The organism is Streptomyces sp. NPDC017095, from assembly GCF_044332325.1.
Taxonomy (GTDB): Bacteria; Actinomycetota; Actinomycetes; order Streptomycetales; family Streptomycetaceae; genus Streptomyces.
This window is the reverse complement of the sequence record NZ_JBIROU010000006.1, coordinates 57,672-173,014: the sequence shown is the minus strand read 5'-3', so window position 1 is coordinate 173,014 and position 115,343 is coordinate 57,672. Positions and strand designations below refer to the sequence as shown.

Genomic DNA, 115,343 nt, shown 5'->3' with positions numbered 1-115,343 from the left:
GGCCCTCGGCGGTCGTCGTGGAGCGGGCGCCGGTCACCTCGAAGATGCGGCTGGTCACCTCCAGGGCGACCTCGGTGGCCCGCGCCTTCACCGCCGCCACCCGCACCTCGAAGTCGCCGCGGGTCCTCTCGGTGACGGCGTCCGGGTCGTCGTGCAGCCGCTGCCCCTCGGCGGCGACCGCGTCGGCGAGCGCCTCGACCGCCCACAGCTTGGCGGTGAGATCGCCGTAGGTGTCGATGACGTAGGGCTCGTCGACCGCGCGCTGGTGACCGCCGTGCAGCCAGGGCCGGGTCCTGGTGCGGGTGTAGGCGGCGGCCGTCTCCAGCGCGCCGCCCGCGATGCCGAGGTAGAAGTTGACGAAGACGAGCTGGATCGTGGGCACGTTGAGCGTGTTGTACGTGCGCGGCCGGAACCGCTTGCCGACGTAGCCGGCCGCGGAGGACCAGGGCGTACGGACCCCGTCGAGGGTGACGCTGCCGCTCTCGGTGAGCCGCTGGCCGATGTTGTCCCAGTCGTCGTGGAAGACCAGGCCCTCGCTATTCGACGGCACGATGGCGAAGACGTGCTGGTCGGAGCCGTCGAGGACGCCCTCCAGGACGGTGACGTCGGAGACCTTGCCGCCGGTGGAGAAGGACTTGCGTCCGGTGAAGACCAGGTCGTCGCCGTCCTCGGTGACCACGACGTCCTGGTCGCGGGGGTTGACGGCGCCGCCGAAGAACCAGCGGTTGCGCGCGGCCTCGGCCTCGACGTGCTCCCACTGCTCGCGGGTGCCGACCAGGCGGGCGGCCCAGTTCCACAGGTAGTGGTAGCCGAGGAGCTGGCCGATGGAGCCGTCGGCCTTGGACACCTCGCGGACGACGCGGTAGGCGGTGGGCCAGGACTGGCCCGCGCCGCCGTGCTCGACGGGGCCGAGCAGGGTGACCAGGCCCGAGTCCTTGAGCAGTCGGACCTCGGCGTACGGGGTGGCCCCGGCGCGGTCGCGGGCGGCGGCGTCGGTGGCGAGGACGGCGGCGACCTCGGCGGCGCGGGCGGTCCATTCCTCGGCCGTCCGCGGGGCGGGGCGGGTCTGCCAGTCGGTGGAGTCGACGGTGCTCATGCTTCGGTGACCTCTTTCCGGTGGGATGGCGGGTTCTCCGCGGGCGGAACGCGGCGGGGGCGCGGAGGGAACGGGACGGCGGTCAGGCGGGCGCGGGGACCGTGGCCGCGGGCCCGGTGTCCGGGAGCCGGGCCTCCAGCTCGCGCACCAACGGCAGCACGCGCCGGCCGAAGTACTCGACCTCCTCGTGGTAGTGCAGGAAGCCGAGCAGGAAGAGGTCGACGCCCAACTGCCTGTAGGCGACGATGCGTTCCGCGATCTGCTCGGGCGTGCCGATCAGCCCGGTACGGAACCCGTCGTTGTACTGGACCAGGTCCTCGAAGGAGGAGTCCTGCCACATGCCCTTGCCGTCGGCGGTGGACCGGCCGGCCTCCCTGACCGCCGCGCCGAAGCCCTCGACGGCCGCGGTGTCGGCCCGGGCGACGATCTCGCGCAGGGTCTCGCGGGCCTCGGCCTCGGTGTCGCGGGCGATGAGGAAGCCGTTCAGGCCGAACCGGGGCGCGGCGCGGCCCGCCCGTCCGGCCGCGGCGCGCACGTCGGTGAGCTGCTCGGTCACCCCGGCGAAGTCCTTGCCGTTGGAGAAGTACCAGTCGGAGACGCGGCCCGCCATGGCGCGGGCGGCCGTGGAGTTGCCGCCCTGGAAGATCTCCGGGTGCGGGCGCCCCGGGGCGCTCAGGGGCTTGGGCTTGAGGGTGAAGTCCCGCAACCGGTAGAAGTCACCCGCGAGTTCGGTGTGGTCCTCGGTCCAGAGCCGGCGCAGGGCGCGGATGAACTCCTCGGCGCGGCGGTAGCGCTCGTCGTGCTCCAGCCAGGGTTCGCCGAGCGCGGTGAACTCGTCCTTGAACCAGCCGCTGACGACGTTCACGGCGAAGCGGCCGTGCGACAGGTGGTCGGCGGTGGCGCCCAGCTTGGCGAGCACACCGGGGTGCCACAGGCCCGGGTGGACGGCGGCGATGACCTTCAGACGCTGGGTGGCGAGCAGCAGGGCGAGGCTGAAACTGGTCGACTCGTGCTGGTACTCGGCGCCGTAACTGGCCATGTAGCGGACCTGGGTGAGCGCGTACTCGAAACCGTTGTCCTCGGCCAGCACGGCCAGTTCGCGGTTGTACTCGTACCCCCAGTCGGTCCGCTGCTCGATCTTGCTGGTGACGAGTCCCCCGCTGACGTTGGGAACCCAGTAGGCGAATTTCACGGGTGCCTGGGACATGCGGAACTCCTGTTGCCGGTCAAGCGGAAATGCCGTGCGGGCGCGCGGAATTCAGGCGCCGGGAAACACCGGATCGGTGAGGTGCGGGAAAAGGCGCGGCACTGCCCGGTGCGCAGTGAACGCGGCGTAAAGGCGGGCGGCGGGTCGGGACGCGCCGGGGCGGCGGGCGGACGGGGACCCGCGTGAGGGGCGGGCGATCAGGCCGCGGGGCGACAGGAGGCGCTGGAGACGCGCACGAGGTCGACGTGGCGTCGCCGCGTGAGGTCCGGTCGCATCGTCATGCCCTCGATCGTGGCAGCCGCGCGAGCGGCCGGTCAAGAACAGGCGGAGTTTCCCGTACCACGGGCCGCCGGAATTCACGCGGGCGTGACAGAAGGCTCTTGCCGCACACCGGAAACGGCCGCGCTTCCGGAAGGACGCAAGAACGCAAGGGCGTGCGGCCAGACGCGGGAACGCACAGCGGCAGTGACGGCTGTTCAGCCCGGGAAACGCCCATGTGACCGCAGTCGCCGGCGGCGTTCGGCATGGGCCAGGTCGTCACGCCACGGGCGTCCGGCGGCCGTACGGCCCAGCGGACGCAGCGGCACCGTCAGGCGCCGGGCCACGGAGAAGCCGCGCGGTCCTTCCCGCGTCCCGCCGAGGGCGACCGCGCCGGGTGCGGGTGCGGCGGACACGATCGATCGGCGGTGTCTCGAATAGGATCGCCAAGAAAGTGACATTCCCTGACGAACCGGACGCATATCGGCATGCCGGACCGGGGCGCGGCCGTACGGGCGCCGCGGCCACCCGGGCGGCCTCCGGCCCCGGTGACCGTCAGTCCGGTCCGTCCGCCGCCCCGGCGGCGCCGCGTCCACCACGGGCCCGGACACGACCCGACCGAGAGAGGGCTGCGGTGATCGAGACGGACGTCGCCCTCGTCGGCGCCGGAGCCGCCGGTCTGTCCCTGGCGCACCGGCTCGCGCACCCGGCGCCCGGGGCCCGGCCCCTGTCCGCCGTGCTCCGCGAGGCGCCCCCTGGGCCGCTGTGGTCCCCGCACCGGAGGCCCGGAGTTCGCCCCCTCGGCCGTGGACCTGATGGACGTCCGCACCCCCAGCCGGCGCGGGGCGTGTCCTTCAGATACGCCTTGCCTACCGGCCAGGACACGGCGCTCGTCGAGTACACGGAGTTCTCCACGCCTGCCGCCCCCACGCCGGCAGCGGCCGCGCCGTGGCCGTGCCCCGCGCGTCCGCCGCGCCCCCTTCCCCGGACCGAGGAGTGCCCATGACCGTGCTGCGCGACGCGGACCTGACCGTCGCCTTCGACCATGCCGCCCGCGGCTACGACACCCTGGTGGCCGCCAACCCGGGCTACCACTCCCAGCTGCGGCGCTCCGTGCGCCGGCTGGGCCTGCCCGACGGCGGGCGCGGGCGCCGCGTCCTGGACCTGGGCTGCGGCACCGGCGCCTCGACCGCGGCGCTCGCCGCCGTCCTGCCCGAAGCCGAGATCACCGCGGTCGACGCCTCCGCCGGGATGCTGCGGCGCGCCGCGGCCAAGCGGTGGCCGCGCCGCGTCTCCTTCGTGCACGCCCCGGCGGAAGGTCTGCGCCGGGCGGGCGTCGAGGGCCCGTTCGACGCGGTGTTCGCCGCCTATCTGCTGCGCAACACCGCCGATCCCGACGCCGTCCTGCACGCCGTACGCGCGGCGCTCGCGCCCGGCGGCCGGCTGGGCGTGCACGAGTACACCCTCGGCGGCCGGCGCGTGGACCGCGCGGTGTGGACGGCGGTGTGCGGCGGCCTCGTGCTGCCCGTGGCCACCGCACTCGGCGACGGGCGGCTGTACCGGCACCTGTGGCGCAGCGTGGTCGAGTTCGACACCGCCGCCCGGTTCGCCGTACGCCTGCGCGACGCGGGCTTCGAGCGGGTGCGCGTCCTGCCGCTGCCGGGCTGGCAGACCGGCATCACCCACACCTTCGTCGCCCGTCGCCCCACCCGGGGAACCGGTCGGTGACCGCGTGCCCCGGCCGCGACGGCACGCCCGCGGTCCGCACCCGCGGCTCGGTGCTCGAACCGCACGCCTACGCCCTGCCTCCGGAGGCCGACCCGGACACCCAGCACAAGCTGCTGGTGGACCACCTGCACCGCGTGTACCCCGAGACCCTCGCCGCGCGGATCGTCGGCCAGCGGCACGAGGGGCTGCGCGTCCTGCGGCGCGCCGAGGCGGTGCCCCGCCCCGTGCGCCGCCGCGCGGGACCTACTGCTTCTTGAACGAGCGGATCTGGTAGCTGCCCTGGAGGTTCCCTCCGTGGCCGGCGGGCGTCGAGCCGACCCGGGAGTGGTAGTTGGTCTGCGTGTAGTACTGGACGCGGTGTCCGGTTCCGTTCCACAGGGACAGCACGTTCTTGCCGTTGCGGATGAAGGAACACTGGTCGGCGGTGTTCGCGATCTTCTCCGAGGTCCACTGGCAGCGGGTGCCGCCGCCGTCCCAGCTGCTGTAGATGCAGAAGTTCCCCGGGTCGCACCTGTAGGTGGCGGCGGCACCGCTCCCGGAGGCGGACGGGGCGGAGGCGGCAACGGTGGTGGCGGGGGCGGACGTGGCGGGACCTGCTGTGCCGAGGGCTGCCGCCGCGAAGGCGGCCGAGGCGAGGGCGAGTGAAGCGACACGGTGCATGGAGGGGTGGTTCCTTCCCACTGGTTCCATCGTCGGTGTCCGCGGACGATGGCTCTCAGTGTCACGTACCGTGAACGGCTGCCACCAGAGCGTACAGGGAGGCGTGCGAGGCGTCACGGGCCTCGCCCGGTACCCGCTGTCAGCCGTGTGAGCCGGTTCCTCCGGCGGAGTCGGGGGGCGCGCACGGCGCGCCGGAACGCCCCGCCCGGCGGAAGGGCCGTCGGCGCACCGCGCGGGGGGCGTGCCCGCGAGCGTCCCGCCGGGCGGCGCGCCCGCGGGCCGTCGGCGCACCGCGCGGGGGGCGTGCCCGCGAGCGTCCCGCCGGGCGGCGCGCCCGGTCTCAGCCGGCGGCCGGCACGGTCAGCACCACCTTGCCGCGGACATGGCCGGACTCGACGTCGCGGTGCGCGTCGGCGGCGGACGCCAGGGGATAGGCGGCCGTGATGGGGAGCACCAGCTCGCCGGCCGCCGCCAGGCGCGCCAACTCGGCGAGGACCGCCGCGGAGCGCGCGCCCCGCAGCCGTATGATGCCGTGTTCGTCCGCCGCCCGCTGGTCCACCGTGGTGCCGATCCGGCTGCGGTCCGCCACCAGTTCCAGGGACGCGGTGACCGCCGCCCCGCCGACCGCGTCGAGCACCACGTCGACCCCCTCGGGTGCCAGTGCGCGGACCCGCTCCACGAGTCCGTCGCCGTAGGCCGCCGGATCGGCGCCCAGGGAGCGCAGGTAGTCGTGATTGCGCTCGCTGGCGGTGCCGATCACGCGGGCCCCCAGGCGGCGGGCCAACTGCACGGCCACGGTGCCCACACCGCCGGCCGCGGCGTGGACGAGCAGGGTCTCACCGGCCGTCACCTTCAGCTCCCGCAGCGCGTTGACGGCCGTCTGCCCGGCGGCGGAGAGCGCGCCGGCCACTTCCCAGGGCAGCCCGGCGGGCTTCGGCACCACCGAGTCGGCGGGGACGGTGAGCACGTCGGCGTACGCCCGCATGGCCGTGTAGCCGAGCACCTCGTCACCCACGGCGCACCCGGTGACGTCCGCGCCGACCTGGTCGACCACCCCGGCGAACTCGTTGCCCAGCCGCTGGGGGAACGAGGCCGGGGTCATGCCGTGGAACTCACCGCGGCGCACCTTCACATCGACCGGGTTCACCCCCGCGGCACGCACCCGCACCCGCACCTCGCCGGGGCCCGCCACCGGCTCCTCGACCTCGGACACCGCCAGCACCTCGGGCCCTCCGTAGGCCGCGAACGTGATCGCCGTCGCCATGTGCCGCTCCCTCTCCCGGGGATGATCCCAACCTCCGCAGCCTACGGGGGAGTTCACGCGCCTCGTGCGCGGGCCCGCGACCGCGAGGGCGTGCTCGGCACCCGACTCTTCGAAAGTTGCGTGCGGTCATCCGATGCGTGCGAGGGGTATTGACGTGGTTCACCACCCCCCTATCATCCGAGTTGCTCGGTAAGTCGACCATCGTTCGAAATGACGAACACGCAGGAGAGTGCCGTGGATATGTCATGTACCGGTCAGTCGCCCGTGTCGCGCCGCAGCGCCCTGGGAGCCGCCGCCGGCCTGGCCGCCGGTGCCGTGCTCCCGCTGGCCGGGGCCTCCGGCGCCGCCGCCGCTCCCGCCCGGGGGCCGGACCGCGCGGCCGCCACGGAGTTCACGAACCCGGTGATCTGGCAGGACTTCGCGGACATCGACGTCATCCGCGTCGGCGCCACCTACTACGCCTCCGCCTCGACCATGCACTTCTCGCCGGGCGCGCCGGTCCTGCGCTCGTACGACCTGGTGAACTGGGAGATCGCCGGCCACTCGGTACCCGTGCTCGACTTCGGCGCCAAGTACGACCTGAACGGCGCCCGGGGCTACGTCCGGGGCGTCTGGGCGTCGTCACTGGCCTACCGGCCGAGCAACAAGACGTTCTACTGGCTCGGCCAGATCGACTTCGCCCGGACGTACGTCTACACCGCCACCGCCGCCGAAGGGCCGTGGAACAGGCTGACGACGATCGGCACCCCCTACTACGACGCGGGGCTGCTCGTCGACAGCGACGACTCCCTGTACGTGGCGTACGGGAACACCACCCTCAGCGTGGCCCAGCTCTCGTCCGACGGCCGCACCCAGGTCCGCACGCAGCAGGTGTTCACGGCACCGTCGAGCGTCGGCACCCTCGAGGGCTCCCGCTTCTACAAGATCAACGGGCAGTACTACATCTTCGTGACCCGGCCCGCCAACGGCCAGTACGTCCTGAAGTCCTCCAGCGGCCCGTTCGGCCCGTACACGATGCGTCAGGTGCTCCTCGACCTGCGCGGGCCGCTGCCCGGCGGCGGGGTCCCGCACCAGGGCGGGCTGGTGCAGACACAGGGCGGTGCCTGGTACTACATGGCCTTCGTCGACGCGTACCCCGGCGGCCGGATGCCCGTCCTCGCCCCGGTGTCCTGGACCTCGGACGGCTGGCCCGTCGTCCAACTCGTCAACGGCGCGTGGGGCACCACGTATCCCAGCCCGGCCGTGCCCGCTCCGCCCCGCCAGGTCGCTCCCATGACCGGCGTCGACACCTTCGACGGCCCCGCCCTCAACCCGAGGTGGGAGTGGAACCACAACCCGGACAACACCAAGTGGTCGGTCGGCGGCGGCCTGACCCTGCGGACCGCGACCGTCACCGACGACCTGTACTGGGCCCGCAACACCCTCACGCACCGCATCCAGGGACCCACCTCCACCGCCACGGTCCAGCTCGACCACTCCGCCATGCGGGACGGCGACCGGGCCGGGCTGGCGCTGCTGCGCGACTCCTCCGCCTGGATCGGGGTCAAGCGCGACGGCGGTGTGACACGGGTGGTCATGGTCGGCGGACTGGCCATGGACAGCAACTGGAACACCACGGCCACCGGCACCGAGCTGGCGAGCGCCGTCGTGCCGGGCGGCCGTATCTGGCTGCGCGCGAACGCGGACATCCGTCCCGGCTCGGCACGTCCGGGCACCTTCTCCTACAGCACCGACGGCACCACCTTCACCCGCCTGGGACCCGCCTTCTCCATGGGCAACGACTGGCGGTTCTTCATGGGGTACCGGTTCGCCCTCTTCAACCACGCCACGCAGGCGCTCGGCGGCGCGGTCCGCGTCACGCGGTTCGAGCTGACCACGCCCTGAAACGGTCCCACGAGCGCGTTCTCGCGGGGAGCCGGACCACCCGTACGGGAAGCCGGCCGGACCGCCGGGGGAGGGGCAGGTGGCCGGGGGCGCGGGGCACGCCGGGCCGGCCGGGCGGGGTGCTCAGGCGCTGGAGCGGATGACGAGGCGGGTGGGCAGGATCAGCGGGGTGGGGTCCTGCCCGCCGATCAGCGCGACGAGCATCCGCGCCATCTCCCGCCCCAGCGCCTCGACGGGCTGGTGGACGGTGGTGAGCGGGGGATCGGCGATCCGGGCCGCGGCCAGGTCGTCGAAGCCGACCACGGAGACGGCGGCGGGCACCGGCCGGCCGGCCGCGCGCAGTGTGCGCAGCGCCCCCGCCCCCATGTTGTCGTTGGCGGCGAACACCCCGTCCAGAAGCGGGTGTTCCGCCAGGAGCGCGGCCATGGCGGCGGCTCCGCCGGGCTCGGTGAAGTCCGCCTCCTGCGGCGGGAACGGAGCGAGCCCGGCCGCCAGCATCGCGTCCCGGTAGCCGCGGTAGCGGGCACGCCCGACCTCGGTGTCCAGGCGCCCGCAGAGGGCGGCCACGCGGGTCCGGCCACGCGAGAGCAGGTATTCGGTCGCCTCGCGCGCCCCGCCGGCGTTGTCGACGTCCACGTACCACCGGGGAGCCGGACCGACCGGGCGTCCGCCGAACACGACGGGGATCTCGGCCTGCTCGGCCATCCGGACCAGCGGGTCGTTCTCGCGCAGCGCCATCAGCATGACGCCGTCGGCGCCCTTGGACCGCAGCAGTTCCCCCACCCGCTCGCGGCCCCGGTCGGACGCGGCCAGACACAGCATCAGATGCAGGTCGGCCTCCTCCAGAGCGGCCGACGCCCCCACGATCACCTGCGCGAAGAAGGGGTCGGCGAAGATCGACGGATCCTCTCCCGAGACGACCAGGGCGGCCGCTCCCGTCTGGCGGGTGGCCAGGGCGCGGGCGGTCGGGTTCGGTACGTACCCCAGTTGCCGGACGACCCGTTCGACCGCCTCGCGCTTGGCGCGGCTGACGTGCGGGGCGTTGTTGAGGGCGCGGGAGGCCACGGAACGGGAGACGCCCGCGCGCCGGGCCACCTCGTCGAGCGTCGGCTGCCGACGCGGCGCGGCTTCGGTCATGAACCGTGGACCTTTCCCTCTGGGCCGGACAGGGCGGATACGGAGGCGGGTGCGGAGGTGGGCGCGGACACTGGGACCGCTTCCAGTTCCCGGACTGTAGAGCCTTGTTACCGCCCTGTGAAGAGCGATCATCTGACGGATCGTCGTACGCCGCCTCTTGACAGTCTTTCCGGCCCGTCCCACGATACCGACCACACCCGAGGGCTCTCGATACGACTGGGAGCGCTTCCAATGGGAGCGCTCCCAGTACGTATCGCCGGTCCCTCGGCGTGTCGTTCCCGCCGGAAGAGCCCGCCGGCACCCGGGGACGCCGTGCCACCGCACTTCCTCAGCGCGTCGCACGCACGGGACGAGAGCGTGCGACGCATCCCTGCCAGGAAACCGAGGTACAGCCATGCGCCGCAGCATCCGCGCCCTCACGGCAGCGCTCCTCGCGCTGCCGCTCGCGCTCGCCGTCGCCCCGTCCGCGCACGCCGCCGACCCGACCACGATGACCAGCGGGTTCTACGTGGACCCCGACTCCAGCGCCAAGAGGTGGGTCGCCGCCAACCCCGGCGACGGCCGGGCGTCCGCGATCAACACCTCCATCGCCAACACTCCGATGGCCCGCTGGTTCGGGTCGTGGAGCGGCTCCATCGGCACCGCCACGGGCGCGTACGCGGGAGCGGCGGACTCCTCCGACAAACTGCCCCTCCTCGTCGCCTACAACATCTACAACCGCGACTACTGCGGCGGGCACTCCGCGGGCGGAGCCTCCTCGCCGTCCGCCTACGCGACCTGGATCGCGCAGTTCGCCGGCGGGATCGCCGGCCGCCCGGCCGCCGTGATCCTCGAACCGGACTCCCTCGGCGACTACGGCTGCATGACCCAGGCCCAGATCGCCGAACGCCAGAGCATGCTCACCGGGGCCCTCACCCAGTTCAGCCGGCAGGCCCCCAACACCTGGGTCTACCTCGACGCCGGCAACCCCGGCTGGGTCTCCCCGGCGACCATGGCCCAGCGCCTCCACGAAGCCGGCCTCCGGCAGGCCCACGGCTTCTCGCTCAACATCTCCAACTACTTCACCACGGCGGAGAACGTCACGTTCGGCAACGCCGTCAACAGCGAACTGAGCGCCCGCTACGGCTACACCAAGCCGTTCGTCGTGGACACCAGCCGCAACGGCAACGGCTCCAACGGCCAGTGGTGCAACCCGTCCGGGCGCCGCATCGGCACCCCCACCCGGACGGGCGGCGGCGCCGAGATGCTGCTGTGGATCAAGGCCCCGGGCGAGTCCGACGGCAACTGCGGCGTCGGAGCCGGCTCCTCGGCCGGACAGTTCCTCCCCGAGGTCGCCTACAAGATGATCTACGGCTACTGATCCGGGACACCCGCGGCCCGGCGGCCGGCACCCCGCCGGGCGGTGGGCGCTCTCCCCTCCGCCCCTCCACCAGGAGCAGCCATGCCACCACGCACCCTACGACGCCGCGTGGGCGCCGTCATCGCGGCGCTCACCGCCTGCGCCGCCCTCACCGCCACCCAGGCCCAGGCCACGCCCACACCCACGCAGGACGCGCTCACCCCCGCCACCAAGTTCTACGCGGACCCGCACGGCAAGGCCGCGCAGCAGGCTCTCGCGGACTTCAGGGACGGCGACATCGAGGACGCCGCGAACATGGCCCGGCTCGCGAGCCAGCCGCAGGCCACATGGTTCACCGAGGGCACGCCCGACGAGGTGCGCGCCAAGGTGAGCACGCTGGTCCACCGGGCCCGGACCGCGCACCGGACCCCCGTCCTGGTCGCCTACGACATCCCGGGCCGGGACTGCGCGCAGTACTCCAGCGGGGGAGCGGCCTCCTCCGCCGCCTACCGGCAGTGGATCGACGCGTTCGCCGCGGGCATCGCCGGCGACCAGGCGGTGGTCGTCGTCGAACCCGACGGCCTGGCCCTGCTGCCCAGGGAGTGCGGTCCCGCCACCGACCCGACGGGCGAACGCACGGCCGCCCGCATCGCCGACCTCGCCTACGCCGTCCGGACCCTGAAGGCCGGCGGGCACACCGCGGTCTACCTGGACGCGGGCAACGTCCAGTGGCGGTCCGTCGGCGACATGGCGCAGCGGCTGCTCGACGCCGGGGTGAGGTACAGCGACGGCTTCGCCCTGAACGTGTCCAACACCCACCCCACCGACCACAACGCCCGGTACGGCACCTGGATCGCCACGTGCATGTGGTACGCCACCGAGGGACCCGAGGCCGCACGCGGCCACACCGACTGGTGTGCCGACCAGTACTACTCGTCCGCCGCCCCCAACGACGGCACCCCCGGCGGCAGCGTCTCCTCGGCCGACCCCGCCACCTGGAAGTGGACCGACGCCTGGTTCGACCGATACGCCGGCACCCCGCCGGCCGGCGCACTGCGCCACTTCGTGATCGACACCAGCCGCAACGGCCGGGGCGCCTGGACCCCGGAGCCCGGCAAGTACAGCGGGGACCCGGAGGCCTGGTGCAACGCGCCCGGCCGTGGTCTCGGCCCGCGCCCCACCTCCGCGACGGGCACCCAGCTCGTCGACGCCTATCTGTGGGTCAAGGTCCCCGGTGAGTCCGACGGCGGCTGCACGCGCGGCACCGGCGGCACGGTCGACCCCGAGTACGGCGTCGTCGACCCGCCCGCCGGCGCCTGGTGGCCCGACCAGGCCCACGCCCTGGCCCGCAACGCCGTACCGCGCCTGACGTTCGGCCACTGAGCCCGCCCGGGGGCGGAGTCCGGCCCCGCGCGGAACACCGGGCGGTGTGACGCGCGGGGGTCAGCCGGTCAGGTGGGCCACCACCGAGCGCATGGCGCGGCGCAGGGCCGGGCGGACCTGCCCGGGAGCGTCGACGGTCTCGAAGCCGTGGTGGCCGTCGGGGACGTCGACCAGTTCCAGGCGGGCCCCGCAGTCCCCGGCCGCGGCCACGAACTGCTCCACGGTGGCGGCGATCTCGGGTGTCTCCCGCCCCGCCCGGAGGAGGACGACGGGCAGGGCGCCCGCGCCCGCGACCGCCAGGTCGGGCCGGAACCGGGTGCCGGACAGCCCCCAGTTGGGCAGCGGCGCCAGGATCGGATAGGCGGCGGCCAGGCAGCGCAGCCAGGCCGGTGGACCGGCCAGCCAGTCCGCGGTGAGCAGGCCGCCGCCGGAGAGGAACCACAGGGCGATCCGGTCGGCGTCCACCCGGGGATCGGCCCGCACCCGTTCCACCGCGGCGCTGACGTCCGCGGCGGCGCGCGGGTAGTCGCCGATGTCGTGCAGCCGGTGGTCGAGGGTCACGCCGACCATGCCCTCGGCGGCCGCCAGCCGGGCGTAGCCCACCATCGTCGGCCAGTCGCGCGGGGTCGGCCGGGCGCCGGCGGGGACCGGACCGCCGTGCACGAAGACCACGGCCGGCCGCGGTCCTCCGGCGTCGGGGGCGTAGAGGTCGACACGGCCCTCGCGGTCCCGGGGCACCTCGGGCACGTCCAGCGGGAACGGCCGCAGGTGCGGGGGCGGCGCGCCGGCGCCGGCCGGCCGCAGACGGCGCCCCTCGCCGGCCGCGGCACGCAGCAGGACGTCCGCCAGCTCGGCCGGGCAGGACAGCATCGGCCAGTGTCCGGTGGGCAGTTCGAAGAAGGTGACCCGAGGGCCGGTCAGGGCGGCCAGCGCGGGGTCGCCGAAGTCGACGAGCCGCTGGACCAGGTCGACGCTGACGCCGTTCCCGGTGCACAGCACCCCGGTGGTGGGCACGGCGGCCTCCCCTCCCGTCAGCCGCAGCGGCTGGAGCAGGGTGCCCAGGGGCTGCGGCGCGGCCAGGGCCGTGAGCCGGTCCAGTGCCGCGTCCCCGACGCCGGCCGTACTGCCCCAGCGCTGCCACTCGTCACGGCCGGGCGGCGCCAACTCGCCCTCGCTCACACCGTCTTCGGCCCATTCCGCCAGCCGTGCGCGCAGCGCCTGGTCCGGCACGGCGGCCAGGGCGGGGACACCGTCCCGCGGCATCCCGCAGTCCAGGTACACCACGCGGGCCACACGCTGCGGCCGCCGGTCGGCCGCGCCGAGCACCGGATGGATGCCGTAGTCGTGGCCGACGAGCACGATCTCCGGGCCGGACGCCGGGTCCACCGCGTCGATCACGGACACCACGTCCGCGATGTGCGTCTCCAGGTCGACACCGGCCGCCGTGGCGGGGCGGCCCGCGCCGACTCCGCTGAGCGGCACCGCGTGCACCTCACTGCCCGCCGCGACCAGCCGCGCGGCCGTCTCCTGCCACACGTGGGCGCCGGTGAACACGCCCGCCACCATGATGAATACGGCCATCGGCCCTCTCCTCGGTTCGTCACACGCCACCGCGCCGATCGCGCGCCGTGGCCGGCGGACCGGGACCTCCGCCCGGACCCGCAGGCCGGTACCGTAGGAACTCCCCCAGAGGGAGGTTCAACTGTCCGCGTCGCACGAGGTGCTGTGGAGCATCGGCGAACTCGCCGAGCGCGCCGGCGTCACCGTCAAGACCGTCCGTTTCTACTCCGACCGGCGTCTGCTGCCCGAGGCGTCCCGCAGCGGCGGCGGACACCGCCGCTACGGCCCCGAGGCGCTGGAGCGGCTGCGGCTGATCCGCTCCCTGCGCGCCCTCGGCCTGCCGCTGCCCGAGGTGCGCCGGATCGTTCAGGACGAGGACGCGGCGGGCCGTGTGCTGGAGGACGCCGTAGCGGGCCGGCTGCGCGAACTGGGCGGCGAGCTGAAGGCGTTGCGCTGGCGGGAGGCGGCGCTGCGGCTGGTGCGGGAGTGCCCGCCCGCGGAACGCGCCGACCGGCTGCGGCTGATCGGCGCGGTGAGCGTCCCGCCGAGCACGGCGGCGCTGGCCCGGTTCTGGCGTGCCTGGCTGCCGCCGCGGATGCCGGCCCGGGCGACGGCCCGGTTCCTGGAGGTCGCCGTTCCGCAGCCGCCCGACGAGCCGGACCCGGCGCAGGTACTCGCCTTCACCCGGCTGCACGCCATGACGACAGCCCCCTGCCCCGCCGGCCGGCAGCCCCAGCCGGAGATCCACCGGACGGCCGGGGCCCGCGGCGCGGCCGCGCTGTACGAGGGACTCGCCGAAGCCTACGAACTGGCCGCCCCGCACCTGCGCCGGGCCCGGCAGCCGCACCCGGGCGAGGCACTGGAGGCCTACGTGACGGCGTACGCGACCGCCTGCCGCAGCCCCGACACCCGGGACTTCCGCCGCCTGCTGGCCGCGCGGCTCGCGGCGGCGCCGCGCCTGGACCGCTACTGGGAACTGACGTCCGTGGTGCTGACGCCCCCGGGCGGCCGGCCACGACCGACCCCGGGCTCCGCCGACGAGTGGCTGCGCACGGCACTGGAGCGGGACAACACCGAGGCGGCCTGAAGGCTGTCCGGCAGCGAGGAACCGGCCGGCGTGGGCGACGATCAGCCGGCCCGCCCCGGCCACGCTCGCCCTGTGCGACGCGGGGCCACGCCTGTCCTGTTGCGGACGGCTACCAGGGCAGGGGACCCGCCGCGTCGAAGTACCCGCCGGTGGGGCCGTCCGGGCCCAGCCGTGCCATGCGGACGATGATCTCGGCGCCCTCCTCGACCGTCTGGGTCCCGGTGTTCCCGTTCAGGTCCGTCCTGGTGAAGCCCGGCTCCACCGCGTTGATCCGCGCGGCCGGGAACGCCTTCGCGTACTGGACGGTGATCATGTTGACCGCCGTCTTCGATGCCGGGTACGCCACCCCGGGATAGGCGGCGGCCGGGTGGCCCGGCCGCGTCACGAGCGTGAGCGAGGCCAGGCCGCTGCTGACGTTGACCACGACCGGCGACGCGGACCGCAGCAGCAGCGGCAGGAAGGCGTGGGTGACGCGCACCGTGCCGAAGACGTTCGTCTCGAAGACCTCCCGCATCATGCCGGCGGTGGTGTTCGCGGCGGTGGGCACCTCGTTGGCCGGGCCGCGCGTCTCGATGCCGGCATTGTTGACCAGCACGTCGAGACCGCCGTCGGCTTCGATGGTCCGCACCGCCGCCGCGACGGACGCGTCGTCGGTGACGTCGAGCTGTACGGCCCGGGCTCCGGCGCCCAGCCGCCCGGCCGCGCGGCGGCCGCGGTCCGCGTCCCTGCTGCCGACGTAGACGGTGTGTCCCGCGCCAAGGAGGCGGCGGGCGGTCTCGTAGCCGAGACCCTTGTTCGCTCCGGTGATCAGTGTCGTCGTCATGCCCCCACCGTCCATTCCGGCCGCCCGCGCAGCCAGGAGTCCCGCCTTCCTGGGACCAGCGGTACCAGGCACGCACCCGCTCGGCGGGGCAGACTGGGCGCATGACGACGGCGGAGTTCGGCAAGGCGGTGCGCCGCTGGCGCGACCGGGTCCGGCCCGAGGCGGCGGGGATGCCGGCCGGCGGACAGCGGCGCGCGGCAGGGCTGCGCCGCGAGGAGCTGGCCATGCTGGCCGGGATCTCCGTCGACTACGTCACACGGCTCGAGCAGGGACGGGCCACCCACCCCTCGTCCCAGGTCGTGGAGGCCCTGGCCCGCGCGCTGCGGCTGACGGAGGAGGAGCGCGCGCACCTGTTCCGGCTCGCCGGCCTCGTGCCGCCGGGCCCCGAGACGGTGCCGACGTACCTCACCCCGAGCGTCCAGCGGCTGCTGGACCGCCTGACGGGGACGCCCGTGGCCGTCTTCGACGCCTCCTGGAACCTGCTCCTGGCCAACGCGCCCTACGCGGCCCTGATGGGCGACCCGTCCGGCCGGCGCGGCTACGAACGCAACGGTGTGTGGCGCCACTTCCTCGGTCCGGGGCCCGGCGCCCGGCGTACGCCGCAGGCGGAGCGCGACCAGGAGGCCGCACTCGTCGCCGATCTGCGCGAGACCTCCGAACGCTACCCGGCCGACCGGCGGCTGCGGCGGCTGATCACCGAACTGCGCGCGGGCAGCGAGCGGTTCGCCGAGCTGTGGGACGCGGGCGCCGCCGGCCGCCACCAGGGCTCACGGAAGACGATCGACCATCCGCAGGCCGGACCGGTCACACTGGACTGCGACATCCTCACCGTGGCGGGCAGCGACCTGCGGATCATGGTGTACACCGCCGAACCCGGCACCGAGGACGCCGAACGCCTCGCCCTCGTCACCGTCCTCGGCACCCAGGACCTCGTCGGCCCCGCCACGTGAGGCGCCCGTCACCTGGCGGCGTCCCGTCAGTAGATGACCCGTGACTGAGCCGTGAGCCGTGCGTGCCGGGACTTGCGCAGATCACGGGTGACGTTCAGCCGGCGCAGCCAGCGGTCGGTGCCGTCGAAACGCGCCCGGAAGGGCTTACGGCCGTGCACCACACGGTAGTTGTCGATGAAGGCGATATCGCCGGCCCGCAGGGCCACCCCGTCCATCACGCTGTCCAGCGCCTTGCCGATCTCCTCCAGGGCCCGCTGCTCGCGTTCACCGTGCACACCCTGCATGTAGTAGGGATCCAGTCGGAGGTACGGGTCCCGCTGCGAGCCGAAGAGAACCGCGACCGGCTCGGGGGACCGCAGGGCGCTGTCCACCCGCTCGGCGCTGCGCCGCATCAGCTCGGCCGCTTCCGGATCCTCCTGGCCGCCCGCGACCTGGTTCTGCGGACGGTGCGAGTCATCCGGAAGGATCTTGAAACGCTCCTCCGCCAGGGCTTCGCGCGTCACGTCGTCGAGCCGCACGTCGGCGATGTCGGCGAAGGTCGTCTCCACCCCGTCGGGATTGCGCAGGCACATCAGGCCCAGGTAGTCGGTGCGCAGCGGATGGAAGGCGTCCTCGGTGTGCCAGGTGAGCGTCTCCGCGCTTCCCCAGCCGATCTGGCCGTGCTCGTGGGCACGTATCGGGAAGATGTCGTGCATGACCCGCCCGTCCTGCTGGGTGGCCCAGGCGATCGGCTCGCCGAGCAGGCAGGCGATGAGCAGGAACGGGATGTCGAGGCGCAGCGTCGCGTCCGGTGCGGCCTTGTCGCGCCAGTCCGGCGGGGTGGGTCCGAGCGCCGCGTCGTCGACGGGCAGGCCGGACACGACCACCACGCCCGACGGCTCGGTCAGCTTGAAGTCGACCAGCGCCGTCCGCAGTGCGCGCGGCAGCTCGTGCGCGTAGACCGGGGCGGCCCGGTGCAGCGCGGGATCCTCGATGGACGAGAAGCGCCCCGCGACCTCCGCGGTGATCTTCTCGATCGCGGCGATGTCCTCGTCGCGCAACCGCAGCTTCAGCATCATCGTCCTCCGTTGTCGGTGGTCAGGAGCGCGCCGGCGGTCACGCGGCCGACGGCCGGGGCAGCGCGAGACGGCGCAGGGTCGGGCTGGAGGTGACGCCGGTGGCGACGACCACCAGCAGCGCGGACGCGCCCAGAATGCTCAGGGAGCCGTCCCGGGTGGCGGTGGCCAGCACACCGGCGGTCACGGGGCCGGCCGTGGCGGCCAGTTCGGAGCCGGTACCGACCAGACCGGACAGGCGCCCGCGCAAGCCGTCGGGCACGGCCGCCAGCTGGCAGGTGATCACGGCGGTGCTCCCGACCGGCATGGCCATCGCGGCCACGCCCAGCAGGATGCCGAGCGGCACGCCCCGCGGTGCGTACGCCATGGCGCCCGCGACAGCGGCGAAGACCCAGGTCGAGCCGATGACGAGCACCGCCGGCGACAGTGCCGCCGCGTGCAGCCGGCCCGCGGCCAGGGCGCCGGCCAAGCCGCCCGCGCCGAAGCACGTCATCATCAGGCCCATCTGCCCGGGCGCGACGCCGTCCTCGCCCGACACGATGAGGACGAGCACGACCAGGGTGTGGAACGAGAGGTTCACGCCGACGATCCAGGCCATCGTCGCCCGTATGGTGCGCATCCGCAGCAGCGGCCCGAACCCGCCGGGCCGGGGCGCGGCGGCCGCCGCAGGTGTCTCACCGGCCGAGGGCCCGGCGGCACGGCGCGGCAGGTGCAGCGCCGCCAGCGCCCCGAACGACACCGCGAGCACCGACGTGTTCAGCGCGAACGGCAGCACCTCGTGCAGCCCGAACGTGAAGCCGGCCAGCGCCGGACCGATCAGCAGCGCGGCGAACGGCCGGGCCGCGTTGCCCGCCAGCGCTTGCGGCAACTGGTGCTCCGGTACGACCTGGGGCAGGGCCGCGTTCTCGGCCGGTACGAAGACGCCGGCGGCCGCGCCTTCGACAACCGCTACGAGCAGGATCTGCCACAGCGGGCAGGTGCCCAGCAGGACGGTGACGGCGACACCGAGCATCGCCGCCGTCCGGATGCTCTGGGCCAGCACCATCACCCGCTTGCGGTGCACACGGTCGGCCAGCGCTCCGGCGGGCAGGCTGACCAGCGTACGGGCTCCGGCGAGCACCGCGGCGACACCGGAGACCGCGGCCGCCGAGCCCCCGTGGGCGAGCACGAGCAGCGGGAACGCGATGTACGCGATCTCGGCGGCCATCTCGGACAGGAACATGCCGGACCAGAGGATGCGGTAGTTCCGGTTGCGCGACAGGGATGCGGTCATGCCGTGCCTTTCCCGCGTGACGGCAGCGGACGTCACCGAGTCTCCCGGCGGCGGGGCGGCCATCGCCACGAAGTTGCCCCGTGGATGAAACTCCGAGGCCAGCCGCGTCCCGTCCCCGGCGTAGCCCACGGCCTGCGCATTGTCGGCACGGTTCAAGTTCGTGGAGGACAGCCGTGCACGCGTCGATAGTGGAGCGCTGAGTCGTGTCCGGCACCGGCACGGCAGCGAGCCACTACGGAACGGAGTCCCTTATGACTTCCGCGACAGCGACGGCTTCCCCGGAACAAGAGGCGTCCCCGCCGCCGGACCGGCCGACCCCCGTGCCGTGGCGGCCGGTGTCGCTGACCGCCGCCGCGATGACGGTGTGCCTGCTGGCGCTGGCCACCCGGCACGGTTACCACGTGGACGAGCTGTACACCCGGGTGGCGAGCCGCCATCTCGCGTGGGGCTACATCGACCAGCCGCCGCTCGTGGCGCTCGTCGCGAAGGCCGAGACGGCGGTGTTCGGGGACAACCTCCTCGGCTTCCGCGTGGTGCCGGCGCTGCTGGCCTCCGTCGCCGTACTGCTCGCCCCGCTGATCGCCCGCGAGCTGGGCGGCGGCTCCCGGGCGCAGACACTCGCGGCGTGCATGGCGTTCGCGTCGGGCGTGGTCATGTTCACCGGCCACATCATGGGCACGAACAACTGGGACGAGCTGTCCTGGGTCACGGTGTCCTGGCTGCTGATCCGGATGGTGCGCACCCGCGACACCCGGCTGTGGTGGGCGATCGGCGTCGTGGCCGGCGTCGGCCTCACCGCGAAGTACCTGCTGGTTCTCCTGCTCCTCTGCCTCGGGGCCGCGCTGCTGGTGTCCGGTCCGCGGTGGGTGCTGCGGACCTGGCGTTTCCCGGCCGCCGTCGGCGTGGCCGTGGCCATCGCCTCGCCGGTGCTGATCTGGCAGATCACGCACGGCCTGCCGCAGCTGGAGATGAGCGCCGCGCTGTCCAAGGCGCTGGAGACCCTGTCCCGCAGCACCTTCGTCCCGATGCAGCTCCTCCTCGTCGGCATCTTCCTGAGCCCGGTGTGGATCGCCGGGCTGGTCGCGCTGCTGCGCCGTCCCGAGTGGCGGGCCTACCGGTTCGTCGGCTGGTCGTACCTGCTGATGGTGGTCCTGCTGCTGGCCGTCGGCGGACAGGGCGCCTACACGACCTCGCTGCAGTACGTCCTCCTCGCCTCGGGGGCCGTGGTCGTCGACCGGTGGGCGCGCAGCGTCAAGCGGTTCGCGGTGATCGGCGGGCTGACCGGGCTCAACGCGGTGAGCTGCGCGATCCTGCTGCTGCCGACGCTCCCGATCGACGCGTACGCGGGCAACGCCGTCCTCAGCAGTGCGGCCATCACGCAGTTCGACCAGGCCGGCTGGCCCGCGATGACCCGGCAGGTGGGCGCCATCTACCACTCGCTGCCACCGGATGAGCAGGCCCACACCGTCATCTACGGCAACCACTACGGCCAGGCCGGCGCGATCGACAAGTGGGGGCCGCGGTACGGGCTGCCGAAGGCGTACAGCGGCCACAACTCGTACGCCGACTTCGGCCGGCCCGGCGAGGACAAGACGACCGTGATCACCATCGGCGTGGACCCGGAGCAGTTCGGCAAGCTCTTCCAGTCCTGCGAGAAGCGCGGCGCGTACGAGAACGACCTGCCCGTGTCCGACGACGGCCAGAAGTTCATGGTGTGCCGTGGCCCGCTGAAGCCCTGGTCACAACTGTGGGAGCAACTGCGGTGGATCGGCTTCCAGTGCCCGTACACGGCCCAGGCGGTCACGGCCGACAGCACCAAGGGGTGCGACTGAACCGGTGCGGCAGAGCGCCGCGTCGGCCAGGCCGGCCTCGGTTTTCAGTGAGCGGCCACCGACCGTGGTTCCCGGGTCGTCGCGGTGCTGGTCACTTCGGCCGTTTCCCGGGACCTGGTCATCGCCGGTCCGCTTCACCCGGCTGATCGACGGTGATCGAGAGCGTGCAGTCCGCGGCCAGCCGCAGAACGTCGCCGTCCCGCAGGGGCGTCCGCGCACCGGGGCTGACCGGGCTGCTGTTCACGAAGGTGCCGTTGGTGGAGTGCTCGTCCCGCACCCATGCGGTGCCGTCCGGTTCCAGACCGACGGTCGCGTGCTGACGGGAGACGTTGTCGTGGCGTTCCAGCAGGCTGTGCGTCGTGTAGGCGGCCGGAGCGCGGCCGAGGAGCAGCGTGCTGCCCGGCGTCACGGTGCGCTCCACCGCCCCGAACCGGATCCGCAGGACGGTGGTGGGCACGTCGTGGCGGGTCGCCTGCACGTCCGCGGCCCGCTCGCCGGAGCCGGCCGTACGGGACGGGCGCGGCTCGACCAGTATCCGCTGGCAGACCACGCACACCTGATTGGCCGGCACCGGAACCGGGGCCCCGCAGTGCGGGCAGAGCCGGGGCTGCCTCTCCTCGGCCGGATCGCCCTCGCCCACCGCTCCCGAGGTCTCCGGCCCGGCCGCCGGCGGGTGCGGGGGCTGCCCGGGCAGGGGGTACCGGGCGACGGCGGGACGGCTGAGGTTCCCGGAGCATCCCCGGCAGACGAGATCGTCCTCCTCCGCCTCCAGGCCGCAGGACAGACAGATCAGCTGCGCCATGACACCTCTTCCAGGGTGATGCCGGCCGAGCGGAGCCGGGAGCCCAGGCGGTCCATGTCGCCCCGGCGGGGTACGCCGATGAACCAGATGCGGCCGTCGGCCACCGCGACCTGCATGGGCGGTGCCGAGTCGACGGAGCCGGTCCCCTCGTACCGCTCGCGCCCGAGATCGGTCAGCGGGGTCAGGCGCTGGTTGCTCGAACCTCTCCAGCGCAGTCCCGGAGTGTTGAGGCGCTCGACGTACGGGCCGGTGATCACCGCGTCGCACTGGCGGAGGAGCGTGGCGTGCTCCCTCTCCAGCCGGGCGAGGGAGTACCCGCTGTAGACGAGCACGTCCAGGGGCGCGGGCCGCTCTCGGCGCCAGGCGCGGACCCACTCCAGGAGCGCCGCGAGTGCCTCCGGCTGCTGGAACGGCTCTCCTCCCGAGACGGTGATCCCGTCGAGCGGATCGGGCAGGCCGGAAAGCCAGGCCTGGAGTGCCGCGAGGTCCACGAGCGTGCCCGGGTCGGCCGTCCAGGTGTCCTGGGAGACGCAGCCGGCACACCCGATCGTGCAGCCTTGCGTCCAGATGCCCGCCCGGGTCCCGGGGCCCAGCGAGGTCACCGGGTAGTGCGCCTTGTTCAGCATCAGCTCGACGGGGCGGGGAGCGGCGGGGGAGTCCGTCATGCCAGCTCCACGGAGACGATGTCGCCCTCGCGCCGCAGGCGGGTCACCCGGACGTGTGCGCCGGCCGCCGAGCCGCGGTCGAACAGGGCCCGGGCGAGGGGATTGACGAACTGCGATTCCAGGGCCATGCCGATGCCCCGGCCGCCCATGCGCGGATTGCCGGTGCAGGACTTCTGCAGTGCGGCCCGGGCCTCGGGGTCCACCTCCAGGACGATGCGCTGTTCCTCGTGGACCCTGGAGATGATGTTGTCGAGCTGGAGGCCGAAGATGCGGGTGGCCGCCTCGTGGTCGATGAAGTTGAACACCACGATGTTGTCCCCGAAGCGGTTGAGCAGCTCGGGCCGGCCGAGGACCCGGGTGAAGTGGTCGCTGATCGCCGCTTTCACACGCTCCTCGATCTCGTCGTACGGCATGTCGGGGTGGACGTGGGGCACGAGCCGGCCGCTGCCGTCGTCCACGTACATGCCGAGGTTGGAGGTGAACACGAGGACGGACTCGGTGAAGTGCACCGTCGAGCCGCGTCCGTCCGTCAGCCGGCCGTCTTCGAGGATCTGCAGGAACTTGTCCAGGATCCGCGGATGGGCCTTCTCGATCTCGTCGAAGAGGATCACCCGGAACGGCTGTTGCCGCACCGCGTTGGTCAGTTCGCCGCCCGCCTCGAAGCCGACGTACCCGGGCGGTGCCCCGATCAGCCGGTCCCCGGCGTGCTCCGCGGAGAACTCGCTCATGTCGAACCGCAGATAGGCGGACTCGTCCGCGAAGACCAACGACGAGACGGCCTTGGCCAGTTCGGTCTTGCCGACGCCCGTGGGGCCGGCGAAGAACAGCACGCCGCGCGGCCGGGTGGAGGACGTGGACTGCTGCGCGCCGGACAGCCCGAGGGCAGCCCGCTTCAGGATGTCGAGGGTCTTGGTGACGGCCTGCGGCTGTCCGACGACGCGCCGCGGGATCGAGTGCTGGCCGTCCGTGATCCGTCTGCGGAGGTACTCCCGCTTCCAGGGGTTGTCCATGACGCCGAGTTTGTAGATGCGGATCGCGTCCGGAAGCTCCGTCATCGTCAGGCCGCGGTCCCGGGCCAGCCGCGTGACCTCGATCATCGCCTGCAGAGTGAGTCCGTCCGTCTGGGCCGCGAACGCGTCGCACACCTCGGACGCCTGTGGGTCGGCGCCGAGGTCCGTGACGCCGAAGAGCTTCATCAGCAGGCGCGCGGTGGCCTGCCGGTCGCCCAGATCCGGAACCGGGACCCCGATGGACCGCACCTGGTCGTTGGCCGACGTGAGCCAGACCGGCAGATCGCCCTCACGGTCCGCCAGCCAGATCACCGGGTTGTAGAGCGGGGTCGTACGTCCGCTCGGCGCACCCACGGCAACGGCGGTCCGGGAGAGCCCGGCACAGAACCTGAAGAAGCTGCGCTCGTTCGGCTCCATGTCCGTCGCGCTGCGCGCGATGCGGGAGGCGTCGTCGATCGCCAGCGCCGCCCGGACCGGCTGTGCGGGGCGGGCCAGTTCGGCCATCAGGCCGCGCAGGGTCTCCAGCGAGGGCCGTGTTCCCGGCCGGGGTAACCGGGGAAGCAGCCGGGCCACGGCCGCCTCGGCCCGGTCGGCCTCCTCGGCCGTGGCACCGGCCGGCAGGTGCACCCGGAGGCCGTCGACGGGGTCGTGCACGAGCAGGAACGCGTATCCGTTCGTACGGAGCGTCTCCCAGAGCAGGTCGGGCAAGGACAGCAGACGGGGGCGTGCGTCGGCGGACCCCCGGAACAGGAAGCTGTCATGGCGGTTCCCCCACAGCACGAACTGCGAGTGCACGGGAAGAGTCGCCTCGAACTCCCGGACGAACGACGGCCCCGCCGGCGCCGATCCGTCGGAGGCGCGGGTGCGGTCCGTCGGGCGGGTCACCGGTCACGCTCCCGGTGCCTGGGCCGGGCCCGCGTGTCCGGGGCGACCGGGGAGACGGCCAGGGGCACGGGAACCTGTCCGGGCGGGACCGCGACCTGGACGTCCGTGCTCAGTCCCGCCTGCGCGAGGCGGCCCCGCAGTTCATGGAAGTCCTGACACCACTGTTCCTCTCGTTCGACGTCGGTGTGTGCGGCGTCGTCGTCGCCTCCGGCAACGGTGCGCACCACGGCGGTACGCAGCTGACCGCTCTGCTGGTCGACCACCAGGTTGACCGCGTGCTCGGGCCATTCACTCCGTGACAGGCGCAGGGTGCCGTCGGCGACGGTGAGCGTCTCGAATCCCTGGCTGACCTGGTAGCCGAGGTCGGTGAGGGCGTCGGCCACCGTGTTGACCACGTACTGCTGCTCGGCTTCCGCTTCGGCCGCGGCCTGGCAGTCGGCCACGCGTCGGCGCAGCGGCTCGTCGAGGGTACGGCGGCCGGCCACGACCTCCGTGAGCAGGGCCCGCACCGGGTCCGCGTCCGCTGCCCGGGCGTCCTGGAGGTCGTGCAGGAGCGCGATCGCTTCGCCGGCCTCGCGTCGCCCGGCCTCCGCGGCGGCATTGGCACGCTGGACCCGGAGCCTCGTCTCGGTCAGCCAGGTGCGTGCTTCGTCGGCCGTGGCCGCCTCGGCCACCCGCGCGGCGGCCTGCCGAGCCTCCGCCCGGTGGCCCTCGTCGCAGTCCGGGAGGAGGCGCGACAGGACCCGGGTCAGGGTCTGTCCGACATCCTCGCGCGCGGCTGTGTCCTCTGCGTCCTCGGTGTCCTCTGCGTACGCCGCGAACAGCTCGGCGGCGTCGACCAGACGGCGCTCGGCGGTGTGCCCGGTCACGCTGGAGAAGAGAGCGGCCGCGACGGCGCGAGCGGCCTGTTCCCGCAGTTCCCGCTCCGCGGCGGCCAGCGCGCGGTCGGCCTCGGCGCACCAGGCCTCCAGCCGGGACGTGGACTGCGTGCCGATCTGCAAGGGCTCGGGAGGCGTCACGACGATGGCGGCACCGTACTGCTCCCTGAGGTCCTGGCAGGACACGGAGAGGGCCGTGATGCGAGCGTTGCGTGTCTTCACCCCGCGTACCGCCGCGTCCCGGGCGGCCGCGGCCTGGAGGGCTGCCTCGCGGGCGGCTTCCGCACGGCGTCGCGTGGCCTCGCGCACCGCGGCGTCTCGTGCGGCCGCGCGCAACGCCGCGGCGGTGAGGGACCGGTCACGCCGGTACGTCGTGCATTTGGGCCCGCTCATCGCTCCCCCAGAGGCTGCGTCCGCTGTGCCTGGTGCGCTGTGCGCCCCTCCCGGTAGCGGACGAAGGTCCAGAGCCCGTACCCCGCCGCGACCACGAGGGGAACCGGTGACCACACCCGCAGGGTGACGATCACCCAGGTCACGGTGCCGATGGCCATGTACAGGAGGCAGCCCCCGCCCAGGACCTTCGTGCGCCTGCGCATGGGCCACAGGTGCGTTGCCAGTGTGTGCCGCCGGCCGGGCAGGCCGCGGAAGATGCCGGCGAGGCGGGACTGCAGGGACCACCGCGGGTGGTAGACCTGTCCCAGCTTCGCCGCCAGCACCAGTTCGCAGGCGAGCGGGACACCGCAGATCACTGTGGCGGCGGGGATGAACCGCTGCAGGAAGTCTCCGTCGCCGATCAGGGTTCCCAGCAACAGCGGCACACCGACGGGCAGGGCGAACAGCAGGGCCACCCCGCCGAGGGCGCGCAGCACCGCCTCCCGGGTGCCGGACCGGCCGCGGTCCCCGGGGTCCTGCCACTCGGGTGGATGGTCCGTCGCCGCGGCTGCGTGCGCGCGGCGCAGCTCCTCCAGGCGGCGGGCTTCGGCGACAGCCGTCGGCAGCGTGCGCGTGGCTGCCAGGTGACGGACGGGGTCGCCGCCGTCGGCCAGCAGCGCGTCGAACCAGCCGGTCTTGCCGCGTACGGGCGCCGCGGCGGATTCGATCCGCTGTCGTAGCGCCCGGGCCCATTCCGGGGACACCGCGATGGCCAGCGCCTCCACGCGGATCTCGGCGCCCATGAGCTCTTTGCGGATCCTGGACGGCAGCGCGGCCGACTCCCGCAGTCGTTCCCACCGGGCATGCAGATCACGCCAACGACGGTCTACGCCGGCGAGCTGGTGAGCGCCTTCGCCGAACGTCGCAAGGGTGGCGAGCAGGTCGCGGGTGTACAACTCGTCGACGAGCCCGCGTGCGGTCCGGCGCCCGGCCTCGTCGTGGGCGGACGAGGCGTGTTCGGCGAGGGTGAGCAGATCGTCGGGGAGCAGGCGCTTGCCGCGGTACACGGGTGGCATCGTCGGATCGAGCCAGTGCAGCAGCCGCAGCAGCTTCACGTCCGGCGCGTCGGTTCCCGGGAGGTGGAGGTCGATCAGGTCCACGAGGTCTTCGACGTCGTCGCGGTCGGGATCCTCGAACTGCGCCAGCCAGGCGCGCAGTTGGCGCCAGCCCTGGCTGGGGTCGTCCCGGTCTCCCATGGACACGAAGAACCGGCGTGCGGCGGTCTCCCAGTCCGCTGCCAGTGCCCGGGCCAGTGCCCTTCTCTCGGTGTACTTCACCCCGTGGAACCGCAGGGGCCTGAGACCGGTGGCGCTCGCCGGTTCGGTGCCGGGAGCCGGTGACTCCTCCGCCACCTCCGGGGTGCCGCCGTCGAGCCACCCGCGCACCTCGGCGGCACCCCACCGCCGGACCGGGTCCCTGACCAGCAGCCCCCTGCACAACAGCCGTGACCGTTCGTCCGCCACATCCGACACATCGACCGGCCGGGTCGCCAGATGATGCCGGACGGCCTGCTCCGACAGGCCCCGGAACGGTGAACGGCCGGTGGCCAGTTGCCGGGTGATCATCCCCACCGCCCACCAGTCCTGTGCACCGGACACCTCCGCGCCGAACACGTACTCCGGTGCCGAATACGCCAGCGTCCCGAACACGCGTTGCGTGAACCGGGACGTCGCGTCCAGGGACTTGCTCACACCGAAGTCCGCCAGCGCCAGCTCCAGTGGTTCCCTCCGGCGCAGGAGCACGTTGGACGGCTTCAGATCGCCGTGCACGATCCCCGCCGCGTGCAGCTGCTCGACCGCCTCCGCCAACTGGGAGACGAGCCCGGACAGGACAGCCGGCGACAGTACGGTCCCAGCCCCGACCAGGTCCTCCAGCGACCCTCCGGGGAGGTACTCCGACACCTCGAAGTCACGGCCGTCCGAGAATCCCGTTTCGACCACGCGCACCACATGGCCGGTGTCCAGTCCCCGCAACCGCTCCCAGACCTCGGGAGCGACCCGCACCCCGCTGCGGTACACCTTCGCGACGAACTCGCCCCCCGCCGCGTCGCGGACCAGCAGCACATCCGCCTCTCGCCCCTGGTGCGGCAACTCCCTTACCACCACGAACCGTTCGGCCAGCACCGACGGTAAGCGCAGCAGCGCGGAGGGACCACCACCGTCGTCACGACGCGTCACAGCGGCATCAGGTGCCCCACGTTCGGCACCGGCATCATCACGACGCGTCACAGCAGTCGGCAGGGCCCACTCCTCCACGCCGGCCTCCCTCCCCCGCGCAGGATGGTACTTCGCATCGGGTCGGCCGGCCGTGCGATGGAGGGATTCCGGCCAGGTCAGCCCCGTCGCTCGCCGACGCCGTCGAAGAACTCGAGGATCTGCCGGTTCACCTCCTCCGGTTGCTCCAGGTACCCGTAGTGACCCGCGTGGTCGATCAGCCGGTAGACGGCCCCGGGGATGGCGCGCGCCACCTCGGCGACCAGGTGCGGGGGCGTGACGAGGTCGTCCGCGAAGCCGAGGACCAGGCACGGCGTGGTGATCGCGGCGCAGGCCGCGAGGCGACCGGGGTCCGGCTCGATGGCGAGCTGGTGCCGCAGTCCGGGGCCGGTCGACTGCGACTGCTCGAACACCGGGAGCCAGTCGGACACCGCGAGGTCGTCGTCCAGCGTGTGCGGCGACAGGTTGAGCATCGCCTGCCGGGCCGCGTGATAGCGGCGCGGCAGCGTGATGCCGGAATCCAGCAGCTCGATCTCGGCCCGGGCGGCGGCCGCGCGCAGGCGGTCGTCGCGGCCGCGGGTGGCCATCAGGACGGCGGCGGTGGCCAGGTCGGGCCGGGTCAGCAGCAGCTCCTGCACCACGTGCGCGCCGAGCGACGTGCCCACCAGACGGCACGGCCCGGCCCCCAGGTGCTCGATGAGCCCGGCCAGGTCGGCTGCGAGATCGCCGACCGTCAACCCCGCCTCGGCGGGGTCGCTGGGGGGCACGCCCCGGGAGTCGTACGTGATCACTCGACAGCCGGACGCGGTGAGCGCCGGCACCTGGTGCAGATGCCAGGTCCGGCCGCGACCGCCGGCGCCCATGACCAGGACGACCGGCTCCCCGCCTGCGCCGCCGTCGGGTACGGGGTCGTCGTAGTGCAGCCGGATGCCGCCGACGGTCGCGACTCCCATCAGCGCGAGGCCATGCGGTCGGCCAGGCTCTTCGGGCGCATGTCGGTCCAGTGCTCCTCGACGTACCCGAGGCAGGTGTCGCGGTCCGTGTCGGGCAGCGCGACCGACCACCCCTCGGGGGCGGCGGCGAAAGCGGGCCAGAGCGAATGCTGGCCTTCCTCGTTGACCAGCACCTTGAAGGTCGCGTCAGGGTCGTCGAACGGGTTCGTCATGTGCTGCTCCTTCCGGGAGGGTTTCAGGCGAGTGCCTGGCCGGAGACGAGTGTCTCGGCGTATCCGAACACGTGACCACGGCCGACCGAGACCGGCCGCAGCGAGGCGAAGTCCGCGTCCAGCACGTCGAACATCTCGAGACTCGCGTCGCCCGACCACACCTCGGAGAACTCGACTCCGGTGACGGTCGAGGTCACCAGCTCCACGGGCGGCTGCTCACCGGCGAGCCAGGGCGACTGGACCCGGCTGTGCACCAGCGGCACGGTGTGCAGCGCCGGCGGTTCGGCGGCCGGGCCGGTCACGCGCACCGAGGCATGGGCGATGCGGCGGCCTCCTGCCGCGGCGGTGCCGTGGTAGGCGCCCGCGGCAGAGCCCAGGGGCCCCGCTTTGCCGACGCGCATCGGCCGGGTCTGATGCACCTCGCCGAACTGCTTCGGCATTCCCTGCACCCAGCCGCGCAGCAGCGGCACGGGCTGGTCGACCCAGGCGTAAGGGCACCGGGCCAGGGGGCGCCCGCGGTACTCGCAGCCCAGCAGGATCAGGAACTCGCTGAACTGGCTGGCCCCCGGGTCGGCGAGTTCGGTGCCCGGCTCCGAGCACCACTGCCAGTGCGCGAAGACCGCGGCGGCCTGCCCCGGATCGGCGCCGGGGTCGAGCTCGGGCGGGAGGAACAGCGTCGCCGCCGCGGGATCCACGTGGTAGTCGACCATGACGATCTCGCCGGAGAAGTGCCACGGCGGGGGAGTGAGCGTGGCCGACGTACCGGACGGGGAGAGCGGAAGGCTGTAGCCGCGCAGGCTGCTGGCGACGGAAGTGGTCATCGAAGGGTTTCCTCCGTTCTCCAGGCGGCGGCGAGCCGCGCGGCCGCCTCCGCCAGACGGTCGGGCGGGTTGAGGCTGTACGCGAGGCGCAGATGAGTGCCGACCGCGCTGCCGAAGCGGGAGCCCGGTGCCACCGCGACGCCTGCCCGGCCGGCCGCGGCGAGCAGCGCCGCCTCGCTGCGCCGCGGGTCGAAGGTCAGCCAGACGAAGAAGCCGCCGGCCGGACGGCTGACGGTCACCGACTCGTCCAGGCCGGACCGCAGGGCGGCCACGAGCGCCGCGCGCCGCAGCCGGAGCTGCCCACGCAGCCACGACAGGCGCCGTTCGTAGCGGCCGTCCCCCATCAGCATGGACACGGCCAGCGAGGTCAGGTGGTTGAGCGCGCCGCCACTGACCAGCTGTCCGCGCCCGGCCAGCGTGTCGATCAGGCCGGGTTCCGCCTCCAGCCAGCCCAGCCGCAGGCCCGGTCCGAGTGTCTTGGCGAACGAGCCGAGCCGGATCACCCCTTGGCGCCCGGCCAGCGCGGCGAGCGAGGGCGGCGGGGCGGGGCGGTCCAGGCACAGTTCCGTGTACGCGTCGTCCTCCACGATCGGCACGCCGTGCCGGGCGGCGACGGCGAGCAGCTCCCGGCGGCGCTGTTCGCCCGCGACCGTGCCGGTCGGGTTGTGGAAGGTCGGCGTCAGATAGACGAACGCCACGTCGTCGCCGTGGGACAGGGCCCGGTCCAGGGAATCGGGCCGTACGCCCTCGCCGTCGGCGTCCACTTCCCGCAGGCGCAGACCGTGGTCCGTCATGATGCTCCGGCCCAGGTCGTAGCACGTACGCTCGACCACGACGAACCGGCCGGGCCGCCCCAGCACGGTGCACAGCAAGGTCAGCGCCTGGGAGCTGCCGGCGGTGACCATGATCTCCTCGGCCGTGCAGCCGTGCCGGGCGGCCAGCGAGGCGCGCAGTGGCTCGGCTCCGGCGTTCGCGCCGTAACTGAGCGCCGCGGGGCCGAACATGGTGAGGGCCTCCGCGTAGAGCGGCAGCACCTCGTCGACCGCTAGCAGAGCCGGTTCGAGGTAGCCGGGCCCGAGGTCGATGACGCCGGGCGGGGAGACGGCCTGCACCACTCCCGCACGCCACCACCGGGCCTGCGGAAGCGGGGAGACGGTCGTGTCCGGTCGCACCATCAGCCCCGCAGCTCCGGCACGCCCAGCAGGGCCGAGCGCAGCACCCGCGCGCCCGCGAGCAGGGTGGGGGAGTTCCGGGACAGGGCCAGGCGCAGCATCCGCTCGCCCTCGCGCGGCCTCGCCCAGTGGAACTTCTGGCAGGGCAGCACATAGAGGTTCTGCGAGCGGACCGCCGACCAGACGTCCATGCCCAGCCGCGAGCCGACGTGCAGGCGCTCCACGCTGACCCGGGCCCGGTCGTCGACGAAACCGATGTCCGGCACGTCCGCCAACTCGGCACGCACCAGGGCCCGGTGTTCGGCGATCGTGCGCTGCAACTCGGCCAGGCCGCCGTCCGCCCCGTCGTCGGCGAACCGCTTCACCATGAGCAGGATCAGCGGCGAGGTGCCCAGCAGGATGTCCGAGTGGACCTTCTCGACCGGCAGGTCCACGTTGGCCGAGCGGACCAGCCAGCCGATCTTGAGTTCGAGCGTGGGCCACAGCTTGCCGGTGTCCTCGATGACCACCCAGCGGCAGCCGCTCGCGTCGAGCACGGCGTAGTGATCGAACTGCGCGTCGGGGTCGAACCCCCGGAAGCAGGTGTCCAGGGCCAGCACCACTCCGTACTCGGCGCACTGCTCGGCGAGCCTGCGCAGGCGGGCCTCGCTCATCACCCGGCCGGTGGGGTTGTTCGGCGTGGTGATGAAGACGCAGCCGACCTGTTCGAGCAGCTCCGCCGGCAGGTCCTCGTCGTGGGCCTGCTCCTCCTCGACCGGCACCAGCCGCAGGCCGACCCCGCGCAGGATGTCCGGGATGTTGTCGAACGTGGGGTGGATCAGCGCCACCGCGTCGGACGTGGTGACCAGCGAACGGGCGAGGATCTCCATGGCCAGCGAGGACGAGTAGCAGCTCAGCGTCCGGCCGGCGGCGAACGGATGACTGTGCTGGCCGAGCATGCCGAAGAACGACTCGGCGGCCTCCTGCTCGATCTCGTCCACCGGGCGCACGGCAGCCTCGGCCCACATGTCCGGCAGTTCGGCGACGATTTTGCTCTGCGCGGCCGTGAGCTGCTGGCGGGCGTGCCCGTCGGCGAGGTTCATCGAACTGGACAGGGCGAGGGTCTCGAACTGGGTCAGGTTCTCCGCGGAGACCGTCGGCAGCATTCTGTTCACAAGCACCTCTCATACGAGTGTCGGGCGAAGCGTGCTTGGAGCCACGGCGATGCCGGGACTCACCGGCGCCGGGGCGCCGGGATAGGAATCGAGGGACCTCCGTCAGCAGAAGGCGAACCGGGTGAGCAGGTGCCCGGCGTCGTCCGTACGGTCACCGGACGGCAGTCCGGCTTTTCCGACGAAGCGTTTGAGGTAACCGGCGCCCTCGGTGCCGCCGGACCCCGTCATCTCCGGCAGGTAGCGGCGGCCGAACCCGTAGTGCCGGCCGCGCCAGATGTGCAGCGGCGCCTCGCTCGCCGCGAAGGCCTCGCGCACGTCGGCATCGCGGGCGCCGGCCGCGGCGTCCCGCAGGGACGTGAACGCGCGGAGCAGCGGGCTGCCGACCGGGGCCAGGTGCGCGAACCGCTGGTAGATCCCGGCCTTCCGTTCGTCGTAGCCGTACACCACCAGCTCCATCAGGTGGTAGTTGAGCGACTGGACCGCGCTGGCACTCCCCGTCGCGTCCCGGAAGCCCATGAACAGCTCCGGGGTCAGCGTGCGCAGCGCGTGGAAGACGACGTTCAAGAAGTCGGCCGCCGAGGTGAGCTGGCTCATCCTCAGGAGGTACGCGCCGCGGTCACGGCCGATGGCCTCGGTCGCGCGGCGCGCGGTCCAGCGGACGAGGAAGAAGGCGATCTCGCAGGCCTGCACGGCACGCATGAAGATGTGCTCGTCGTGCTTGTCCGACCAGCGGAATCCCGAGCACCGGTTGACCACCAGCAGGTCGCGGACCAGCACGTCGTCGTGGCCGGCGCGCCGGACCAGCCCGGCGCTCGCCATGGTGCGGTCCGGGCCGACGGGGGACCGGCCGAGGTGGTCGAGCACGGCCGTCAGACGGCGCACGCGTTCCGCGCCCTCCTCGACCGTGGTCTCGTGCCGCCCGGCCTCGCGCTCCTCCAGCGCGATCAGGTCGGTCACGAGCGCGTGCAGAAGCAGCAGGCTCGCCTCGTACGCGTCCTCCCGCCGGGCGAGGTACCAGGCGGTCACGTGCAGTCCGGTGTAGCGGTAGTACTCGGGTATGTCGAGGCGCCGGCTGAACGGCCGGGTCAGCAGCCGCAGGATCTCGTTCTCCTCGGTGTCCGGCCCGGCCACGGCCGCGTCGTACCGCTCGGACAGCCGAAGGACCTCCTCGTCGGGCAGTTCGGCGAGGGGCGTGGCGTGCAGCCGGGCAGCCAGCTCGGCGCAGCGGACGGGCAGTTCCCGCGCGCGGACGGGAGTGACGGCGGGTACGGCGCTCACCGCCCGGACCCGCTCTCGGCGCGCCGGCCGATGATCAGATGCTTGTCGCCGCCGGAGCGCCGGACCGTGCCGTCCACGAAGCCGGCACGACGCAGCAGGCCCAGGTACTCGGTCGCCGTGCGGTGCCGGCCCCGGGTCTCGACGTGCATGGAGAGGTTCATGACGGCCGTGGCCAGGGGGCCGCCGCGGTCTTCGTCGAAGAGCCGTTCCATGACCAGGACCCGGCCGCCGGGGAGACAGGCCTCGTACGCCTTGCGCAGCAACGTCGCGCAGGTCTCGTCGTCCCAGTCGGACAGGATGTAGCCGAAGGCGAGGCAGTCGCCGGCCGGCAACGGGTCGCGGAAGAAGTCGCCGGCCGCGAAGTCCAGCCGGTCTCCCAGCTTGTGCTCGGCGGCTCGTGCGGCCAGGTGCGGACGGACCTGGGGGAGGTCGAACACGGTCGCGCGCAGTTGTGGGCAGGCGTGCAGGGCGGCCACCGAGAAGGGTCCGCTCGCTCCGCCCACGTCGATCAGCCGCCGGGCGTCGCTCAGACCGGCCAGGGCCACGAGTTCGTGCGAGACGTGATGGCTGAGGCCCCACATCGCGTTCAGGAAGCGGCCCACCGACTCGTCGTCGCGGTAGAGGGCCTCGAACGGAGCCGGCGTGTCCCGGTCGCTCTCGGCCTTGCCCGCGCGAAGGTAGCCGCTCAGCCGTCCGAACTGCTCGGAGGTGTCGCTGATCAGATGGTCGACGAACCCCATCAGGTAACGGGGGTCCTCGCGGTCGACGTACGGCCGTACGCCCGCCGCGAGCGCGTACCGATCGCCGTCCGCGTCGAGGACGCCGAAGGACGACAGCACCAGCAGGAGCCGTTCGAGGGTGTCCTCGTCGACGGCCAGGGCTGCCGCGATCTTCCCGGCGCTGTCGCCGCTGTGCCGTATCAGGTGCGCGAAGACGCCCTGTCCGTCCGCGACTCGCAGAGCGTGCGTGGCGTACATTCCGTAGACGGCGCGTTCCAGATTCGCAGGAATCATTGTTTTCGCTGCCCATCGCTGCAAGGGAATTGTGAAGCGCTGTCGGCCCACCCGGGGGTAAAGAATCCTCCGGGGCGTCGAGAAGTATTTCGGCGTGCCCGACGGTTCGGCCATCTTGTTGACCGCAGAGCGAAACCCGCAGTTCAGAGCCGCTTGCCGGACGACGCACCCCATGGCACCCCATGGCACCCCATGGCACCCCACGTCCACGCCGGTCCGCTCGGTGACGGCACCACCCGGCCCTCGCCGCGCCCAGTCGTTACCGACAGAAGGGTGTATATCAGGCGTAAATATCCAGTCGGGCAGCCGATCGGGAAAGCCGTGGCCGAAAAGAGAGGCGTGCTGGCGAGAGGCCGTTACTCCTGCCTTCGAGGTGCGGCTCGAAAACGTTTCTTCCTTGGGGCAGGGTTGATCGGGGAGGGCGTCGGCGTTACCGTCCCAGGAAACGGGGAAAGGGTGTGAAGTGGCTGGCGGGTCTGCTCTTTTACTGGAATCCGTGACGAAAATCTACGGCTCCGGCCGTAACGCGGTCACAGCCTTGGACGACGTGACGATGAGGGTGCCGCGCGGGACGTTCCTCGCGATCATGGGTCCCTCCGGCTCGGGGAAAAGCACGTTCCTGCACTGCTCGGCAGGTCTCGACAAACCCACGAAGGGCGGCGTGACCCTCGGCGACACCCGCCTGGCCGGCCTGAACGAGGAGCAGCTCACCGAACTCCGCCGGGAACGGGTCGGGTTCGTCTTCCAGGCGTACAACCTGCTCGACTCGCTCACCATCGCCGACAACGTGGGCCTGCCGTTCCGGCTGGCCGACGCCCCGATCCCCACCGACCGGATACACGCCGAACTGGCGCACGTCGGGCTCGCCGACATGGGGGACCGCTACCCCGGGCAGCTCTCCGGCGGTCAGCGCCAGCGCGTCGCCATCGCCCGCGCCCTCATCACGAGACCCGACGTGATCTTCGCCGACGAGCCGACGGGCGCGCTCGACACCCGCACCGGCCGGCAGGTCCTGCAACTGCTGCGGGGGGTCGTCGACCGGACCGGCCAGACCGTGGTGATGGTGACCCACGACCCGGTCGCCGCCTCACACGCGGACGCGGTGACCTTCCTGGCCGACGGCCGGCTGGCCGGCGAGCTCGTCGGGCCCACGCCCGAGCGGGTGGCCGACCGGATGACCAGGCTGGGTGAGTGGTGAGCCGCAAGAGCAAGGCGGAGGCGGCGGATCCGCCGGCCGCCAAGAAGGCGAAGAAGAAGGTCCGCACGCTGTCACGCCGGAACCTCTCGCTGGCCTGGAGCACGATCCGCGGCCGCAAGGGCGGCTTCGCGGCGGTGCTGATCGCCGTCGCGGTCGGCTCCGCCGTGATCACCGCGTGCGGTGTGCTGCTGGAGACCGGCATCAGCTCCGGAGTCGCCGCCGAACGGTACGACCGGGCGGCCGTGGTCGTCGGCGGCACCCAGACCATGCCCGTCGAGGGCGATACGGACCCCCGGCTCTCCGAACGGGTCAGGCTGCCCGCCGGCACGGTCGCGAAGGTCGCTGCGGTCAAGGGCGTCGAGACCGCGGTCGGGGACGTCAGCGTCCGTACGACCGTGCTGAAGCAGGACGCCGTCCTCGGCGGACCGCCCGTCTACGGGCACGGCTGGTCCGCCTCGGTGCTGGCACCGTTCACGCTGCGCGCGGGCACCCGGCCGCGGGCGGCCGGCGACGTCGTGCTCGACGGCGACCTCGCCCGGCGAGCCGGAGCCGCCCCGGGAGACAAGGTCACGCTGGTGACCGGATCGCAACCGAGGGCGTACCGGGTCAGCGGCGTCGCCGAGCCCGCGACCGCGCTCGGCCGGCAGTCCGCGGTCTTCTTCACCGACGACCAGGCGGCACGGCTCTACGGCACCTCCGGCGAGATCGACGCGGTGGGTGTGCTGGCCTCGAAGGGGACCGACGCGGGCGACCTCGCCGGCCGGATCAAGAAGGCCGTGCCCGGCGTGGTCACGTACACCGGCGAAGACCGCAGCGATGTCGAGACGCTCGACGTCGGGCAGATGCGCGCGTTCGTCATCGAGATCGCCAGTGCGTTCGGCGCCACCATGATCCTGCTCGTGATCATCGTGGTCTCCGGCACGCTGGCCCTGTCGGTGCAGCAGCGCCGCCGCGAGCTGGCCCTGCTGCGGGCCGTCGGCGCCACCCCCCGGCAGGTGCTGCGCATGATCGGCGGCGAGGCCGTGCTCGTCGGCGGGATCGGCGCCGTGCTCGGCGCCGTCCCCGGCATCCTGCTCGCCAAGCTGCTGCACACCGTGTTCACGGCGGCCGGCACGCTGCCGTCCGGCTTCTCGCTGGTGATCACACCGCTGCCCGTGCTGTGCGCCCTGCTGATCTGTGTCCTCGCGGCCCGGATCGGCGGCTGGCTCGCGGCCCGGCGCGCGGCCAAGGTCAGTCCCGTCGAGGCGCTCGGCGACGTGGCCGTGGAATCGAGGAAGCTGGGCTGGTTCCGGCTCTCGCTCGGTGCGCTGCTCGTGCCCGGGGGCCTGGCCGCCGCGATCGTGCTGCCGATCGCGCTGCCCGGCGAGTCCGCCATCGACGGCGCCGCCAGTTCCGCCTTGGTCCTGGTGATCGCCGTCGGCCTGCTCGGACCCAGGCTGTTCGGCGGCGTCGTGACGCTGCTCGGCCGTCGCCCGGGCAACGCCACCCGGTTCCTCGCCCTCGCCAACTCCCGGGCCCGGGCCCGCCGGCTCAGCGCCGCCACGACCCCGCTGATCATGGGCGTGACCATGGCGTCCGCACAGCTCTTCAGCGGCACGACGCTCGCCGCCGCCGCGCACGACCAGGCCGTCGACGGCGTGATCGCCGACCATGTGGTGACCTCCGCGAGCACGGGGATCTCACCCGGCCTGGCCGCGGAGCTGCGGGGCGTCCCCGGTGTCCGCACAGTCGGCCCGGTCGCCCGGACCTCGACGATCCTCACCTGGCCCGACGGCGACAGCATCCAGTACCGGCTCTCCACGGCCCAGGGCGTCGACCCCGCGGCCGTACCGGACACCCTGGACCTGGACGTGCTGCGCGGCGACCTGGACGGTCTCACCGGGTCCACGGTCGCCCTCAGCCGCCTCGTCGCCGGAACCGTCGGCGTCGACGTGGGCGGCCGTGTCGACGTGCACCTCGGCGACGGCACCGTCGAAAAGGCCAAGGTCGTCGCGGTCTACGAGAACGGACTCGGCTTCGGCGACGTCACCCTGCCCCACGACGTGGTCATCGCGCACACCACCGACCACCTCGACCAGTGGCTGATGGTCAACTCCAGCCGGGAGGCGGACCTGACCGCGGCGCTGAAGCCGTACCCGACGCTGGGCGTGCACGACGCCGGGGCGGTCACCGCCGCACCGACCGACGACGCGAGCGGCGGAGGGACCAGCCTCGTACTCAACGCCGTCCTGCTCGGCTATCTCGCCATCGCCGTCGTCAACACGCTGGTCATGGCGACGATCTCACGCCGGCGCGAGTTCGCCCTGCTGCGCCTCGTCGGCACCCGCACCAGCCAGGTCCGGTCGATGATGCGCCAGGAGGCGGGCATCATCGTGCTCTGCGCGGTCGTCGTCGGCACGCTGGCCGCCCTGCCGGCGCTGATCGGGATGAGCTACGCGATACGCCACTCGGTGTTCCCGTCCATTCCGCCCCTGATGTACCTCGGCATCGTGGTCGCGGCCGCGGTGATCGCCTGGCCCGCCGTGATGCTGCCGGCCCGGCTCGCACTGCGGCCGCCGGCCGTGGAGGCGATCGCACGGCCCGAGTGACGTACGACCGCTGGCGCAGGTGAGGCGTGGCTTCGGCCACGCCTCACCTGTTTCGCGTGCTCCCCGCGGGACCGGCAGCCGAACGGGCAGTTTCCTCACCGCTCAACTACGTGGAGCCGGTACGCCCGCGCGCGCCAAGCTCGACCGTCCACTATCCGCGCGCCACGTGTGTCTCTAGTGAAGGGCCGAGCATGCCCCACGGTTTCGACAACGCACCCGCCGCTCCGGAGAACCGGGCTCTTCCCCACCTCATAGCCGCGCGTGCCCGGCAGCAACCCGACGCGCCCGCCGTCGTCGAGGCCGGCACGACCCTCACGTACCGCGAGCTGGACGAACGCGCCAACCACCTGGCCCACCGCCTCGTCTGCGCCGGAGTGACCGCCGAGTCGCGGGTCGGCATGCTGACGGGCCGCTCGGGCCACTCGGCCGAGACCGTCGTCGCCCTGCTCGCCGTACTCAAGGCGGGCGGGGCCTACGTACCGCTGCACGAGAGCTACCCCGACGACCGGATCCGCTGGATGCTCTCCGAGACCGACGCGGTCGCGCTGATCGCCGACCGGTCGACCGCCGGCCGGGCGGCGACCGCCGGCACGCCCGTGCTCCTCGCGGACGGCGCGGACACGGGCCGCCGCGCCGACGCCCCGCAGGTGATCCTGGACGAGGAGCAGCTCGCTTACGTCATGCACACCTCCGGCTCGACCGGCCGGCCCAAGGGCGTGTCCATCACCCACCGCAACATCGTGGCGCTGGCCCGGGAACCCCGTATGCGCGCCTCGTTCGGCCGCAGCGCGCTGTTCATCGCGCCGCTCGGTTTCGACCTCTCCACCCTCGAAGTCTGGCTGCCGCTGCTCAACGGAGGCCGTCTGGTCATCGGGCCCGGGGAGCTGACCCCGCCGGGGCTGGCCGCACTCGTCGCGGAGCACCGCCTCGAAGCGGTCTTCCTGACCGCGACGCTGTTCCGGCTCTTCGCCGAGGAGCAGCCCGGCTGCTTCGCGGGGCTGCGCGAGGTGTGGGCCGGCGGCGAAGCCCCGTCGGCGACCGCCGTGGAACGGGTGCGGCGCGCCTGCCCGGGCATCACGCTCGTCAACGGGTACGGCCCGACCGAGTCCACGGTCTTCGCCACCTCGCACCGCACGGCACCGGACGAGGAGCACGTCCGGGCCACCGTCATCGGCACGGCCCTCGACGACACCGAGACGTATGTGCTCGACGAGCGGCTGCGCCCCGTGGCACCCGGCGGCACGGGAGAGCTCTACCTCGGCGGCGACAGCACGGGCCGCGGCTACTTCGGACGCCCCGCGCTGACCGCCGAACGCTTCGTGGCCGACCCGTTCACGCCCGGCAGCCGCCTCTACCGCACCGGCGATTGGGTGCGCCTGACCGAGGACGGCCTCATCGACTTCCTCGGCCGTACCGACCACCAGGTCAAGATGCGGGGGTTCCGGATCGAGCTGGGCGAGATCGAGGCCGCGCTGCGCGACTGCCCCGGCGTCACCGACGCCGTGGTGGTGGTGCGCGAGAGCGGCCCGACGCGCAGCATCGTCGCGTATCCGACCGGACCGAGCCCCCTCGCCGCACGTGAACTGCTCGACCAGGTGGCCGGACGCCTGCCGGGCTACATGGTGCCCGCGCGCGTCGTCTGGATGGACCGGCTGCCCGTCAACGCCAACGGCAAGGTGGACCGGTCCGCGCTGCCCGAGCCCCCGGCCGACGACGCCGAGGCGTACCGCGCGCCGCGCACGGACACCGAGCGCGCACTCGCCACGATCTGGGCCGAGACCCTCGGAGCCGAACGGATCGGCGTGCGGAACGACTTCTTCGCCCTGGGCGGCGACTCCATCCTGGCCATGAGGATCGTCGCGCGGGCGCGGGCCGGAGGGCTCAGGGTGAGCACGGCCGACGTCTTCCACCACCGGACGGTCGAGGCGCTGGCCGCCGCGGCGACGCCTCTAGACGAGGTCCCCGCGGTACCGCACGGCTCGCCGCCGGCGGACAGCTACCCCCTGACCTCCATGCAGAGCGGCATGCTCTTCGACGCCCTCATGCTCGACGACCCGTCGCTGCACCTGGTCCAGTTCGTCGTCCGGCTCGGCGACGTCACCGACCCCGGGCGTCTCGGCCGGGCCTGGCAGGAGGCCGCGCAACGCCACGCGGTGCTCCGGACCGAGCTCCGCTGGGCCGACGTCGAGGAGCCCGTGCAACTGGTCAGGGACGAGGTCACGCTGCCGGTGAGCCGGCTCGACTGGAGCGCCGTACCGGAGACGGAGCACCCCGCGCGGCTGCGGGAGCTGCTCGACGCCGACCGCGCCGCCGGCCTCGACCTCACCAGGGCGCCGTTGAGCCGGGTCACCCTCGTGCGGCTCGGCCCGGACTCCGTCCAGCTCGTCTGGTCGATGCACCACGTGCTCACCGACGGGTGGAGCGCCGGGGAGCTGCTCCAGGACGTGCTCGGGGCATACCGCGGCGAGCCGGTGCGGACACGGCCGCCGTTCCAGGACTTCGTGCACTGGCTCACGGACCAGGACCTGGACGCCGCCGACGCCTACTGGCGCGGCCGGATGGCCGGCTTCACCACGCCGGTCTCCGTGCCCGGCGACCGGCAGCCGCCCGAGGGCCACCGTCCCGCGGCCAGACAGGCGGTGCAGGTGACGGTTCCGCGGGAGACGGCCGCGCGGGTCTCGGCGTACGCCCGGCGCACCGGGCTGACCTCCAACACGCTGGTCCAGGCGGCCTGGGCGATCCTGCTGGCGCGTCTGAGCGGCGAACGCGACGTCTGCTTCGGCACGAGCACGGCGGTACGGCCGGCGGACCTGCCCGACGTCGAGTCGATGGTCGGCATGATGATCAACACCCAGCCCGTCCGGGTCCGGGTGGACGACGACGCGCACACCCGGTCCTGGCTAGCGGAGCTGCAACGCGAGCAGGCGGTGGCGCGGGAGTTCGGCCACGCTCCGCTGAACCGCGTGCAGTCCTTCGCCGACACGGCGCCCGGCACCGCGCTGTTCCACACCGTCGTCGTCTTCCAGAACTATCCGCTCGACCGGACCATGATCCGCGCGTTCGACGTGGAGTTCGCCACGAACTACCCCCTGGCGCTGAGCGTGTTCCCGGACGAGTCGCTGTCCATGCGACTGCTCTACGACGAGACGGTCTTCGAGCCGGCCACCGTGGAGCGGACCGCCGCGCGTCTGATCACGGTGCTGGACGCACTGGCCGCCGGCTCCGCGCCGAGCGTCGGCGACGTGACCGCGCTGACCGGTGCCGAGCGGCAGCTCGTCCTCGGCGAGTGGGGCGTGGCCGCTCCCTCCGAGTACTCCATCGAGCGGCGCATGCACCGGATCATCAGCGAGCGCGCCGCCCGATGGCCGGGCACCGTCGCGATCGAGCGCGGCGAGCACCGGCTCACCTACGCGGAGGTCGAGGAGCGTTCCAACCGGCTCGCCCACCACCTGACCGGCCTCGGCGTCGGCGCGGACGTGATGGTCGGCGTGTCCGTCGAGCGCGGCCCGGACCTGGTCGTCGGCGTCCTCGGCGCCCTCAAGGCCGGCGGCGCGTACGTGCCGATCGACCCCGACTACCCCGCCGCGCGCACCGCCGCGATCCTGGCGGAGGCGCGCCCGGCGGTGGTCCTCACCCACACCCGCCACCGCGGCCTCTTCGCGGGCACCACGACCCCACTCGTGCTGCTCGACGCGGACTGGCCCGCCATCGCCACCCGGCCGGCGATCGCCCCGCCCGACCACGGCAGCCCCCGCGATCTGCTGTACACCGTCTACACCTCGGGCTCGACCGGGAAGCCCAAAGGCACCATGGTCGAGCACCGGTCCATGGTCAACACCGTCGAGGCCGTCGCTCCCCTGCACGTGCGCCCCGGCAGCCGGATCTACCAGCTCTCCCCGATGAGCTTCGACGCCGCCTCACTCGTCCTGTTCAGCACGCTCGCGGGAGGCGCCACCCTGGTCGCCCCCGCGACCACCGGGACCTACGGCGGCGCCGAACTCATCGAGCGGCTGCGGGAGGCCGATGTCAGCGCGGTCACCGGGCCGCCGACCGTCCTGCCGGCGCTCGACCCGGCGGCGCTCCCGCACCTCGACTCCATCCTGTGCGGCGGCGAGGTCCTCACCCCGGACCTCGCCGCCTCGTGGTCGCCCGGACGCCGTCTGCTCAACGGGTACGGTCCCAGCGAATGCGCGGTCGCCGCGACGCTGTTCGCCGTGGAGCCCGGCGTCCGGTACGACCACGTGCCGATCGGCAGGCCGATCGCCAACACCAGTGTCCACGTCCTCGACGACCGGCTGCGCCTTGTGCCCCCCGGCGTCACGGGCGAGCTGTACCTCGGCGGCGACGGCGTGGGCCGCGGTTACATCGGGCGGCCCGGTCTGACCGCGGAGCGCTTCGTGGCCGACCCGTTCGGCGAGCCGGGCGCCCGCCTGTACCGCACCGGCGACCTGGTGCGCTGGAACCCGGACGGCACGCTGGTGTTCGCCGGCCGGACGGACGACCAGGTCAAGATCCGCGGTTTCCGGGTGGAGCCGCGCGAGGTGGAGCACGTGCTGCTGCGACACGAGGCGGTGGCCGAGGCGGCGGTCGTCGTGCAGGCCGACGGGGCCGGCAAGCGGCTCGTCGCGTACGTGGTACCGCGTACCGGCGTGCCGGCGGACGAGCTGCGCGCACACGTCGCCCGGCACGTGCCCGCGTACATGGTCCCGGCTGCCGTGGTGCCGCTGGCGGAGCTGCCGGTCAACCGCAACGGCAAGCTGGACCGGGCGGCGCTGCCCGTGGCGCGCGTCCGTCCGGACGAGGAGTCGTACGTGGCGCCGGCCGACCCGACCGAGGAAGCCCTCTGCCGGATCTGGGGCGAGGTACTGGCCGTGCCCCGGGTGGGCACACACGACAGCTTCTTCGACCTCGGCGGCGACTCGATCAACGCGATGCGCCTGGCCGTCCGCCTGCGCGCGGCGTTCGGCGTGCCGGTCTCCCCGAGAGATCTGTTCGAGCACCGTCGGGTGAGCGACCTCGCCGGAGTGGTCCAAGAGCGCGTCTTCGCGAGCCTCGCCGCCGTGTCCGGCGCCGCGGCTCCCGGCCGGATCTGACCCAGGGAGGAACGCAAGTGACCCAGCTCGACGAGAAGTTCGCGTCCGTACCGGCACATCTCCGGGCGGAGCTGCTGCGCCGCCTCGCCGGCGAGTCCGCGCCCGAGGACCTGCCGATCCCGATCGCCCCGCGCGACGGCCTGCCGCCGATGTCGTCGGCGCAGGAACGGCTCTGGTTCCTGGCCGAACTGGAACCGGACAGCGCCGAGTACAACGCGCTGCGCGCGCTGCGGCTGCGGGGCTGCCTCGACACCGCGGCGCTCACCGCCGCGCTCGACCAGGTCGTGCGCCGGCACGAGATGCTGCGCACCACCTTCGACGCGGTCGACGGCCGTGGCGTCCAGGTCGTGCACGAGCACACCGGCCAGGCGTTGCCGACCGTCGACGTGTCGGGGCCCGATGCCGAGACCACGGTCGAGCGCTTCCTCGCGGCGGAGATGAACACGCCGTACGACCTGCGCCGCGGACCGCTGCTGCGGGCCACCCTGCTGCGCGTGGACGCCGACGAGCACGTGCTGGTACTGGCCATGCACCACATCGTCTGCGACGGCTGGTCGACCGGTCGGCTCCTCGGCGAGCTGGCCGCCGCCTACGAGGCCGCGGTCGCCGGCGTCGCGGCGGGCCTGCCGCCCGTGCCCGTGCAGTACGCCGACTACGCCGTCTGGGAGCGCGAGCGGTCCGCCGCGCTCGACGAGCAGCTCGACTACTGGCGCGGCCGGCTCGCGGGGATGCGCACGGCCGACCTGCCCACCGATCGGCCGCGGCCGGCCGTCCGTACGTCCGCGGGCGCCATCCTGCCGGTGGAGATACCCGCCGACGTGCTGGGCCGGCTGCGGAAGCTGAGCCGTGAGCACGACGCGACGCTGTTCATGGCCCTGGTCACGGTCACGAAGGTGGTGCTGGCCCGGTACTGCGGCGAACCCGACGTGGCGGTCGGCACCGTCACCCTGGGCCGGCAGCGGCCCGAGCTGGAGAGCCTGATCGGCTTCTTCATCAACACCGTGGTGCTGCGCTCCCAGGTGGAGGAGTCGCTGTCGTTCACCGCACTGCTCGGCCGGGTGCGCGCGGGCCTGCTCGAGGCGTTCGCCCATGACGAGGTCCCGTTCCAGCGCCTCGTCGACACGCTGCGGCCCGACCGGGACGCGTCCCGGCCGCCGCTGGTGCAGGTGATGGTCAACCTCCAGAACCTGGCCGACACGGTGCCGGCCTTCCGGGGGCTGGACGTCACCGAGATCCAGCCGCCGATCGACGTGGCCAAGCTGGACCTCACATTCGACTTCTACGAGGACGCCTCCTCGCTCACCTGCTACCTGGAATACAGCACCGACCTGTTCGACCGGGCGACCGTCGAGCGGCTCGGCGGCCACCTCGTCACCCTGCTGCGCGCGGTGTCCGAGCAGCCCACGGCCCCGCTCGCCGGTCTGTCCATGCTGCCGGCCGACGAGCTGCGGACGCTCACCGTCGACTGGCAGGGCCCGGCCCTCCCGGCAGCGGACGCACCGACCCTGCACCGGATCTTCGACGAGCAGGCGGCGCGGACGCCCGCCGCCGTCGCGGTGAGCGACGGCAGCCGACGGCTCACCTTCGCCGAGCTGGCCGCGCGGGCCAACCGGCTCGCGCACCACCTCGTCGCGGTCGGCGTCCGCCCCGGAGTGCTGACCGGCGTCTGCCTCGGCCGCGGCGTGGACGCCATGGTCGCGCTGCTGGCGGTACTCAAGGCCGGTGGCGCCTTCGTGCCGCTCGACTCCGGCCACCCCGCAGAGCGGCTGGCCCTGGTGCTCGGCGATGCCGCGGCGCCGGTGCTGATCACGGACTCGGCGGCGGTGGGCGAAGGCGCCTGGACCACCGTCCGCCTCGACACCGACCAGGACACGATCGACCGCCACCCGGCCACGCCGCCCCCCACGGCCGCCGGGCCGGACGACCTCGCGTACGTCGTCTACACCTCCGGCTCGACGGGCCGCCCGAAGGGCGTGATGGTCAGCCACCGCAACGCCGTCCACATGATGCGCGCCTGGGACGCCCGCTACGGCCTCACCGGGCTGCGAGGCCGCTGCCTGTCGGTGTCCAGCCTCGCCGTGGACCTGTTCCTCGGCGACTTCCTGATGACCGCGATGTACGGCGGCGAGATGGTGATCTGCCCGGCGGAGGTGATCACCGATCCGCCGGCACTGGCCGAGCTGATCACCACGGTCCGCCCGCACCTGCTGGTGACCACCCCGTCGCTGGCCAAGGCGGTCGCCCAGGAGCTGTCCTGGACCGGCGGCCGGGCGGACTCGCTGCGCGTCCTCGCGGTCGGTTCCGAAGCGTGGCTGGCCGACGACGCGGCCACGGTCCTCGAAGTCCTGCCCCCCGACGCCGTCGTCACGAACAACTACGGTGCCACCGAGACCACCGTGGACTCCACGACATACCGGGTGCGCCCCGGCGGTCCGGGCGGCCCGGCGGTCGTGCCGGTCGGCCGGCCGCTGGGCAACACCCGGACGTACGTGCTCGACGACCGTCTGCGTCCCGTTCCCGTCGGTGTGCCCGGCGAGATCCACATCGGCGGCGACGGGGTGGCACAAGGGTATTGGAACCGGCCCGAGCTGACCGCGCAGCGCTTCCTGGACGACCCGTTCACCGGTGGACGGCTCTACCGCACGGGCGACATCGGGCGCTGGCGGCCCGACGGCGACCTGGAGTACCTCGGCCGCGCGGACGACCAGGTCAAGGTGCGCGGCTTCCGGGTGGAACTCGGCGAGGTCGAGGCCGCCATGCTGCGCGCCCCAGGCATCGCCGCCGCGGCCGCCGCGGTACGAGCCGACACGGCCGGCCGCGCCCGGCTCGTCGGGTACCTGGTCGCGGACGGTGCCGCGCCCACGCTCACCGAGCTGCGCGCGTTCCTCGCGGGGATCGTGCCCGACCCGGCGATACCCTCCGCGCTCGTCGTCCTCGACCAGCTTCCGATGACACCGAGCGGCACCCTCGACCGCAAGGCGCTGCCGGCCCCGGCGCTCACCGACCACGCCGCCGCACACCACGTGGCGCCGCGCGACCAGACCGAGTCCCGACTGGCCGCCATCTGGGCGGAAGTGCTGGGCCTGCCACCCGGCACGGTCGGCGTCGGCGACAACTTCTTCGCACTCGGTGGCGACTCGATCGTGGGGCTGCAGGTCGTGTCGAGGGCCCGGCGGGCCGGCCTGTACCTGACCGCCCAGCAGATCTTCCGGCACCAGACCGTCGCCGATCTCGCCGCCATCGTCCAGACCATGGATCAGCCGGCGCCGCGGGCGGCCGCCGCCGCGGTCGGGGACGTGCCGCTCACCCCGGTGCAGCGCTGGTACTTCGAGCAGTACCCCGAGGGCGCCGTCCACTTCAACCAGTCGATGTTCGTGGAGCTCGCGCCCGGCACCGGTCCGGCCGCCCTGCGCACGGCGGTGACGGCGCTGCTCGGCCACCACGACGCGCTGCGGCTGCGCGCCGTCCTCGCCGACGGCGCCTGGCAGCAGCATTGCGCGAGCACCGAAACGGGCGAGCCGTTCCGCACGGTCGATCTGTCCGGCCTCGACCGTCCCGCCCGCGAGCGGGCGGTCCGCGAGGCGGTCACGGCGGCGCAGACCGGCTTCCGGCTCGACGCCGGGCCCCTGCTGAGCGCGGTGCTCTTCTCCGGCGCACCCGAACCCGACCGGCTGTTCCTCGCGGCGCACCACCTCGTCGTCGACGGGGTCACCTGGCGCGTGCTGCTCTCCGATCTGGAACTCGCCTACGAGCAGGCGGCGCGGGGCCTGCCGGTCGGCCTCCCGGAGAAGTCGACCGGCTTCCGGGACTGGGCGACGCGGCTGACCGAGGCGGCTGCGTCCGGCCGGTTCGACAGCGAGCGGCCGTACTGGCAGGCCGTGGAGGCCGCGTCCGCCGCCTGCCCGCCGCTGCCGGTCAGCCGCACGGCACCGGACACGCTCGCGCACGCCCGTACGGTCGAGGCCGGTCTCGATGCCGAGCTGACCCGCGCGTTGTTGCGGGACGTGCCGGCGGCGTACCGGACCCGGATCAACGACGTGCTGCTGACCGCGCTCGCGGCGGTGCTGGCCGACTGGACGGGCGGCGACGCCGTCGCGGTCGAGCTGGAGGGCCACGGCCGCGAGAACCTCTTCGACGACGTCGACCTGTCCCGCACGGCGGGCTGGTTCACCACGCTCTTCCCCGTGGTGCTGCCCGTCCCGGCCGAGGACTGGGGGACCCGGCTCAAGACCGTCAAGGAGACCCTGAGAGCCGTCCCCGAGGCCGGCATCGGGTACGGCGCCCTGCGCTATCTGACCAAGGACGCCGGGCTGGGCGGCGGACGCTGCCAGGTGGGTTTCAACTACCACGGCCACTTCGACGTGACCACCGGCGACGGCCTGCTGCGCCGCTGGCGGCCCAGTCCGGCACCGGACCGCAGCGCGGACCTGGCCCGCCCGAACCTGCTGGAGATCACCGGGATGGTCCGGGACGGCCGGCTCGCGTTCTCCTGGGAGTACTCGGCGGCGCTGCACGACGAGGAGACCATCGCCGGCCTCGCGGCGCGGTTCACCGCCGCGCTCGCCGACATCGTGGCGCACTGCTCCCGGGCGGGCGGCCGCACCCCGTCCGATTTCCCGCTCGCCGGGCTCGACCAGGCCGAGGTGGACCGGATCGCCGGGGACGGCCGCACGGTCGAGGACATCTACCCGCTCACGCCGATGCAGAGCGGCCTGCTGTTCCACTCGCTCGACGCGCACGAGGACGACATCTACCTCACCCACCTCCATCTCGTCCTCGACGGCGTCACCGAACCCGCTCTGCTGGCCGAGGCCTGGCAACGGGTCGTCGACCGCACACCCGTGCTGCGCACGGCGATCGTCGACGCGGAGGGCGGACGCCCCCTCCAGGTGGTCCACCGGGACGTACGCGTGCCCGTCAGCATGGAGGACTGGTCGGAGCTGACCGAGGAACAGCAGCGGGAACGCATCCGCCGGCTGACCGAGTCCCCGGGGGAACCACTGGATCTGGCACGTCCGCCGCTGCTGCGGCTGCACGTGGCCCGGCTCTCCGCCTCCAGCGTCCACCTGCGCTGCTCCTCGCATCACCTGCTCCTCGACGGCTGGAGCTTCGCCGACCTGCTCGGCGAGGTCTTCGCGGAGCACGCCGCGCTCAGCGGACGCGAGGTCGCGCCGCCGCGCCCGCGCCGTCCGTTCCGCGAGTACGTGCGCTGGCTCGGCGAGCAGGACACCGGCGCGGCGCGGGCGTACTGGGCGGGCTTGCTCGCCGGGTTCTCCGCGCCCACCGCGCTGCCGTACGACCGGGTGCCGCTGCGCTCCCACCAGTCCCGCGACACCGGCCACCTCGACCTCGTCTTCACGGCGGCGGAGACCGGGCGGCTGGAGAGCTTCGCCCGGAACACCCGGGTCACCGTCAACACGCTGATCCAGGGCGCCTGGGCCCTTCTCCTGTCCCGCTACAGCGGCGACCGGGACGTCTGCTTCGGCACCACGGTGGGCGGCCGGCCCGCCGGACTCCCGGGCTCGGACGAGATGGCCGGCCTGTTCATCAACACACTGCCCGCCCGGCCGGCCGTCTCGCCCGGCAGCGAGCTGCGCACCTGGCTGCGCGAGATCCAGGAGCAGCAGGCCGACAGCCGCCAGTACGAGTACGCGTCACTCGCCCAGGTGCGGGACTGGGCCGCGATCCCGGCGGGCACCAGCCTCTTCGACAGCTGTGTGGTCTTCGAGAACTTCCCGTACGACGAGCACGCGGCCGAGCGCCACGGACTGGCGGTACGGTCGCTGGCCGGCCTGGAGACGTCGAACTTCCCGCTCACCTGCGTGGCGCACCTGATGGACGGACTGCACCTGCGGCTCGGCTACGACCCGCGACTGTTCGACGACGCCACCGCGCGCCGGTTCGCCGATCATCTGCTGGGCATGCTGGACGCGATGGCGGGGGCGGCACCCGGCACCACCCTGCGGGACCTGCCGATGGTCCGTGGCGCCGAACACGACCGGCTGGTCAGGGAGTTCAACGGCACACCGTCCGGCTACCCCGGCCAGTGCCTGCACGAAATCTTCCGGGTGGTCGCACGCCGGCACCCCGGCCGGCTCGCGGTCGTCGCCGGCGACACCCGGCTCACCTATGCCGAGCTGGACGCCCGCTCCGACCGGCTCGCCCACCACCTCGCCGACCGCGGCGTCGGTCCGGAGGTGCCGGTGGGCATCTGCCTGCCGGGCGGCGCCGAGATGATCACCGCCATGCTCGGCGTCCTGAAGGCGGGCGGCGCGTACGTGCCGCTCGATCCCGGCTACCCGTCCGAGCGCCTCGCCTATCTGTTCCGCGACTCGGGCGTGCGGCTGCTGCTCACCAGCGCCGCGCTGGCGCCCGGCCTGCCGCAGACCGGCGCCGACGTACTGCTGACCGACGATCTGCGGCCGGGCCCCGCCGTCGGGCCGCCGCCCTCGGCGACCGTCCCGGACAACCTCGCCGTGCTCGTCTACACCTCGGGCTCGACCGGCACGCCCAAGGCCAGCATGGTCACCCACCGCGGCCTCGTCCGGCTCGTGCACGCCGCCGGCGAGCACACCTTCGGAGACGCCGCCACGATCGCCCAGCACCACTCGATCTCGTTCGACGCCGCGCAGAACGAGCTGTGGCAGGCACTCCTGAGCGGCGCGTGCCTGGCCGTGCGACCAGGCGACTTCCGCTCGGTGGACGAACTCGACGCGTTCCTGCGCGACCACGAGGTGCAGGCCATGTCCTTCTCGGCGGGGTTCTTCCACGCCGTCGCCGACACCGACCCGGGCATCCTCGCGGGGCTGCACAAGGTCGTCGTCGGCGGCGAGGCGCTGTCCGCAGCGCACTGCGCACGCGTCCTCGACCGGCTGCCCGGCCTGCGGATCGTCAACGCGTACGGGCCCACCGAGTGCTCGGTGACCGCGACCTGCTTCCCGGTCGAGCGCGACGGGCGCCCCGAAGGGACCGTTCCGGTCGGCCGGCCCAGCGCGGACGCCCGGGTCTACCTGCTCGACCGGGACCTGAACGTGGTGCCGGTGGGCGTGACCGGGGAGGCGTACCTCGCCGGGGACGGCGTGTGCCGCGGGTACCGGAACCGGCCCGCGATGACCGCCGAACGCTTCGTGCCGGACCTGTTCGGGCCACCCGGTTCCCGGATGTACCGCACCGGCGACCTGATGCGCTGGCGTCCCGACGGCACGCTGGAGTTCGTCGGCCGGACCGACGACCAGGTGAAGCTGCGCGGCTACCGCATCGAACTCGGCGAGATCGAGCAGGCGCTCGCCGGGCACCCGGACGTGGCCGGCGCGGCCGTCATCCTCCGCGAGGACCAGCCGGGCCGCCGCCGTCTCGTCGGGTACGTGGTCTCGGAGCAGGACCCGGCCGCACTGGCCGCACTCACCTCGTACCTCGCCGCCCGCCTCCCCGAGTACATGGTCCCCGCCGCGCTCGTCCGGCTGGAGCGGATGCCGCTCACCGCGCACGGCAAGGTCGACCGCCGCGCCCTGCCGGAGCCCGCGACCGCGGCGGCCGGCCGGGCCGCGGTGGAGCCCCGTACGCCCGACGAACGGACGATGGCCGCGATATGGGCGGAGGTGCTCGGTGTGGAGCGCGTCGGGGTCACCGACGACTTCTTCGACCTCGGCGGCGACTCGATCCTCAGCATCCAGGTCGTGTTCAGGAGCCGCCGGGCGGGACTGCAGGTCTCCTCCAGCGACCTGTTCCGTCACCCGACCGTCGAACAGCTCGTCGCCGCCGCAGGCCGGGACCGCCGGGTCGCCGCGACCCAGGAGGCCGAGGCCGGCGAGGTGCCGCTCACCCCGATCCAGCACGAGTTCTTCGCGCGCAACACGGTCGCCCCGCAGCACCTCGCCCAGTCGGTCCACGTCGAGCTCGCGGCGGACACCGACGAGACGGCGCTGCGGGCCGCGCTCACGGCGGTCGTCGCCCACCACGACGCCTTGCGGATGCGGTACACGCGCGACGGGCGGGGCCGCTGGTCCCAGCGCAACGCCGCGGCCGAGACCGGCGAACTGTTCGAGCGCCACGACCTCTCACGGCTGTCCGACGAGGAACTGCACCCGGCCATGGACCGCCTCGCCGCGGCGGCCGACGCGGGTCTCGACCTGGCGACCGGGCCGCTGCTGAGAGCGGTCCTCTTCGACCTCGGCCCGGACCGGCGGGCACACCTGCACCTGACCGTGCACCACCTGGTGATCGACGCGGTGTCGTGGCGGATCCTCAACCACGACCTGGACCTCGCGTACCGCCAGGCGCTCGACGGCAAGGCGATCGATCTGGGAGCGAAGACCTCCTCGTTCCGGCAGTGGGCCACGCGGCTCGCGGCGCATGCGGCCGACGGCGGCTTCGCCGATCAGGCCGCGCACTGGGACGCGGTGCCCGAGGCGGCGCCGCTGCCGGCCGACGGCCCCGGACCGAACGTGGTGTCGTCGCGGCGGATCGTGCCGGTACGGCTGGAACGGGACGAGACCGCGGCGCTGCTGCACGTGGCGCCGGGCAGGTTCCGGGCCCGGGCCAGCGACGTGCTGCTCTCCGCGCTGGCCTGGACGCTGTGCCGCTGGTCCGGCGACGACCGGCTGGTGATCGAGATGGAGGGCCACGGCCGTGAGGAGATCTTCGACGACGTCGACCTGTCCCGCACCGTCGGCTGGTTCACCAGCTCGTACCCCGTCGCCCTGAGGGTCCCCGGCCGGACGGACGGCGAGGCCGACTGGCCCGCCGTCGTGCGGTCGGTGCGCCGCTGCCTGCGCGCCGTCCCCGGCAACGGACTCGGCTACGGCGCTCTGCACCACCTGGCCGGGGCCGGCACCGTGCCGGCGGACCGCACGCCTCCCGCGGTGCTGTTCAACTACCACAGCCAGACCGAGGAGATCACCCGGACGGCCGGCCACTCGCTGTTCCACGCCTTCCACGAGCCGATCGGCCGGGAACAGGACGACCGGGAGCGGGTCGTGCAGGCGCTGGAGGTGGTGGGCGCGGTCGAGAGCGGCCGGCTCGGCTTCGACCTCTACTACTCGGTCAACCTGCACGAGCCCGCGACGATCGCGCGGCTCGGTACCGCATTCGCGGCGGCACTGCGGTCGATCGCCCGTCTCTGCGAGCCGACCCTCGGGGCGGAGGACCCACGGTGAACGATCTGCTGACGGAGCTTGCCCGCCGGCACGGCGTGCCCGGTGCCCAGGCGGCGATCTGGCGCGACGGCCGCTTGCTCACCGCGGAGACCGGTGAGGAGGAGGCGGGATCGGGCAGGCCGGTGACGGTCGCGACGGCGTTCCCGCTCGGCTCGCTCACCAAGCCGTTCACCGCCACGCTCGCGGCCCTGTTGGCCGCCGACGGCGACGCGGACCTGGACGAGCCCTTGGCGGAGCACCTGGGCGAACTGCGCGCGGGCCCGGACCGCACACTGCGGCAGGTGCTCAGCCACACCGCGGGCCTGGCGGCGAACACCGCCGAGCTGCCCTTCGGAACCACCCGCGCCGGGTGGCTCGCCCGCCACGCCTGTGAGCTGGCCGTGTACGAACCGGGCTCGGTGTTCTCCTACTCCAACCCGGGTTACGTCATCGCCGGCCGCCTGATCGAGGAGATCACCGGGCTCGACTGGGCGGAAGCCGTGCACGCGATGCTGCTGCGCCCGCTGGGGCACGACGCCGCGGCACCGGTCGCGCTGGGGCATCTCGTACGCCCGGACCTCCCGCCCCGGCCCATCCCGGCGCAGTCCGTGCCGCCGCTGGAGGACCCGGCCGCCGGCCTGCGCCTGTCCGCCCGCGACCTCGCGCTGTTCGGCGCCGCGCACCTGGGCCTCGGCCCGGGCGCGGCCCTGCTCGACTCCGCGACGGCGCGGTCGATGCGCGAGGACGTCACGGAGGGGCTCGCCGTGGGCGCCTACGGGCTGGCGGACGGATGGGGCGCCGGATGGTCGCGGTACGGGACCTGGTCCGGCCATGACGGCACCGGTGACGGAGCGTGGAGCCACCTGCGCGTGCACCCGTCGACGCGGACCGTGGTGGCGCTGACCGCCAACGGCAGTACCGGCGCGCGCCTGTGGGAGTCGCTGCTCGAACGGCTCGGCGAGGCCGGCCTGGAGGTCGGTGACCATCCTCGGGACACGATCGACGCCGAGCCCGCGCCGGCGCCGCCGGAGTGCGCCGGGCACTATGCGAACGGTGCCTGGTCCTGCCGGGTCGAGTCCGACGACGGTGCACTCCTGCTCTCGGTCGCCGGAGCGGCGCCGGTCCGGCTCCTCGTGGGCAAGGACCTCTCCTTCCGCACCCCCTCGGACGGCGGTGCCCGTACGGCCATTCCGTACCGTGGGCGGTTCCTGCGCGAAGCTGAGACCGGCGACGTCGACCGTATGCAGATCACCGGGAGGCTCTGCGTCCGGCAGGAATAGGACCGTTCCGAAAGCGGCGGGCCCCGTCTCGGACGGGCCCGCCGCTTCGCCGTGCGGGTCCTCCGCCGTCAGCGCGCTTCCAGATAGGTCAGCACGGCCCGGACCCTGCGGTGACCGGCGTCGGGCTCGGTAAGCTCGAACTTCGAAAAGATCTTGCCGATGTGCTTGTGCACGGCGTTGTCGGTGATGCACAGCTTCTTGGCCAAGGTGGCGTTGTCGTGCCCCTCCGCCATCAGCGCCAGGACCTCCCGCTCCCGGCGGGTGAGCGTGGACAGCGGCTGCGTCTGCCGGGCGAGCAACTGGGCCACCACGTCGGGATCGAGCGCCGTGCCGCCGGTGGACACCCGGTCGAGCGCCTCCAGGAACTCGTCGACCCGGCTGATGCGGTCCTTGAGCAGATAGCCGACGCCACCCCCGCTGCTGGAGAGCAGCTCGGCCGCGTACGTCTGTTCCACGTACTGGGACAGGACCAGGACCGGCAGGCCGGGATGGACGCGCCGGGCCTCGATCGCGGACCGGATGCCCTCGTCGCGGAACTCGGGCGGCAACCGCACGTCGACGATGGTGACCGCCGGGCGATGCCGGTCCACCGCGGCCAGGAACCCCTCGGCGTCGCCGGCGACCTCGGCCACCTCGTGGCCGCAACTGGTCAGCAGCAGCTCCAGACCGGTGGCGAGCAAGACGTTGTCCTCCGCGATCACTATCCGCACGGCAGCTCCACGGTGATCGTGGTGGGACCGCCCGCCGGGCTCAGGATCGTGAGGCAGCCGTCGAGCGCCTGCGCGCGGCCCCGGAGACCGGCCAGTCCGCTGCCGTCCTTCTCCCGGGCGCCCCCCACGCCGTTGTCGGTGACGACGATCGTCAGCACGTCCCCGGTACGCCACACTCGCAGCCCCGCCTTGGTGGCCCGGCTGTGCTTGGCCACGTTCGTCAGCGCCTCGGTGACCACGAAATAGGCGATGGTCTCGATGGCTGCCGGGATGCGGTGCACCTCGCCGATATCGATCGAGACCGGCACCCCGCCCCGAGCGGCGACGGTACGCAGCGCGCCCCCCAGCCCGCGGTCGGCGAGGATGGGCGGGTAGATCCCGCGGAGCACCTCGCGCAGCTCGACCATCGCCTCCTCCGTGATGTCGGTGGCCTCGCGCAGCATCCGCGCGAGGGTGGTCAGGTCGCCGTCGAGGCACCGCCGGGCCACCGCGAGCCGCATGGCCACGGCCACCAGCCGTGCCTGGGTGCCGTCGTGCAGATCCCGCTCGATCCGCCGCAGTTCGGCCGCGTGCGCCTCCAGCGCGTCACTGCGGGTGCGGGTCAGCGTGGTCACCCGGTCGGCGAGTCTCTGGGTCCGCGACGGCGCGAGCACGGCGAGCGTCAGGCGGGCGTACCCCGTGGCACACCACGGCAGGGCCAGGCAGCCCAAGGCGAACATGAGGTTCCCCACCGACGGACCGATGACGACCTCCCCGTACGAGCCGACCACCGGCATGTCCAGTACCGTCTGCGGGTCGTCCTTGACCGGGAACGCCCACCAGAGCAGCGGTGTCACCACGACCAGCAGCGCGTTGCTGACGCAGATGACCGTGGCCAGCCCACAGGCGAGGCCCAGCGTGAGGTGCAGGACGAGCCAGTACAGATGACGGGGCAGGCCGATGCGCTGCGCGCGGACCGGGCGCCCCAGTAATCGACCGGCTCGCTGCCGGTGCCATTCCGCCCACGACTGACGCATGCTCGGATGACAGAGCAGTACGAACGACAGAAGGCTCATGGCCGCGGTGCTGAATCCCGCGAGCAGATAGACGGTGGCCCGCACCGGAGGTGTCCGGAAACGGGTCACAAGAAGAGGCCAGGACGCCCCGCGTATTACAGGAGGCTGTAGTTCCGCCCCTGCGGCAGAGGGTATGGCCTTGTGGGCACCGGAGACCATAACCTGCTGTTCAGGCCGGGTTTCCGAAACCGGGGGCGGATAGACTCGGCCTATCTTCACCGGAGTTGAACGGGGATGGCGGACGGGTTGCACAACCTGCCTCCGATGCGTTGAAAGGGACCACCATGACTGACCAGCGTCCGGCTCTGCGGCTGTGCCATGTCGGCACGGTCGGAGGCGGGGGCAGCGAGTCTGGATCTGAGATAGAGGATGTGACCTTCGCGTGCGAGGCCGGCACCTGGACCGCGCTGGCCGGGCCGGCCGCCGCGGACAGGACCGGCGTCCTGCGGTGCGCGGCTGGACTGGACCCGGTGACCGCGGGTGAGGTCCGGCTGGCCGAAGGGCTGCGGCTCGCGCATGTCGGACTCCGGCCGTTGACGGAACAGCTGGCGACGATCGACACGCTCGCCTCGGCGCTCGCCCGACTGCCGGCACCGGCGGCCGAACTGCTGCGGGAGGCACTGCACCGGCTGGACCTGTGGGAGGAGCGGGACACGCCCGTAGGTGCCCTGACGGAGAGTCGGCAACGCGCGGTCGCGGTCGCGGTCGCGGTCGCCGACGCCCCCGACGTGCTGCTCGCCGACGATCTCATCAGTGGACTTCCGCCCGCCACCGCGGCGGCGGTCCTCGACCTGCTGCGCGACCAGGTGGACCGGCACCGGCTCTGCGTCGTGGCCTCGGCCGCCGACTTGGCCTCTCTGGAACGGGCCGATGTGGTGGTGCTGCTCGCCGGGGGACGCGTGGTCGAGACACGGACGATGCCCTAGTCCCGCGGCTTCGGAACACCCCGCGGCTCTCCCACCCGTGGGGTGACCGGGCCGGGTGGTGTGCCCAGCGCACGGCTGAGTTCGGCGGGCAACTCCCCTTGCAGAAGGGCCAAGCCGAGCGGGGTGAGGGTGTGCGTGGCGGTGGTGCGGTTGCGTAACGTCGTGATCAGACCCGCCTCCCGCAGCACAGTGGCCTGCTTGCTGGCGCCGGAGAGGGAGATGCCGAGCCGGTCGGACAGATCGCCGGTGGTGCCGCTCTCGGCCAGCGCGCGCAGGGCGGCCGCACGGGTGGCTCCGACGAGGGCGGCCAGCGCCCGGTCGCCCTCCTCCTCCGCTTCCTCGGGGGGCGACTCCAGGTCGTTGAGGTCCAGGGGCGTGGAGAAGACGAGTGCGGGCACACCGGACTGCCGCTCGGAGCGCACGAGCACGCAGGTCTTGTCGGGCAGGAAGACCGACGGGCTCAGGATCAGGCCGCGCCCGTCGAGTTTGATGTCGAGGTCGAAGCTGGACGCGACCCGTAACTCCGAGGACTCCCAGGTCACCTTGGGGTGCAGGCCCGCGAGCAGGAACTCGATGCCGTGCGTGATGGCCATCCGCCCGCGCATGTCACGCTCCGTCTCCAACCGGGACTGTATCCGCGACCAGTAGGGCAGGACGCCCGCAGAGCAGAACAGGAAGACCACTTGGGCGAGGCGGCGAGCCCGGGCGCGCACAGCCGAGGGCACCGCGTCCGCGTCGGCTCCGTCCCGTTCGAGCAGCCACAGGAGATCGGGGATGACCCGGTGCTCGGACACGACCTCGTCTATGGCGGGAAGATCGTCGCCGAGCCGTTCGCGTACGACCTTGTGCCAACCCACACCGCTGCGTGCCCGGTCACGTCCGAAGCGGTGAAGCGCGAAGACCGCCTCGGATACCGGGCCCAACGTGTGAACCATTCTCAGAATCTGAATGTCTTTGCTGGTGAGGTGTATGCGCAACACGGCCACCCATCCCCCAAGTAAGGCCCCCCGGGGCGCTTTAGGCGCAGGAGCCTAAGCTCGTATCGTCACCAACGACAAGGACATACGTTCGCCAATAAACCTGGAAACTATCCGGACGTATCATAATTTAACGCTGCATCAAGAGCGGGCCTACCGCTGGTAGCCAGGCATAACCGGCTGGATATGGCCCATTGTTTGGTCCCGAGGGGAGTGCTAGGTGGGGCTGGGGGCTGGTGGAGGAGGCGGGCGGCCCCGGTACCGGTGAACACTCGTATTCACCTTCCGTCGGTTTCCCGAGGAATGCCTCCGCCGGTGTAAGTCCGCGCGATAGCCAGCGGCATATGCGCAGGGAACTCCCTCAGGGCTGCCGTTGCCTGATCGTGGGAGGTGCGCTCTTGAATAGCGTCATCTTCCGCTCCAGCGGGGCAGAATCTCACCATCGCCGGGACTTATACCGTGTGGGCCCGGTCAGCCGGTGGGAGCCGGGTCCAGTCCCTGGATGGTGAGTTCGAGCAGGTGGCTGGCGTAGGCCAGGGGAGTGTCCTGGTGTTCGGTGGCCAGGGCGATGCCGGCGGTCAGGGTGACCAGGTCGCGGAAAGTGAAATCGCTCCGGACGGTCCCGTCGTCGATGGCGCGCCGCAGCAGCGGGGTGCCTGCGGCTTCCAGGATGCCCTGGCAGGTGTCGGGGGCGGCGTCCTGGACCGGTGGCTCGTAGGTGAGGGCGTCGGCGAGTCCGCGCGCGGACACTGCGTAGGCGAGGAGGTCGTGCATCCAGGCCAGCAGTGCCGCGTGGCTGTCCTCGGCGGCGCTGCCGGCGCGCGCCTGTTCGGCGAGTGTCTGGACGCGCTCGTGGAAGACGGCTTCGAGCAGGGCCTGGCGGGTGGGGAAGTGCCGCCGCACGGTGGCCGAGCCGACGCCCGCGACGCGGGCGATCTGTTCGACGGAGGCGTCGGCTCCGCAGGCGGCCACTTCCGCTTCGGCGGCTTCGAGGATACGGGCGTAGTTGCGGCGTGCGTCAGCGCGCTGACCGGGCATGACTCCCCTTTGCTTGCTAAGTGGTGGGCCCCGCCATATCGTAGCGGCAGGATAAACGGCGGCCCCCGCCGCTTATGCCGTCGAGACGTCCGAGGAGACCCGACGATGCCTGAAACCCCTGCTCCTGTTCTGGTGACCGGCGGCACGGGCCGCCAGGGCGGCGCGACCGCCCGTGCGCTGCTCGCCGCACAGGCGCCCGTCCGGGCCCTGGTACGTAACCCGCACTCGGAGGAAGCCAGGGCCATCCGGGCCCTGGGCGCCGAACTGGTCACCGGCGACCTGACCGACCCCGCCTCCTTGGACCGCGCCGTCCAGGGAGTCCGCGCGGTCTTCTCAGTGCAGATGCCGCCGTTCACGGGCGACGGCTTCGACTTCGCCGGGGAACTCGCCCAGGCCGCCAGCCTGATCGACGCGGCCCGGCGGGCGGGCGTGCACCAGTTCGTGCAGTCCTCCACCAGCGGGGTCGGCACACACACGCGGGCACCCGGCTGGGCAGAAGGCCGCTGGGCCTTCATGCAGCCCTACTTCGAGACCAAGCAGGCGATCCTGGACGCCGTACGCCGCGCTGACTTTCCTCGCTGGACGGTGATCAAGCCCGCGTTCTTCATGGAGAACGTCCCCGCACTCGTGCCCCACGGACCCGAAGGCGGCCTGGCCACCATCGTGAAGCCCGGCACGCAGCTCGCTCTGGTCGCGTGCGAGGACATCGGCGCGGCAGCCGCCCGCGCCATCGCCGACCCCGACCGCTTCCACGAGGTCGAGCTGGAACTGGCCGGCGACCGCCTCACCATGCAGCAGATCGCGCGGGTCCTCTCCGAGGTGTGGAGGGTGCGGGTGACCGCCCCGTCGATGAACCTCGGGGAAGCCCTCGCGGCGGGCATGCCGGGCTGGGGTGCCGGACACGACTGGAACAACCTCGTCGCCCCGTCGGCCCACCCCGACTACGCCCGGACACTGGGCATCCCGCTGACCACGTTCGCCGACTGGGCGCACACACACCTTACGGCGGCGTAAGCGCTGTTGCGGCCGAGGAGGAGAGGAGGCGCCGGCATCGAACCGTCTCACGTGCCACGGGCGCAGCGCCGCCCCGTCATACTCGGCGTCTCGGGCCGGCTCGGGGCGCGGCCCCCTGCACGGCGAGCCGGCGGTTCATCCGACGGCGGTAGGCGTCGCCAACGGGCGACCACGCGGAGCAGGTGTCCGACCCCGGCGATGCGCCCGTACTCGGCGAACACCTGCCTCGGCGGGGCGGGGCTTCCCTCACGGCCGAACACACGCAGCAGGTCGTAGGCGCGGGCCGACCATTCACCTTCCCGCCGCGGTACGGGTGAAGACGTGCTCTTCGCCGTCCTGCTGTGGTTACTCGACGCCATCGTCGGGATCGTCGCCCTGCTGACCGGGCTGGCGCGGACCGATTTCAACCCGTTGGAGCCGGCCCCCACGCGTCGCTGACGCCAGTTTTCGCCTACGTGGCCGGGTTGTCGATGAACTGCAAATGAACTTCTCAAGAAGCTGTGAAGGCCCTGTAATATCAAGCGACTTCCGAGGGGGACGGAACAGGCCGCGGCCGGAGAAGAGCGTGAGCGGTGTACGTCCCCCCAGATGCTTTTCGGGGAGGACCCGCTTTGGCCAGCCATACCCATGTTCACCACTCCCGCGCCGGACGGGCGGCGGTGGCCGTCGCCGCCTCCGCCGCGTTGATCGCCGCCTTAGGGCCGTCGGAGGCCGCCGCGGTCGGCGAGGCGCGGGAGACTGTCGTCCCGGCCACCTACCGCAGCACGCATCTGGTGGCTCCACTCACCAGTCCGGACACCCGTGCCGGAGGTGACGGAGCGGGCGCGCGCGGCGTCTTCCATAGGCTGGAGGGCCATCCGGGCGTGGTGTGGACGCGGTACTCGGACGGCCGGTCCTTCGACGAGCCGCCGGCGCTGGCCGGTGGAGTCCGCCAGGGCACCGGCAGTGACGTTCTCGCCTACAGGTTCGCTGATGGCCGGATCGGCCTCTGGAACGCGGTCGACGGAACCACGAGCGTGCTCCGTGTCCCCGAAGGCCACACCCTGGGAGGCATCTTCGGCAGCACCCTCGTGACTTACCAGGACGTCACCGCCGAGGACGGTGCGGTCACCCGCATCCAGCATCTGCTGACTCCGGAGTCCGACGGCAGCTTTCGAGATGTGACGGTGAAGGGCGTGCCGGAAGGCATGAAGATCGGTCGGCCGATGCGCGGCGACAGCTCCGGGCTGTTCTTCTTCGCCGGCTTCGACGGCTCGCGTCTGGTCGAGGTGGACCCGGAAACGGGCCGGCTCGGGAGTTGGACGCCTGTGCTGCACAACTACGCCTTCGTCAAAATCTCGCCCGAGCGCCTCGTCGTCTACGCCGGCTCGGACGCCACCAAGGCCTACGTGTACTCCCGCGCCGATCTGTCGGCCGTCCCGACCGAGGTCACCCTGGACAACACGACCGGCACCCATACGGCCGACGGCCTCTCCGTCGTAGGCGACTGGATCGTCCACCGACCGGGCGGCAAGGAGCAGGTGACGGCCGTACCCATGGCGGGTGGCGCCCCGGTCGTCCTCGCCGCCTCCTCCAACAGCGGGATCTCCGCCGCCCCCGATGGCACCGCGCTCGTCGTCGGTGGCACCGGCGCCGACGACTGGGGCGTCCAGCGCATCCACCCGGGCGCGGACGGCAGACCGGTCGTCACCATGGTCAAGGCACTGCCCCAGCCGCCATACCCGATTCAGGGACTGTCGCTGGACCAGGGACGGCTGGTCGAGGCCGACGCCAGTGTGGACGGCACGCGGGATACGTACGGGCGGACCGTCGCCGTGACCGGAACGCCGGAATTCGGGGCGCGGTCGAACTACGACGGCACCGGCATCCGGCTGTACGGCTGCCCGGCGAAGGACGTCGGCTGCTCACAGCTGTTCGGCACCGCGGTGGGAGCGACGGTGTGGCTGAACCGCCAGTCCGGGGCCTACGACCTGCTCCGGGTCGACGGCCCCGAATACGGTTGGTGGGAGCGCGGGGTGCCGGCCGACGGACGGATCACCGACGTCTCCGGCGCATACGTCCTCTACACCACCGCCACCCAGCAGTACGTCTACAAGATCGGCGGTGGCTCACCGGACAAGGTCACTCGCCCTTCCGGCGCCGCCGCCCTCTCAGGAGACCTGCTCTGGACGGCCGGCGCGACCCCCGGTCAGGTCACGGCGTTCGACCTGACCACGAGGAAGACCGTGGAGACCCTCGTACTCGACACCGACTGCGTGCCCACCGAACTCCAGGCGCTCGGCCGCTATCTGTACTGGACCTGCGGCGACCGGGCCGGGGTGTACGACCGTACGACCAAGACGTCCGTGCCGGTGCCGGCCGACGAGGCGAAGCTCGGGGACGGGTATGTCGTCACGCACGACAAGCGGGCCGGGAAGCTGGTACTGACGACCGTCGTTGACGCGACGCCGGTCAGCCGGGTCATCGGCGACCTGCCGGACACCGGCGTCTCGCAGCGCGACGTGCGCTGGACGGCCGACGAGTCCGGGCCGAACGCGGCCTACGTCGACGACCAGGAGCAGATCCATCTCGTGCCGTCAGGTGTCGCCCCGCAGCCGCTGCGACTGCTCGCGCCCGCTCAGAACTCGTCCTCGGTCACCCCGCACCCGGTCGACACCACGGCGGATACCCTGACCCGGGTGCTGCTGTCGAAGCCGGCAGCCGGCTGGCGGCTGACCGTGCGCTCCAAGGCGACCGGCAGGGTCGTCGACAGCGCGGGCAGCACGGCTGTCGCACGCGGCGAGCTGGACGTGCCTTGGTTCGGCATGAACCGGGCCCTTCCCGGGGACGTGCCGCTGCCCAACGGGACGTACGAGTGGACGCTGTCCGTCGCCCCGGCCGACGGGGTCGGCGCACCGGTGGACGTGAGAGGCTCCGTCCGGATCGAGGCGGGCACCCCGGTGCGTCACGACCACGTCGGCGCCGACGGGATCGGTGACCTTCTCACCCTCGACTCCTCGGGTCTGATGACCTTCCACCAGGGGACGGGCAAGGGCACTTTCTCCGGGAAGACCTCAGGAGCCGGCTGGTCGACGAAGGCCGTGGCGGTACCGTTCGGCGACCTGAACAAGGACCGGTGCAACGACGTGCTGGTGCGCATGAGCGACGGCTCGCTGCGCGGCTACAAGGTTGCCTGCCAGAGCGACTTGGGCAGCAGGACGCCGTACACGAAGCTCGGCACAGGCTGGAACGCGTACGACGTGCTCACCTCGCCCGGTGATCTGACCGGGGACGCCCGGGCGGACCTCCTGGCGCGCAAGGCCTCCACCGGTGACCTGTATCTTTTCGCCGCCAAGAGCAACGGCACGCTCGCGGCCGGCAAGAAGATCGCCTCGGCCTGGAAGGGCTATACGAAGGTCGTCGGCGCCGGAGACCTGAACGGCGACGGGATCGGGGACGTCCTGGCCCGGGACAGGACCGGCACACTCTGGCGCTACGCCGGCGCCGGCAACGGCAGCCTGAAGGCGCGCGTGAAGCTCTTCTCCGACTGGGGCGGCTCGTACGACGCGATCATCGGCGTCGGTGACATCACCGGCGACGGCAGGAGCGACCTGATCGAACGGGACAAGGCAGGCAACCTGTACCGCAACGCGGGTGACGGCAAGGGCTCTTTCGCGGCCCGCGTGAAGATCGGCACCGGCTGGCAAGGCTACAAGGGCCTCTTCTGAGCTGTTGCCTTCGGCCACCTCGCCGGCCAGGGGAAGATGGCGGCGAGGTGGAGCCCGGACCAGATCGCCTTCGGCGTTGGCCTGGGTGCACAGGCCCGGTCCGGCAGCAACGGCTCCATGCGGCCTGTCGGGCGTAAGTCAACCCGTGGGCTGCCGAGGCCGGGCGCCCTGTGCGGCGGCCGTGGCGATCCCGGGCGGTCGGGGCAGTAAAGCGAGCCGCTGTGGACGGGGCAGGCAACCTGTTAATTATCGTCCAGCGGTGCATGATTCGGCCACGATCCGTTCCGGGTTGTCTGCTCACATTCTGCGCAAGCCGGAGTGAATCGGTGAAGCCTTTTCATCCGGTGATGGCGCATCTTTACGAGAAACCCTAGTCAGTAAACCGGGCGCCCGGAACGGTTGGCGCGCATACTGGCGGATCCCGGCTGGCCTTTGCCGCATGAACGTGCCGCCGAGGCGTCATTGTTTCTTGTGTGTAAAATGATTGCTCTGCACATCTTTTTCCTCTGGCATATGCCAAGGGCATTAAAAGGTCATGAGTAAGGATCGTTTCCGAGCCAGCCGCTGATAGTTTCCGATCGCACCTAACATCGCTTGACTGTCTCGTTGCCAAGTGATTGCAATGGGTATCCGTCAGGCCGTTCCGCTGCGGCGAAATCACCTGGAAACTGCAAAGGGTGCTCCCGTGTCAGACATCAGGGAAATCACTGCCCGCGTCTTCTCGCATGCCGACATCCAATCCGTCATCGACGGGACATGCCTAGCCGTTCACATCCCGCAGTTCATCCCCGGTCTCGTCTTGGAGACCGTCCGGGAGAAGTTGGTGGAGCATCCCGACCGGGGTGGGCTCAGTCAGGCGTCGGAGTTCCAGCGCATAGGTTTCGCGTTCTCCGAGATAAGCGACGAAGCGTCCCGTGACCGGTACTACGCGGAAGCTCGGGACAACATCCAGCGCATGCGCGATCTGTTCGCCCCGTACGCCTGCCCCAGCGACGTCCTGCGGCTGCTGCTGGAGGAGGCGTGGGGCGCCGGCGCCCATCTGCTCCGGCTCGACGGACGCAAGGCGTTCATCGGCATCTGCCGCTACCAGGACAAGAACGTCGACCTCAACCCGCACACCGACGCCCTGGAGCGGAACCTGCCCGCCGAGTCCGGTCACTCGCTCAAGGCGCAGCTGTCGGCGAACATCTACATCGACATCCCCGAGAGCGGTGGCGAACTGGAGCTGTGGGGCGTCGAGCCGACCGAGGACGAGTACGCCCGCCTGCGCGGCGAGCGTACCTGGGGCATCGACCGGGACAAGGCCGGACCACCCCGCACCGTGATCAAACCGGCTCCCGGCGACCTCCTGCTGCTCAACCCGCGGCAGATCCACGCGGTGCGCCCGTCCGGTGACCGCCCGCGGATCACCCTGGGTCACTTCATCGGCTTCCACGGCGAAGACCGTCCGCTCCAGCTGTGGAGCTGACACCGATGACCGAGTACACCGTGGACGGACGTACGAAGGCCAGTTTCGGGCAGGCCGGCAAAGAGATCGACCTGGCCGGCCGCCGGACCATCCTGCTGATCAGCGTGGGCCAGCGCTACCACGAGGGCGACAAACTCCGCGCCACCGTGGAACTGCTCAACCGCAGCGGATTCCGCCACGTCACCATCGCGGTGGCGGACACGCTGCAACGCACCAACTATCTGGAACTAGATCCCGGGGCGGCGCGTCGTCGTGCCCTGCGTGAAGGCGACGAATGGCTGGAGCGGAACGGGAAGGTTCTCGGCCGGCTCAGTGTGCCCAATGACGTGCTCCGCTGGGACGAGGCATTGCGGGATCCCGATTATCCCCGTTTCCTCCAGCAGGTGGAAAACGCCTACCGGGATGATTCTCACTACCGTGCCGCAGTGGACGCCACGATCCGGAGATTTATCGAGCGCATGGTGGCCAGGGATCCGGACGTCGATACCGACGAGGCGTTCAAAGCCTGCCTGGCCTATCTCGTCGAGGAATGCCCCATCATCCAGCCGATGTGGGCCTACCAGGGATACGACCATGTCGTATACCCGCAGCCGATGACGGAGGCCATGGCTGAAACCCATCGGCTGTTCGTCGCCCGGGAATACCCGGGTAAGGGAGGGTGGCTCTCCCTGAAGTTCAAGAAACGGGCGGCGGCCTCTCCGGCGGCTGCCTGACTGTACACAATCAATCCGGCGTAGAGGACGCACTCTGTGACTCCAGCAACAACTGACCGTAAATGGTGGGCTTTCGCCGGCGTGGGTCTGATCAGTTTCCTCGGCTGTATCGACCTGACCATCGTGAACACCGCGGCACCGCGCATCCAGGCCGACCTGGGGGCCTCGGTGGCGGAACTGCAGCTCATCGTGAACATGTTCATCGTCGCCCTGTCGATGTTCATGGTGGCCATGGGGCGGTTGGCCGACGCGCACGGCCGCCGTCGCGTCCTCTACGCCGGTACCGTCGTCTTCGGCCTGGCCTCGCTCGGTGCCGGACTCGCTCCCGACATCGGCTGGTTGATCGTCTTCCGGTTCCTCCAGGGAGCGGCATGCGCGATCCTGTACACGTCCACCGGTGCCATCGTGCAGAACGCCTTCCCGTCCGGGCAGCGCGGCCGGGCCATGGGCGCCCTGTACGGCGTCAACGGCTTCGGCCTCGCCATCGGCCCGCTGCTCGGCGGTGTCCTGGTGTCGGCGGCGGGCTGGCGCTGGATCTTCTGGCTCAACGTGCCGCTCGTGGCGATCGCCCTCGCCGTGTGCTCCTTCAGCGTCCGCGAGTCACGCGACGAGACGGCGACCGGCCGACTGGACTGGCCCGGTCTTGCCCTGTCCGGCCTGGGTATCCCGGCCGCTGTCCTCGCCCTCACCCTCGGCGGCACCTGGGGCTGGACCAGCCCGGCGACGCTGGGCCTCGCCGTCTTCGCCGTCGTCGCTCTCGTCGCCTTCGCCCTCGTCGAGCGCCGCAGCAGCGCCCCGCTGCTCCACCTCGGCCTGTTCCGCAAGCCGGCCTTCGTCGCGGCACTCTCCTCCGACTTCGCGCTGGCCTGTTTCTACACCACCGTGCTCTTCCTCGTCCCGCTGTACCTGAGCACGGTGCGCGGCCTGGACGGCTACGCCACCGGCGCCCTGCTGCTGCCCTGTACGGCGGTGATGGCTGTCCTGTCCCCGTTCATCGGCCGTCTGATCGACCGGTTCGGACCACGGCCACTGCTGGCGGTCGGCTTCGTCGCCTTCGCCGTCTCCGCCCTGCTCCAGACCCAGTTGACCGCCGACACCTCCCTGACGCGGCTGGCGGTCGCACTCGTGGCGATGGGCATCGGCTGGGGCTGCGTCCTCAGCCCGGCGACGGTCTCCGCGCTGTCGGCCGTACCGGAAAGGCAGGCGGGGCTGGCCGTCGGCTCCTCGTGGACCTTCCACAACCTCGGCGGCGCGGTGGGCCTGGCCGTCTCCGTGGTCCTCTTCCGCTCCTTCGCCTCCGACCGGCTGACGACGGAGCTGGCGCGGCACCACCAAGAGGGCGGCTCCTGGACCGAATCCGTGGTCACCAACCCGGAGCACGCCACCCGGGTGCTGGCCCGGGAGACCTCCCTCGCCCCCGCTGACGTCGACCGGGTCTTCGGCGCGGTCTTCAGCCATGGCATGCAAGCCGCCATGTGGCTGCTGACCGGCGTTTCCCTCGCCGCCCTCGCCGTCATCGCGCTGCTGTCCCGCACAGCGGCCGGCCGGCCGGCGGACGAGCCGGAGAGCGTGCCGGCGGGACAGTCCGCGTAGGCGGCACGTAGGCGGCACGTAGGCGGAACAGAGACGCTCCCCGGGCACGCGGTGCTTCCGGGGAGCGTCGCGGCACGTCACCCGAGTGCCCCGGCAGCGAACGTCTCGGCCGGGCCCCGGTCGCGGCCGTAACTCTCAGGCGTCCTCGGCGACGTGGAGACCCAGCCGGGCGGCCACGGTGGTCAGGGACGGCCCCAGGGGGAGCGCGACGCGGGTGACGGCGTGCCGGTCACCGCGCGTCGGATCCCGGTTGACGATCAGGACCGGTTTGCCGGCCCGGGCCGCCTCGCGGACGAAGCGGAGCCCGGACATCACGGTCAGCGAGGAGCCCAGGACCAGGAGCGAGGCAGCCTCCCGGACCAGTGCGCGGCAGTGCTCGACTCGTAGCAGCGGCACGTTCTCGCCGAAGAACACCACGTCCGGCTTGAGGATGCCGCCGCAGCGCGCGCAGGGCACCACGCGGAAGTCCCCGACCTGTGCGTCGGTGAGATCGGCGTCGCCGTCCGGGTTGATGCCGGCGGCCACCGGCTCGAAGCCCGGGTTGGCTTTTTCCAGCCGCCGGGCCAGTTCCGCGCGCGGGCCGCGGTCGCCGCAGGACAGACAGACCACCCGGTCCAGGCCCCCGTGGAGTTCCACGACGTCCTGGCTGCCGGCGGCCTGGTGCAGCCCGTCGACGTTCTGGGTGATCACCCCGGAGAGCAGGCCGTGCCGCCCGAACGCGGCCACGGCCCGGTGCCCCGCGTTGGGCCTGGCACGCCCGAACGTGCGCCAGCCGAGATGGCTGCGCGCCCAGTACCGGCGCCGGGCCCGGGCGTCGGCGGCGAACTCCTGGTAGGTCATCGGGGTGTGCCGGCTCAGGCTCCCGCCCTCGCCCCGGTAGTCGGGGATGCCCGACTCGGTGGAGATGCCCGCGCCGCTGAGCACCAGCACACCGCCGGTGCCCAGCGCCTCGACGACCGGCCCCAGGTCCGTGGTGCCCGGCGGCAGGTCCTCGGCGGGGGTCCAGCTCAGAGTGGGGCGTATCCGCATGCAGCCAGGGTACGGAACAGCCGCCATCCCTCCTCGCCGGGCAGGACTTGCTCCCTGGGCGCGGCACATCGGCGGGTTGCTCAGCACTGCCACAGGAACTTCGCGTGGCCGCACGGTGCGCAGGCGAACGCGTAGGCGCTGCCGCTGCCGCCGAAGTTCATGGCGGTGCTGTGGTCCGGCCCTTCCTCGAGCTGGACGATCAGGGGCATGGGAGCGGCGCACGAGGCGCAGGACGGGGTCTCGTCGCCCTGTAGCCAGGCGGGGCGGCCGCCCAACTGGCCGAGCACGGATGTCGCGGGCCGGCCGTGCGCCGCGGCCCACTCCTCGCGGGCCCGGCCGTAGTCCGGCGCGTCCACCCGCACCAGGCCGACCGCGCGGACGGAACCGAGCAGCAGTGCCTCGTCGGCACCGTCCGCGGGCCGGGGCAGCGGCTGGAGGGCGTCCGCCGGGAAGAGCAGGGCCTGGTTCCCGCCGGAGTCCGGCTCCCAGTCGTCGCACATGCCCGGATCGTTCTGGCACGCGAACAAGGCGAGCACCGCGTGGTCCGTCGTCCCGTACCCGAGGTCGGCCAGGACCACCTGGGCGAGGAACTGCATCGGACCGTCGCACGAGGTGCAGCGGGGCCACGGAGTGCCGGCCGGTGCCAGGGGCACTCCGCCGGTCCGGGTCACCCGGGCGGCCGGCGCGACCGGGCCCGCCTCGATCATGAGAGTCGTCATGGCGTGGACTCTAGGACGGCCCGGTGACATCACCCGGAAGCCCGGAAGCCCGGAAGCCCGGAAGCCCGGAAGCCCGGAAGCCCGGAAGCCCGGACCCGGCCCCCGGTGGCCCACCGCACGGTATCCGGCCAGACCCGACGGTTTCATGCCATTCGTCGGCAATCCTCCTCCCGCGTCACCGGCGCCCGGCTACACAAGAAGATCCGGGGCGGCGCACCGCCGTCCCGGGGGGCGATGACGGGTCGTGGGGGAGGTCCGGACGGTTGCTGACCATCAATGTGGCGGTGCTGCTCGCGGTCATCGTGTTCTTCCGGCTGCGGCGGCGAACGCAGTCCCGTAGCCGCAGCGACGAGAAGACGACCGTCCTCATCGTGCTGGCACTGGGCATCCTGATCGCACCCACTCCGCTCGGGCAGGGCATCCAGAACATCCTGCGCCAGCTCGCGGCCGGCGTCACCCAGGCCGGCCGATGAGCCCCCGCACCCGCCCCCACACCCGCGGGCGCCGGCCGGCGACCCGGCGCGCGCCGGCGCGGCGCGGCAGCCGCGGGCCGGGCCGGCGACGGCAGCGCGCGGACGACCGGCTGACCGGCCGTCTCGTGGCCGGGGTCCTGGCCGTCGCCCTGCTGGTGGCCGTCGTCGACTGGCTCCTGGACCACTGGTGGGTCCTGGTCGTCATCGGCGTGATCGGAGTGCTCGCCGGCGGCGGCCTGCTGTACCGCAGACGGCAACGGACCCGGTGGGAGGCCGTCCGCGCACAGGGCCTGCGCTACGGGCTGCCCTACCTGGACGCCCTGCACCACTCCCGGTTCGAGGAGGCGGTGCGGGACCTGATGCGCCGTGACGGCTGCCCGGACGCGGTCCGTGTCGGGGGCGGCGGAGACCTGGGCGCCGACGTGAAGGCCACCGATCCCTACGGGCGGCGCTGGGTGATCCAGTGCAAACACCGGCGCAGCGGCCTCGCCGGCTCCGCGGTGGGCACGCCGGACCTCCAGATCCTCAACGGCACCGCCCGCCAGGTCCACGGCGCCGACGTCGCGGTCATCGTGACCAACGGACGGGTGACCGCACCCGCCGTGGCCTTCGCCAGGCAGCAGCGCCTCCACGTGGTGGACCGCCACACCCTCGGCGTGTGGGCGTCCGGCGCACGGCCCTTGTGGGAGCTGCTGCGCGCCGTACCGCCGCCGCGCAGACCGACCGCGCTCTCCTGAGGTGCCCGCGGCCGGATCCGCTCGGGCATGATCGAGTGCATGAGACACGCACATCTGCCGACCACCGAGGCCGCGGTCGCCGCGATACGCGGTGTCGCGGCGGACTTCCGGCTGTCGATGTCGGTCACCGACGACATCGGGGCGGACCGGACGTCGCGTCGTACGTCGGCCGCGCCCTTCGCGGTGTTCGATCCCGACGGCTCGCTGCCGCACGAGGCGTTCGTGGAGCTGGCGGGACCGCCGTCGGTGAGCGTCCGGCTCTTCCCCGAGGACGACGCGAAGATCACCGTCGACGGTGTGGAGTTCGACGACGTGCCCCGCGACTCCGTCCCCGCGTTCCTCCGGTCCGTCTATCGCGGGCTCGCCTTCACCAAGGGCCGGCTGTTCCCGTTCGGCCAGTGGCTCGTCGTACCGCTGCCCGCGGACGAGACGTACAGGGAACTGATCCCGGGCTTGGCCCTGACGCCCTGGCTGGCCGGGCGCGTCCGCGGCTAGGACGTCCGCGGCCAGGACATCCGCGGCTACGACGCCGCGGCCGGTGGCGGTCCCGGCGGGCGGTCGACGGCGTGTGCTGGGGCGTGAGGCACCGGGACGGACGGTCCGGGGGGTGGAGAAGACGGTCTACGACTGTCACCGGCTGTCCGGCCGTCGGTGGAGCCCGGAGGCGCCGCGCCGGACGCTTCGCGCGGGCCCGTCGTGCCCGCCTCGGGCCGGCGGCGGAGCCGGGGCGCCGGGGCGGTCAGGACCGCCAGACAGGCGATGACGAGCGCGACGCCGGTCCAGCCCGCGACGGGGAGGCGTTCGCCGACGATCAGGACGGCGAGGACGGCCGCGACGGCGGGTTCGAGCAGGGACAGGGTGGTGGCCGTGCTGGCGTGGACGTGGGCGAGTCCCCAGCCGAACAGGACGTAGCCGCCGAACATGGGGACCAGCGCCATGTAGGCGCCGACGGCCGCGTTCGACCAGGAGTCGAGGAACGGGGCGCCGGTGGCCGGCAGGACGGGCAGCAGGAGCAGTCCGCCGAGCCCGAAGACGGCGCCCATCGCCGTACGGGAGGGAAGCTGCCGGGTGATGAGCCGGTGAGCCGCCCAGGAGTAGAGGGCGTACGTGACGGCGGCGACCAGGCCGAGGCCGACGCCGGCCAGCGTGGCGGCCACCGAGGACTGCCCGGTGCCGTGGGAGGTGCGGGCGGAGCGGGCGGCTTCGGCGGCGCACAGCAGGACGGTGCCCAGCAGACCGAGCGAGGCCGCGAGTGTCCAGCGGCGGGTGAGCCGGCGGCCGTCCACGACGCGTTCGATCAGGGCCGAGGCGAGCGGGGCGGTGCCGATCGAGACCACGGTGCCCACGGCGACCCCGGCCAGGCGCATGGAGCTGTAGAAGGCCAGGGGATAGACCGCCACGGAGACCGCGCCGAGCAGGACCGTGCCGCGCTGGTCACGCAGGCGGGCGGTGTCGCGCGCGATCCGCGGGGCGGCGAGGAGGGCCTGGAGGAGACCGCCCAGGCCCATGGCGGCGGCGCCGATCGCCAGCGGGCCCACCCCGGGGGCGAACGTGGCGGCGGTGCCGGTCGTGCCCCACAGCACCGAGGCGGCCAGTACGCACAGCGCGCCGGTCGGCGCGGACCGGTCGTGTCCGCCGGACCGCCTCACAGCCGGTCCAGCAGGCCGACCGCCAGGCGGCGGGCGTGCCGGAGGCGGTCGCCGTCGCCTTCCAGGCCGGCCCGGGCCATCGCGCCTTCCAGGAGGAAGGCGAGGTGCTCGGCCAGGGCGCGCGCCTCGTCGGCACGGCCGGGCAGCAGTTCCTCCAGGTGGCCCGCGATCAGCCGCTCGACCTCCTCCTTGTGGGCGCGCACCACGGCGCGGCCCTCGTCGCCGACGGGGAGTTCCGCGGCGGCGTTGAGCAGGCCGCAGCCGCGGAAACCGTGCTCGTAGGCGAACGCCGCGTGGTCGGCGTAGGCGTCGAACACCGCCAGCACACCGTCGCGCGGGCCCTCGGCGTGCTCCAGCCGCTTCCGGTAGAGGCCGAGCCACTCCTCGTGGCGGGCGTCGAGGTAGGCCCGGACCAGCTCCGCCTTGGAGGCGAAGTTGTTGTAGAGGCTCATCTTCGCCACGCCGGCCTCGACGGTGATCGTGTCGATGCCCGTGGCGGCCACGCCGTCGGCATAAAAACGGCGGGCCGCCGCCTCCAGCAGCCGAGCCCTGGCCGGACGCCGCCTCGGATTGCCGGAACTCACCCTGGTCTCGCTCATCGCCATCCAAACTAGGTAGGTAGGTCTACCTAGAATAGGCGCGTCACGGCTCCCTCGGAAGGGGGATCGTGACCTCGACGCCCAGCGGAGCGACCTCGGGGCCGGCCCGGCGGGGGCAGGTCAGCGTGCGAGGAAGTCGAGGAGATCCCGGTTGAACCGCTCCTTGTCGCCGGGCACCAACGCGATGCCGTGGGAGCCGCCCTCGTACACCTTGAGGTCGGCGCCGGGAATGATCCGGGCGGACTTGCGGCCGGTGGCGTCGATGGGGACGACCTGGTCGTCGTCGCCGTGCACCACCAGGGTGGGGATGTCGAACTTCTTCAGGTCGTCGGTGAAGTCCGTGTAGCCGAAGGCGTCCACGCAGCGCACGCCGCCCTCGATGGTCTGCGCCATGCCCATGTACCAGAAGGCATCCTTGTTGCCCTGTGTCACCTTGTTCCCGGGCCGGTTCGCGGAGAAGAAGCCCTCCGCGGCGTCCTTCCAGAACTGCGAGCGCTCGGTGAGGATGCCGTCCTTGATCGATGCGAACACCTCGTCCGGCACACCCTCGGGATTGCTCTCCGACTTCGCCATAATCGGCGGGACCGCGGACAGCAGCACCGCCGAGCGCAGCCGCCCGGTGCCGTGCCGGCCGACGTAGCGGGCGAGTTCGCCGCCGCCCATGGAGTGCGCGACCAGCGTGGCGTCCCGCAGGTCCAGGTGGGTCAGCAGGTCGTTCAGGTCGTCGGCGAAGGTGTCGAAGTCGTAGCCGTCCCAGACGGGCGTGGAGCGTCCGTGGCCGCGGCGGTCGTGCGCGATGCCGCGGAACCCGGCGTCCGCGACCGCCTTGAGCTGGTCCTGCCAGGCGTCACCGTTGAGCGGCCACCCGTGGATGAACACCACGGGCCTGCCCCGGCCCCAGTCCTGGTAGAAGATCTCCACACCGTCGCGCGTCGTGCAGACCGGCATTACCGTCAGTCCCTTCGGTGGGGAACGCGTGGGGGACCGGGCTCGGTCCCGGACCGTGTGAGCGCGGCGGATCGCACTCTCCCGCCAATATGTCCCGTGCCGGTGGCCGCTGCCACCGGGGGAGTGGACGGCGGTCTTGGCGGAGCCCCTGCCCGTGGCGGCTCGCCCGATGCACCGGGAGACGGTCATCCGAACCGGGGCCCGGCATCCTTCGGGGAACCCTCGCCGGTCGACGAGACGCTCGGCGCCGGCCAGGTCCGGCTGCTGTCCACACCGAACGGCCAGTCGATGCGGAAGAGCGACTCCCGCACGGTGATCCCCCTGGGCTGAACGCTACGCCGTCACCTCGTCGCCCCGCCGGTCAGCCGCGCGTCGACGCGGCACCGCGGCACACCTCCTGGCCGTACCGCGGTGTATGAGGACGCCGACTGGATAACCGGGCGTTTCCCACTGGCACGAGGCGAGGGAGTGACCGCGTGAGCGGACGGGGTACGTCAGCCGTGTCGCGTACGGCCTGGCAGGTCGGTGGTGTCGGGGTGGCGGCCCAGGCGGTGGCCTACGGCTTCGCCCGGTACGGATACGGGCTGTTCCTCCCGGACCTGCGCGACCGTTTCGGACTCTCGACCTCGGTCCTGGGTCTGGTCAACAGCGTGTCCAACGCCGGGTATCTGGTGGCGCTGCTGCTGGTGGGGACGCTCGTCTCGCGGCTCGGTCCGCGTCCCATGGTGGTCGCGGCCGGGGTGACGGCGGGGATCGGCATGGTGACGGTGGCGCTGGCCGGGAGCACCTGGGTCCTCGTCGTGGGGTTCGTGGTGGCGGGGATGGCCTCCGGCTTCTCCTGGGCGCCGTTCTCCGACACCGCCGACCGCCTCCTGCCGGACCGCACCCGCGAACGGGTCATGGCCCTGATCCCGAGCGGCACCGCCTTCGGCGTCACCGTGGCCGGACCGCTGGCCCTGGTCACCCGGGGGGCGAACTGGCGGTACGCCTGGCTCGGGTTCGCCCTCGTCGCCTTCGCGATGGCCTGGTACGCGGCGCGGGTGCTGCCCGCCGGGCGCCACGAGGGGAAGGCGGACCAGGGCGGGAGGACCGTCACGGCGCGCTGGTTCCTGCGCCCGGCGGCCGCCCCGCTGTACCTCACCGCGTTCGTCTACGGCGTCATCGGCGCCTTCTACTGGACCTTCGCCCTGGAGGCCGTCTCGGACGCGGCAGGGAAGAACTCCCCGGTGGCGCCGCTCTTCTGGACGCTCATGGGGCTGGCCGGGATCGGCAGCGTGCTCGCCGGCGCCTTCTTCCTGCGCCTCGGACTGCGGCTCGGCCAGGCGGTGCTGTTCCTGGCGCTGTCCGCCGCGATCGCGCTGCTGGGACTGGCCCCCGGCGCCCTCGCCGCGGTCGTCGCGTCGGCCGTCCTGTACGGTCCGGCCTTCATGGCCGCGTCGTCGCTGCTCGCGCTGTGGAGCTACCGCGTCTTCCCCGGGCAGCCGTCGACCGGTTTCAGCGCCACCGTCCTGGCACTCGGCCTCGGGACGCTGACGGGGCCGGTCTCCCTGGGCGCGGTGGCGGACCACTACGGCGTGCGCACCGCGTTCCTCGTGACGGCGGCCGTGGCCCTGGTGACCCTGGCTCTCCGGCCCCCCGCGCGGCGACCCGAGGACGACACCGCGCGGCGACCCGAGGAGGACACCGCGCGGCGGGAGGACACGCGCGCCACATCCCCGGGAGCCCCGTCCGGGGACCGGGCAGGCAGCGGGCCCACGGCGTGCCGGTGACCGGCAGGACGGGACGCCTCGGTGTCCGGAGCGGCAGACGGGGGCCGGCGGCCGGTGCCGGGCTCGTTTGCATTACCCCGCGCCTGCAACTATTGTCTAGGCTTATAAACAGCGCCTGCAATTAGATGGAGAGGCACCCGCATGTCCCTCAAGGAAATCCTTCCCGGCCGGCTCGGATTCGGCACCGCCCCGCTCGGCAACATGTTCCGCGCGATACCCGAGGAGGACGCCCTCGCCACCGTGGAAGCGGCCTGGGACCAGGGCGTCCGCTACTACGACACGGCCCCCTTCTACGGAGCCGGCCTCGCCGAGGAGCGCCTGGGGAAGGTCCTGTCGGCCAAGCCCCGCCACTCCTACGTGCTGTCCAGCAAGGTCGGCCGCGTCATCCTCGACGAGCCGGAGACCGATGTCCCCGACTTCGGCGAGAAGGGCGGGCTGTTCGAACACGGCAACCCTCACAAGGTGCTCCACCAGTGGACCGCCGAGGCCACCGAGCGCTCGATCGAGGGCAGCCTCAAGCGCCTGGGCGTCGACCGCCTCGACATCGTCTGGGTCCACGACATCGCCCAGGACTTCCACGGCGACCTGTGGCTGGCGAAGTTCGAGGAGGCCCGCACCGGCGCCTTCCGCGTCCTGTCCCGCCTGCGCGAGGAGGGCGTCATCAAGGCCTGGGGCCTCGGTGTCAACCGCACCGAGCCCATCGAGCTGACGCTCGCCCTGGACGAGCCCCGGCCCGACGGGTTCCTCCTCGCCGGCCGCTACACCCTCCTCGACCACGAGCACGCCCTGGGGCGCCTGCTGCCCATGGCCCAGGAGCGGAACGCCGAGATGATCGTCGGCGGCCCCTACAGCTCCGGCGTCCTCGCCGGCGGCACCCACTTCGAGTACCAGCAGGCCCCGCCGGAGATCATCGAGCGCGTCGGTGCGCTGAAGGCGCTCGCCGGCAAGCACGGCGTCGGCATCAAGGCCGCCGCCCTTCAGTTCTCCCTCGCCCACCCGGCCGCCGCCGCCGTCGTTCCCGGCGCCACGCGTCCCAGCCGCATCGCCGAGGACACCGCCGCCCTGAACGAGGACATCCCGGCCGCCTTCTGGACGGAACTCCGCGAGAGCGGCCTCGTCAGCCCGGCGGCCCCGCTCCCCGACGGCGCCTGACCCCGGCCGCCTCCCAGACCACCCGAACCAGAACAGGAGAACGACCATGGCATCGACCTCGGTCAGCCGCGTCCTGCCCGCCTCGCCGGAGCGGGTCTGGAACCTCATCGGCGGGTTCGGCTCCCTGCCCGACTGGCTCCCCTCCATCCCCGGGAGCACCGCGCTCGAAGGCGGCCGGGTCCGCCGGCTGACGAATGCGGACGGCGGGGTCGTCGTCGAACGTCTCGTGGACTTCAACGAGGCCGAGCGTCACTACAGTTACACCATCGTCGAAGCCCCGTTCCCCGTCACGGGCTACCTCGCCACCCTCCGGGTCCACGCGATCCCCGGCCGGGAGGACGCCGCCGAGGTGCAGTGGTCCGGCCGCTTCACCTCCGACGGCGTCGGCGAGGAGGAACTGGTCGAGCTGTTCACCGGGATCTACCGCGAGGGCCTCGACGCCCTGCACGCGAAGCTGTCCGCCTGACACCACCCGGGCCCGGGGATCAGGCGGTGACCGGCCCCGGCTCCGTGTCGGCATCCGATGCCGTGCTCTCTTCGGCGCGCGGACCGTCGAGGAAGCGGAGCAGCACCGTGGCTTCCGCGCGGAGCCGGGCGGCCCGGGCGGCGTGCGGGGGAGCGGTCAACTGTGCCGCGGCGCGCAGCCGTTCGGTGGCCTCGGTCCGTACGAGATCCACCACGGCGCGTTCGCTCAGCTCGCGCCGCGCCGCCTCGGTGACGCCGACACCGGCCGGTGACTGCTCCAGGGCCAGGCCGCGCGGCGCGGCTTCGTCCACGGGAACCGCCTCGGCGTTGTCCAGCGCGGCGAGCGTGGTGCGCAGGGCGCTCACCGCGGCATGGTCGCGGGCGCGCAGCGCTTCCGGCAGTGCTCGGCGCATACGGAGGCGTAGAGGCATGCGGACGACCTTATGGCGGCGCCTCGGGAGCCACAACGCGTTTGCGTGGCCATGGCCTGGACTCCGGAGGAAAACTATCTCCGTCACAGTAGACATTGCTTCATGAGAGGGCTACTGTTTCTCGTGTACTCAGGAAGTCGATGAGAACACGGCACGGACGTCGTGCCAGCAGGACCAGTAGGAAGCAGTCCGGCACGACCGGGCCGCGAGCAGTACTGAGCAGTACCCGCGTTGTCCAGCAGTACCACCCTGTAACCGAAGGTAAGGAGCCGAACGCCATCAGGATCGCCCGGGCGAGGAAGACGTCCGCCCGGGTACCGCAGGCCCCGGATGGGAAGGTGGTCCACGGTCGAGCATCCGCGATCCCCGCAGCCCCGCCCCCCGCGGCGGCGCAGCGGAACGAAGAGGGCCGGCACGGTGTGCCGGTAGATGATGGTGAAAGCTCGGGGCCCGGGTGCCGCACGGCACCCGGGCCCCCCGACGCGTCCCCAGGAAGAAGAGGTCTATGCCCCCTGCCGCTTCCCGTCCCGTCGACAATCTCGACGACGACGACTACCCCGCCTACACCATGGGCCGCGCCGCCGAGATGCTCGGCACCACCCCGGCCTTCCTCCGCGCCCTCGGCGACCACCGTCTGATCACCCCCTTGCGCTCCGAAGGCGGCCACCGCCGCTTCTCCCGCTATCAGCTGCGCGTCGCCGCCCGCGCCCGCGAACTCGTCGACGAGGGCACTCCCATCGAGGCCGCCTGCCGCATCGTCATCCTGGAAGACCAGTTGGAAGAAGCCCGGCGCATCAACGAGGAACTGCGTGCCCGGCGCGGCGAGTACCCGTCGACGAGCAGCGTCTGAGCACCACGCCGGCTGACGGACGGACATCCGCCGCGGCCCGCGCGAGGCCGGCGACAGCGCGGCGGGGCCGGGGAGCCGGCCGGGCGGGGCCGGGTCACGCCGTCTTCTGCGAGGCGGCGGCGTCGGGACGCAGATCCGCCAAGGCGAGCTGGTGCGCCGGGGGCTCGGTCAGGACCACCTGGCGGGCCGTGCCGAGGTCCGGCCCGACGTGGAGCAGTTCGCCCGGCTCCATCAGGCGCCAGTCGGGGTGGTCGTCCATGCGCTCGCTGGCGACCACCACGGCCGGGAGTCCGGCCAGCTCCGTGGAGTGGACGCGCATGCGCCCGTGACCGCCGCTGTGGTCCAGGTGGCGCACCCCGTGCTGTCCGCCCGCCGGGCGCTCGAGGACGTACAGCTCGTGCGTGTCGGGATAGCGCAGGGCCCACAGCCGGTCTGGGGTGACGAGGACGAGGTTGAGGGCGTAGACGGGCAGGTGGCGGGCGACCCACCGGGCGGCGTCCCGGATGCCGGCGCCGACGTCGCCGCCGTTCTCGCGCGTCTCCCGGGTGATCAGGGCGAAGAGACGCTCGGAGTCGGTGTCGCCCCCGACCAGTGACCGGTCCTCGCCCAGGTGGTCGTCGAGCAGGTCGAGCCCCTCGATGACGCCGTTGTGCGCGAAGAGCCGTCCGTCCTGTTCGAAGGGGTGGGTGTTGCGGGCGTCCAGGCCGCCGGTGGAGGCGTAGCGCACATGGGCGACGAAGGTGGCCGACTCCACCAGGCGGGCCTCCTCGGCGAAGGCGCGGTCCTGATACGCGGCGATCGGCGCCTTGTCCACCCGTGGGGCGCCGTCCGCCGTGAAGTAGCCCAGACCCGTGCCGTCAGGGTCGTGACGGCTCTGCCGGCTGAGGCTGTCGGGGGCGTCCAGCAGCCAGAACGTCGCGCGGGTGCGCCGCGGCGCACTGCTGAGACCGAACAGGCGGCACATGCTTCTTCTCCTTGGTCGCCGGACAGCCGGCCGGTCGTGTGCCCGTGCGGTGCGCGCCGGGCGGGTGTCCGGTGGGGGCGGGGTCAGTGGCGGCCCGGGCGCCGGGGGTTCTTGGTCTCCGCGCCATGGGCGAAACCGCCCGCGTCGTCGGCGTCGCGGTGCGGTTCGCGCTGCTTCCCCAGCCGGGGCAGGACGCGGCGCAGGTCCTCCAGGAGCAGGTCGGCGAGGTCGTGACTGAAGCCGTTGCGGACCACGACGCGCAGGACGGCCAGGTCGGTGCGGTTCTTGGGGAAGGTGTACGCGGGCACCAGCCAGCCGCGCTCGCGCAGGGCGGCGGAGACGTCGAAGACGCTGAAGGCGTCGATTCCGTCGCGCATCCGGAAGGCGAAGACGGGGATCTCGCTGCCGTCCGTGACCAGCTCGAACGGGCCCAGCCCGGCGATCTCGGCGGCCAGGCGGGTGGCGACGTCACGGCAGGTCTGCTGGACCCGCCGGTAGCCGTCGAAGCCGAGGCGCAGGAAGTTGTAGTACTGGGCGACGACCTGGGCGCCGGGCCGGGAGAAGTTCAGCGCGAAGGTCGGCATGTCGCCGCCGAGGTAGTTGACGTGGAAGACGAGGTCGTCGGGGAGGGCATCCTTGTCGCGCCACAGCGCCCAGCCGATGCCGGGCATGACCAGGCCGTACTTGTGGCCGGAGGTGTTGATGGAGGCGACCCGGGGCAGCCGGAAGTCCCAGACGAGGTCCGGGTCGAGGAAGGGCGCGATCATGGCCCCGGAGGCGCCGTCCACGTGGATCGGGATGTCGAGGCCGGTACGGGCCTGGAGGCCGTCCAGGGCGGCGGCGATGCCGGCGACGGGCTCGTAGCTGCCGTCGAACGTGGAGCCGAGCACGGCGACGACCCCGATGGTGTTCTCGTCGCACAGCTCGACCGCCTCGTCCGGCGTGAGGTGGTAGCGGTCGCCCTCCATCGGGACGTAGCGCGGTTCGACCTCGAAGTAGTCGGTGAACTTCTCCCAGCAGATCTGCACATTGATGCCCATCACGAGGTTGGGCCGGTCGGCGGGCTTGCCCTCGGCCCGCCGCCGGTGCTGCCAGCGCCGCTTGAGCGCCAGCCCGCCGAGCATCGCCGCCTCGCTCGATCCGGTGGTCGAGCAGCCCATCGTGTGGCGCGGGTCGGCGGCGTGCCAGAGCCGGGCGAGCATGTGGACGCACCGGTTCTCGAGTTCCGCGGTCTGCGGATACTCGTCCTTGTCGATCATGTTCTTGTCGGCGCACTCGGCCATCAGCCGCTGCGCCTGGGGTTCGGCCCAGGTGGAGACGAACGTCGCCAGGTTCTGCCGGGCGTTGCCGTCGAGCATCAGCTCGTCGTGGACCACCTGGTAGGCGGTGTCCGGTTCCATCTCTCCGTCCGGCATCGCGTACCGGGGCACCGTGACGGGCTCCCGGCTGAAGATGGGGTTGACCTGGAGGTCCCTGCTCTTGCCGCGGTCGTCACGCTTCGCCGTCATACGTGCTCGGTCCTCTCTGCCCAGGCCGCCAGTGGCGTTGTCCGGGGTTCCCCGCCGCCACGCCCGCCAACCCGGCCGGACGGAACCGCACGCTCCCGGGTGAGCCGCCGGCGACCCGCGCGGACCCACGTCTCCCCGCCGGACCCGTCCCCTGCTCCCCAGCCCGTTGACGCATTGGTCCAGACCTTCTACGTTGTGAGCGCTCGGTCAGGCAACGCGCACGCACGGTTCACCTCACCCCTGTACCACCCCACGACAACAGGGAGAACCATGTTCCACCGGCGCAGACCACCGCTCACCCCGTCCCGCAGACACCCGCGCGGGACACTCCCCAGCCCCGGCACCGGCGCCGTACCAGGCGTCCGGCGTCGTGATGCCCGGTCGCGGCGGTGGATCGCCGCCCTGGGCACCGCGCTGCTCCTGCCGCTCGGACTGCTCACCGCGCTCGCCGCGCCCGCCCACGCGGCCGGGACGCTGACGGCGGCGTTCACCACCCAGGACAACGGCTCGTGGTGGAAGGGCACGTACGTCGTCCGCAACAGCGGCCCGGCCGCCGTCAGCGGCTGGAGCCTGGAGTTCGACCTGCCGGCCGGGGTCTCGGTGACCGGCCACTACAACGGTGACGCGACCGTCTCCGGACGGCACGTGACCGTGAAGAACGCCTTCTACAACGCCGGTGTCCCGGCCGGCGGCAGCACCGAACCGTACAGCTACTGGTTCATCGCCAACGGGCCGATCGCCGCCCCGACCGGCTGCACCGTCAACGGCGACAAGTGCGACGGCACCCCCGACGTGCCGCCGACCGCGCCCGGCACGCCGAAGGCGACCGCGGTCACGGCGCACTCGGTCGCGCTGGGCTGGACCGCCGCACAGGGCGGCGACCACGCCGTGGCCTCGTACGAGGTGCTCAGCGGCTCGGACACCGTGGCCACCGCGACCGGCACCTCCGCCACCGTCACCGGCCTGAGCCCGGCGACGGGTTACACGTTCACCGTGCGCGCCAAGGACACCCGCGGGAACGTGGGACCGGCGAGCGCGCCGCTGACCGTCAAGACCGTCGACCCGGCGACCGACCCGACCCCGCCGACCGCGCCCGGCACCCTGCGCACCACCGGCAAGACGGCCTCCAGCATCGCCCTGGCCTGGGACAAGTCCACGGACAACGTGGGCGTCGCCGCCTACGACGTGTACCGCGGCGGCACCCTGGTGAAGTCCGTCGGCGCGGACACCACGACGGCCACCGTCGACGGGCTCTCACCCGCCACCGCCTACACCTTCACCGTCAAGGCCCGCGACACCGCCGACAACAGCTCACCGGCCTCCAACGCGGTGACCGCCACCACCGACGACGTGGCCGGGGCGGGCAGGCAGCTCAAGGTGGGCTACTTCGCGCAGTGGGGCATCTACGGCCGCCAGTACTTCGTGAAGAACCTCGACACCTCGGGCGCCGCGGCCAAGCTGGACGTGGTCAACTACGCCTTCGAGAACCTCGATCCGGCCAACCTCACCTGCCAGGCGGGGGTCACCAAGGGCGTCTCCGCCAACCCGCAGGACCCCGACGAGGGCACCGGCGCGGGCGACGCGGACGCCGACTACGCGCGTCCCCTGTCGGCCGCGCAGTCGGTGGACGGCGTCGCCGACGACGGCTGGGGCAAACTCCGGGGCAACCTCAACCAGTTGAAGAAGCTCAAGGCCAAGTACCCGAAGCTGAAGGCCGTCGTGTCGCTCGGCGGCTGGACGTACTCGAAGTTCTTCTCGGACGCCGCCGCCACGCAGGCCTCCCGGGAGAAGTTCGTCAGGTCCTGCGTCGACGTGTGGATCAAGGGCGATCTGCCCGTCTACAACGGCGCGGGCGGCCCGGGCACGGCCGCCGGGATCTTCGACGGCATCGACATCGACTGGGAGTGGCCCGGATCCGAAGGACACCCGGGCAACCACTACGGCACCCAGGACAAGGCCAACCTGACCGCGCTGCTCGCCGAGTTCCGCAAGCAGCTCGACGCGCTCGGCGGCGAACACCGGCTGCTGACCGCGTTCACCCCGGCCGACCCGGCGAAGATCTCCGCCGGCTGGGACCTGAGCAGGATCTTCGACTCGCTCGACTACGCCAACGTGCAGGGGTATGACTTCCACGGCGCCGGCAGCGACAACTCCTGGGAGCCCAAGCGCGCCGGCCACGGCTCCAACCTGTACGCCGACGCGCAGGACCCGTACCCCTTCCACTTCAGCGTCGAGAACGCGATCAAGGTCTATCTCGACGCCGGGGTCAACCCCCGCAAGCTGACGGTGGGTTTCCCGTTCTACGGGCGCGGCTGGCAGGGCGTGACCGACGGCGGGGTCGCCGGTGAGTGGCAGGACGCAGGCGGCGCGGCGCCCGGCCAGTTCGACACCGAGGCCGGGGTGCGCGGCTACCAGAACCTGATCACCAGCTTCCCGTCCCTGACCGTCCGGCACGACGAGCAGTCCGTGTCGACGTACGGCTACACCGGTCCGGGCGGCCAGTGGTGGACGTTCGACGACGCCTGGTCGATCGGGAAGAAGACGGCCTGGATCAAGTCCAAGGGGCTGCTGGGCGGCTTCGTCTGGGAGATGTCCGGCGACACGCCGAACGGTCAGCTGATGACCGCGCTGAACGACGGACTGAAGTAACCGGACCACCGGCGCCCCGCGCCGCGTACGGCCCCCGGGCGGGCGGACGGCGCACCGCCCGCCCGGGGCATCTCACCGGCGGACCGGCCCCGGCCGGGGCGCAACCATGGGAGCCGGTGTCCGTACGGCAGCCGGGACGGTTTGGACGCGGCACCGGTGCGGGTGCATGGTGACAGCCATGGGCGTGGTCCCCTCCCCGCGAGACGGTCTGACGGCGGCCCGGCAGCGGCTGGCCGGGCGCGTTCTGGCGCGGATCGGCCGGGACGGGCTGGTCCAGGCCCCCTGCCGTAGTCGCGCACTGGAGTCCGCGCTGGCGCTGCCCCTGCTGCGCCGGTACGCGCCGCATCCGGCCGCCGCGGCCAGGCTGACCGGCCATCTGCGGCACCGCGCCGCAGCCCGGCCGGAGCCCCGACTCGACGCGCTGGTCGCCGCCGCCGCGCTGCGGCCGGGAGGATCCGGGCGGGCGCTGGGTTCGGTCCTGGACGGCTTCGTCCACTTCACCGGTGCGCGCAAGCGCCTGTTGCTGCGCGCCGTGGACACCGCGCTGGCAGGCCCCGGGGCCGCCCCCGCTTCCGCGTCACCCGCGGACCTCGGCGGGACGACGGCGGACCTGCATCCGTGGAGCGCGGCCGTGGTGACGGCGTGCCTGGTCATCGAGACCGGCCGCGCGGACACCGCCCAGCGCCGGCTGCTGCTCGCCGCGCAGCGCGGCCCGGGCATCTGGGAGGGGCACGTGCTGTGCCACCTGCTGACCCTGCACGCACTCGCCCGTCTGGGCGGACACGAGGACGTGGTCACGGCCGGCGTGGCAGGGCTGCCGGCCCATCAGAGAGCCGACGGCGGGTTCCCGTTCATCTGCGGTGAGGAAGTGTTCGTCTCCGCCCTCGCCGCGTCGGCCCTGGCCGGCAGCGCCGACGAGACGGCCCGTCGCGCCGCGCACCGCGTCTGCGGCCGTCTCGCCCGCCTCCAGGGCGACGACGGCGGCTGGGCGTACGCGCCCCGGGTCGAGCAGACCGACGTGGACACCACCTGCGTGGTGCTGGAGGCACTGCGCGCGACGGACCCCGCCCGCCACCATGGCGCCGTCCGGGCGGGCGAGCGCTACCTCCTGGCGCTGCGCGGCGCCGACGGCGGCTTTCCCACCTACCGGGCGGGCGCGCCGTCCGAAGTGGTGATGACCGCCGCCGCGGCCGGCACGCTCGACCCCGCCGCACCCGGCGCACCGGAGGTGCTCGCCGGCGCCCTCACGTTCATCACCGGACGCCAGAACCCTGCCGGAACCTACGAGGAAGGATGGAGCCGCAGCGACGCCAACGCCCTGCTGCGGACGCAGTGGGCGCTGCGCCGCGCCGCCCTGGTCCCCGACCCGGCGGTACGCCGGGCCGCGCGGGAGGCGACCGGCCGCGCCCTGGGCTACCTGGCCGTCAGCCGCAACGCGGACGGCGGGTGGGGCCAGCGGCCGGGCGAGCCCAGCGATCCCGTCAGCACGGCCTTCTCCCTCGGCACCGAGGCGGTCGCCGGCGCGGCCTCGGAACCCTCGCTGCGGCGCGGCCTCGGCTATCTGCTCTCCCGGCAGGCCGGTGACGGATCCTTCCCCAGCCGGCCCGACTCCACCGGGCCGCGCGGACTGGTCTTCGACGTGCCCGCCCTCGCGGACGTCTACGTCCTGCGTGCCCTCACCTGCGTCCAGAGCCTGGGCGGAACGGGGCGGAGCGAGCGGTGACCCCGGCTCGCTGCGCCGGCCGCCCGCTCCTTTATCAGCCAGTGCCCTCGTGCGGCCGGGAACGCGTGCTCGCCGTTCATCCGTCGCACACATCGACCTTTGTCCGGGCTTATCTGAACGAGTCGCGGAGATCAGCCCCGATTGCGCGACGGCCGGAAATCGACGGGCCTTTTCCGCCACCCTGGCGTGGAGAAAGGGATCCGGCCAGATGTCGGTTGACATGTACTCGGAGAGCAAGTGATGATCCATTTGCTTTCTTCCGGCAGCGCATCGCGCAGCAATACCGTCACAGCGGACAGTGTGGTCCGGTTGACTTCGATGTCGCTCCTGTTCCAGCGAGTCCGACACCGAAAGATGACGCTCTATGAGTTCTTCCGCCGTTGTCCGCAGTGAAGGCGATACGGGTTCGAAGAGGACGACTGGCTCGTTCCCGCCTGCGTTCCCGCCTGTTTCGGCGACTGTTCCGCTGACGCAATCCCATCGCCCGGCCGCTATCCGTTGGTGTTGACACGCGGTGGGTGCGGGGTCGTCGTGGTGATCCCGGCCACGCCTCCGTGGTGCCGCCGCGGACTGTGACCTTTCCGTCGCCACCGCCGTCCCCAACCGGCCCCATACGGCACCGCGTACCGCGTCGCAGCCGCGCGTCCCGCCGTGCCGGGAGAGCGGCCGCTCGCGGAACGCGCACCGGGGCCGCGCCGCACGCTCACCGCTCGTCCGCCGCCGCGGACGGCCACGAGAACCGCACCGCTCACCGGCCACGCGGCCGGCCGCCCCGTCAGTCACCGGCTGACCGCCGAGAACCCCGAAAGGTCGCGTTCCCATGGACAGCGGACACACGGCAGGCGCCGGCCGGCTCCCCGCGGCGGACACCCCCATCGCGGTCATCGGCGTCTCCTGCCGGCTGCCCGGAGCGCCCTCCCCGCACGCGTACTGGCGTCTGCTCAGCGAAGGGACGGACGCCGTCGTCCCCACGCCCCCCGAGCGGTGGGGCAGCGGGCACGGGGGCTTCCTGGACTGGTCCGCCGTCACCGGGTTCGACGCGGCGTTCTTCGGGATCGGTCCGCGCGAGGCCCTGGCGATGGACCCCCAGCAGCGGCTGACCCTCGAACTGGGCTGGGAGGCCCTGGAAGACGCCCGCCTCCTCCCCGAGCGCCTCGCGGGCAGCCGCACCGGTGTGTTCGTCGGCGCCATCTGGGACGACTACGCCACCCTGCTGCACCGGCAGGGCACCGGCGCCGTCGGCCGGCACTGGCTCACGGGACTGCAACGCGGCATCATCGCCAACCGCGTCTCCTACCGGCTGGGCCTGCGCGGGCCGAGTCTGACGGTCGACTCGGCGCAGTCGTCCTCGCTGGTGGCCGTGCACCTGGCGTGCGAGAGCCTGCGCCGCGGCGAGAGCGAACTGGCCTTGGCCGGCGGCGTCAACCTGGTTCTGGCCGCGGAGAGCACCGCCCTGTCGGACGCCATGGGCGGCCTGTCCCCGGACGGTCGGATCCGCACCTTCGACGCCCGCGCCAACGGCTACGTCCGGGGCGAGGGCGGCGCGCTCGTCGTCCTCAAGCCCCTCGACCGGGCCCTCGCCGACGGCGATCCGGTCGTCTGCGTGATCCGCGGCAGCGCCACCAACAACGACGGCGGCGGCGACAGCCTGACGGCGCCCGACCCCCGCGCCCAGGAAGAGGTGATCCGGCGGGCCCACGCACGCGCCGGCACCACCCCCGACGACATCCAGTACGTCGAACTGCACGGCACGGGGACACCGGCCGGCGACCCGGTCGAGGCCGCCGCGCTGGGAGCGGCCCTGGGCCGCGACCGCAGCGCGGACACGCCCGCGCTGCGCGTCGGGTCCGTCAAGACCAACATCGGTCACCTGGAAGGCGCCGCGGGCATCGCCGGGCTGGTCAAGGTGGCCCTGAGCCTGAAGCACCGGCGGCTGCCGCCGACCCTGCACCACGAGAGCCCCCACCCCCGTATCCCGCTGGACGAGCTGAACCTGCGCGTCCAGACGGAGCTGACCCCGTGGCCGGACGAGCGACGCGACCTCGTGGCCGGCGTCAGCTCCTTCGGCCTGGGCGGCAGCAACTGCCACGTGGTGCTCGCCGAAGCGCCACGCGTCCCCACCGCCGGACCGGAACGGACGCCCGGCCCGCAGGAGACGGCCCCCGCCCCCGGGCCGGACCGGACGCCCGATCCGCAGGAGACGGCCCCCGTGCCCTGGGTCCTGTCGGCGCGTACCGGCGAGGCACTGCGGGCGCAGGCCGCGCGCCTCGCCGAGTTCGTGTCGGAGCGGCCCGCACTGGACGCGGCCGACGTCGGGCACTCCCTGGTCACCACCCGGACGGCGTTCGCGCACCGTGCGGTGGTCGTGGGCGCCGGCCGGGAGGAGCTCCTCGCCGGACTCGCCGCCGTCGGCGAGGGCCGGCCGGCCAGGAACGCCGTCGTCTCCGCCGGACCGGCCGCGCGCGGCGGGACCGTCCTGGTCTTCCCCGGCCAGGGCTCGCAGTGGGCGGCGATGGGACGCGGCCTGCTCGAGAGCAGCGAGCCCTTCACCCGGCGGATCGCGGAGTGCGAACGCGCCCTCTCCCCGTTCGTCGACTGGTCCCTGACCGCGGTGCTGCGGGAGGAACCCGGCGCGCCGTCGCTGGACCGGGTCGACGTGGTGCAGCCCGTGCTGTGGGCCGTCATGGTCGCGCTCGCGGAGGTCTGGCGGGCCCACGGCGTGACACCCGACGCCGTCGTCGGCCACTCCCAGGGCGAGATCGCCGCCGCGCAGGTGGCCGGCGTGCTGACGCTGCGCGACGCCGCGAAGATCGTCGCGCTGCGCTCGCGGGCCCTCGCCCGGCTCGCGGGCACCGGCGGGATGATCTCCGTACCGCTGCAGGCCGCCGAGGTCGCGGACCGCATCGCGCCCTGGGGCGACCGGCTCGCCGTCGCCGCCGTCAACGGCCCGTCCTCCACCGTGCTGGCGGGCGAGACCGCCGTACTGGACCGGCTGCTGGCCGCCTACCAGGCGGAGGACGTCCGCGCCCGCCGTATCGACGTCGACTACGCCTCGCACTCCCCGGGCGTGGAGGCCGTACGGGACGAACTCCTCGACGCCCTCGCCGACATCACCCCCCGGCCCGCCGCCGGCATCGCCTTCTACTCGACCGTGACCGCGGCCCGCGTGGCGGACACCACGGAGCTGGGCACCGGGTACTGGTACCGCAACCTGCGCGGGACCGTCCGGTTCGAGGAGACCGTCCGCGCGCTCCTCGCGGACGGTCACCGGCTGTTCGTCGAGTCCAGCCCGCACCCCGTCCTCGCCGTGGGTGTCCAGGAGACCATCGATCTGGCCACCGCCGCGGACGACCCGGCGGCCGTCTTCGGCACCCTCCGCCGCGACCAGGGCGACCGGGCCCGGCTGCTGACCTCGCTCGCCCAGGCCCACGTGGCCGGGGCCGGCGTGGACTGGGCACCGGTGTTCCCCGGCGCCCGCCCGGCCGACCTGCCCACGTACGGCTTCCAGCGCCGGACGTACTGGCTGCCCACGGACCGGCCCGCCACCGCGGAGACCGGCACCACGGCCGCCAGCACCGAGGCGGTCGCCGGGCCCGACGCCGGGACCGGGCGGTCCTGGGCGCAGCGGCTGGCCGCGGCGGCGGAGCAGGACCGGGAGGCCCTGCTGCTCGGGCTGGTCGAGGACGAGACCGCCGCCGTACTGGGCCACGACTCCGCCGCCGCGGTCGACCCGCACCTGGACTTCAAGGCGCTGGGCTTCGACTCGCTCGCCGCCGTGGAACTGCGCAACCGCCTCAACGCCGCCACCGGCCTGCGCCTGTCCGCCACCACCGTCTTCGCCCACCCCACCCCGCGCGCCCTGGCCGCCCACCTGCGGACCGCCCTGTCCGGCACCGCCCCCGCCGCGGTGCCCGCCGCCCGGCCGGTGGCCGTACCCGACGACGAACCCGTGGCCATCGTGGGGATGGCCTGCCGCTTCCCGGGCGGCGTGGAAGGCCCCGACGACCTGTGGCGGCTGGTCGCCGACGGCCGGGACGCGATCACCCCGTTCCCGGACAACCGGGGCTGGGACCTCGACGCCCTCTACCACCCCGATCCCGCGCACCCGGGCACCTCCACCACCCGGCACGGCGGCTTCCTGCACGACGCCGACCGGTTCGACGCCGAGTTCTTCGGGATGTCGCCGCGCGAGGCCCGGGCGACCGACCCGCAGCAGCGGCTCCTGCTGGAGACGGCGTGGGAGGCGTTCGAGCGGGCCGGGCTCGACCCCGCCGCCCTGCGCGGCAGCAGCACCGGCGTCTTCACGGGCCTCATGGCGTCCGACTACGGACCGCGCCTCCACGAAGCCGGGGACGGCACGGACGGACACCTGCTCACCGGCACCGCCGGAAGCGTGGCCTCCGGCCGGCTGGCCTACGTCTTCGGTCTCGAAGGACCCGCGGTGTCGGTCGACACGGCGTGCTCGTCCTCGCTGGTCGCGCTCCACCTGGCCGTGCAGTCGCTGCGCCGGGGGGAGTGCTCGCTCGCGCTGGCGGGCGGCGTGACGGTGATGCCGACGCCCGGCACGTTCGTGGAGTTCAGCCGCCAGCGCGGGCTGTCGCCGGACGGGCGCTGCAAGGCGTTCGCGGCCGCCGCCGACGGCACCGGCTGGGGAGAGGGCGTCGGTGTCCTGCTCGTGGAGCGGCTGTCGGACGCGCGGCGCAACGGGCACCGGGTGCTCGCCGTGGTCCGCGGCTCGGCCGTCAACCAGGACGGCGCCAGCAACGGGCTGACCGCGCCGAGCGGCCCCGCCCAGGAGCGGGTGATCCGGCAGGCGCTCACCGCCGCCGGGCTGACGGCGGCCGACGTGGACGCCGTGGAGGCCCACGGCACCGGCACCCGGCTCGGCGACCCCATCGAGGCCGAGGCGATCCTCGCGACGTACGGACAGGAGCGTCCGGCGGGCCGCCCGGTGCTGCTCGGCTCGGTGAAGTCCAACATCGGGCATCCGCAGGCCGCCGCCGGTGTGGCGGGCGTGATCAAGATGGTGCTGGCGATGCGGCACGGGGTGCTGCCCAGGACGCTGCACGTGGACGAGCCGTCGCCCGAGGTGGACTGGTCGGCCGGCGCGGTGGCGCTGCTGACCGAGAACACGCCGTGGGAGAAGGCGGACGGTCCGCGCCGGGCGGGCGTGTCCTCGTTCGGGATCAGCGGTACGAACGCCCACGTCATCCTCGAAGAACCCGAACCCGAACCCTGCGCGTCCGCTCCGGGACCGGACGCCGGTGCCTTCCCGGCCCCGCTGCCGCTGGTGCTGTCCGCGAAGCACCCCGACGCCCTGCGCGAGCTGGCCCTGCGGCTCGCGCGGCACTTGACCGCCGAGCACCCGCCGCGGCCGGTGGACGTGGCGTACACGCTGGCCACCACCCGTGCGGCGTTCGAACACCGGGCCGTGGTCCTGGGCACCGACCGCGAGGACCTGCTCGCGGGCCTGGCCGCCGTGGCCGCCGGCGCCCGGGGCGTGGTGGCGCGGGGGACGGCCGGTGACGCCGGTGCCGTCCCCGCCCTGGTGGCGTCCGCCGCCGAGGACTTCGCCCAGGGCGTCGGCGTGGACTGGGACGTGCTCTTCGCCGGCGGCGACGCGCGCCACGCCGAGCTGCCCGTCTACCCCTTCCGCAAGGAACGGCACTGGCTGGAGACGCCCCGGCCCCGCACGGGCACGTCCGACGAGCGGGAGCGGCGGTTCTGGACGGCCGTGGAGCAGGGCGACCCGGAGGCCTTCGCCGAGGAAGTGGGCCTCGACGGCCCCGGCACACCCGACGACCCCGCCGTCGCGGCGCTGACCGCCGCGCTGCCCGCGCTGTCCCGCTGGCACAGCCGGCGGCGGTCCGACGCCGGCCTGGACGGCCTGCGCTACCGGATCGCCTGGCGCCGCCTGGCCCCCGCCCCGGCCGCCACGGCGCACGGGACCTGGCTCGTCGTCCTCCCCGACGGCACACCGCCCGCCCCGTGGGCCGAGGCGGCGGTGCGCGCGCTCACCGCCCACGGCGCCGCCGTACGCCAGATGCGCCTGCCCCCGGACGCCGACCGCGCGGCCGTCGGCGCGTTCCTGCGCCCCCACCTGGAGGCGGCCCCGCCGGCCGGCGTCCTCTTCCTGCCGGGACCCGCCCACAGTCGTACGGCCGGACCGTCCAGCCTCCTCGCCCTCACCCAGGCGCTCGGCGACCTGGAGGTGCCCGCCCCCCTGTGGTGCGCCACCACCGGGGCCGTGGGCACCGGACCCGACGATCCGGTCCGCGACGCCGGCCAGGCGCAGTGGTGGGGACTGGGGCGGATCGCCGCGCTGGAGCACCCCGAACGGTGGGGCGGCCTCCTCGACCTGCCCGAACACCCCGACGACGCCTCGGCCGAGCGGCTGGGCCGCGTGCTCGCCGGCGCGGCGGGCGACGAGGACCAGCTGGCGCTGCGGCCGCACGGCGTGCTGGCCCGCCGCCTGGAACACGCGCCGGCCCGGGCCGGCGCCCACCGGCCCTGGCGGACCCACGGCACCGCCCTGGTCACCGGCGGCACGGGCGCGCTGGGCGGCCGGGTCGCGCGATGGCTGGCCGCGGCCGGCGCCGAGCACCTGCTGCTGGTGAGCCGCCGCGGGGAAGAGGCGCCCGGAGCGGGGGAACTGCGCGCCGGCCTCGAAGCGCTCGGGGTGCGCGTCACGTTCGCCGCGTGCGACGCCGCCGACCGCGACGCCCTCGCCGCCGTACTCGCCGCCGTACCGGCGGAGCTGCCGCTGACCACCGTGGTGCACGCGGCCGGACAGCTCGACGACGCCCTGCTCGACGCGCTGACCCCGGCTCAGCTGGAACGGGCGCTGCACGCCAAGACGGCGGCGGCCCGCACCCTGGACGAGCTGACCCGCGACCGGGACCTGGCCGCCTTCGTCCTCTTCTCCTCCGTGGCCGCCACCTGGGGCCTGGCCGGACAGGGCGGATACGCCCCCGGCAACGCCTTCCTCGACGCCCTCGCCGAACGCCGGCGAGCCGAGGGCCTGCCCGCCACCTCGATCGCCTGGGGCGCCTGGGACGGCGGCGGCATGGCGGACGGCACGGCCGTCGCGGACGCGTTCGCCCGGCTCGGCCTGGGACGGCTCAGCCCGGAGGAGGGCCTCGCCGCGCTGGACCGGGCCCTCGCGGGCGAGGACGTCTGCGTCACCGTCGCCCGGGTCGACTGGGACACCTTCCTCCCCGCCGCGACGGCGGCCCGGCCCCGGCCCCTGTTCGACACGCTGCCCGAGGCCCGCCGGACGGCCGCCGCCCAGCCCTCCGCCGCCGGCCTGGCCCGGCGGCTCACCGTGCTCGGGCCCGCGGAGCGCACGGAGGAAGTGGCCGCCGTCGTCCGCCGGACCGTCGCCGCCGTGCTCGGCTTCGACTCCTCGCGGCGGATCCGGGACCGACGCACCTTCCACGAACTGGGCCTCACCTCGCTCACCGCGGTGGAACTGCGCAACCGGCTGAACGCCGCCACCGGACTGCGCCTGCCGGCCACCCTCGTCTTCGACCACCCCACGCCCCAGGCCGTGACCCGGCTCGTCCTCGGCCTGCTCACCGGCGAGGACGACGGCGGCCGGGAGCGGTCCGCGCACCCGGACGCCCCGCGTCCGGCCGCCGCCGAACCGGTCGCGATCGTCGGCATGGCCTGCCGGTACCCCGGCGCGGTGACCTCCCCCGAGGACCTGTGGACCCTCGTCGCGTCCGGCGGCGACGCGATCGGCGGGATGCCGGGCGACCGCGGCTGGGACCTGGACCGGCTGTTCCACCCGGAACCGGGCCGGCCCGGCACCACGTACACCCGCAGCGGCGGATTCCTGTACGACGCCGCCGACTTCGACGCCGAGTTCTTCGGCATCAGCCCCCGCGAGGCGCTCGCCACGGACCCGCAGCAGCGGCTCCTGCTGGAGACGAGCTGGGAGGCGTTCGAACGGGCCGGCATCGACCCCGCCGCCCTGCGCGGCACCGACACCGGGGTCTACGTCGGCGCGTCCGCCGGCGAGTACGGCCCGCGCCTGGCCGACCCGGCCGGCGGCGCGGACGGCTACGCCCTTACCGGCGGCGCCCCGAGCGTGATCTCGGGCCGGGTCGCCTACACGCTGGGCCTCGAAGGACCCGCGGTGTCGGTCGACACGGCATGCTCGTCCTCGCTGGTCGCGCTCCACCTGGCCGCGCAGGCGCTGCGCCAGGGGGAGTGCTCGCTCGCCTTGGCGGGCGGCGTGACCGTCATGTCCGGTCCCGGTGTGTTCCTGGAGTTCTCCCGCCAGCGCGGGCTGTCGCCGGACGGGCGCTGCAAGGCGTTCGCGGCCGCCGCCGACGGCACGGGCTGGGCCGAGGGCGTCGGCTTGGTGGTGCTGGAGCGGCTGTCGGACGCGCGGCGCAACGGGCACCGCGTGCTCGCCGTGGTCCGCGGCTCGGCCGTCAACCAGGACGGCGCGAGCAACGGGCTGACCGCGCCCAACGGACCGTCCCAGGAGCGGGTCATCCGGCAGGCGCTCACCGTCGCCGGGCTGACGGCGGCCGACGTGGACGCCGTGGAGGCCCACGGCACCGGCACCCGGCTCGGCGACCCCATCGAGGCACAGGCCATCCTCGCCACCTACGGCCGGGACCGGGGCGCCGCGCAGCCCGTCCGGCTCGGCTCGGTGAAGTCCAACATCGGGCATCCGCAGGCCGCCGCCGGTGTGGCGGGCGTGATCAAGATGGTGCTGGCGATGCGGCACGGGGTGCTGCCCAGGACGCTGCACGTGGACGAGCCGTCGCGCGAGGTGGACTGGTCGGCCGGCGCGGTGGCGCTGCTGACCGAGAACACACCCTGGGAGAAGGCGGACGGACCGCGCCGGGCGGGCGTGTCCTCGTTCGGGATGAGCGGCACCAACGCCCACGTCATCCTTGAGGAACCGCACGACGAGCCCGGTCTCCGGCCCGCGGCCAGCCCGCCGTCCGCGTCGCCCGGCGGCCCGGACAGCCCGCCGTCCCCGTCGCCTGGCGGCCCGGACACCGTGCCCTGGATGCTCTCCGCACGGACCCCCGGCGCGCTGCGCGCCCTGGCCGAGCGGCTGGCGGGCGCCGTGACGCGCGACCCGGACACCGCGGACCCGCACGCCGTCGCCCGCGCCCTGGCCACCACCCGTTCGGCGTTCGAACACCGGGCCGTGGTCCTGGGCACCGGCCGCGAGGACCTGCTCGCGGGCCTGGCCGCCGTGGCCGCCGGCGCCCGGGGCGTGGTCGCCCACCCCGCGTCCGGCAACGGCGTGTCCACAGCCGGCCCGGTGGCGGACGCCGCCGAGGACTTCGCCCGGGGCGGCGAGGTCGACTGGACGGCGGTCCTCGGCCACGCCGACGGGCCGCCGGCGGAACTGCCCACCTACCCCTTCCAGCGCAAGCGGTACTGGCTGGACGCTCCCGGCGCCCCGGCCGCGCCCGGCGCGGGCCGGCCGCTGGACCACCCGCTGCTGTCGTCGGCCGTGCACCTGGCGGCCACCGGCGAACACGTCCTCACCGGCCGCCTCACGGACCGGGCGCAGCCCTGGCTGGAGGACCACCGGGTCGCCGGCACCGTCCTGCTGCCGGGCACGGCCTTCGCCGAACTGGCGCTGCGCGCCGGTGCCCACGTCGGCTGCGAGGTCCTGCACGAACTCAGCCTGACCGCCCCGCTCCTCGCCCCGCCCTCCGGCCACACCGCCCTCCAGGTGACGGTCGGCACACCCGACGAGGCGGGCCGCCGGCCCGTGCGGATCTTCTCCCGGCACGAGGACGGCGGCGCGGAGGAGCCGTGGACCCGGCACGCCGACGGTCTCCTCGCCATGGCCGGCACGGAGACCGACGACGACACCCCCGGCCTCGCCGCGTGGCCGCCGCCCGGCGCGACCCCCCTCGACGTCACGGACCTCTACGAGCGGCTGACCCACCGCGGCTACGGCTACGGCCCCGCGTTCCAGGGCCTGACCCGGGCCTGGCGGCACGGCGACGCCGTCCTCGCCGAGGTGGCCCTCGCCGACCCCGAGACGGCCGAGGCCGACCGCTACGCACTGCACCCGGCCCTGCTCGACGCCGCCCTGCACACCATCGGCCTCGCGGCGGACGACCCGGACGGCGCCCCGGCCGTGCTGCCGTTCGCCTGGCAGCACGTCTCCGTCACGGCCCCCGGCGCCGCCGCCCTGCGGGTACGGCTGACGCTCACCGGACCGGGACAGGCGTCGCTGACGGCGTACGACACGCAGGGGCGGCGGACCGCGGCCGTCGGCTCCGTCGTCCTGCGGCCCGTACCCGAGGACCTGACGGCCGGCCGGCCCGCCGGCCCGGCGGCGCTGTACCGCCTGGACTGGCCGGCCCTCGCCGCGCCCGACGGGCAGGCCGTACCGCGCCCGGTGGTGCTCGGCGCGGACACCGGTCCGGTCCTCGCCGGGCCGGCCGCCGGTGCGCCGGCGCACCGCTACGCCGGCCTGGCCGCGCTCCAGGAAGCGCTGGACGCCGGTGAGCCGGTGCCGGAACTCGTCCTCGTCGATGCCACGCCGGTGGCGGAAGGCGTCCTTGCCGGTGCCACGTCGGTTTCGGAAGCCGTCCGCGCCGATGCCGTGGAAGCCGTCCGTGCCGGTGCCCCGGGAGCCGTCCGCGACGATGGTTCGGAACCCGTCCGCGCCGGTGCCGTACCGAACGCCGCCGGTGCCGTGCCGGGCGCCGCCGGTGCCGTGCCGCCGCTCCGTGCGGCGGAGGCGGCCGCGCGGGTCCTCGCGCTCGTCCAGGACTGGCTCGCGGACGACCGGCTCGCGCACGCGCGCCTGGTGCTGGTGACCCGTGGGGCCGTGGCGGTGTCCGCCGCCGACGCGGCCGACCCCGCCGGGGCCGCCGTATGGGGACTGCTCCGCTCCGCCCAGACCGAGCACCCGGGCCGCTTCGTCCTCGCCGACGTGGACGGCACCGAGGCCTCGGCCCGCGTGCTGGCGTCCGCGGCCGCCGGCGACGAGCCCCAACTCGCCCTGCGGGACGGGACCGTCCACGTGCCCAGCCTGGTCCGGCACACCACCCCGGCGCCACGGACCTCCCCGGTGTTCGACCCGGACGGCACCGTCCTCGTCACCGGCGGCACCGGTCTGCTGGGCCGGCTCGTCGCCCGCCACCTGGTGACCGGGCACGGCGTACGCCACCTGCTGCTGGTCAGCCGGAGCGGGGGAAACGCCCCCGGCGCCGCGGAACTGCGGGCCGAACTGGCCGGGCACGGCGCTCAGGTCACCGTGGCCGCGTGCGACCTGACCGACGCCGACGCCCTGGCCGCGCTCTGGTCGGCGCTCCCGGCCGAGCACCCGCTGACGGCCGTGGTGCACGCCGCCGGCACGCTGGACGACGGCCCGGTCGGGACGCTGACGCCCGAGCGCCTGCACCGCGTGCTGCGCCCCAAGGCCGACGTGGCCTGGCACCTGCACGAACTGACCCGCGGCCTGGACCTGTCCGCCTTCGTGCTGTTCTCCTCCGCCGCCGGAGTGCTCGGCTCGGCCGGACAGGGCAACTACGCGGCGGCCAACGCCTTCCTCGACGCCCTCGCCGCCCACCGCTGGGCCCAGGGCCTGCCCGCCACCTCGCTGGCCTGGGGACTGTGGGAGGAACGCAGCGGGCTGACCGCCGGACTCGACGCCACCGATCTGCACCGCCTGGCCCGCACCGGGGTCCGGCCGCTGACCACCGTGGACGGACTCGCCCTCCTGGACGCGGCCCTGGCCGCCGACGCGCCCGCCCTGGTGCCGGTGCACCTGGACCCCGGCGCCCTCCGGGCCGGCCGCGCGGCCGACGCCGGCAGCCGGTCCGTTCCGGCACCGCTGCGCGGTCTGCCGCGCCCCGCCCCGGCCGGCGGCCCGCGGCGCTCCCGGCGCACCGCCGCCCCGGCCGGCGCGCTCGCCGAACGGGTGCGCGCGCTGACCGCACCCGAACGCCCGCGCTTCCTGGCCGCCCTGGTGCGCGAGGAGTCGGCCGCCGTGCTGGGCCTGGACCCGATGGACGAGACACACGACACGCGGGCCTTCGCCGACCTGGGCATGGACTCCCTCACCGGACTGGAACTGCGCAACCGGCTCGCCGCGCTGACCGGGCTCACCCTCCCGGCCGGGCTGGTGTTCGACCAGCCCACACCGGGCGAGCTGGCCGGATGGCTGACGGACGCGCTCCTCGGCTCCGGGGCCACCGAACCCGGCCCGGCACGGCAGCGCGGCCGGGCCGCCGACGACGAACCGATCGCGATCGTCTCCATGGCCTGCCGGTACCCGGGCACCCCCGGCACCGGCGACATCACCACGCCCGACGCCTTCTGGGCGCTGGTCGCCGCCGGCGCCGACGCCGTCGGCGACATGCCGCCCGACCGGGGCTGGAACCTGGCGGAGCTCTACGACCCCGAGCCGGGCCGTCCGGGCCGCAGCTACACCCGCCGGGGCGCGTTCCTGCGCGACGCGGCCGACTTCGACGCCGCCTTCTTCGGGATCAACCCGCGCGAGGCCCTGGCCATGGACCCGCAGCAGCGCCTGCTGCTGCAGACCAGCTGGGAGGCCGTCGAACGGGCCGGCATCGATCCGGCCGCCCTGCGCGGCACCCGGAGCGGGGTCTTCGCCGGGGTGATGTACCACGACTACGGGTCCTGGGCGCGCCGCGTGCCCGAGGAGGTCGCCGGCTACCTCGCCTCCGGCACGGCGGGCAGCGTGGCGTCCGGCCGGGTGGCGTACACGCTGGGCCTCGAAGGGCCCGCGGTGTCGGTCGACACGGCGTGCTCGTCCTCGCTGGTCGCGCTGCACCTGGCGGTGCAGTCCCTGCGGTCGGGCGAGAGCGACCTGGCGCTGGCCGGCGGCGTGACGGTGATGGCGACCCCCACGCCCTTCGTCGAGTTCTCCCGCCAGCGCGGACTCGCCGCCGACGGGCGCTGCAAGCCGTTCGCCGCGGCGGCCGACGGCACCGGCTGGGGCGAGGGCGCGGGCGTCCTCCTGCTGGAGCGGCTGTCGGACGCCCGCGCCCACGGCCACCCCGTGCTCGCCGTGGTCCGCGGCTCGGCCGTCAACCAGGACGGCGCGAGCAACGGGCTGACCGCGCCCAACGGACCGTCCCAGGAGCGGGTCATCCGGCAGGCGCTCACCGCCGCCGGGCTGACGGCCGCCGACGTGGACGCCGTGGAGGCCCACGGCACCGGCACCTCGCTCGGCGACCCGATCGAGGCGGAGGCGGTCCTCGCGGTCTACGGCCAGGACCGCCCGGCCGAGCGGCCGCTGCTCCTCGGCTCGGTCAAGTCCAACATCGGCCACACCCAGGCCGCCGCGGGCGTCGCCGGCGTCATCAAGACGGTGATGGCCATGCGGCACGGCGCCCTGCCCAGGACCCTGCACCTCGACGAGCCGACGCCGCACGTCGACTGGTCCGCCGGCACGGTGCGGCTGCTCGACGACAGCGTGCCGTGGCCGACGACCGGCAGACCGCGCCGGGCCGGTGTGTCCTCCTTCGGCATCAGCGGCACCAACGCCCACGTCATCCTCGAACAGGCTCCGCCGGACCCGGCCGCCGCCCACCGCGCGCAACCCCGGGTGCCGGCCGCCGGTGAGACCGTGCCCTGGCTGCTGTCGGCCCGCGGCGCCGACGGGCTGCGCGCCCAGGCGGCCCGGCTGCGGCAGCGCCTGGCCGACCGCCCGGACCTGCGCCCGCTCGACGTCGGCTACTCGCTGGCCACCGGCCGTACCGCGTTCGAGCACCGGGCGGCCCTCGTCTGCGCCACCCGCGAGGACTTCCTGGAGCGACTGGACGACCTGTGCTCCGGGGAAGCCGTGCCCGGACCGGCACGGGGCCGCGTCGCCGGCGGCGGCCTGGCCTTCCTGTTCGCGGGCCAGGGCAGCCAGCGGCCGGGCATGGGCCGGCAACTGCGCGCCCGGTACCCCGTCTTCGCCGAGGCGTTCGACGCGGTCTGCGCGGAGCTGGACGGCCATCTCGCGCGCCCGCTGCGCGAAGTCGTCGACGCGGAGGACGACACGGAGGAGCCGGGACTGCTCGACACCACCGCGTACACCCAGCCGGCCCTGTTCGCCGTCGAGGTGGCTCTCTTCCGGCTGCTCGAACACTGGGGTGTCCGCCCGGACGTGCTGGCCGGACACTCCGTCGGCGAACTGGCCGCCGCCCACGTCGCCGGCGTGCTGAGCCTGCCCGACGCCGCCGCGCTGGTGGCCGCCCGGGGCCGGCTCATGCAGGCGCTCCCGCCCGGCGGGGCCATGGTGGCGGTGGGCGCCCCCGAGTCCGAGGTGCTGCCCCTGCTCACCGAGCACGTCGGGGTGGCGGCCGTCAACGGCCCGGCCGCGGTGGTGCTGTCGGGACGGGCGGCCGACGTCCTCGCGGTCGCGGACCGGCTCGACGACCGCGGGCACCGGATCACCCGGCTGCGCGTCAGCCACGCCTTCCACTCGCCCGAGATGGAACCGATGCTCGCCGGCCTGCGCGCCGTCGCCGAGGGCCTGACCTTCCACCCGCCGCGCATCCCCCTCGTGTCCACGGTGACCGGACGCCCGGCGACGGCCGAGGAGCTGTGCTCACCGGAGTACTGGACCGCACAGGCGCGCAGGCCCGTCCGCTTCCACGACGCGGTACGGCGACTGGTCCGGGACGGCGCGCGGACCCTGCTGGACATCGGGCCCGACGGCTCGCTCGCCGGCCTGGCCGCGACCACCGGGGACCCGGCCGTGGCGGCCGTCGCCGCGCTGCGCCGCGACCGGCCCGAGGCGGAGGCACTGGCCGACGCACTCGGCCGGCTGCACGTCCGCGGCACCGCCGTCGACTGGGAGGCGTACTTCACCGGGACCGGCGCCCGGCGCGTCGACCTGCCGACGTACGCCTTCCAGCCGGAGCGGTTCTGGCTGGAGGCGGCGACGGAACCGTCCGTCCCGGCGGACTCCGGGCTGCGCTCCCCGGACCACCCGCTGCTGGGCGCCTGCGTGGACCTCCCCGACACCGACGAACTGGTCCTCACCGGCGCGCTGTCACCCGGCACGCACCCCTGGCTGGCCGGTCACCGGGTGCGCGGCGAGGTCCTGCTGCCCGGCGCCGCCTTCGTGGAACTGGCCCGGCACGCGGGAGCCCGGCTCGGCTGCGGCCACCTGGCCGACCTCACCCTGCACACTCCGCTGGCGCTGCCTGGCCCCGGCGCCGTACACCTGCGGGTGCGCGTGAGCGGGGACGACGGCGACGGCCGGCGCCGGCTGTCCGTGCACGCCCGCGGCGCCGCCGTACCCGAGGAGCCGTGGACCCTGCACGCCACCGGCCTGCTGACCCGGCCGGCACCCGCGGGCGAGCGGCCGCCCGCCGGCGCCTGGCCGCCGCCCGGCGCGGTACCGGTGCCGGTCGAGGGCCTGTACGACGAACTGGCCGCGACCGGCGTCGAGTACGGCCCGCCCTTCCGGGGACTGCGCGCCGCGTGGCTCCACGACGGCGACGTCCTCGCCGAGGTGGCGCTGCCCGAGGACGCCGCCGCCGACGCCGGACGGTTCGGCCTCCACCCCGCCCTGCTGGACGCGGCCCTGCACGCCGCCGCCCTGCTCGCGCCGCGCGGCACCGCCGGCACCGAGGACGCGGCCCCGCGCCTGCCCTTCGCCTGGACCGACGTGGCGCTGCACGCCGTCGGCGCGGACCGGCTGCGGGTACGGCTCACCGCGCGCGGCGAGACCCTGTCCCTCCATCTCGCCGACGCCGACGGGGAGCACGTCGGCACCGTCGGCTCGCTGCTGCTGCGCCCGGCCGCACCGGCCGGAGGAGAGCCCGCCGCGCTGCCGTCCCTCTACGAGCTGCGGTGGCCGGCCCTGCCCGCAGGCACCGCCCCGGCACCCACGAACGCGGCCCTGCTGGGCACGGACCCGGCGGACGGCCCCGACACCGTGCCGGGCGCCGTGCGGTACACCGGCCTCGACACCCTGCTGGCGGCGCTCGACCAGGGCGCGGAGGCACCCCGGGTGCTGTTCGCGCCGGCCGCCACCGGGGACCCGGACGACACCCTCCCCGCACGCACGCGCACCGCGCTCGACGGCACCGCCGGCCTGCTGCGGCGCTGGTCGGCCGAGCCGCGCCTGGCCGGCACCCGCCTGGTGCTGCTGACCCGCGGCGCGGTGGCCGCCGCCCTGGGCGACCCGGCGCCCGATCCGGCGGCCGGCGCGGTATGGGGGCTCGGCCGCTCCGCGCAGAGCGAGCACCCCGGCCGGCTCGTCCTCGCGGACACCGACCGGGACCCCGCCTCGGCCGCCGTACTGCCGGCAGCCGCGCTGTCGGGGGAGGAGCAGCTCGCCGTGCGCGCCGGTGCCGTCACCGTGCCCCGGCTCGCCGCCGCCCCGGCCGGACCCGGCCCCGCCGCCCCGGTGTTCGACCCCGCCGGCACGGTCCTGGTCACCGGCGGCACCGGCGGGCTGGGCGCCCGGATCGCCCGCCACCTGGTCACCGCGCACGGCGTACGGCACCTGCTGCTCGCCGGACGGCGCGGGCCGGATGCCCCGGGCGCGTCCCACCTGGCCGCCGAGCTGGCCGGGCTGGGCGCCGAGGTGCGCGTCGCCGCCTGCGACGTCTCCGACCGCCAGGCCCTCGCCCGGCTCCTGGACTCCGTGCCGGCCGACCGGCCCCTGCGCGCCGTGGTGCACTGCGCCGCGGTGCTCGACGACGGCGTGCTGGCCTCGCTCACCCCCGAGCGCGTCGACCGGGTCCTGCGGGCGAAGGCCGACGCGGCCTGGCACCTGCACGAGCTGACCGCGGACCGGGACCTGACCGCCTTCGTGCTCTTCTCGTCCGTCGCGGGCGTCCTGGGCGCCGCCGGACAGGGCAACTACGCCGCCGCCAACGCCTTCCTCGACGCCCTCGCCGAGGTCCGCCGTGCGCAGGGCTTGCCCGGCACGGCGCTGGCCTGGGGCTGGTGGGACGGCACGGAGGGCATGGCGGGCGGACTCGGCACCGCCGACCGGGCCCGGCTGGCCCGGACGGGCGTCACCGCCTTCGAGCCCGCCGAGGCGCTCGCCCTGTTCGACACGGCACTCGGACGCGGGACGGCGGCGCTCGTGCCGGTCCGCCTGGACGCCGCCGTCCTGCGCGCGCACGCCCGGCGGGGCACGCTCGCCCCGGTCCTGCGCGCGCTGGCGGCCGGCCCGGCGGCCCCGCCCCACGAGGCGCCGGCCCCCGCGCGCCGGGCGCCGGCCGTCGCGCCGTGGCGCGAACGCCTGCGGGACGCCGGCCCCGACCAGCGCGAACACGTCCTGCTCACCCTGGTGCGCCGCGAGGTGGCCACGGTCATCGGCAGGCCCTCGCCGGCCGGCGTGGACGCGCACGACCGGCTGCTCGACCTGGGCTTCGACTCCCTGACGGCCGTCGAACTCCGCAACCGCCTCGACGAGCTGACCGGCCTGCACCTGCCCGTCACGCTGGTCTTCGACCACCCGACGCCCGCGCGGCTGGCCGGCCACCTGTCGGCATCTCTGCCGGACGAGGCCGGACCCCGGCCCGCCGGACCGGACGGTGAGCCGCCGGCCGCGCCGGGCGGTGACCCGCTGGGCGCACCGGGCGGTGACCTGCGGGGCGCACCGGGCGGTGACCTGCGGGGCGTAGCGGACGGTGATGCGCGGGGCGTGCCGGGCAGTGAGCCGTCGGCCGTGCCGGACGGTGATCCGCCGGGCGTACCGGACGGTGATCCGCTGGGTGACCCAGGCGGTGACCCGCTGGGAGTAGCGGCCGGTGGCCCCCCGGCCGGATCAGGCGGCGGCCTCCTGGCCGAGCTGGACCGGCTGGCGCGGTCCCTCGCCGAGACACCTCCGGAACCGCGCCTGCGGCAGGGCGTGGAGCGGCGGCTGACCGAGCTGCTGTCCACGTGGCGGCAACAGCCCGCCCCGGCCGAGACGGTGCCGGCCGGCTCTCCGGCCCCGGCGGCGGGGGACGGCGGCCTCGCCGACGCCACCACCGCCGACGAACTCCTGGCCTTCATCGACAAGAACCTCAGAAGGCCCTGACCGCCCTCCGACAGCCAGCCCGGCGACACAAGACAACGAGTGAGGTTCCATGGCCGAGGACGAGAAGCTCGTCGAGTACCTCCGGTGGATGACCACCGATCTGCAGGCGACCCGCCGGCGGCTCGACGAGGTGGAACAGGCCGCACAGGAGCCCGTCGCGATCGTGGCGATGAGCTGCCGGCTGCCCGGCGGCGTCCGCTCGCCCGAGGAGTTGTGGCGGCTGGTCGCCGACGGCACCGACGCCGTCACCGGCTTCCCCGCCGACCGGGACTGGGACCTGGAGGCGCTGTACCACCCGGACCCGGACCACGCGGGCACGTCGTACACCCGGCACGGCGGATTCGTCGACGGCTGTGCCGACTTCGACCCCGCCTTCTTCGGGATCAGCCCGAAGGAGGCGCTGGCGACGGACCCCCAGCAGCGGCTGCTCCTGGAACTGGCCTGGGAGGCGTTCGAGCGGGCCGGACTGCCCGCCGAACAGGTCCGCGGCAGCGGCACCGGAGTGTTCGCCGGGGTGATGTACAACGACTACGGCAGCCGCGTCCGCCACCCCGCCGACGACCTGGAGGGCTACCTCGGCACCGGCAGCGCCGGCAGCGTCGCCTCCGGCCGCGTGGCCTACACGTTCGGCCTGGAAGGCCCCGCCGTCACCGTCGACACCGCCTGCTCCTCGTCGCTGGTCGCCCTCCATCTCGCCGTCCAGGCGCTGCGCCAGGGTGACTGCCGGCTCGCCCTGGCCGGCGGGGTGTCGCTCATGGCCACCCCGGCCACCTTCATCGGTTTCAGCCGGCAGCGCGGCCTGGCGCCCGACGGCCGGTGCAAGGCGTTCGGGGCCGGGGCGGACGGCACCGGCTGGGCCGAGGGCGCCGGCCTGCTGCTGCTCGAACGGCTCTCCGCCGCCCGCGCGAACAACCACCCGGTGCTGGCCGTCATCCGGGGCAGCGCGGTCAACCAGGACGGCGCCAGCGGCGCGCTGACCGCACCCAACGGACCCGCGCAGGAACGCGTCATCGCCCAGGCCCTGGCCAACGCCCGGCTGCGGCCGGACCAGATCGACGCCGTGGAGGCGCACGGCACCGGAACCGTGCTCGGCGACCCCATCGAGGCCCGGGCGCTGCGGTCGGTGTACGGCGCGGAGCGGGCGGCCGGCCGCCCGCTGTGGCTCGGATCCCTGAAGTCCAACATCGGGCACGCGCAGGCGGCGGCGGGCGTCGCCGGGGTGATCAAGACGGTGATGGCGATGCGCCACGGCGTGCTGCCGCGGACCCTGCACGCCGACGAGCCGTCCCCGCACGTGGACTGGGATTCCGGACCGCTGGCGCTGCTCACCGAGGCGCGGCCCTGGCCCGAGAGCGGCGAGCCCCGCCGGGCGGGCGTCTCCGCGTTCGGGATCAGCGGCACCAACGCGCACGTCCTGCTCGAACAGGCGCCGGCCGCGGAGCCCGAGCCGGCCGGCACCGAGGCGACCGCCCCCGAGCCGACCGGCCTCGCCCCGGCCGACCGGGAACCGACCGCTCTCGACCCGGCCGGCCGTGCGGTGCCGGAACTGCCCCCGCTGTGGACGCTGTCCGCGAAGAGCCCCGAGGCGCTGCCCGCCCAGGCCGCGCGGCTCGCCGCCCACATACGCGCCCGCCCCGAGCTGCGGCCCGCCGACATCGGCTGGTCGCTCGTCCGCACCCGCACGGCGTTCCCGTACCGCACCGCCGTCGTGGGCGCCGACCGCGGGGAACTGCTCACGGCCCTCGACGCGCTGGCCGCCGGCCCGGAACCCGGCGGCCTCCGGGCCCCGGCCGGCACCGGCCGGGCCGCCCTCGTCTTCCCCGGCACCGGCAGCGGGTGGGCCGGTCCGGCCGGTGACCTGCTGGACGCCTCGTCGGTGTTCGCCGCGCGGTTCGCGGAGTGTGCCGAGGCGCTGCGCCCGTACACCGGCTGGTCGCCGGCCGACGTGCTGCGCGGCGTGCCCGGGGCACCGGCGCCGGACGACACCGAGGCCGGCCCGCCCGTGCTGTGGGCCGTCATGGTCTCCCTGGCCGCCCTCTGGGAGGCCGCGGGTGTCACCGTGTCCGCGGTGCTGGGCCACTCGCTGGGCGACCTGGCCGCCGCCGCCGTCAGCGGCTCCCTGTCGCTGCCGGACGCCGCCCGCGTGGTGGTGCTGCGGAACCGGGCGCTCGGCTCCCTCGGGGGCGGCGGCGGTCTGTTGTCCGTGTCCGCGGCACCCGACGACGTACGCGGGTGGCTCGGGGAGACCGGTGGTTCCCTGACCCTCGCGGCGGTCGACGGGCCCCGGTCCGTCACCGTCGCCGGACCCGAGGAGGACCTCGACGCGCTGCGCGCGCGGTGCGCGGCCGAGGGCGTCCCGGCGCGGCGCGTCCCCCTGTCCCACGCCGCCGCCCACTCGCCGCGGATCGAGGAGGTCCGCGAGGAACTCGCCGCCGCGCTCGCCCCGGTGGTGCCGCGGGCCGGACGGCTGCCCGTGTACTCCGCGGCCACCGGCGGGCTCGTGGAACCGGCCGCCCAGGACGGCGCGTTCTGGTACCGCGGCCTGCGGCAGCCGGCACGGTTCGAGCAGGCGGCGCGGGCCATGCTCGCCGACGGCTTCGACCTGTTCATCGAGTGCGCCCCGCGCCCCGTCCTCACCGAGGCCCTGCGCGAGACCGTGGCCGGTGCCGCCGGTGCCACCGGCGGCACCGACGCCACGGGTGCCGCCGATACCGCCGCCGTCGTCGTGGGCATGCCGGCCCAGGACGACGCCACCGCGCCGCGCCGGTTCGCCGCCGCGGTCGCCGAGGCGGTGGCGGGCGGAGCACGCCTGGACGCCGACCGGTACTTCGGCGCCGCGCACCGCGTCGACCTGCCCACCTACGCCTTCCGCCGCACCCGGTTCTGGCTGCCGGCCGACGCCGCCCCGGCGCCGCGCACCGCCGCCGCGTACCCGCCCGGCACACCGTGGCGGCTCCAGGTGACGGAGCCCGGCGACCTCGCCAGTCTCGCCCCGGTACCCGCGCCCGACGCGCGGGACGAACTGGCGCCGCACGAGATCCGCGTCGGCGTCCGTGCCACCGGGCTGCACTTCGGGGACGTACTCGCCGGCCTGGGCCTCGCCCCGCAGGGAGCGGGCGGCACGGCACCGGGCACCGAGGCCGCCGGTGTGGTCCTGGAGACCGGAGCCGGCGTCACGGGTGTCGCCGTGGGTGAGGCGGTGATGGGCCTGTTCCCCCGGGGCGCCGCCGGCCCCGTCGCGGTCACCGACCACCGCTTCACCGTCCCGGTCCCCGACGGGTGGACCTTCGCCCAGGCCGCGGCGGCCCCGCTGGCCTACCTGACCGCCCACCACGCCCTGTTCACGCTCGCCGCGCTGCGCCCCGGCGAGACGGTCCTGGTCCATGCCGCGAGCGGCGGCACCGGACGCGCGGCCGTCCAGCTCGCCCTGCACCACGGCGCCCGGGTGCTCGCCACCGACACCCCCGACCACCGCACCGCCCTGCGCGCCCTCGGACTGCCCGCGGAACAGCTCGCCTCCTCGGCCACCCCCGATTTCGTCGCCCCGCTCCTCGACGCCACCGGCGGCCACGGCGCCGACGTCGTGGTCAACTGCCTGACGGGGGAGTTCACCGACGCCACCCTGCGGCTGCTGCCGCACGGCGGGCGGTTCGTGGAGACCGGCCGCACGGACGTCCGCGACGCCGGCCGGGTCGCCGCCGGCCACCCCGGCGTCGCCTATCTGGTGGCCGACCTGGCCGACACCGGACCGGACCGCGTCCGGGCGGCCCTGACCGAGCTGGCCGCGCTGTTCGCCGACGGAACGCTGCCCCCGCCGTCCGTACCCGTCTGGGACGCCGACCGGGCCGCCGAGGCGCTGGAGCGGCTCGCCGCCGACCGGCACGCCGGACAGGCCGTCCTCGTCCTGCTCCCGCCCGACCGCCCCGGCCCCGCCGCTCCCTCCGCCGCGCTGTCCACCGCGCTGCGCGAGCTGGACCCGGACGCCCGCCGCGCGTTCGTGCTGGACCTCGTCCGTACGGAGGTCGCCGCGGTCCTCGGCCACGACGACGCGCGGGCGATCGGGTACGACCAGAACTTCCAGGAACTCGGGCTCGACTCGCTCACCGCGGTACAGCTGCGCAACCGGGTGCGCGCGGCGACCGGACTGCGGCTGGCGGCGACCCTCGTCTTCGACCACCCCACACCCCGGGCGGTCGCCGCACACGTCCTCGCCCGCGCCGGCGAGCGGCCCGCCGACGCCGCCTCCGCGCACCCCGGCGGCCCGCCCGCGCGGTCCGCCGACGGCGCGCCCGCGCACTCCGGGGACCGGCCCGCCCCGGACGACGACCCCATCGCGATCGTCGCCATGAGCTGCCGCTTCCCGGGCGGCGCGCACTCGCCGGAACAGCTCTGGGAGCTGCTGGACACCGGGACCGACGTCATCGGCGACTTCCCCGCCGATCGCGGCTGGAACCTCGCCGAACTCCACCACCCCGACCCGGACCGGCCCGGCACGACCTACGCCCGCCAGGGCGGCTTCCTCGACACCGTCGCCGACTTCGACGCGGACTTCTTCGGGATCTCGCCGCGCGAGGCCCTGGCCATGGACCCCCAGCAGCGGCTGCTGCTGGAGACCACCTGGGAGGCGTTCGAACGCGGCGGCATCGATCCCACGAAGGCGGCCCCCGGCCAGGTCGGCGTCTTCGTCGGCACCAACGGGCAGGACTACCCGAGGGTGCTGGCCACCGGCAAGGACGACCTGGAGGGGTACGTCGGAACCGGCAACGCCGCCAGCGTCCTGGCCGGCCGCCTCGCGTACGCGTTCGGCTTCGGCGGCCCGGCCGTCACGGTCGACACCGCCTGCTCCTCCTCCCTGGTGGCGCTGCACTGGGCCGCGCAGGCGCTGCGCCGGGGCGAGTGCTCGCTCGCGCTGGTGGGCGGCGTCACGCTGATGACCAGCCCGCTGCTGTTCACGGAGTTCAACCGGCAGAAGGTGCTGTCCCCGGGCGGCAGATGCCGGTCGTTCTCCGCCGACGCGGACGGCACGAGCTGGAGCGAGGGTGTCGGCGTCCTGCTCGTGGAGCGGCTGTCCGAGGCGCGGCGCCACGGCCACCGCGTGCTGGCCGTGGTGCGCGGCTCCGCCGTCAACTCCGACGGCGCCAGCAACGGCCTGACCGCGCCCAACGGCCCCGCCCAGGAACGGGTCGTGCGCGGCGCGCTCGCCGACGCCGGCCTGACCCCCGCCGACATCGACGCCGTGGAGGCGCACGGCACCGGCACGAAACTCGGCGACCCCGTCGAGGCGCAGGCGCTGCTCGCCACCTACGGGCAGCACCGCCCCGACGGCACCCCGCTGCTGCTGGGCTCCCTGAAGTCGAACATCGGCCACACCCAGGCCGCCTCCGGGGTCGCCGGGATCATCAAGCTGGTCGAGGCGATGCGCCACGAACGGCTCCCGCGGACCCTGCACGTGACCGAGCCGACCCCGCACGTCGACTGGTCGGCCGGGGCGGTGGAGCTGCTGGTCGCCGCCCGTGACTGGCGCCGCTCCGGGCGTCCGCGCCGGGCCGGGGTGTCCTCCTTCGGGATCAGCGGCACCAACGCGCACGTCATCATCGAGGAACCCCCCGCCGCCCCCGAGCCGGACACCCCGGCCGGGCCGGACGGCCGCCCGGTGCCCTGGCCGCTGTCCGCCAGGAGCCCGGAGGCGCTGTGCGGCCAGGCCCGGGAGCTGGCCGCGCACCTGGCGGCCGGCGGACCCGCGCCCCGCCCGCTGGACGTCGCCTGGTCCCTCGCCACCACCCGCGCCGCCCTGCGCCACCGGGCCGTCGTCCTGGTGGACCACGCCGGGCAGGCGGCCGAGGCGCTCGCCGCCGTCGCCGCCGGCCAGGACGCTCCCGGCGTGGTCCGCGCACAGGCGCGCGAGGACCACAAGACCGCGTTCCTCTTCGCGGGCCAGGGCAGCCAGGCCGTCGGCATGGGCCGGGACCTGCACGCCGCACACCCCGTCTACGCCGACGCCTTCGACGCGGTGTGCGCCGCCCTCGACCCGCACCTGCCCCGGCCGCTGGGCGAGGTCGTCTTCGCCGAGGACGGCCCCGCGGCCGCCGCGCTGCTAGACCGCACCGAGTACGCGCAGCCGGCGCTGTTCGCGTTCGAGGTGGCGCTCTTCCGGCTGCTGGAGTCCTGGGGCGTCGCCCCGGACCTCCTCGCCGGGCACTCGGTGGGCGAGATCACCGCCGCGCACGTGGCGGGAGTGCTCTCCCTCGCCGACGCCGCCGCGCTGGTCGCGGCGCGCGGCCGGCTCATGCAGGCCCTGCCGGAGGGCGGCGCCATGGCCGCCGTGGAGGCCGGACCGGCGGAGCTCACCGATCTGCTCGCCGCGGCCGGCGGCCGGGTCGCGGTCGCCGCGGTCAACGGGCCCCGGGCGACCGTGCTGTCCGGGGAGCGCGACGCCGTGGCCGAGGTGGTCGCCGTGCTGAAGGAACGGGCCCGGCGCGTCTCCTGGCTCCGGGTCAGCCACGCCTTCCACTCCCCGCTCATGGACCCGATGCTCGCCGAGTTCGAGCGGGTCGCGCGGGGACTGGCCTACCGCCCGCCGCGCGTCCCCGTCGTCTCCGCCCTCACTGGGCGCCCCGCGACCGCCGAGGACCTGTGCTCGCCCGCCCACTGGGTCCGCCACGTCCGGGACACCGTGCTCTTCCACGACGCCGTACGCTCCCTGGACGAGGCCGGGGCGACCCTCTACGTCGAGCTGGGCCTCGGCGCGCTCAGCCCGATGACCGTCGACTGCCTGGCCGGAGGCGGCACCGTCGTGACGGCGCAGCGCCGGGACCGGCCGCAGGAGGCCGCGCTGCTGCACGCCGTCGCCGCCCTGCACGCCCACGGCGCCCCGGTGGACTGGCCCGCCGTCCTCGCCGGACGCGGCGCGCGGACCGTACCGCTGCCCACGTACGCCTTCCAGCGCAGCCGCTACTGGCCGCGGCGCGCCGTCACCCGCGGCACCGGCCCCGGCACCGGGCACCCCGTGCTCGGCCCGGTGGTACGGCTCGGGGACAGCGACCGGTACCTGGCCACGGGCCGGCTCTCGACGGCCGCCGTGCCGTGGCTCCCCGAGCACGAGGTGTTCGGCGCGACGGTCGTGCCCGGCACCCTGCCCCTGGAACTGGCCGTGCAGGCCGCGGAGGCCGTGGGCAGCGCCCAGGTGCGGGAACTGACCCTGCACGCGCCCGTCGTCTTCGGCCCCGACGACGACCTCGAACTCCAGCTGCTGCTGGACGAGCCGGACGCCGCCGGCGGCAGGTCCCTGCGCCTGTACGCCCGCCCGTACGACGGCACGGACGCGGGCCGCTGGACCCTGCACGCGAGCGGCGCCCTCGCCGACGAGGACCCGGCACCCGGACCCGGCCTGCGGGTCTGGCCCCCCGAGGGCGCCGTCCCCGTCCGGGTCGACGGTCTGTACGAGGACTTCGCCGCGCAGGGTGTGCGCTACGGCCCGCTGTTCCGGGGCGTGCGGTCCGCCTGGCGCGACGGCGACGTGCTCTACGCCGACGTCGCCCTCCCGGACGGCACCGGCACCGGCGCCTTCGCCCTGCACCCCGCCCTGTGGGACGCCGCCCAGCACCTGGCCGCGATGGACGGACTGGGCTCCGGCTCGGGCGCGGCGGTGCCGTTCTCCTGGGCCGGGGTACGGCTGCACGCCGGCGGGGCCACGCGCCTGCGGGTGCGGATCGCGCCGGCCGGTGAGGACACCGTCACCATGGAGATCGCCGACGGCCGGGGCGACCCGGTGGCCGGCGTCGCCCGCCTGACGGCGCGGCGCGCGTCCGCGCGGCACATCGGCGCCGGGCCCGCTTCCGAGCCGGCGGAGCTGTACCGCCTCGCCTGGGTGCCGGGCCCCGCCACCGGGCCCGCCGAACCACCCACCCTCACCTGGACCGGCACGGACCACCCACCCACCGCACTCCACGAACTCGTCGGCCGGGCCGGCGTCCATTCCGGTGCGGGCGCCGACTGCACCCTCGTACCGATCACGGCCGGCGGTGACGGCGCCCCGGACGCTCCGGCGGCGCAGGCCCTCGCCGCGCTGCGGTCGTGGCTGGCCGATGCCGAGCGGTCCGCGCGGGGCCGGCTCGTGCTGCTCACCACGGGAGCCGTCGCCTGCACCCCGCACGAGACGGTGGACGACCCCGCGCGGTCGGCGGTGTGGGGGCTGGCCCGCGCCGCCCAGGCCGAGTACCCCGGCCGGGTGGTCGTGGCCGACCTGGACGGCAGCGCCGCCGCCTGGGCCGCCCTGCCCGCCGCCCTCACCACGGGCGAACCCCAACTCGCCCTGCGCGGCGACCAGATACTCGTGCCCCGACTGGAACGCGCCGCGGACACCGGACCCGCCGCGGAGACCGGAGCTGCTGCGGACACCGGGCCCGCTGCGGACACTGAACCCGCTGCGGGCACCGGACCCATCGCGGACTCCGCACCCGCCGGTGGCCTCGATCCGGCCGGTACGGTTCTGATCACCGGTGGGACCGGCGACCTGGGCGCGCTCGTGGCCCGGCACCTGGTCACCGCGCACGGTGTCCGCCGCCTGCTGCTGACCAGCCGCCGCGGGCCGGCCGCCGAGGGCGCGGCCGAACTCGCCGCCGCCCTGCGCGCGGAAGGCGCCGACGTCACCGTGGCCGCCTGCGACGCGGCCGACCGTGACGCGCTCGCCGCGCTGCTCGCCGCCCTTCCGGCCGACCGGCCGCTGACCGCGGTCGTGCACGCCGCCGGCGTCCTGGACGACGGCGTGCTCGGCTCCCTCACCCCGCAGCGCCTGGCCGGCGTCATGGCGCCGAAGGCGGTCGCGGCCCGGCATCTGCACGAGCTGACCCGGGACCTGCCGCTGTCCGCCTTCGTCCTGTTCTCCTCCGCGTCCGGCGTCCTCGGCTCCGCCGGGCAGGGCGGTTACGCCGCCGCCAACAGCTACCTCGACGGACTCGCCGTACACCGCCGGGCCGCCGGGCTGCCCGCGACCTCGCTCGCCTGGGGCCTGTGGCACCAGGAACGGGGTGGCATGGCGGGCGGGCTGACCGAGGCGGAACGCGACCGCATCACCCGCGCCGGCTTCGGCGCGATCGAGCCCGCCGCCGGACTCGCCCTGTTCGACGCCGCGCTGCGGCGGCCGGACCCGGTCCTCGTCGCCGCCCGGTTCGACCTGCCGCTGCTGCGCCCGCGCGCCCAGAACCCCGACTTCCCGCCGGTGCTCAGGGGCCTGGTGCCACCGGCCCGCATCCCGTCGGCCGCCGCCCCCGCCGCCCCCGCCGCCCCCGCGGCCGGCGACGGCCCGCCGCTCGCCGACCGGCTGCTCCCGCTGGACGACGCCGGACGGGAGAGTCTGCTGCTCGAACTGGTCCTGACCCAGGCGGCGGCGGTGCTCGGGCACAGCTCGCCGCGCGCCGTCCCGGCGGACCGGCCCTTCACCGAGTCCGGACTCGACTCCCTCGCGGCGGTGGAGATCCGCGGCCGGCTCGACGCCGCCACCGGCGTCCGCCTCCCGGCGACCGTGGTCTTCGACCACCCCACGCCCGCCGCTCTCGCCGCCCACCTGAAGGACACCCTCGTGCCCGCCCCGGCCCGCCCGGCCGACGCCGCCCTCGCCGACCTCGACCGGCTCCGCGACACCCTCCCGCCGCTGTCCGGCGACCCCGAGGCCGCCGCGCAGATCCGGCTGCGGCTGAAGGGCCTGCTCGCCGCCTGGGACGAGGCCACCGCCCCCGCCGACGCGGCGGACGACGGCGCGGACGACGCGCTGGACGCCGCCGACCTCGGCGAACTGCTCGACATCATCGACGAAGAACTGGGGAACGCCTGATGACGGGCACCGACCGGACACCGCCCACCGACAAGGTCCTGGACTCCCTCAAGCGGCTCACCGCCGAACTGCGCCAGACCCGCAAGCGGCTGCGGGAGGCCGAGGACGCGGCCCGCGAACCCGTCGCCATCATCGGCATGGCCTGCCGCTACCCCGGCGGCGTCCGCAGCCCCGAGGACCTATGGCGGCTCGTCGCCGGCGGCCGGGACGCCGTGTCCGCCTTCCCCACCGACCGCGACTGGGACCTCGGCGCCCTGCACGGCCCGCAGGCCGGGGACGCCGGCACCAGCCACGCCCAGGCGGGCGGCTTCCTGTACGACGTCGCCGACTTCGACCCGGCACCCTTCGGGATCAGCCCGCGCGAGGCGACGGCCATGGACCCCCAGCAGCGCCTGCTGCTGGAGACGGCCTGGGAGACCTTCGAGCACGCCGGCATCGACCCGTCGGCCCTGCGGGGCAGCCGGACCGGTGTCTACGCCGGGATCATGTACCACGACTACGCCGCCCGGCTGAAGGAACTGCCCGAGGAGGTCATGGGCTACCTCGGCACCGGCACCTCCGGCAGCATCGCCTCCGGCCGCGTCGCCTACACCTTCGGCCTGGAGGGCCCCGCGGTCACCATCGACACCGCCTGCTCCTCCTCCCTGGTCGCCCTGCACCTCGCCGTCACCGCGCTGCGCAAGGGCGAGTGCTCCCTCGCCATGGCCGGCGGGGCCACCGTGATGGCGTCCCCGCTGCCCTTCGTGGACTTCAGCAGGCAGGAGGGCCTCGCGTCGGACGGCCGGTGCAAGTCCTTCGCGGCCGCCGCCGACGGCACCGGCTGGGCGGAGGGCGCCGGCATGCTGCTGCTGGAGCGGCTCTCCGACGCCCGCCGCAACGGCCACCGCGTCCTCGCCGTCGTCCGCGGCAGCGCCGTCAACCAGGACGGCGCGAGCAACGGACTGACCGCCCCCAACGGGCCCGCGCAACGGCGCGTGATCCGGCAGGCCCTCGCCGACGCCGGCCTCGGCCCCGCCGACGTGGACGCCGTCGAGGCGCACGGCACCGGCACCACGCTCGGCGACCCCATCGAGGCCCAGGCCCTGCTGGCCGCCTACGGACAGGGCCGCGCCCCCGGACAGCCCCTGCGGCTGGGCTCCCTGAAGTCGAACATCGGCCACACCCAGGCCGCCGCGGGCGTGGGCGGCGTCATCAAGATGGTCCTCGCCCTGCGCGAGCAACTGCTGCCCAGGACCCTCCACGTCGACGAGCCCACCCCGCACGTCGACTGGTCCGCCGGCGCCGTCGAACTCCTCACCGAACCCCGCCCGTGGCCCCGGGGCGAGGCCCCGCGCCGCGCCGGCGTCTCCTCCTTCGGGTTCAGCGGCACCAACGCCCACGTCGTCATCGAGGAACCCCCGGCCGAGGAACCCCGGCCCGCGCCCGACGCGGCCCCCGCGCCGGCCGGCACCCCGCGGACCACCGCCCTGTGGGCCCTGACGGCCGCCTCGGAACCGGCCCTGCGCGCCCAGGCCGCCCGCCTGTCGGAGCACCTGCGGCGCCACCCCGGCCGCCGCCCGCACGACGTCGGTTACTCCCTGCTCACCACCCGCGCCCCCCTGGAGCACCGGGCGGTCCTCACCGGCGACGACCCCGGGGAACTGCTCCGCGCCGTCGAGGCGTTCGCCGCCGGCCGGCCCGCGTCCGCGCTGCTGCACGGCCGTACCGCCCCCGGCGGCCTCGCGATGATGTTCACCGGCGGCGGCAGCCAGCGCCCCCGCATGGGCCGCGGCCTGTACGAGGCGTTCCCCGCCTTCGCCGACGCGTTCGACGAGGTGTGCGCGGAACTGGACCGGCACCTGCCCGCCCCGCTGCGTCCCGTCGTCTTCGCCGGGCCGGACGAGGACGGCCACGCCCTGCTCGCCGGGCAGGCCTTCGCCCAGCCCGCCCTGTTCGCCGTGGAAGTCGCGCTGTTCCGGCTGTTCGGCTCCTGGGGCGTCGAACCCGACCACGTCCTCGGCCACTCGGGCGGCGAGCTGGCGGCGGCCCACGTCGCCGGCGTGCTCTCCGTCGCCGACGCGGCGGCCCTGGTCGCCGCGCGCGGCAGACTCACCGGGGAACTGCCCCCGGGCGGGGTCATGGTGGCGGTCGCCGCCGCCGAGGACGAGGTCCGCCCCCTGCTGGCCGACGGCGCCGAGATCGCGGCGGTCAACAGCCCCGGCGCGGTGGTGCTCACCGGGGACGAGCAGCCCGTCACCGCGCTCGCCGCCCACTTCGCCCGCCAGGGCCGCAAGACCCGTCGGCTGAACGTCAGTTACGCCTCGCACTCCGCCCGCGTCACCCCCATGCTGGACGAACTCCGGCAGGTCGCCGCCGGTCTGGAGTTCCGGCCGCCCCGCATCGGCTTCGTCTCCACGGTCACCGGACGACCGGCGGACGCCACCGAGCTGTGCACCCCCGAGTACTGGGTGCGCAACGCCCGCCGGCCCGTCCGGTTCGCCGACGCCGTACGCCATCTGGAAGCCGCCGGGGTGCGGACCTTCCTCGAACTCGGGCCTGAAGCGGCCCTCACGCCCATGGCCGAGGCCTGCCTGACCGCCGCCTGTGCCGCAGTCCCCGCGCAGCGCGCCGACCGCCCGGAGACCGCCGCGGTGACCGCCGCCGCCGGCCACCTCCACGCGCGCGGCACCGCCGTCGACTGGGAGGCGTTCTTCCAGGGCACGCACGCGCGCCGGGTCGGCCTGCCGACGTACGCCTTCCAGCGCCGGCGCCACTGGCTGCGGGCACCGGTCCGCGACCGGGTCGACGTCTCCGCGGCCGGCCTCGGCTTCCCCGACCACCCGCTGCTCGGCGCGAGCGTGCTCATGGCCGACTCCGAGGAGTACCTGTTCACCGGCCGGCTGACACCCGCCGCCCAGCCCTGGCTGGCCGACCACGCCGTGGGCGGCTCCGTGCTGCTGCCGGGCACCGCGTTCCTGGAGCTGGCGCTGCGCGCGGGCCGGCACGCGGACTGCGACCGCGTCGAGGAACTGACCCTCACCGCCCCGCTGGTGATCCCGGACGACCGGGCGGTGGTCCTGCAGATCCGGGTCGGCGCGCCCGCCGAGGACGGCCGGCGGGCGGTCGAGGTGTACGCCCGCGACGAGGACGCCCTGCCCGGACAGCCCTGGGTCCGCCACGCCACCGGCACGCTGTCCGCCGCCGCCCCGCACCCGCCCCGGGACGAGGACCCCGCGGTCTGGCCCCCGGCCGGCGCGACCGCCCTCGGCCTGGACGGGCTCTACGACCGCCTCGCCGCCGAAGGACTGCACTACGGCCCCGCGTTCCAGGGGCTGCGCGCGGTGTGGC

General features: G+C 73.9%; 65 protein-coding genes and 2 pseudogenes (2 of these 67 cut by a window edge). 32 read left to right on the top strand and 35 right to left on the bottom strand.

Annotated elements, in window-relative coordinates; all coding sequences use genetic code 11:
* The 4 genes and pseudogenes from ACH4OA_RS13955 to ACH4OA_RS13940 all read right to left on the bottom strand — a co-directional run.
* Positions 1 to 1,096, bottom strand: partial view of an acyl-CoA dehydrogenase family protein gene (locus ACH4OA_RS13955; protein WP_397969136.1) — the 5' portion only. Its footprint begins 122 nt before the window's first position; the window shows 1,096 of its 1,218 coding nt (coding positions 1–1,096); its start codon is at positions 1,094 to 1,096; its stop codon lies beyond the left edge, outside the window.
* 82 nt (positions 1,097 to 1,178) lie between these two features.
* Positions 1,179 to 2,303: a dimethylsulfone monooxygenase SfnG gene (gene sfnG, locus ACH4OA_RS13950; protein ID WP_397935860.1), complete on the bottom strand. Its 1,125-nt coding sequence runs from the start codon at positions 2,301 to 2,303 to the stop codon at positions 1,179 to 1,181.
* Between the two features lie 197 nt (positions 2,304 to 2,500).
* Entirely contained in the window at positions 2,501 to 2,578 is a 78-nt protein-coding gene (locus ACH4OA_RS13945) for a putative leader peptide (RefSeq protein ID WP_365878564.1), read from the bottom strand.
* Positions 2,579 to 2,779: 201 nt separating this feature from the next.
* Positions 2,780 to 2,920 (bottom strand): annotated as a pseudogene (locus ACH4OA_RS13940) (DUF5914 domain-containing protein); the annotation flags it as partial.
* 38 nt (positions 2,921 to 2,958) lie between these two features.
* Here ACH4OA_RS13940 and ACH4OA_RS13935 point away from each other — a divergent pair.
* From ACH4OA_RS13935 to ACH4OA_RS13925, 3 genes are read left to right on the top strand one after another with little or no spacing between them, the layout of a single operon-like run.
* Positions 2,959 to 3,567, top strand: a complete 609-nt coding sequence (locus tag ACH4OA_RS13935) for a lycopene cyclase family protein (RefSeq protein WP_397969134.1) — start codon at positions 2,959 to 2,961, stop codon at positions 3,565 to 3,567.
* Positions 3,564 to 4,289: a methyltransferase domain-containing protein gene (locus ACH4OA_RS13930; protein WP_397935859.1), complete on the top strand. Its 726-nt coding sequence runs from the start codon at positions 3,564 to 3,566 to the stop codon at positions 4,287 to 4,289. The genes ACH4OA_RS13935 and ACH4OA_RS13930 overlap by 4 nt, the downstream gene beginning before the upstream one ends.
* A complete protein-coding gene (locus ACH4OA_RS13925) occupies positions 4,286 to 4,546 on the top strand; it encodes a hypothetical protein (protein ID WP_397935858.1) in 261 nt (86 codons plus the stop codon). Before ACH4OA_RS13930 ends, ACH4OA_RS13925 begins: the two co-directional genes overlap by 4 nt.
* Here ACH4OA_RS13925 and ACH4OA_RS13920 read toward each other — a convergent pair.
* Complete coding sequence (locus ACH4OA_RS13920) at positions 4,533 to 4,949, bottom strand: peptidase inhibitor family I36 protein (RefSeq protein WP_397935857.1); 417 nt, start codon at positions 4,947 to 4,949, stop codon at positions 4,533 to 4,535. The genes ACH4OA_RS13925 and ACH4OA_RS13920 overlap by 14 nt on opposite strands.
* A gap of 340 nt (positions 4,950 to 5,289) precedes the next feature.
* The gene (locus tag ACH4OA_RS13915; protein WP_397969133.1) at positions 5,290 to 6,213 is read right to left on the bottom strand and encodes an NADP-dependent oxidoreductase; all 924 of its coding nucleotides are present in this window, start codon (positions 6,211 to 6,213) and stop codon (positions 5,290 to 5,292) included.
* Positions 6,214 to 6,453: 240 nt separating this feature from the next.
* Between ACH4OA_RS13915 and ACH4OA_RS13910 the strand changes: the two genes are divergently transcribed.
* Complete coding sequence (locus ACH4OA_RS13910) at positions 6,454 to 8,097, top strand: glycoside hydrolase 43 family protein (RefSeq protein WP_397969132.1); 1,644 nt, start codon at positions 6,454 to 6,456, stop codon at positions 8,095 to 8,097.
* A gap of 123 nt (positions 8,098 to 8,220) precedes the next feature.
* On the opposite strand, the gene ACH4OA_RS13905 is transcribed toward ACH4OA_RS13910, so the two are convergent.
* Entirely contained in the window at positions 8,221 to 9,234 is a 1,014-nt protein-coding gene (locus ACH4OA_RS13905; RefSeq protein ID WP_397935855.1) for a LacI family DNA-binding transcriptional regulator, read from the bottom strand.
* 394 nt (positions 9,235 to 9,628) lie between these two features.
* Between ACH4OA_RS13905 and ACH4OA_RS13900 the strand changes: the two genes are divergently transcribed.
* Together ACH4OA_RS13900 and ACH4OA_RS13895 are read left to right on the top strand one after the other, a co-directional pair.
* Complete coding sequence (locus ACH4OA_RS13900; protein WP_397969130.1) at positions 9,629 to 10,594, top strand: glycoside hydrolase family 6 protein; 966 nt, start codon at positions 9,629 to 9,631, stop codon at positions 10,592 to 10,594.
* Positions 10,595 to 10,675: 81 nt separating this feature from the next.
* Positions 10,676 to 11,956, top strand: a complete 1,281-nt coding sequence (locus ACH4OA_RS13895; RefSeq protein WP_397935853.1) for a glycoside hydrolase family 6 protein — start codon at positions 10,676 to 10,678, stop codon at positions 11,954 to 11,956.
* Between the two features lie 60 nt (positions 11,957 to 12,016).
* On the opposite strand, the gene ACH4OA_RS13890 is transcribed toward ACH4OA_RS13895, so the two are convergent.
* Positions 12,017 to 13,537 carry an alpha/beta fold hydrolase gene (locus ACH4OA_RS13890; protein WP_397969129.1) on the bottom strand — a complete coding sequence of 507 codons (1,521 nt, stop codon included), beginning with the start codon at positions 13,535 to 13,537 and terminating at the stop codon, positions 12,017 to 12,019.
* Positions 13,538 to 13,658: 121 nt separating this feature from the next.
* Here ACH4OA_RS13890 and ACH4OA_RS13885 point away from each other — a divergent pair, with 121 nt between their 5' ends.
* Positions 13,659 to 14,603: a MerR family transcriptional regulator gene (locus ACH4OA_RS13885; RefSeq protein WP_397969364.1), complete on the top strand. Its 945-nt coding sequence runs from the start codon at positions 13,659 to 13,661 to the stop codon at positions 14,601 to 14,603.
* A gap of 109 nt (positions 14,604 to 14,712) precedes the next feature.
* Here ACH4OA_RS13885 and ACH4OA_RS13880 read toward each other — a convergent pair whose 3' ends face one another.
* Positions 14,713 to 15,426 carry an SDR family NAD(P)-dependent oxidoreductase gene (locus ACH4OA_RS13880; protein ID WP_397969127.1) on the bottom strand — a complete coding sequence of 238 codons (714 nt, stop codon included), beginning with the start codon at positions 15,424 to 15,426 and terminating at the stop codon, positions 14,713 to 14,715.
* Between the two features lie 101 nt (positions 15,427 to 15,527).
* Here ACH4OA_RS13880 and ACH4OA_RS13875 point away from each other — a divergent pair, with 101 nt between their 5' ends.
* A complete protein-coding gene (locus ACH4OA_RS13875) occupies positions 15,528 to 16,376 on the top strand; it encodes a helix-turn-helix transcriptional regulator (RefSeq protein ID WP_397935850.1) in 849 nt (282 codons plus the stop codon).
* 26 nt (positions 16,377 to 16,402) lie between these two features.
* On the opposite strand, the gene gntD is transcribed toward ACH4OA_RS13875, so the two are convergent.
* Both gntD and ACH4OA_RS13865 read right to left on the bottom strand, forming a co-directional pair.
* Entirely contained in the window at positions 16,403 to 17,434 is a 1,032-nt protein-coding gene (gntD, locus tag ACH4OA_RS13870) for a guanitoxin biosynthesis L-enduracididine beta-hydroxylase GntD (protein ID WP_397969126.1), read from the bottom strand.
* 37 nt (positions 17,435 to 17,471) lie between these two features.
* The gene (locus ACH4OA_RS13865) at positions 17,472 to 18,704 is read right to left on the bottom strand and encodes an MFS transporter (RefSeq protein ID WP_397969124.1); all 1,233 of its coding nucleotides are present in this window, start codon (positions 18,702 to 18,704) and stop codon (positions 17,472 to 17,474) included.
* Between the two features lie 251 nt (positions 18,705 to 18,955).
* Here ACH4OA_RS13865 and ACH4OA_RS13860 point away from each other — a divergent pair, with 251 nt between their 5' ends.
* The gene (locus ACH4OA_RS13860; RefSeq protein ID WP_397969122.1) at positions 18,956 to 20,536 is read left to right on the top strand and encodes a glycosyltransferase family 39 protein; all 1,581 of its coding nucleotides are present in this window, start codon (positions 18,956 to 18,958) and stop codon (positions 20,534 to 20,536) included.
* Positions 20,537 to 20,654: 118 nt separating this feature from the next.
* Here the strand turns inward: ACH4OA_RS13860 and ACH4OA_RS13855 are convergent, their stop codons facing one another.
* The 12 genes from ACH4OA_RS13855 to ACH4OA_RS13800 all read right to left on the bottom strand — a co-directional run bounded on the left by ACH4OA_RS13855 (position 20,655) and on the right by ACH4OA_RS13800 (position 34,024).
* On the bottom strand, positions 20,655 to 21,338 hold the full coding sequence (locus tag ACH4OA_RS13855; RefSeq protein ID WP_397946430.1) for an FHA domain-containing protein: 684 nt from the start codon (positions 21,336 to 21,338) through the stop codon (positions 20,655 to 20,657).
* Positions 21,326 to 22,003, bottom strand: coding sequence for a 4Fe-4S single cluster domain-containing protein (locus ACH4OA_RS13850; protein ID WP_397935845.1), 678 nt, complete (start codon positions 22,001 to 22,003; stop codon positions 21,326 to 21,328). Before ACH4OA_RS13850 ends, ACH4OA_RS13855 begins: the two co-directional genes overlap by 13 nt.
* On the bottom strand, positions 22,000 to 23,898 hold the full coding sequence (locus ACH4OA_RS13845; protein WP_397969120.1) for an AAA family ATPase: 1,899 nt from the start codon (positions 23,896 to 23,898) through the stop codon (positions 22,000 to 22,002). Before ACH4OA_RS13845 ends, ACH4OA_RS13850 begins: the two co-directional genes overlap by 4 nt.
* A complete protein-coding gene (locus tag ACH4OA_RS13840; protein WP_397935841.1) occupies positions 23,895 to 25,169 on the bottom strand; it encodes a hypothetical protein in 1,275 nt (424 codons plus the stop codon). Before ACH4OA_RS13840 ends, ACH4OA_RS13845 begins: the two co-directional genes overlap by 4 nt.
* A complete protein-coding gene (locus ACH4OA_RS13835; protein ID WP_397969118.1) occupies positions 25,166 to 27,385 on the bottom strand; it encodes a protein kinase in 2,220 nt (739 codons plus the stop codon). Before ACH4OA_RS13835 ends, ACH4OA_RS13840 begins: the two co-directional genes overlap by 4 nt.
* A gap of 155 nt (positions 27,386 to 27,540) precedes the next feature.
* A complete protein-coding gene (locus ACH4OA_RS13830; protein WP_397969116.1) occupies positions 27,541 to 28,374 on the bottom strand; it encodes an alpha/beta fold hydrolase in 834 nt (277 codons plus the stop codon).
* On the bottom strand, positions 28,374 to 28,586 hold the full coding sequence (locus ACH4OA_RS13825; RefSeq protein ID WP_397969115.1) for an MbtH family protein: 213 nt from the start codon (positions 28,584 to 28,586) through the stop codon (positions 28,374 to 28,376). Before ACH4OA_RS13825 ends, ACH4OA_RS13830 begins: the two co-directional genes overlap by 1 nt.
* Before the next feature lie 23 nt (positions 28,587 to 28,609).
* On the bottom strand, positions 28,610 to 29,407 hold the full coding sequence (gene mppR / locus ACH4OA_RS13820; RefSeq protein ID WP_397969113.1) for an enduracididine biosynthesis enzyme MppR: 798 nt from the start codon (positions 29,405 to 29,407) through the stop codon (positions 28,610 to 28,612).
* Complete coding sequence (locus ACH4OA_RS13815; protein WP_397969111.1) at positions 29,404 to 30,582, bottom strand: aminotransferase class I/II-fold pyridoxal phosphate-dependent enzyme; 1,179 nt, start codon at positions 30,580 to 30,582, stop codon at positions 29,404 to 29,406. The genes mppR and ACH4OA_RS13815 overlap by 4 nt, the downstream gene beginning before the upstream one ends.
* Positions 30,582 to 31,739: an enduracididine biosynthesis enzyme MppP gene (gene mppP, locus ACH4OA_RS13810; RefSeq protein WP_397969109.1), complete on the bottom strand. Its 1,158-nt coding sequence runs from the start codon at positions 31,737 to 31,739 to the stop codon at positions 30,582 to 30,584. Before mppP ends, ACH4OA_RS13815 begins: the two co-directional genes overlap by 1 nt.
* Before the next feature lie 96 nt (positions 31,740 to 31,835).
* Entirely contained in the window at positions 31,836 to 33,011 is a 1,176-nt protein-coding gene (locus tag ACH4OA_RS13805; protein WP_397969108.1) for a tryptophan 2,3-dioxygenase family protein, read from the bottom strand.
* On the bottom strand, positions 33,008 to 34,024 hold the full coding sequence (locus ACH4OA_RS13800; RefSeq protein WP_397969107.1) for a methyltransferase: 1,017 nt from the start codon (positions 34,022 to 34,024) through the stop codon (positions 33,008 to 33,010). Before ACH4OA_RS13800 ends, ACH4OA_RS13805 begins: the two co-directional genes overlap by 4 nt.
* A gap of 496 nt (positions 34,025 to 34,520) precedes the next feature.
* Between ACH4OA_RS13800 and ACH4OA_RS13795 the strand changes: the two genes are divergently transcribed.
* The 5 genes from ACH4OA_RS13795 to ACH4OA_RS13775 all read left to right on the top strand — a co-directional run bounded on the left by ACH4OA_RS13795 (position 34,521) and on the right by ACH4OA_RS13775 (position 53,317).
* Positions 34,521 to 35,222 (top strand): ABC transporter ATP-binding protein, encoded by a 702-nt coding sequence (locus tag ACH4OA_RS13795; protein ID WP_397935826.1) that lies wholly within the window; start codon positions 34,521 to 34,523, stop codon positions 35,220 to 35,222.
* Positions 35,216 to 37,810 carry an ABC transporter permease gene (locus ACH4OA_RS13790; protein ID WP_397969105.1) on the top strand — a complete coding sequence of 865 codons (2,595 nt, stop codon included), beginning with the start codon at positions 35,216 to 35,218 and terminating at the stop codon, positions 37,808 to 37,810. The genes ACH4OA_RS13795 and ACH4OA_RS13790 overlap by 7 nt, the downstream gene beginning before the upstream one ends.
* Positions 37,811 to 38,001: 191 nt before the next feature.
* On the top strand, positions 38,002 to 42,903 hold the full coding sequence (locus ACH4OA_RS13785) for an amino acid adenylation domain-containing protein (RefSeq protein WP_397969103.1): 4,902 nt from the start codon (positions 38,002 to 38,004) through the stop codon (positions 42,901 to 42,903).
* A gap of 17 nt (positions 42,904 to 42,920) precedes the next feature.
* Positions 42,921 to 52,058 (top strand): amino acid adenylation domain-containing protein, encoded by a 9,138-nt coding sequence (locus ACH4OA_RS13780; RefSeq protein WP_397969101.1) that lies wholly within the window; start codon positions 42,921 to 42,923, stop codon positions 52,056 to 52,058.
* Positions 52,055 to 53,317, top strand: coding sequence for a serine hydrolase domain-containing protein (locus tag ACH4OA_RS13775; RefSeq protein WP_397969099.1), 1,263 nt, complete (start codon positions 52,055 to 52,057; stop codon positions 53,315 to 53,317). Before ACH4OA_RS13780 ends, ACH4OA_RS13775 begins: the two co-directional genes overlap by 4 nt.
* A 68-nt stretch (positions 53,318 to 53,385) precedes the next feature.
* Here the strand turns inward: ACH4OA_RS13775 and ACH4OA_RS13770 are convergent, their stop codons facing one another.
* Positions 53,386 to 54,027 (bottom strand): response regulator, encoded by a 642-nt coding sequence (locus ACH4OA_RS13770; RefSeq protein WP_397946415.1) that lies wholly within the window; start codon positions 54,025 to 54,027, stop codon positions 53,386 to 53,388.
* Positions 54,018 to 55,043 (bottom strand): histidine kinase, encoded by a 1,026-nt coding sequence (locus ACH4OA_RS13765; protein ID WP_397935815.1) that lies wholly within the window; start codon positions 55,041 to 55,043, stop codon positions 54,018 to 54,020. Before ACH4OA_RS13765 ends, ACH4OA_RS13770 begins: the two co-directional genes overlap by 10 nt.
* Before the next feature lie 410 nt (positions 55,044 to 55,453).
* On the opposite strand from ACH4OA_RS13765, the gene ACH4OA_RS13760 reads away from it, so the two are divergent.
* On the top strand, positions 55,454 to 56,008 hold the full coding sequence (locus ACH4OA_RS13760; protein ID WP_397969097.1) for an ATP-binding cassette domain-containing protein: 555 nt from the start codon (positions 55,454 to 55,456) through the stop codon (positions 56,006 to 56,008).
* On the opposite strand, the gene ACH4OA_RS13755 is transcribed toward ACH4OA_RS13760, so the two are convergent.
* Both ACH4OA_RS13755 and ACH4OA_RS13750 read right to left on the bottom strand, forming a co-directional pair.
* Entirely contained in the window at positions 56,005 to 56,865 is an 861-nt protein-coding gene (locus tag ACH4OA_RS13755; protein ID WP_397969095.1) for an ArsR/SmtB family transcription factor, read from the bottom strand. The two genes, ACH4OA_RS13760 and ACH4OA_RS13755, sit on opposite strands and share 4 nt — an antisense overlap.
* A 591-nt stretch (positions 56,866 to 57,456) precedes the next feature.
* A complete protein-coding gene (locus tag ACH4OA_RS13750; RefSeq protein WP_397935811.1) occupies positions 57,457 to 58,023 on the bottom strand; it encodes a TetR/AcrR family transcriptional regulator in 567 nt (188 codons plus the stop codon).
* Between the two features lie 105 nt (positions 58,024 to 58,128).
* Between ACH4OA_RS13750 and ACH4OA_RS13745 the strand changes: the two genes are divergently transcribed.
* From ACH4OA_RS13745 to ACH4OA_RS13725, 5 genes are all read left to right on the top strand, one after another.
* Positions 58,129 to 59,037, top strand: coding sequence for an NmrA family NAD(P)-binding protein (locus tag ACH4OA_RS13745; protein ID WP_397969094.1), 909 nt, complete (start codon positions 58,129 to 58,131; stop codon positions 59,035 to 59,037).
* A gap of 611 nt (positions 59,038 to 59,648) precedes the next feature.
* The gene (locus ACH4OA_RS13740) at positions 59,649 to 62,744 is read left to right on the top strand and encodes an FG-GAP repeat domain-containing protein (protein WP_397969093.1); all 3,096 of its coding nucleotides are present in this window, start codon (positions 59,649 to 59,651) and stop codon (positions 62,742 to 62,744) included.
* Between the two features lie 622 nt (positions 62,745 to 63,366).
* On the top strand, positions 63,367 to 64,212 hold the full coding sequence (locus tag ACH4OA_RS13735) for a 2OG-Fe(II) oxygenase (protein ID WP_397969091.1): 846 nt from the start codon (positions 63,367 to 63,369) through the stop codon (positions 64,210 to 64,212).
* A 5-nt stretch (positions 64,213 to 64,217) separates the two neighbouring features.
* Positions 64,218 to 64,925: a tRNA-dependent cyclodipeptide synthase gene (locus tag ACH4OA_RS13730; protein WP_397969090.1), complete on the top strand. Its 708-nt coding sequence runs from the start codon at positions 64,218 to 64,220 to the stop codon at positions 64,923 to 64,925.
* An 81-nt stretch (positions 64,926 to 65,006) separates the two neighbouring features.
* Positions 65,007 to 66,518 carry an MFS transporter gene (locus tag ACH4OA_RS13725; protein WP_397969088.1) on the top strand — a complete coding sequence of 504 codons (1,512 nt, stop codon included), beginning with the start codon at positions 65,007 to 65,009 and terminating at the stop codon, positions 66,516 to 66,518.
* A gap of 135 nt (positions 66,519 to 66,653) precedes the next feature.
* On the opposite strand, the gene ACH4OA_RS13720 is transcribed toward ACH4OA_RS13725, so the two are convergent.
* Positions 66,654 to 67,547, bottom strand: coding sequence for an NAD-dependent protein deacetylase (locus tag ACH4OA_RS13720; RefSeq protein WP_397969086.1), 894 nt, complete (start codon positions 67,545 to 67,547; stop codon positions 66,654 to 66,656).
* 80 nt (positions 67,548 to 67,627) lie between these two features.
* Positions 67,628 to 68,266 (bottom strand): hypothetical protein, encoded by a 639-nt coding sequence (locus ACH4OA_RS13715; protein WP_397969084.1) that lies wholly within the window; start codon positions 68,264 to 68,266, stop codon positions 67,628 to 67,630.
* A gap of 263 nt (positions 68,267 to 68,529) precedes the next feature.
* On the opposite strand from ACH4OA_RS13715, the gene ACH4OA_RS13710 reads away from it, so the two are divergent.
* From ACH4OA_RS13710 to ACH4OA_RS13700, 3 genes are read left to right on the top strand one after another with little or no spacing between them, the layout of a single operon-like run.
* Complete coding sequence (locus ACH4OA_RS13710) at positions 68,530 to 68,739, top strand: hypothetical protein (protein ID WP_397935798.1); 210 nt, start codon at positions 68,530 to 68,532, stop codon at positions 68,737 to 68,739.
* On the top strand, positions 68,736 to 69,476 hold the full coding sequence (locus tag ACH4OA_RS13705) for a restriction endonuclease (RefSeq protein ID WP_397969082.1): 741 nt from the start codon (positions 68,736 to 68,738) through the stop codon (positions 69,474 to 69,476). Before ACH4OA_RS13710 ends, ACH4OA_RS13705 begins: the two co-directional genes overlap by 4 nt.
* Before the next feature lie 39 nt (positions 69,477 to 69,515).
* On the top strand, positions 69,516 to 69,971 hold the full coding sequence (locus tag ACH4OA_RS13700) for a hypothetical protein (RefSeq protein WP_397935796.1): 456 nt from the start codon (positions 69,516 to 69,518) through the stop codon (positions 69,969 to 69,971).
* A 26-nt stretch (positions 69,972 to 69,997) separates the two neighbouring features.
* Here ACH4OA_RS13700 and ACH4OA_RS13695 read toward each other — a convergent pair whose 3' ends face one another.
* From ACH4OA_RS13695 to ACH4OA_RS13685, 3 genes are all read right to left on the bottom strand, one after another.
* Complete coding sequence (locus tag ACH4OA_RS13695; protein WP_397969081.1) at positions 69,998 to 71,125, bottom strand: DMT family transporter; 1,128 nt, start codon at positions 71,123 to 71,125, stop codon at positions 69,998 to 70,000.
* Positions 71,122 to 71,724: a TetR/AcrR family transcriptional regulator gene (locus ACH4OA_RS13690; RefSeq protein ID WP_365883778.1), complete on the bottom strand. Its 603-nt coding sequence runs from the start codon at positions 71,722 to 71,724 to the stop codon at positions 71,122 to 71,124. Before ACH4OA_RS13690 ends, ACH4OA_RS13695 begins: the two co-directional genes overlap by 4 nt.
* 120 nt (positions 71,725 to 71,844) lie before the next feature.
* Positions 71,845 to 72,672 (bottom strand): alpha/beta fold hydrolase, encoded by an 828-nt coding sequence (locus tag ACH4OA_RS13685; RefSeq protein ID WP_397969080.1) that lies wholly within the window; start codon positions 72,670 to 72,672, stop codon positions 71,845 to 71,847.
* A gap of 476 nt (positions 72,673 to 73,148) precedes the next feature.
* Here ACH4OA_RS13685 and ACH4OA_RS13680 point away from each other — a divergent pair, with 476 nt between their 5' ends.
* From ACH4OA_RS13680 to ACH4OA_RS13670, 3 genes are all read left to right on the top strand, one after another.
* Positions 73,149 to 74,441 (top strand): MFS transporter, encoded by a 1,293-nt coding sequence (locus ACH4OA_RS13680; RefSeq protein ID WP_397969079.1) that lies wholly within the window; start codon positions 73,149 to 73,151, stop codon positions 74,439 to 74,441.
* Positions 74,442 to 74,582: 141 nt separating this feature from the next.
* Positions 74,583 to 75,593 carry an aldo/keto reductase gene (locus tag ACH4OA_RS13675; RefSeq protein ID WP_397946403.1) on the top strand — a complete coding sequence of 337 codons (1,011 nt, stop codon included), beginning with the start codon at positions 74,583 to 74,585 and terminating at the stop codon, positions 75,591 to 75,593.
* Between the two features lie 46 nt (positions 75,594 to 75,639).
* Positions 75,640 to 76,059: an SRPBCC family protein gene (locus ACH4OA_RS13670; protein WP_365883660.1), complete on the top strand. Its 420-nt coding sequence runs from the start codon at positions 75,640 to 75,642 to the stop codon at positions 76,057 to 76,059.
* Between the two features lie 19 nt (positions 76,060 to 76,078).
* On the opposite strand, the gene ACH4OA_RS13665 is transcribed toward ACH4OA_RS13670, so the two are convergent.
* The gene (locus ACH4OA_RS13665) at positions 76,079 to 76,447 is read right to left on the bottom strand and encodes a hypothetical protein (protein WP_397969363.1); all 369 of its coding nucleotides are present in this window, start codon (positions 76,445 to 76,447) and stop codon (positions 76,079 to 76,081) included.
* 547 nt (positions 76,448 to 76,994) lie between these two features.
* Here ACH4OA_RS13665 and ACH4OA_RS13660 point away from each other — a divergent pair.
* On the top strand, positions 76,995 to 77,339 hold the full coding sequence (locus tag ACH4OA_RS13660; protein ID WP_365883553.1) for a MerR family transcriptional regulator: 345 nt from the start codon (positions 76,995 to 76,997) through the stop codon (positions 77,337 to 77,339).
* A 94-nt stretch (positions 77,340 to 77,433) separates the two neighbouring features.
* On the opposite strand, the gene ACH4OA_RS13655 is transcribed toward ACH4OA_RS13660, so the two are convergent.
* Both ACH4OA_RS13655 and ACH4OA_RS13650 read right to left on the bottom strand, forming a co-directional pair.
* Positions 77,434 to 78,303: a class II glutamine amidotransferase gene (locus ACH4OA_RS13655; RefSeq protein ID WP_397935787.1), complete on the bottom strand. Its 870-nt coding sequence runs from the start codon at positions 78,301 to 78,303 to the stop codon at positions 77,434 to 77,436.
* A gap of 83 nt (positions 78,304 to 78,386) precedes the next feature.
* Positions 78,387 to 79,811, bottom strand: coding sequence for a glutamate decarboxylase (locus tag ACH4OA_RS13650; RefSeq protein WP_397935785.1), 1,425 nt, complete (start codon positions 79,809 to 79,811; stop codon positions 78,387 to 78,389).
* A gap of 270 nt (positions 79,812 to 80,081) precedes the next feature.
* On the opposite strand from ACH4OA_RS13650, the gene ACH4OA_RS13645 reads away from it, so the two are divergent.
* The 5 genes and pseudogenes from ACH4OA_RS13645 to ACH4OA_RS13625 all read left to right on the top strand — a co-directional run.
* The gene (locus tag ACH4OA_RS13645; RefSeq protein WP_397969077.1) at positions 80,082 to 82,460 is read left to right on the top strand and encodes a glycosyl hydrolase family 18 protein; all 2,379 of its coding nucleotides are present in this window, start codon (positions 80,082 to 80,084) and stop codon (positions 82,458 to 82,460) included.
* A gap of 178 nt (positions 82,461 to 82,638) precedes the next feature.
* A complete protein-coding gene (locus tag ACH4OA_RS13640) occupies positions 82,639 to 84,183 on the top strand; it encodes a prenyltransferase/squalene oxidase repeat-containing protein (protein WP_397969075.1) in 1,545 nt (514 codons plus the stop codon).
* A gap of 820 nt (positions 84,184 to 85,003) precedes the next feature.
* The gene (locus ACH4OA_RS13635; RefSeq protein WP_397969073.1) at positions 85,004 to 102,187 is read left to right on the top strand and encodes an SDR family NAD(P)-dependent oxidoreductase; all 17,184 of its coding nucleotides are present in this window, start codon (positions 85,004 to 85,006) and stop codon (positions 102,185 to 102,187) included.
* Between the two features lie 49 nt (positions 102,188 to 102,236).
* Positions 102,237 to 111,191 (top strand): annotated as a pseudogene (locus ACH4OA_RS13630) (SDR family NAD(P)-dependent oxidoreductase); the annotation flags it as partial.
* A gap of 5 nt (positions 111,192 to 111,196) precedes the next feature.
* Positions 111,197 to 115,343: the beginning of an SDR family NAD(P)-dependent oxidoreductase gene (locus ACH4OA_RS13625; RefSeq protein ID WP_397969071.1), read on the top strand. The gene runs 7,997 nt beyond the window's last position; only the first 4,147 of its 12,144 coding nucleotides appear in the window; it begins with the start codon at positions 111,197 to 111,199; the stop codon falls past the right edge of the window.

What these genes read in the sequence shown, in the direction of transcription:
- ACH4OA_RS13650 (WP_397935785.1), bottom strand. Translation starts at nt 79,811, where the DNA reads ATGACGGCGAAGCGTGACGACCGCGGCAAGAGCAGGGACCTCCAGGTC.
- ACH4OA_RS13660 (WP_365883553.1), top strand. Translation starts at nt 76,995, where the DNA reads ATGCCCCCTGCCGCTTCCCGTCCCGTCGACAATCTCGACGACGACGAC.
- ACH4OA_RS13705 (WP_397969082.1), top strand. Translation starts at nt 68,736, where the DNA reads ATGAGCCCCCGCACCCGCCCCCACACCCGCGGGCGCCGGCCGGCGACC.
- ACH4OA_RS13865 (WP_397969124.1), bottom strand. Translation starts at nt 18,704, where the DNA reads ATGACCGCATCCCTGTCGCGCAACCGGAACTACCGCATCCTCTGGTCC.
- ACH4OA_RS13850 (WP_397935845.1), bottom strand. Translation starts at nt 22,003, where the DNA reads ATGACGGACTCCCCCGCCGCTCCCCGCCCCGTCGAGCTGATGCTGAAC.
- ACH4OA_RS13920 (WP_397935857.1), bottom strand. Translation starts at nt 4,949, where the DNA reads ATGCACCGTGTCGCTTCACTCGCCCTCGCCTCGGCCGCCTTCGCGGCG.
- ACH4OA_RS13765 (WP_397935815.1), bottom strand. Translation starts at nt 55,043, where the DNA reads ATGCGTCAGTCGTGGGCGGAATGGCACCGGCAGCGAGCCGGTCGATTA.
- ACH4OA_RS13815 (WP_397969111.1), bottom strand. Translation starts at nt 30,582, where the DNA reads ATGGTGCGACCGGACACGACCGTCTCCCCGCTTCCGCAGGCCCGGTGG.
- ACH4OA_RS13800 (WP_397969107.1), bottom strand. Translation starts at nt 34,024, where the DNA reads ATGATTCCTGCGAATCTGGAACGCGCCGTCTACGGAATGTACGCCACG.
- ACH4OA_RS13830 (WP_397969116.1), bottom strand. Translation starts at nt 28,374, where the DNA reads ATGGGAGTCGCGACCGTCGGCGGCATCCGGCTGCACTACGACGACCCC.
- ACH4OA_RS13640 (WP_397969075.1), top strand. Translation starts at nt 82,639, where the DNA reads ATGGGCGTGGTCCCCTCCCCGCGAGACGGTCTGACGGCGGCCCGGCAG.
- ACH4OA_RS13905 (WP_397935855.1), bottom strand. Translation starts at nt 9,234, where the DNA reads ATGACCGAAGCCGCGCCGCGTCGGCAGCCGACGCTCGACGAGGTGGCC.
- ACH4OA_RS13875 (WP_397935850.1), top strand. Translation starts at nt 15,528, where the DNA reads ATGACGACGGCGGAGTTCGGCAAGGCGGTGCGCCGCTGGCGCGACCGG.
- ACH4OA_RS13730 (WP_397969090.1), top strand. Translation starts at nt 64,218, where the DNA reads ATGACCGAGTACACCGTGGACGGACGTACGAAGGCCAGTTTCGGGCAG.
- ACH4OA_RS13700 (WP_397935796.1), top strand. Translation starts at nt 69,516, where the DNA reads ATGAGACACGCACATCTGCCGACCACCGAGGCCGCGGTCGCCGCGATA.
- ACH4OA_RS13880 (WP_397969127.1), bottom strand. Translation starts at nt 15,426, where the DNA reads ATGACGACGACACTGATCACCGGAGCGAACAAGGGTCTCGGCTACGAG.
- mppR (WP_397969113.1), bottom strand. Translation starts at nt 29,407, where the DNA reads ATGACCACTTCCGTCGCCAGCAGCCTGCGCGGCTACAGCCTTCCGCTC.
- ACH4OA_RS13720 (WP_397969086.1), bottom strand. Translation starts at nt 67,547, where the DNA reads ATGCGGATACGCCCCACTCTGAGCTGGACCCCCGCCGAGGACCTGCCG.
- ACH4OA_RS13750 (WP_397935811.1), bottom strand. Translation starts at nt 58,023, where the DNA reads ATGCCCGGTCAGCGCGCTGACGCACGCCGCAACTACGCCCGTATCCTC.
- ACH4OA_RS13670 (WP_365883660.1), top strand. Translation starts at nt 75,640, where the DNA reads ATGGCATCGACCTCGGTCAGCCGCGTCCTGCCCGCCTCGCCGGAGCGG.
- ACH4OA_RS13825 (WP_397969115.1), bottom strand. Translation starts at nt 28,586, where the DNA reads ATGACGAACCCGTTCGACGACCCTGACGCGACCTTCAAGGTGCTGGTC.
- ACH4OA_RS13855 (WP_397946430.1), bottom strand. Translation starts at nt 21,338, where the DNA reads ATGGCGCAGCTGATCTGTCTGTCCTGCGGCCTGGAGGCGGAGGAGGAC.
- ACH4OA_RS13685 (WP_397969080.1), bottom strand. Translation starts at nt 72,672, where the DNA reads ATGCCGGTCTGCACGACGCGCGACGGTGTGGAGATCTTCTACCAGGAC.
- ACH4OA_RS13745 (WP_397969094.1), top strand. Translation starts at nt 58,129, where the DNA reads ATGCCTGAAACCCCTGCTCCTGTTCTGGTGACCGGCGGCACGGGCCGC.
- ACH4OA_RS13890 (WP_397969129.1), bottom strand. Translation starts at nt 13,537, where the DNA reads ATGGCCGTATTCATCATGGTGGCGGGCGTGTTCACCGGCGCCCACGTG.
- ACH4OA_RS13655 (WP_397935787.1), bottom strand. Translation starts at nt 78,303, where the DNA reads ATGTGCCGCCTGTTCGGTCTCAGCAGTGCGCCGCGGCGCACCCGCGCG.
- ACH4OA_RS13895 (WP_397935853.1), top strand. Translation starts at nt 10,676, where the DNA reads ATGCCACCACGCACCCTACGACGCCGCGTGGGCGCCGTCATCGCGGCG.
- ACH4OA_RS13840 (WP_397935841.1), bottom strand. Translation starts at nt 25,169, where the DNA reads ATGAGCGGGCCCAAATGCACGACGTACCGGCGTGACCGGTCCCTCACC.
- sfnG (WP_397935860.1), bottom strand. Translation starts at nt 2,303, where the DNA reads ATGTCCCAGGCACCCGTGAAATTCGCCTACTGGGTTCCCAACGTCAGC.
- ACH4OA_RS13900 (WP_397969130.1), top strand. Translation starts at nt 9,629, where the DNA reads ATGCGCCGCAGCATCCGCGCCCTCACGGCAGCGCTCCTCGCGCTGCCG.
- ACH4OA_RS13945 (WP_365878564.1), bottom strand. Translation starts at nt 2,578, where the DNA reads ATGCGACCGGACCTCACGCGGCGACGCCACGTCGACCTCGTGCGCGTC.
- ACH4OA_RS13645 (WP_397969077.1), top strand. Translation starts at nt 80,082, where the DNA reads ATGTTCCACCGGCGCAGACCACCGCTCACCCCGTCCCGCAGACACCCG.
- ACH4OA_RS13785 (WP_397969103.1), top strand. Translation starts at nt 38,002, where the DNA reads ATGCCCCACGGTTTCGACAACGCACCCGCCGCTCCGGAGAACCGGGCT.
- ACH4OA_RS13930 (WP_397935859.1), top strand. Translation starts at nt 3,564, where the DNA reads ATGACCGTGCTGCGCGACGCGGACCTGACCGTCGCCTTCGACCATGCC.
- ACH4OA_RS13635 (WP_397969073.1), top strand. Translation starts at nt 85,004, where the DNA reads ATGGACAGCGGACACACGGCAGGCGCCGGCCGGCTCCCCGCGGCGGAC.
- ACH4OA_RS13860 (WP_397969122.1), top strand. Translation starts at nt 18,956, where the DNA reads ATGACTTCCGCGACAGCGACGGCTTCCCCGGAACAAGAGGCGTCCCCG.
- ACH4OA_RS13735 (WP_397969091.1), top strand. Translation starts at nt 63,367, where the DNA reads ATGGGTATCCGTCAGGCCGTTCCGCTGCGGCGAAATCACCTGGAAACT.
- ACH4OA_RS13690 (WP_365883778.1), bottom strand. Translation starts at nt 71,724, where the DNA reads ATGAGCGAGACCAGGGTGAGTTCCGGCAATCCGAGGCGGCGTCCGGCC.
- ACH4OA_RS13675 (WP_397946403.1), top strand. Translation starts at nt 74,583, where the DNA reads ATGTCCCTCAAGGAAATCCTTCCCGGCCGGCTCGGATTCGGCACCGCC.
- gntD (WP_397969126.1), bottom strand. Translation starts at nt 17,434, where the DNA reads ATGATGCTGAAGCTGCGGTTGCGCGACGAGGACATCGCCGCGATCGAG.
- ACH4OA_RS13715 (WP_397969084.1), bottom strand. Translation starts at nt 68,266, where the DNA reads ATGACGACTCTCATGATCGAGGCGGGCCCGGTCGCGCCGGCCGCCCGG.
- ACH4OA_RS13910 (WP_397969132.1), top strand. Translation starts at nt 6,454, where the DNA reads ATGTCATGTACCGGTCAGTCGCCCGTGTCGCGCCGCAGCGCCCTGGGA.
- ACH4OA_RS13915 (WP_397969133.1), bottom strand. Translation starts at nt 6,213, where the DNA reads ATGGCGACGGCGATCACGTTCGCGGCCTACGGAGGGCCCGAGGTGCTG.